The 115,343-nt window shown below is 34.3% G+C and carries 103 protein-coding genes, 1 tRNA gene and 4 pseudogenes (2 of these 108 running past the window's edge); 57 read left to right on the forward strand and 51 right to left on the reverse strand.

Features of this window, described 5'->3' with window-relative positions; translation table 11 throughout:
- Positions 1–521: the 5' end (the start) of a branched-chain amino acid aminotransferase gene (locus tag ABD940_RS06665; protein WP_345201332.1), read on the reverse strand. The gene continues 550 nt to the left of window position 1, outside the view; 521 of the gene's 1,071 nt are visible here — the first part of the coding sequence; it begins with the start codon at positions 519–521; the stop codon falls past the left edge of the window.
- A gap of 84 nt (positions 522–605) precedes the next feature.
- Here ABD940_RS06665 and mnmC2 point away from each other — a divergent pair, with 84 nt between their 5' ends.
- Both mnmC2 and ABD940_RS06675 read left to right on the forward strand, forming a co-directional pair.
- Positions 606–1,280: a tRNA (5-methylaminomethyl-2-thiouridine)(34)-methyltransferase MnmC2 gene (mnmC2, locus tag ABD940_RS06670; RefSeq protein WP_345201334.1), complete on the forward strand. Its 675-nt coding sequence runs from the start codon at positions 606–608 to the stop codon at positions 1,278–1,280.
- A 155-nt stretch (positions 1,281–1,435) separates the two neighbouring features.
- Positions 1,436–1,852, forward strand: coding sequence for an NUDIX domain-containing protein (locus tag ABD940_RS06675; protein WP_345201336.1), 417 nt, complete (start codon positions 1,436–1,438; stop codon positions 1,850–1,852).
- Positions 1,853–1,883: 31 nt separating this feature from the next.
- Here ABD940_RS06675 and ABD940_RS06680 read toward each other — a convergent pair whose 3' ends face one another.
- Positions 1,884–2,588: a DUF4294 domain-containing protein gene (locus tag ABD940_RS06680; protein WP_345201338.1), complete on the reverse strand. Its 705-nt coding sequence runs from the start codon at positions 2,586–2,588 to the stop codon at positions 1,884–1,886.
- A gap of 51 nt (positions 2,589–2,639) precedes the next feature.
- Between ABD940_RS06680 and chrP the strand changes: the two genes are divergently transcribed.
- Complete coding sequence (chrP, locus tag ABD940_RS06685) at positions 2,640–3,713, forward strand: chryseobasin maturation metalloprotease ChrP (RefSeq protein ID WP_345201340.1); 1,074 nt, start codon at positions 2,640–2,642, stop codon at positions 3,711–3,713.
- Between the two features lie 84 nt (positions 3,714–3,797).
- Entirely contained in the window at positions 3,798–4,448 is a 651-nt protein-coding gene (gene rpe / locus ABD940_RS06690) for a ribulose-phosphate 3-epimerase (protein ID WP_345201343.1), read from the forward strand.
- A gap of 227 nt (positions 4,449–4,675) precedes the next feature.
- On the opposite strand, the gene chrI is transcribed toward rpe, so the two are convergent.
- The gene (chrI, locus tag ABD940_RS06695; protein ID WP_345201345.1) at positions 4,676–5,161 is read right to left on the reverse strand and encodes a chryseobasin maturation helper ChrI; all 486 of its coding nucleotides are present in this window, start codon (positions 5,159–5,161) and stop codon (positions 4,676–4,678) included.
- Between the two features lie 172 nt (positions 5,162–5,333).
- Here chrI and ABD940_RS06700 point away from each other — a divergent pair, with 172 nt between their 5' ends.
- A complete protein-coding gene (locus tag ABD940_RS06700; RefSeq protein ID WP_345201347.1) occupies positions 5,334–7,178 on the forward strand; it encodes an alpha-L-fucosidase in 1,845 nt (614 codons plus the stop codon).
- A 65-nt stretch (positions 7,179–7,243) separates the two neighbouring features.
- Here the strand turns inward: ABD940_RS06700 and ABD940_RS06705 are convergent, their stop codons facing one another.
- From ABD940_RS06705 to ABD940_RS06740, 8 genes are all read right to left on the reverse strand, one after another.
- The gene (locus ABD940_RS06705; protein WP_074228878.1) at positions 7,244–7,660 is read right to left on the reverse strand and encodes a nucleoside-diphosphate kinase; all 417 of its coding nucleotides are present in this window, start codon (positions 7,658–7,660) and stop codon (positions 7,244–7,246) included.
- A 426-nt stretch (positions 7,661–8,086) separates the two neighbouring features.
- Positions 8,087–9,013 carry a ribosome small subunit-dependent GTPase A gene (gene rsgA / locus ABD940_RS06710; RefSeq protein WP_345201356.1) on the reverse strand — a complete coding sequence of 309 codons (927 nt, stop codon included), beginning with the start codon at positions 9,011–9,013 and terminating at the stop codon, positions 8,087–8,089.
- 139 nt (positions 9,014–9,152) lie between these two features.
- Complete coding sequence (locus ABD940_RS06715; RefSeq protein ID WP_345201360.1) at positions 9,153–10,232, reverse strand: chorismate mutase; 1,080 nt, start codon at positions 10,230–10,232, stop codon at positions 9,153–9,155.
- Positions 10,233–10,732: 500 nt separating this feature from the next.
- Positions 10,733–11,119 (reverse strand): hypothetical protein, encoded by a 387-nt coding sequence (locus ABD940_RS06720; protein WP_345201362.1) that lies wholly within the window; start codon positions 11,117–11,119, stop codon positions 10,733–10,735.
- A gap of 236 nt (positions 11,120–11,355) precedes the next feature.
- Positions 11,356–12,441 carry a DNA polymerase III subunit gamma/tau gene (gene dnaX, locus ABD940_RS06725; RefSeq protein WP_345201365.1) on the reverse strand — a complete coding sequence of 362 codons (1,086 nt, stop codon included), beginning with the start codon at positions 12,439–12,441 and terminating at the stop codon, positions 11,356–11,358.
- 100 nt (positions 12,442–12,541) lie between these two features.
- Positions 12,542–13,171, reverse strand: a complete 630-nt coding sequence (locus tag ABD940_RS06730) for a TetR/AcrR family transcriptional regulator (protein WP_345201367.1) — start codon at positions 13,169–13,171, stop codon at positions 12,542–12,544.
- Between the two features lie 6 nt (positions 13,172–13,177).
- Complete coding sequence (locus ABD940_RS06735) at positions 13,178–14,437, reverse strand: aminotransferase class I/II-fold pyridoxal phosphate-dependent enzyme (protein ID WP_345201370.1); 1,260 nt, start codon at positions 14,435–14,437, stop codon at positions 13,178–13,180.
- 227 nt (positions 14,438–14,664) lie between these two features.
- Positions 14,665–15,420 (reverse strand): response regulator transcription factor, encoded by a 756-nt coding sequence (locus tag ABD940_RS06740; protein WP_345201373.1) that lies wholly within the window; start codon positions 15,418–15,420, stop codon positions 14,665–14,667.
- Positions 15,421–15,515: 95 nt separating this feature from the next.
- Here ABD940_RS06740 and ABD940_RS06745 point away from each other — a divergent pair, with 95 nt between their 5' ends.
- Together ABD940_RS06745 and ABD940_RS06750 are read left to right on the forward strand one after the other, a co-directional pair.
- A complete protein-coding gene (locus ABD940_RS06745; protein WP_345201375.1) occupies positions 15,516–16,163 on the forward strand; it encodes a DUF1349 domain-containing protein in 648 nt (215 codons plus the stop codon).
- Positions 16,164–16,702: 539 nt separating this feature from the next.
- Positions 16,703–17,032 (forward strand): hypothetical protein, encoded by a 330-nt coding sequence (locus tag ABD940_RS06750; protein WP_345201378.1) that lies wholly within the window; start codon positions 16,703–16,705, stop codon positions 17,030–17,032.
- Here ABD940_RS06750 and ABD940_RS06755 read toward each other — a convergent pair.
- The gene (locus tag ABD940_RS06755) at positions 17,018–18,601 is read right to left on the reverse strand and encodes a Na+/H+ antiporter (RefSeq protein ID WP_345201381.1); all 1,584 of its coding nucleotides are present in this window, start codon (positions 18,599–18,601) and stop codon (positions 17,018–17,020) included. The two genes, ABD940_RS06750 and ABD940_RS06755, sit on opposite strands and share 15 nt — an antisense overlap.
- Positions 18,602–18,815: 214 nt before the next feature.
- On the opposite strand from ABD940_RS06755, the gene ABD940_RS06760 reads away from it, so the two are divergent.
- Positions 18,816–20,009 (forward strand): MFS transporter, encoded by a 1,194-nt coding sequence (locus tag ABD940_RS06760; protein WP_345201384.1) that lies wholly within the window; start codon positions 18,816–18,818, stop codon positions 20,007–20,009.
- A gap of 236 nt (positions 20,010–20,245) precedes the next feature.
- On the forward strand, positions 20,246–20,662 hold the full coding sequence (locus tag ABD940_RS06765; RefSeq protein ID WP_345201386.1) for a hypothetical protein: 417 nt from the start codon (positions 20,246–20,248) through the stop codon (positions 20,660–20,662).
- Positions 20,663–20,740: 78 nt separating this feature from the next.
- Here ABD940_RS06765 and ABD940_RS06770 read toward each other — a convergent pair whose 3' ends face one another.
- From ABD940_RS06770 to ABD940_RS06795, 6 genes are all read right to left on the reverse strand, one after another.
- Positions 20,741–21,160, reverse strand: a complete 420-nt coding sequence (locus ABD940_RS06770; protein WP_345201388.1) for a hypothetical protein — start codon at positions 21,158–21,160, stop codon at positions 20,741–20,743.
- A gap of 10 nt (positions 21,161–21,170) precedes the next feature.
- Positions 21,171–21,881, reverse strand: coding sequence for a hypothetical protein (locus ABD940_RS06775; RefSeq protein WP_345201390.1), 711 nt, complete (start codon positions 21,879–21,881; stop codon positions 21,171–21,173).
- 138 nt (positions 21,882–22,019) lie between these two features.
- Positions 22,020–23,123 (reverse strand): lysine-epsilon-oxidase maturase LodB, encoded by a 1,104-nt coding sequence (gene lodB, locus ABD940_RS06780; RefSeq protein WP_345201392.1) that lies wholly within the window; start codon positions 23,121–23,123, stop codon positions 22,020–22,022.
- A gap of 3 nt (positions 23,124–23,126) precedes the next feature.
- The gene (gene lodA, locus ABD940_RS06785; RefSeq protein ID WP_345201394.1) at positions 23,127–25,172 is read right to left on the reverse strand and encodes a CTQ-dependent lysine 6-oxidase LodA; all 2,046 of its coding nucleotides are present in this window, start codon (positions 25,170–25,172) and stop codon (positions 23,127–23,129) included.
- A gap of 383 nt (positions 25,173–25,555) precedes the next feature.
- Positions 25,556–26,356, reverse strand: a complete 801-nt coding sequence (locus ABD940_RS06790) for a Cof-type HAD-IIB family hydrolase (RefSeq protein WP_345201396.1) — start codon at positions 26,354–26,356, stop codon at positions 25,556–25,558.
- Positions 26,357–26,471: 115 nt separating this feature from the next.
- Positions 26,472–27,344: an AraC family transcriptional regulator gene (locus ABD940_RS06795; RefSeq protein WP_345201399.1), complete on the reverse strand. Its 873-nt coding sequence runs from the start codon at positions 27,342–27,344 to the stop codon at positions 26,472–26,474.
- 160 nt (positions 27,345–27,504) lie between these two features.
- Between ABD940_RS06795 and ABD940_RS06800 the strand changes: the two genes are divergently transcribed.
- Positions 27,505–28,104, forward strand: a complete 600-nt coding sequence (locus ABD940_RS06800) for a hypothetical protein (protein WP_345201401.1) — start codon at positions 27,505–27,507, stop codon at positions 28,102–28,104.
- A 120-nt stretch (positions 28,105–28,224) separates the two neighbouring features.
- Here ABD940_RS06800 and ABD940_RS06805 read toward each other — a convergent pair whose 3' ends face one another.
- Complete coding sequence (locus tag ABD940_RS06805) at positions 28,225–29,709, reverse strand: xylulokinase (RefSeq protein ID WP_345201403.1); 1,485 nt, start codon at positions 29,707–29,709, stop codon at positions 28,225–28,227.
- Positions 29,710–29,725: 16 nt separating this feature from the next.
- Positions 29,726–30,445 carry an NUDIX hydrolase gene (locus ABD940_RS06810; protein ID WP_345201405.1) on the reverse strand — a complete coding sequence of 240 codons (720 nt, stop codon included), beginning with the start codon at positions 30,443–30,445 and terminating at the stop codon, positions 29,726–29,728.
- A 428-nt stretch (positions 30,446–30,873) separates the two neighbouring features.
- On the opposite strand from ABD940_RS06810, the gene ABD940_RS06815 reads away from it, so the two are divergent.
- From ABD940_RS06815 to ABD940_RS06850, 8 genes are all read left to right on the forward strand, one after another.
- Positions 30,874–32,283 carry a helix-turn-helix transcriptional regulator gene (locus tag ABD940_RS06815; protein ID WP_345201409.1) on the forward strand — a complete coding sequence of 470 codons (1,410 nt, stop codon included), beginning with the start codon at positions 30,874–30,876 and terminating at the stop codon, positions 32,281–32,283.
- A 371-nt stretch (positions 32,284–32,654) separates the two neighbouring features.
- Positions 32,655–34,022 carry a T9SS type A sorting domain-containing protein gene (locus ABD940_RS06820; protein WP_345201412.1) on the forward strand — a complete coding sequence of 456 codons (1,368 nt, stop codon included), beginning with the start codon at positions 32,655–32,657 and terminating at the stop codon, positions 34,020–34,022.
- Between the two features lie 426 nt (positions 34,023–34,448).
- Complete coding sequence (locus tag ABD940_RS06825) at positions 34,449–34,892, forward strand: sugar dehydrogenase complex small subunit (protein ID WP_345201414.1); 444 nt, start codon at positions 34,449–34,451, stop codon at positions 34,890–34,892.
- Positions 34,889–36,952, forward strand: coding sequence for a GMC oxidoreductase (locus ABD940_RS06830; protein ID WP_345201416.1), 2,064 nt, complete (start codon positions 34,889–34,891; stop codon positions 36,950–36,952). The genes ABD940_RS06825 and ABD940_RS06830 overlap by 4 nt, the downstream gene beginning before the upstream one ends.
- A gap of 5 nt (positions 36,953–36,957) precedes the next feature.
- Positions 36,958–38,448 carry a ferritin-like domain-containing protein gene (locus tag ABD940_RS06835; RefSeq protein ID WP_345201418.1) on the forward strand — a complete coding sequence of 497 codons (1,491 nt, stop codon included), beginning with the start codon at positions 36,958–36,960 and terminating at the stop codon, positions 38,446–38,448.
- A gap of 25 nt (positions 38,449–38,473) precedes the next feature.
- Positions 38,474–40,021, forward strand: coding sequence for a peroxidase, FMP-type (locus ABD940_RS06840; RefSeq protein ID WP_345201422.1), 1,548 nt, complete (start codon positions 38,474–38,476; stop codon positions 40,019–40,021).
- 77 nt (positions 40,022–40,098) lie between these two features.
- Complete coding sequence (locus tag ABD940_RS06845) at positions 40,099–40,905, forward strand: hypothetical protein (RefSeq protein ID WP_345201425.1); 807 nt, start codon at positions 40,099–40,101, stop codon at positions 40,903–40,905.
- Between the two features lie 161 nt (positions 40,906–41,066).
- Positions 41,067–42,092, forward strand: a complete 1,026-nt coding sequence (locus ABD940_RS06850; protein ID WP_345201429.1) for a heme-binding protein — start codon at positions 41,067–41,069, stop codon at positions 42,090–42,092.
- A gap of 155 nt (positions 42,093–42,247) precedes the next feature.
- Here the strand turns inward: ABD940_RS06850 and ABD940_RS06855 are convergent, their stop codons facing one another.
- On the reverse strand, positions 42,248–42,709 hold the full coding sequence (locus tag ABD940_RS06855) for an Lrp/AsnC family transcriptional regulator (protein ID WP_345201431.1): 462 nt from the start codon (positions 42,707–42,709) through the stop codon (positions 42,248–42,250).
- A gap of 833 nt (positions 42,710–43,542) precedes the next feature.
- Between ABD940_RS06855 and ABD940_RS06860 the strand changes: the two genes are divergently transcribed.
- Together ABD940_RS06860 and ABD940_RS06865 are read left to right on the forward strand one after the other, a co-directional pair.
- Entirely contained in the window at positions 43,543–45,537 is a 1,995-nt protein-coding gene (locus ABD940_RS06860) for a T9SS type B sorting domain-containing protein (protein ID WP_345201433.1), read from the forward strand.
- 24 nt (positions 45,538–45,561) lie between these two features.
- Positions 45,562–48,150 carry a fibronectin type III domain-containing protein gene (locus ABD940_RS06865; protein WP_345201436.1) on the forward strand — a complete coding sequence of 863 codons (2,589 nt, stop codon included), beginning with the start codon at positions 45,562–45,564 and terminating at the stop codon, positions 48,148–48,150.
- Positions 48,151–48,254: 104 nt separating this feature from the next.
- Here the strand turns inward: ABD940_RS06865 and ABD940_RS06870 are convergent, their stop codons facing one another.
- Complete coding sequence (locus tag ABD940_RS06870) at positions 48,255–49,421, reverse strand: cytochrome-c peroxidase (protein ID WP_345201440.1); 1,167 nt, start codon at positions 49,419–49,421, stop codon at positions 48,255–48,257.
- A 238-nt stretch (positions 49,422–49,659) separates the two neighbouring features.
- Between ABD940_RS06870 and ABD940_RS06875 the strand changes: the two genes are divergently transcribed.
- From ABD940_RS06875 to ABD940_RS06895, 5 genes are all read left to right on the forward strand, one after another.
- A complete protein-coding gene (locus ABD940_RS06875) occupies positions 49,660–51,996 on the forward strand; it encodes a TonB-dependent receptor (protein WP_345201443.1) in 2,337 nt (778 codons plus the stop codon).
- 3 nt (positions 51,997–51,999) lie between these two features.
- Positions 52,000–52,806, forward strand: a complete 807-nt coding sequence (locus ABD940_RS06880) for a DUF4249 domain-containing protein (protein ID WP_345201447.1) — start codon at positions 52,000–52,002, stop codon at positions 52,804–52,806.
- A 163-nt stretch (positions 52,807–52,969) separates the two neighbouring features.
- A complete protein-coding gene (locus ABD940_RS06885; RefSeq protein WP_345201450.1) occupies positions 52,970–55,159 on the forward strand; it encodes an outer membrane beta-barrel protein in 2,190 nt (729 codons plus the stop codon).
- Between the two features lie 669 nt (positions 55,160–55,828).
- Positions 55,829–56,836, forward strand: a complete 1,008-nt coding sequence (locus ABD940_RS06890; RefSeq protein ID WP_345201453.1) for an aldo/keto reductase — start codon at positions 55,829–55,831, stop codon at positions 56,834–56,836.
- Positions 56,837–56,851: 15 nt separating this feature from the next.
- Entirely contained in the window at positions 56,852–57,757 is a 906-nt protein-coding gene (locus ABD940_RS06895) for a helix-turn-helix domain-containing protein (protein ID WP_345201455.1), read from the forward strand.
- Between the two features lie 144 nt (positions 57,758–57,901).
- Here the strand turns inward: ABD940_RS06895 and ABD940_RS06900 are convergent, their stop codons facing one another.
- Positions 57,902–59,128 carry a PQQ-dependent sugar dehydrogenase gene (locus tag ABD940_RS06900; protein WP_345201457.1) on the reverse strand — a complete coding sequence of 409 codons (1,227 nt, stop codon included), beginning with the start codon at positions 59,126–59,128 and terminating at the stop codon, positions 57,902–57,904.
- A 194-nt stretch (positions 59,129–59,322) separates the two neighbouring features.
- Entirely contained in the window at positions 59,323–60,201 is an 879-nt protein-coding gene (locus ABD940_RS06905; protein ID WP_345201459.1) for an alpha/beta fold hydrolase, read from the reverse strand.
- 264 nt (positions 60,202–60,465) lie between these two features.
- Between ABD940_RS06905 and ABD940_RS06910 the strand changes: the two genes are divergently transcribed.
- Positions 60,466–60,768 carry a hypothetical protein gene (locus tag ABD940_RS06910; RefSeq protein ID WP_345201461.1) on the forward strand — a complete coding sequence of 101 codons (303 nt, stop codon included), beginning with the start codon at positions 60,466–60,468 and terminating at the stop codon, positions 60,766–60,768.
- A gap of 53 nt (positions 60,769–60,821) precedes the next feature.
- Here ABD940_RS06910 and ABD940_RS06915 read toward each other — a convergent pair whose 3' ends face one another.
- The 6 genes from ABD940_RS06915 to ABD940_RS06940 are packed head-to-tail and all read right to left on the reverse strand — an operon-like array spanning position 60,822 to position 68,117.
- Positions 60,822–61,184 carry a response regulator gene (locus tag ABD940_RS06915; RefSeq protein WP_345201463.1) on the reverse strand — a complete coding sequence of 121 codons (363 nt, stop codon included), beginning with the start codon at positions 61,182–61,184 and terminating at the stop codon, positions 60,822–60,824.
- Positions 61,185–61,228: 44 nt separating this feature from the next.
- Positions 61,229–61,801 (reverse strand): chemotaxis protein CheB, encoded by a 573-nt coding sequence (locus ABD940_RS06920; RefSeq protein ID WP_345201465.1) that lies wholly within the window; start codon positions 61,799–61,801, stop codon positions 61,229–61,231.
- Between the two features lie 10 nt (positions 61,802–61,811).
- Positions 61,812–62,642: a CheR family methyltransferase gene (locus ABD940_RS06925; protein WP_345201467.1), complete on the reverse strand. Its 831-nt coding sequence runs from the start codon at positions 62,640–62,642 to the stop codon at positions 61,812–61,814.
- Complete coding sequence (locus tag ABD940_RS06930; protein WP_345201469.1) at positions 62,643–63,008, reverse strand: response regulator; 366 nt, start codon at positions 63,006–63,008, stop codon at positions 62,643–62,645.
- Between the two features lie 15 nt (positions 63,009–63,023).
- The gene (locus ABD940_RS06935; RefSeq protein WP_345201471.1) at positions 63,024–66,635 is read right to left on the reverse strand and encodes a response regulator; all 3,612 of its coding nucleotides are present in this window, start codon (positions 66,633–66,635) and stop codon (positions 63,024–63,026) included.
- Positions 66,636–66,641: 6 nt separating this feature from the next.
- Positions 66,642–68,117, reverse strand: coding sequence for a hybrid sensor histidine kinase/response regulator (locus ABD940_RS06940; protein ID WP_345201474.1), 1,476 nt, complete (start codon positions 68,115–68,117; stop codon positions 66,642–66,644).
- A 573-nt stretch (positions 68,118–68,690) separates the two neighbouring features.
- On the opposite strand from ABD940_RS06940, the gene ABD940_RS06945 reads away from it, so the two are divergent.
- The 4 genes and pseudogenes from ABD940_RS06945 to ABD940_RS22890 all read left to right on the forward strand — a co-directional run.
- Positions 68,691–69,122, forward strand: a complete 432-nt coding sequence (locus ABD940_RS06945; RefSeq protein ID WP_345201476.1) for a hypothetical protein — start codon at positions 68,691–68,693, stop codon at positions 69,120–69,122.
- 229 nt (positions 69,123–69,351) lie between these two features.
- Positions 69,352–69,436, forward strand: a tRNA-Ser gene (locus ABD940_RS06950).
- A 269-nt stretch (positions 69,437–69,705) separates the two neighbouring features.
- Positions 69,706–70,107: an Arm DNA-binding domain-containing protein gene (locus ABD940_RS06955; RefSeq protein WP_345201478.1), complete on the forward strand. Its 402-nt coding sequence runs from the start codon at positions 69,706–69,708 to the stop codon at positions 70,105–70,107.
- 24 nt (positions 70,108–70,131) lie between these two features.
- A pseudogene (locus tag ABD940_RS22890) lies at positions 70,132–70,470 on the forward strand (phage integrase SAM-like domain-containing protein); the annotation flags it as partial.
- On the opposite strand, the gene ABD940_RS06960 reads toward ABD940_RS22890, so the two are convergent.
- Complete coding sequence (locus ABD940_RS06960; protein ID WP_345201480.1) at positions 70,379–71,164, reverse strand: tetratricopeptide repeat protein; 786 nt, start codon at positions 71,162–71,164, stop codon at positions 70,379–70,381. The pseudogene ABD940_RS22890 and the gene ABD940_RS06960 sit on opposite strands and share 92 nt — an antisense overlap.
- Positions 71,165–71,453: 289 nt before the next feature.
- Between ABD940_RS06960 and ABD940_RS06965 the strand changes: the two genes are divergently transcribed.
- Together ABD940_RS06965 and ABD940_RS06970 are read left to right on the forward strand one after the other, a co-directional pair.
- Positions 71,454–72,014, forward strand: a complete 561-nt coding sequence (locus ABD940_RS06965; protein WP_345201482.1) for a TetR/AcrR family transcriptional regulator — start codon at positions 71,454–71,456, stop codon at positions 72,012–72,014.
- 37 nt (positions 72,015–72,051) lie between these two features.
- The gene (locus tag ABD940_RS06970; protein WP_345201485.1) at positions 72,052–73,449 is read left to right on the forward strand and encodes an MFS transporter; all 1,398 of its coding nucleotides are present in this window, start codon (positions 72,052–72,054) and stop codon (positions 73,447–73,449) included.
- 287 nt (positions 73,450–73,736) lie between these two features.
- Here ABD940_RS06970 and ABD940_RS06975 read toward each other — a convergent pair whose 3' ends face one another.
- Complete coding sequence (locus ABD940_RS06975; protein WP_345201487.1) at positions 73,737–74,066, reverse strand: DUF4844 domain-containing protein; 330 nt, start codon at positions 74,064–74,066, stop codon at positions 73,737–73,739.
- Between the two features lie 107 nt (positions 74,067–74,173).
- On the reverse strand, positions 74,174–74,767 hold the full coding sequence (locus ABD940_RS06980; RefSeq protein WP_345201489.1) for a hypothetical protein: 594 nt from the start codon (positions 74,765–74,767) through the stop codon (positions 74,174–74,176).
- A gap of 651 nt (positions 74,768–75,418) precedes the next feature.
- Here ABD940_RS06980 and ABD940_RS06985 point away from each other — a divergent pair.
- Entirely contained in the window at positions 75,419–75,595 is a 177-nt protein-coding gene (locus ABD940_RS06985; RefSeq protein WP_345201492.1) for a histone H1, read from the forward strand.
- Positions 75,596–76,079: 484 nt separating this feature from the next.
- Here the strand turns inward: ABD940_RS06985 and ABD940_RS06995 are convergent, their stop codons facing one another.
- The 4 genes from ABD940_RS06995 to ABD940_RS07010 all read right to left on the reverse strand — a co-directional run bounded on the left by ABD940_RS06995 (position 76,080) and on the right by ABD940_RS07010 (position 80,210).
- Positions 76,080–76,820: a hypothetical protein gene (locus tag ABD940_RS06995; protein ID WP_345201497.1), complete on the reverse strand. Its 741-nt coding sequence runs from the start codon at positions 76,818–76,820 to the stop codon at positions 76,080–76,082.
- A 2-nt stretch (positions 76,821–76,822) separates the two neighbouring features.
- Positions 76,823–77,845: a hypothetical protein gene (locus ABD940_RS07000; protein ID WP_345201499.1), complete on the reverse strand. Its 1,023-nt coding sequence runs from the start codon at positions 77,843–77,845 to the stop codon at positions 76,823–76,825.
- A gap of 16 nt (positions 77,846–77,861) precedes the next feature.
- Positions 77,862–79,739: a hypothetical protein gene (locus ABD940_RS07005; RefSeq protein WP_345201502.1), complete on the reverse strand. Its 1,878-nt coding sequence runs from the start codon at positions 79,737–79,739 to the stop codon at positions 77,862–77,864.
- 75 nt (positions 79,740–79,814) lie between these two features.
- Positions 79,815–80,210, reverse strand: coding sequence for a hypothetical protein (locus ABD940_RS07010; protein ID WP_345201505.1), 396 nt, complete (start codon positions 80,208–80,210; stop codon positions 79,815–79,817).
- 601 nt (positions 80,211–80,811) lie between these two features.
- Here ABD940_RS07010 and ABD940_RS07015 point away from each other — a divergent pair.
- The 10 genes and pseudogenes from ABD940_RS07015 (at position 80,812) to ABD940_RS07060 (ending at position 87,398) form a co-directional block, all read left to right on the forward strand.
- Positions 80,812–81,204: a single-stranded DNA-binding protein gene (locus tag ABD940_RS07015; protein WP_345201507.1), complete on the forward strand. Its 393-nt coding sequence runs from the start codon at positions 80,812–80,814 to the stop codon at positions 81,202–81,204.
- Between the two features lie 50 nt (positions 81,205–81,254).
- A complete protein-coding gene (locus ABD940_RS07020; RefSeq protein WP_345201510.1) occupies positions 81,255–82,328 on the forward strand; it encodes a DUF932 domain-containing protein in 1,074 nt (357 codons plus the stop codon).
- Positions 82,329–82,508: 180 nt separating this feature from the next.
- Complete coding sequence (locus ABD940_RS07025) at positions 82,509–82,898, forward strand: hypothetical protein (protein ID WP_345201513.1); 390 nt, start codon at positions 82,509–82,511, stop codon at positions 82,896–82,898.
- 32 nt (positions 82,899–82,930) lie between these two features.
- The gene (locus ABD940_RS07030; protein ID WP_345201515.1) at positions 82,931–83,407 is read left to right on the forward strand and encodes a hypothetical protein; all 477 of its coding nucleotides are present in this window, start codon (positions 82,931–82,933) and stop codon (positions 83,405–83,407) included.
- A gap of 32 nt (positions 83,408–83,439) precedes the next feature.
- Complete coding sequence (locus tag ABD940_RS07035; RefSeq protein WP_345201516.1) at positions 83,440–83,880, forward strand: hypothetical protein; 441 nt, start codon at positions 83,440–83,442, stop codon at positions 83,878–83,880.
- Positions 83,881–83,911: 31 nt separating this feature from the next.
- Positions 83,912–84,439 carry a PRTRC system protein E gene (locus tag ABD940_RS07040; protein WP_345201518.1) on the forward strand — a complete coding sequence of 176 codons (528 nt, stop codon included), beginning with the start codon at positions 83,912–83,914 and terminating at the stop codon, positions 84,437–84,439.
- 20 nt (positions 84,440–84,459) lie between these two features.
- Entirely contained in the window at positions 84,460–84,678 is a 219-nt protein-coding gene (locus ABD940_RS07045; protein WP_345201520.1) for a PRTRC system protein C, read from the forward strand.
- A gap of 17 nt (positions 84,679–84,695) precedes the next feature.
- Positions 84,696–85,895, forward strand: a complete 1,200-nt coding sequence (locus tag ABD940_RS07050) for a hypothetical protein (RefSeq protein ID WP_345201523.1) — start codon at positions 84,696–84,698, stop codon at positions 85,893–85,895.
- Positions 85,873–86,595 carry a PRTRC system protein B gene (locus tag ABD940_RS07055; RefSeq protein ID WP_345201525.1) on the forward strand — a complete coding sequence of 241 codons (723 nt, stop codon included), beginning with the start codon at positions 85,873–85,875 and terminating at the stop codon, positions 86,593–86,595. The genes ABD940_RS07050 and ABD940_RS07055 overlap by 23 nt, the downstream gene beginning before the upstream one ends.
- Positions 86,592–87,398: pseudogene (locus ABD940_RS07060) on the forward strand (PRTRC system ThiF family protein). Before ABD940_RS07055 ends, ABD940_RS07060 begins: the two are co-directional and overlap by 4 nt.
- A gap of 607 nt (positions 87,399–88,005) precedes the next feature.
- Here the strand turns inward: ABD940_RS07060 and ABD940_RS07065 are convergent.
- From ABD940_RS07065 to ABD940_RS07080, 4 genes are all read right to left on the reverse strand, one after another.
- Positions 88,006–89,055, reverse strand: coding sequence for a TMEM175 family protein (locus ABD940_RS07065; RefSeq protein WP_345201527.1), 1,050 nt, complete (start codon positions 89,053–89,055; stop codon positions 88,006–88,008).
- A 23-nt stretch (positions 89,056–89,078) separates the two neighbouring features.
- Positions 89,079–89,882: a helix-turn-helix domain-containing protein gene (locus tag ABD940_RS07070; protein WP_345201530.1), complete on the reverse strand. Its 804-nt coding sequence runs from the start codon at positions 89,880–89,882 to the stop codon at positions 89,079–89,081.
- 19 nt (positions 89,883–89,901) lie between these two features.
- Positions 89,902–90,303, reverse strand: a complete 402-nt coding sequence (locus tag ABD940_RS07075) for a GlcG/HbpS family heme-binding protein (RefSeq protein WP_345201532.1) — start codon at positions 90,301–90,303, stop codon at positions 89,902–89,904.
- Positions 90,304–90,370: 67 nt separating this feature from the next.
- Positions 90,371–91,162 (reverse strand): SDR family oxidoreductase, encoded by a 792-nt coding sequence (locus tag ABD940_RS07080; RefSeq protein ID WP_345201535.1) that lies wholly within the window; start codon positions 91,160–91,162, stop codon positions 90,371–90,373.
- 1,009 nt (positions 91,163–92,171) lie between these two features.
- Here ABD940_RS07080 and tssD point away from each other — a divergent pair.
- The 8 genes from tssD (at position 92,172) to ABD940_RS07120 (ending at position 99,623) form a co-directional block, all read left to right on the forward strand.
- Positions 92,172–92,564: a type VI secretion system tube protein TssD gene (tssD, locus tag ABD940_RS07085; protein WP_345201537.1), complete on the forward strand. Its 393-nt coding sequence runs from the start codon at positions 92,172–92,174 to the stop codon at positions 92,562–92,564.
- A gap of 54 nt (positions 92,565–92,618) precedes the next feature.
- On the forward strand, positions 92,619–94,679 hold the full coding sequence (locus ABD940_RS07090) for a type VI secretion system Vgr family protein (protein ID WP_345201539.1): 2,061 nt from the start codon (positions 92,619–92,621) through the stop codon (positions 94,677–94,679).
- 5 nt (positions 94,680–94,684) lie between these two features.
- Positions 94,685–95,746 carry a hypothetical protein gene (locus ABD940_RS07095; RefSeq protein ID WP_345201541.1) on the forward strand — a complete coding sequence of 354 codons (1,062 nt, stop codon included), beginning with the start codon at positions 94,685–94,687 and terminating at the stop codon, positions 95,744–95,746.
- 267 nt (positions 95,747–96,013) lie between these two features.
- Positions 96,014–97,666, forward strand: a complete 1,653-nt coding sequence (locus ABD940_RS07100; RefSeq protein WP_345201543.1) for a polymorphic toxin type 15 domain-containing protein — start codon at positions 96,014–96,016, stop codon at positions 97,664–97,666.
- 30 nt (positions 97,667–97,696) lie between these two features.
- Positions 97,697–98,254: a T6SS immunity protein Tdi1 domain-containing protein gene (locus ABD940_RS07105; RefSeq protein ID WP_345201546.1), complete on the forward strand. Its 558-nt coding sequence runs from the start codon at positions 97,697–97,699 to the stop codon at positions 98,252–98,254.
- Positions 98,255–98,283: 29 nt separating this feature from the next.
- Positions 98,284–98,790, forward strand: a complete 507-nt coding sequence (locus ABD940_RS07110; RefSeq protein WP_345201549.1) for a T6SS immunity protein Tdi1 domain-containing protein — start codon at positions 98,284–98,286, stop codon at positions 98,788–98,790.
- 120 nt (positions 98,791–98,910) lie between these two features.
- The gene (locus tag ABD940_RS07115) at positions 98,911–99,255 is read left to right on the forward strand and encodes a PoNe immunity protein domain-containing protein (protein ID WP_345201552.1); all 345 of its coding nucleotides are present in this window, start codon (positions 98,911–98,913) and stop codon (positions 99,253–99,255) included.
- A gap of 5 nt (positions 99,256–99,260) precedes the next feature.
- Entirely contained in the window at positions 99,261–99,623 is a 363-nt protein-coding gene (locus tag ABD940_RS07120; RefSeq protein ID WP_345201556.1) for a PoNe immunity protein domain-containing protein, read from the forward strand.
- A gap of 127 nt (positions 99,624–99,750) precedes the next feature.
- On the opposite strand, the gene ABD940_RS07125 is transcribed toward ABD940_RS07120, so the two are convergent.
- The 5 genes from ABD940_RS07125 to ABD940_RS07145 form a co-directional block, all read right to left on the reverse strand.
- Positions 99,751–100,503, reverse strand: a complete 753-nt coding sequence (locus tag ABD940_RS07125; RefSeq protein WP_345201560.1) for an SDR family NAD(P)-dependent oxidoreductase — start codon at positions 100,501–100,503, stop codon at positions 99,751–99,753.
- Between the two features lie 229 nt (positions 100,504–100,732).
- Positions 100,733–101,323: a Crp/Fnr family transcriptional regulator gene (locus ABD940_RS07130; RefSeq protein WP_345201565.1), complete on the reverse strand. Its 591-nt coding sequence runs from the start codon at positions 101,321–101,323 to the stop codon at positions 100,733–100,735.
- A gap of 193 nt (positions 101,324–101,516) precedes the next feature.
- Positions 101,517–101,798: a hypothetical protein gene (locus ABD940_RS07135; RefSeq protein WP_345201570.1), complete on the reverse strand. Its 282-nt coding sequence runs from the start codon at positions 101,796–101,798 to the stop codon at positions 101,517–101,519.
- Complete coding sequence (locus tag ABD940_RS07140; RefSeq protein ID WP_345201574.1) at positions 101,785–102,198, reverse strand: hypothetical protein; 414 nt, start codon at positions 102,196–102,198, stop codon at positions 101,785–101,787. Before ABD940_RS07140 ends, ABD940_RS07135 begins: the two co-directional genes overlap by 14 nt.
- A 337-nt stretch (positions 102,199–102,535) precedes the next feature.
- Entirely contained in the window at positions 102,536–103,132 is a 597-nt protein-coding gene (locus tag ABD940_RS07145; protein ID WP_345201577.1) for a Crp/Fnr family transcriptional regulator, read from the reverse strand.
- A 238-nt stretch (positions 103,133–103,370) separates the two neighbouring features.
- Here ABD940_RS07145 and ABD940_RS07150 point away from each other — a divergent pair, with 238 nt between their 5' ends.
- Positions 103,371–104,348, forward strand: a complete 978-nt coding sequence (locus tag ABD940_RS07150; RefSeq protein ID WP_345201581.1) for an XAC2610-related protein — start codon at positions 103,371–103,373, stop codon at positions 104,346–104,348.
- On the opposite strand, the gene ABD940_RS07155 is transcribed toward ABD940_RS07150, so the two are convergent.
- From ABD940_RS07155 to ABD940_RS07165, 3 genes and pseudogenes are all read right to left on the reverse strand, one after another.
- A complete protein-coding gene (locus ABD940_RS07155; protein ID WP_345202622.1) occupies positions 104,345–105,535 on the reverse strand; it encodes a helix-turn-helix domain-containing protein in 1,191 nt (396 codons plus the stop codon). The two genes, ABD940_RS07150 and ABD940_RS07155, sit on opposite strands and share 4 nt — an antisense overlap.
- Positions 105,536–105,769: pseudogene (locus ABD940_RS07160) on the reverse strand (helix-turn-helix domain-containing protein); the annotation flags it as partial. It lies immediately after the preceding gene.
- A gap of 286 nt (positions 105,770–106,055) precedes the next feature.
- Positions 106,056–106,898, reverse strand: a pseudogene (locus ABD940_RS07165) (RteC domain-containing protein).
- Between the two features lie 648 nt (positions 106,899–107,546).
- Here ABD940_RS07165 and ABD940_RS07170 point away from each other — a divergent pair.
- The 3 genes from ABD940_RS07170 (at position 107,547) to ABD940_RS07180 (ending at position 110,165) form a co-directional block, all read left to right on the forward strand.
- Complete coding sequence (locus ABD940_RS07170) at positions 107,547–107,894, forward strand: hypothetical protein (RefSeq protein WP_345201585.1); 348 nt, start codon at positions 107,547–107,549, stop codon at positions 107,892–107,894.
- Positions 107,895–107,986: 92 nt separating this feature from the next.
- Complete coding sequence (locus ABD940_RS07175) at positions 107,987–109,111, forward strand: retropepsin-like aspartic protease (RefSeq protein ID WP_345201588.1); 1,125 nt, start codon at positions 107,987–107,989, stop codon at positions 109,109–109,111.
- A gap of 877 nt (positions 109,112–109,988) precedes the next feature.
- On the forward strand, positions 109,989–110,165 hold the full coding sequence (locus ABD940_RS07180) for a DUF4236 domain-containing protein (protein WP_345201592.1): 177 nt from the start codon (positions 109,989–109,991) through the stop codon (positions 110,163–110,165).
- Positions 110,166–110,216: 51 nt separating this feature from the next.
- On the opposite strand, the gene ABD940_RS07185 is transcribed toward ABD940_RS07180, so the two are convergent.
- A complete protein-coding gene (locus ABD940_RS07185; protein ID WP_345201595.1) occupies positions 110,217–112,016 on the reverse strand; it encodes a hypothetical protein in 1,800 nt (599 codons plus the stop codon).
- A gap of 469 nt (positions 112,017–112,485) precedes the next feature.
- Here ABD940_RS07185 and ABD940_RS07190 point away from each other — a divergent pair, with 469 nt between their 5' ends.
- Positions 112,486–113,544: a 3-oxoacyl-ACP synthase III family protein gene (locus tag ABD940_RS07190; protein ID WP_345201598.1), complete on the forward strand. Its 1,059-nt coding sequence runs from the start codon at positions 112,486–112,488 to the stop codon at positions 113,542–113,544.
- A gap of 54 nt (positions 113,545–113,598) precedes the next feature.
- On the opposite strand, the gene ABD940_RS07195 is transcribed toward ABD940_RS07190, so the two are convergent.
- Positions 113,599–114,780 carry a glycoside hydrolase family 88 protein gene (locus ABD940_RS07195; RefSeq protein WP_345201601.1) on the reverse strand — a complete coding sequence of 394 codons (1,182 nt, stop codon included), beginning with the start codon at positions 114,778–114,780 and terminating at the stop codon, positions 113,599–113,601.
- A gap of 182 nt (positions 114,781–114,962) precedes the next feature.
- Here ABD940_RS07195 and ABD940_RS07200 point away from each other — a divergent pair, with 182 nt between their 5' ends.
- Positions 114,963–115,343, forward strand: partial view of a 5'-nucleotidase, lipoprotein e(P4) family gene (locus tag ABD940_RS07200; protein WP_345201603.1) — the beginning only. The gene runs 459 nt beyond the window's last position; the window shows 381 of its 840 coding nt (coding positions 1–381); the start codon lies at positions 114,963–114,965; the stop codon falls past the right edge of the window.

The raw sequence follows: 115,343 nt of genomic DNA on the forward strand, positions 1-115,343 counted from the left end.
GAAATTTTCACAGAAACAGGCTCTGTATAATACATTTTTGCAGGTGTTGCCACGATTGCAAACATATATTTATTGGCAACTCTTGCTTTTAACGCTTCTTCCGTAGCGAAAATTAAAGGTCTGATATATAAAGAATTACCTTCTCCCTGAGGAATCCAGTCTCTGTCGATGTCAACCAATGCTTTTAATCCATCTAAAAACATTTCTTCTGTTACTTCCGGCATTGCAAGACGTGTAGCCGACTTGTTGATACGTTCAAAATTCTTTTCAGGCCTGAAAAGGAAAACCTGTCCGTCTTTGTCTTTGTAGGCTTTCATACCTTCAAAACAAGCCTGTCCGTAATTTACGCCCATCATCGCAGGTGTAAACGCTAAAGGACCATAAGGAACCAATTTTACATCACCCCATTTTCCATCCTCATACTCACAAATGATCATATGATCAATAAAAGTATTTCCAAATGAAAAATTGTTTGGATCGAATGTAGAAATTCGGGAGTTTTCAGTTTTTTGAATTATCATTTCTAAAATTTTTTATGATGTTCTACAAATTTAACATAATTTTCTAAATATAAAAATTTTAGAGTAAATTTGTAAAAAAATAGCTTGAAAAGAGAAATTAAGACCACAAACGATGGTAGTAAAACATTATATATCAATGATTTAAATGAAAACTACCATTCTCATCACGGAGCACTTCAGGAAGCAGAACACGTGTTTATCAAAAATGGATTAAATCTAATAAATGATTACGAAATTAATATTTTAGAACTCGGTTTTGGAACAGGTTTGAATGTTTTGGTAACAATTAATGAATATTTAAAAACTGACAAAAATCATATCATCAACTATTTTACCCTGGAAAAATATCCCATAAATGAATCTGAAATTAACGATTTGGCATATTTTGAGCTCTTCGATAACCCGGAATTCAAAAATATTTATCAAAAAATTCATCAGGCAGATTGGGAAAAATCAGTTGAAATTCTTAATGGATTCAATTTAAAAAAGATAGAATGCGACTTTTTCGACCTGAAAAACATAGACTTACCTAAAATTAACCTTGTCTATTTCGATTGTTTCGGAGCAAGAGTACAACCTGATCTTTGGGAAAAACCACTTTTCGAACTTGTTTCAGACAAAATGGCGGTTAATGGTTTATTAACGACTTATTCTTCAAAAGGAAGCGTAAGAAGAATCCTTCAAGATCTTGATTTTAAGGTAGAAAAGAAAGCGGGACCTCCGGGAAAGAGAGAGATGATTAATGCAATTAAATTATAGGAACTTAAATAACAGAGGTTAGAAATCATTATTTATATAAGTAAAGACGAATAATCACTAGCTGAACTTGCCGTGTATTTTCTATATTAATTTATAAATTCTGATACTCAACTTTTATATGAAATTTCTTAATTTAGCTATACAAATTATTATATATGATAGACAGTATCAACATTAGAGTGTATGCTTGTGCAGTGAAGGATAAAAAAGTTCTGACTTTATTTGAAGAATATGCGGGAGAACCTCTAATGAAATTTCCGGGTGGCGGACTGGAATTTGGTGAAGGAGTAATAGAATGTTTACATCGTGAATTCGATGAAGAGCTGAATGTAAAAATAGATGTAGTAGAACATTTTTATACGCAGGAAGATTTTCTGGTTTCGCGTTTCAGAAAGAATGAACAATTGCTTACCATATATTATATAGTTAATATTGTAAACGAAGAAGATTTTCTGATCCTTGATCCCTGCATAGAAAAAACAGAATGGATTGAAATCGATACGCCCGATAATCCGTTTCCTTTACCAATAGACAAAATTGTTTTCGATAAATTAAAAGAAAAATTCCTGTAAAGCTTACAGGAATTTTTTTGATATCTAAATATTATTTGTACACTCTAAAAGTACTTGCTCCCGGATAAGGCTGCAGATAACCTGAATTCCAATTAGACTGAAGCAAGGATTCCAAATACTCATCGGTTCTGTTTCTGTGCGGATCATATCTGTCTTTAAGATCAATGTCTGCCATTTTACCTTTTACATTCCACCAGAAAGCACTCCATCCTCCTCTTAACTCTTTAATAATTTCGTAGACATTTTTTCCGGTTGCCCTGTTCATTAATTTTGCAAAAACCTGACCTTCAGTAGTAGTTAAATCTCTTAATTGTTTTTCATACTGATCTGCCAATATATTTTGTCGGTCTCTGATATATTTTCTTTTCGCCTTATCATCAAGATTGGTCATTTCTCCCTGAATATCCCGATACTGCTGTAAAGCTGTCAAAAACAATGGATAAACCCTGTATAATTTTTTATTTAAGAAATAATAATAATTTCGATCTAATTGATTATTAAATTTTGGTTTATTAATTAAAACCAACTCATCCATGACAACTACAGTTTCACCGTTTATCTCATAAATCCTCGCCTTCTGCCTTTCGTCATAAAAATATTTATTTCCAAATTCGTCTATTTTCAACAATTCCTGAGGATATTGACTCAAGGGTTTTGCGATCACAGAATCTTTCTGACCAAAAACACTGACTCCAAAAAAGAAAAGGAAAAGACAAATAATCTTACTAAAATTCATTATTTTTACACATATTACAATGAAATTTAACCGCAAAAATCATTCCTTTTTATGAAATTTGAAAAGAAATCTTTAAAATTTTTAGAAAAATATTTAAACACATCATCCCCAACCGGTTATGAGCATGAAGGTCAAAAAGTTTGGATGGATTATATCACGCCTTATGTTGACAAAATTGAAGTGGATCATTACGGAACTTGCTATGGCATAATCAATCCCGAAGCTGAATTTAAAGTAGTGATTGAAGCACATGCTGATGAAATTTCATGGTACGTAAATTACATTACAGATGACGGTTTGATCTATGTAATCCGAAACGGAGGTTCAGATCAGACCATTGCTCCATCAAAAATTGTTCATATTCATGGAGAGAACGGAATTGTAAAAGGTGTTTTCGGATGGCCTGCAATTCATACAAGAGCCAATCAAAATGAGCCGACTCCAAAAATTGAAAATATCTTCATCGACTGCGGTGCAACGACCAAAAAAGAGGTTGAAGAAATGGGAATCTATGTGGGATGCATGATTACTTATCCAGATGAATTCTTCGAAATGAACGACCGCTATTTCGTTTGCCGAGCTCTGGACAACAGAATCGGAGGATTTATGATCGCTGAAGTTGCAAGACTTTTAAAAGAAAATAAAAAAACAATTCCTTTCGGTTTATATATTACAAATTCTGTTCAGGAAGAAGTTGGATTATACGGTGCAGACATGATTGCAGATACAATTAAACCAAATATTGCAATCGTTACAGATGTTACCCACGATACAACGACTCCGATGATTGAAAAGAAAAAAGAAGGCGATCAAAAATGTGGAGACGGACCTGTAGTTTTCTTTGCTCCAAGTGTTCATCACACGATCAGAGAATTGATTATAGATACTGCAAAAGCGAAAAAAATTCCTTATCAAAGAGCCGCAGCAAGTCGTGCAACAGGAACAGATACAGACGCTTTCGCACATTCCAACGGAGGTGTACCAAGTGCGCTAATTTCGTTACCTTTGCGATACATGCATACAACAGTGGAAATGGTTTCTAAAGAAGATGTCGGAAACGTAATTAAACTCATCTACGAAACGATTTTGAAGATAAAACCGGAAATGAAATTGAAATATCATTAAAAAAGAAGTTAGAAATTAGATTTTAGAAGTTAGTTTTATTCTAACCTTTAATTTCTAACTTCTAAAATCTAAATATAAGTAAAAATGAAAACGAAGCTTATTGCTCCTTCCCTTTTATCTGCAGACTTTGGGAATCTGCAAAGAGACATTGAAATGCTGAACAATTCCCAGGCAGACTGGTTCCATATCGACGTGATGGACGGAAGATTTGTTCCAAACATTTCATTTGGCTTTCCTGTGATGAAAACTGTACAACAACACGCAAAGAAATTTGTAGATGTGCATTTAATGATTGTAGAGCCTGAAAAATATGTTGAAGAATTTGTAAATCATGGCGCAGACCTTATTTCCGTTCATTATGAAGCTTGTAGCCACCTCCACAGAACGATTCATCACATTCAAAGTTTAGGAGCGAAAGCAGGAGTTGTTTTAAATCCTTCTACTCCGGTTTTGATGTTGGAAGATATTATTGCTGATGTGGATTTGGTATTGTTAATGAGTGTAAATCCGGGATTTGGAGGACAAAAATTCATTGAAAATACTTATAAGAAAATTGCTGAAACAAAAGATTTGATTTTAAGCAATAATTCTACCGCTTTAATTGAAATCGACGGAGGAGTAAACCTTGATAATGCCGGAAAACTTTTCGAAGCCGGAGCTGATGTTTTGGTTGCCGGAAACGCAGTATTCTCAGCAGAAAATCCGGAAAGAACAATCGAATTACTAAAGATTTAATTTCATTAAAAATACAAAGAGAAAAGGCAGCTCGAGTGAGTTGCCTTTCTTCTTTCTGAAAATCTGAGCCTTTAATGGTTATTAGTTTTTGAAGACTTTAATGCTTAAATTTCCTGTTCTAATGCTGATGTAAAGATGATAATAAAATCAGATATAAAACATCCGTAAAAACACGGAATTTTATCATTAGTATTTATACTTAATCAATTTTCCATTTAATTTTTCAGCTAATCTACTTTACTCCAAACGCAGGCACAAACTGTTAAAACTATGGTTATTACGGAAGAAACAGTTCGGATATTATTTAAAAAGTTCCATCTGTTTTCAAATTTGTCTCTCATTTCTTTTATTGCCTGTGAAGTAGAATTTGCAATATCAAATTTATCAAGCTGATCATTTAAAGGAACATTTCCCGCAACCGTCACACCAAAAACGCCGATGAGATAAGCAAAAGTCGCCAATAACAGCAAAAGAAAAACCGGATTTTGACTACGATAAATAAAAGTAGAAACCGGAAGTAAAAAAACTGTTCCCATAAAGCTCATAAAAAATAACGGATTCAAGATTTCTCTGTTGATTGACTGCATGGATTTCAAATATTCCATATCTGATAATTTTCCTAATCCTAAAACTACCGAACAGGAATAAGCGTAGAAAAGTCCTGCTATCAAAGCAGTGAGAGTTGCCGTGACGATAAGAAGTATTGTTGCCATTTTCATATATTTTATTTTGATGATGTAAATTTCGTGGTCTGATAAAAATAATACATTAAAATCACTTTTGTAGACCGAAATTTAACAAGCATTATAATTCAACACAATTATTAAATTTTATGTAAGAATTTATTCTCAGCTTTCCTTATTTTAGTGATCAAAAGGAAAAGTAGTGAAAGGCAAATTTATCAGCATATTATCTTTAGGATTAATTTTAATCACAGGAAAAATTTCTGCACAGAATCAAACTTCTGATGTTAAAAAAATGGAATGGTTTCAGGATGCCAAACTTGGAATTTTTATCCATTGGGGAATTTATTCTGTCGACGGAATCTCAGAATCTTGGTCTTTTTTTAATAATTACATCAATCATGAGAATTATATGAAGCAACTGAACGGATTTTCTGCTTCACAATATAAACCTGATGAATGGGTAAAACTGATCAAAGATTCCGGTGCAAAATATGCTGTAATTACCACAAAACATCACGACGGCATTTCTCTTTGGGATTCAAAAGCTGAAAAAGCAACAACAATTCCCAAGAATTCTTTGGCTAAAAAAGACGTTCTTTCTCCTTTCGTTTCAGAGCTTAAAAAATCAGGCTTAAAAACCGGTCTTTACTTTTCTCTTCCAGATTGGAGCCATCCTTATTATGACATTAATACTAGAACCAAAAAACGTTACGAAATCAAAAACGATCCAAGTCGCTGGCAAAATTTCATCAATTATTATCAAACTCAATTGAACGAACTTTCCAATCAATATAAACCTGATCTTTTGTGGTTCGATGGTGATTGGGAACATACTTCCGACGAATGGCAAGCTCCGAAAACTTTGGAAAATTTAAGAAAATTCAATCCGAATATTATTATCAATTCAAGATTAAATAATCACGGAGATTATGAAACTCCGGAACAGGGAATTCCTGTTGTGAAGCCACAAAGTAAATATTGGGAACTTTGCTATACGATGAATGATTCATGGGGATTCCAACCATTCGACAACAATTACAAAACGCCGAACATGATCGTGAGAACTTTAGCGGATGTTCTTAATATGGGCGGAAATTTACTCTTGGATATAGGACCAAAATCGGACGGAACAATTCCTGAACAACAGGTTGAGATACTAAAAAATTTAGCAAGATGGACTTCAAAAAATTCAGATGCGATCTATGGAACAAGAAGAGGCTTGCCGTTTGAAAATTACAAAGGAAAATCTGCATTTTCAAAAGATGGGAAAAAGCTCTTTCTTTATCTTGAAGAAGCGAAAGATTTTACAAAAATTTTTGGTTTAACTTCAATGCCGAAATCTGCCAGAATTTTAGGTGATAATAACGATAAAGTTGACTTAATAAATGACGGTAATGGAAATTTTACGATAAATTTTCCCAAAGTAAAGTTTGATCAGGACGTAACCGTTGTTGAATTAAATTTTAATGAAAAAATTAACTTCAGCAAAAATATTAAAACAGAAAATCCGTCTTTAAACCAAATTTTAGAAAATCAAAATCCCAAATTGGCAGCTTTTGAAATTGCAGAACAATTACATAACGGAAACAATATTTTCAATAATTCAGGATTAACAAGTGACGGATTAGACATGAAAATTCAAAAAACGTCAAAGACAAATCCTGAAATACAACAATGGATCAGCAAACACGCTGAAGCGCTCTTTGAAACTGAAAAAGGTCTACCGGACGGTCATTTCTCAGGAAATTCGGCACTTTCAAAAGACAGGCAGACTTTATATCTTTTCGTAGAAGGAACTCCAACCGGACCAATTGCTTTAAAAGGAATAAAAAACGGAATTTCCCGAATCAGAGTTGTTGGAGAAGGTTCGATCATCTCACATAAAATTTACAATAAATTATACTGGAGCCAGATTCCCGGAATCATTTATATTGACGTTCCTAAAGAAAAATTAGATAAAAATATGACCGTTATTGCTGTTTTATTAGACAAACCGATTGAATTATATCGTGAAAAAATAGGCGCGATTGAAAATAATTTATAATCATTATAAAAATAAAAATCCGAAGAAATTATTCTCCGGATTTTTTTATTTTGAAGTAATTTTTCTTAGAAAATTTCTCTTCCAGAAAAATGGAATTGAGCCTCGATAAGAGCATTTTCGTTAGAATCAGAACCGTGAACAGCATTTTCTCCAATGCTTCTTGCAAACATTTTTCTGATCGTACCTTCTGCAGCTTCTGCAGGATTAGTTGCACCGATTAAAGTTCTGAAATCTTCAACAGCATTATCTTTTTCAAGAACAGCAGCAACGATTGGTCCAGAACTCATGAAATCTACCAATTCTCCATAGAATGGTCTTTCAGCGTGTACTTCATAGAATTTTTTTGCATCAGCAACAGTAAGTTGAGTCAATTTCAAAGCTTTGATCTTGAAACCACCTTCTGAGATTTTACCTAATATAGCACCGATATGTCCGTCTGCAACAGCATCAGGCTTAATCATAGTGAATGTAATGTTAGACATAAATGTATATTTTTTTAATGGCGCAAAAATACAAAAAAATTCTATTATTTTTATTTTAAAGTTTTTTTAACAAAAAAATAACTTTTATTAAGAAATCATGAACAAAACTTTGGCACAGTAATTGTTTATTCTATCACGATTCTCATGTTTAATTTGAGTTTTCATGGTTATTAGTTTTTACCCAGCCTCGGCTGGGTTTTTTATTGCCCCGATATTCCCCGAATTTAAGGCTTAAGATTTTTAAACAATTAAACATACGTTTAGGAATTTAAATGACATATATGACAATTTGTTAATATTAAAATCAAACTTAATATTAATGTAAAATCAAAATGGTCTTTTTTAACTTTTCTGAATATTTTTTGTAGAGAAACTTCACTCAGCGAAAATTTCACTGAGGATTTTCATTTGAATATATAAATAGAATTATTTTTGAGCGTTTTCTTCCGCTTCATCCATCAGTTTGATGTAAGTGGAATATCTCGAATGTTGAATTTCTCCCGTTTCCAATCCATCAAGCACAGCACATTTTGGCTCATTGATATGAAGACAGTTATGATATTTACATTCTTCCCTCTTTTTGAAAATTTCCGGGAAATAATGCTGCACTTCCTCTTTTTGAATGTCGATCATGGCAAATTCACGAACTCCGGGAGTATCAATTACATTTCCGCCAAAATCCCAGAAATGCATCTGTGCAAAGGTTGTCGTATGCTTTCCCTTTAAATGCGTATCTGAAATTTCAGAAGTTTTTAAATTTAATCCGGGTTGTAAAGCATTAACCAAAGTAGATTTTCCACAACCAGAATGTCCGAAAAATACTGACGTTTTGTCTTGAAGTAATTCTTGAAGCTGATCCAGATTTAATCTTGAGTAAGAAGAAATTTCCAAGGTTTCATATCCAATTTCATTGTAAAGAAATTCCACATCTTTTACGATTTCGATCTCTTCTTCATGCAAAACATCAATTTTGTTGAATAAAATTAATGGAGTAATGTTATATGCTTCACAACATGCCAAAAACCGGTCTAGAAAACCAAGTGATGTTTCAGGATGTTTTAAGGTGAAAATAAAGCACGCAATATCAATATTTGATGCAATGATATGTGCTTCTTTAGAAAGGTTTACAGATTTTCTGATCAGGTAATTTCTGCGCGGATCTATTTTCGTAATCCATGCAACATCATCCTGTTCCAGCTGAAATTCTACAAAATCTCCTACTGCAAGCGGATTGGTAAGCCTCGTTTTTATTAATTTAAACTTCCCACGAATTCTGGCTTCGAAAATTCTATTGGTTTCCATTTCCAAAACCTGATACCAACTTCCTGTAGATTTAATGATTTTTCCTTTCATATTTTAAGATGATGCAAATATAGCGAATTAGGAGATAGAAATTAGGGCTTAAGATTTAGATAAAATTATAACGCATACTTTTTAACGTATTTTACTAAATCTTAAGCCATAAAATCTATTCGCTATTATCTGCAAATAATTATCTGTTTATCATAATACTGTTCTGTACTTCGATAGATTCTTCGTGAATTGCTTTGAAAAGTTTTTCGATAAACTCTTTAGACATTCCGGTTTCACCAGCTTTTTGGGTTGCATATTCTGTGATTACTTTCCAACGTTCAGGCTGGAAAATTGCAATATCGTTCTCTTTTTTAAGCTTACCAATTTTTTCGGAAATTTTCATTCTTTGCGACAGTAAATCAATCAGTTGGAAGTCAATATCGGAGATCAGTGTTCTGTGTCTTCCCATTTCGCCTTCAAATCCTGCTAAATCTGTATTCCTAACTTTTAAATTACCAATTAATTCCGCCAAAACTTCCGGTGTAATTTGCTGAGACGCATCGCTCCATGCTTCATCAGGATTAGAGTGAGTTTCAATGATTGCACCTTGGTAACCAACGTTTAATGCTTCCTGAGTAATATCTGCCAAACCTGTTCTGTTTCCACAAATGTGTGAAGGATCGATCAGCATTGGAATATTCGGGAACTGACTTTTAAAATCTAAAGCAATCTGCCAGTTTGGATTATTTCTGTATTTAGTCTTTTGGTATGTTGAAAAACCTCTGTGAATTACTCCTAGATTTTTAATATCCTGTCCTAAAAGTCTTTCCAGAGCTCCGATCCATAATGCAAGATCCGGGTTTACAGGATTTTTCACCAAAACAGTTTTATTTGTCCCTTTCAAAGCCATTGCAATTTCCTGAACTGTAAATGGATTTACTGTAGAACGGGCTCCGATCCAAAGAATATCTACATCAGCTTCCAAAGCTGCAAAAACATGGTGTGCATTGGCAACTTCCGTCGCTGTTTTGAAACCATATTCCTCTTTTACTTTTTTTAACCAGTTTAAACCGATAACTCCTACTCCTTCAAAACCATTAGGTTTTGTACGTGGTTTCCAGATTCCTGCACGGAAAATCGGCACCTGAGCATTGGTTTCCCTAATTCTTCTCGCCGTTTCCAACATCTGAGCTTCGCTTTCCGCACTACATGGTCCTGCAATCATCATGGGTTGAGAAAACTCATTGATCCAGTCGTTTTTTAATTCTTTTAAATTCATTATTGTTAATTATTGTATTATTATTTTGATTTAGATAAATAGCAAAAAAGCATCATAAAATTACTTTATAATTCTTTTCAAAAAATGCCGTTAAAAATTTTTAATTAATGGAAATTAGGAATTGAAAGAAATCAATTATCCTGTTTATTTTTTGGAAAGAAATTCAGTTAACAGTACCAATAACTAAATCGATAATAGTTTCTGAAATTTCCAAAATAAGTAAACACAAAGCTAAAATAACCGCTAAAAGAATTATTAGCGGGTACGAAAGTAGACACGTATGGGTTTGATAAATTTTCCACTATGGGTCGTCTATTTCTAGGCTTTTTGTTATAATTTGTCTTTGTCGAAAAATAATTTTCCGCTCAAATACTCGGCAAATATATAAATTTTATTTAAATAATTGATTTTTGAAGATGTTAAATTATTTTAACCTAAAATTGAAAGTATTAAATTTCACATTATTTTTTCCAATATAAATTTAAGTGACTAAGATTTAATTAAGTTAAATCAAATCTCATTAAATCGTCAAGATCCTTTAACAAAGGATTTTTTTCGATGAATTTTTCGAAGATTTTTCTTTTGGTCATTACTTCAATTTTGAGATTTTCGATGTCTCTTTTGTAAATAATTTCAATAGAAAAATTGTGAACTTTTGTTTTAAAATGATTGAAAAACTCTCTGCTCACTTTGTCAAATTCCACTTTAGCAGAATCCGAAGGAAATAAAACTGTAATTTGATTTTCCCCTGATTTTACAATTTTAAATGATTTGACAGCATTAAATATAAATGTATCTTTTCTCTGAAGTTGCTTCAATAAAAGATTCCATTCTGCCTGCAAATCTGTTTCTGTAAAATGATTTTGCGGAAGGCTTTCTGTTTTCACGACAGCTTTTTCTTCTACTTCTTCAGTTTTATCTTCTTTAGTTAAAAAAGCATTGATACTGAATCCCGAAGAAACTCCTTGTCTCGATAAAGGTTTTGTAGTAGTTTTTCTGACCTCAACTTCTTGAGGCTTATTTGGATCAACCTGTTTAGGCTGTTCAATTTTTACTTCCTTTTTCTCTTGTAGTTTTTCATGAAGTTTTACTTCCAGTTTTTCATCAAGAAACGGAGCTAGTATTATGAACTTTTTTTTTTAGAAACGTCTGAACCAGCTGTCAGAGAACTCAATTGCATTAAAGCAATCTCTACTGTCAATCGAGGATTTTTCGAATTTTTATAATTGATGTCTGCGTGATTACAGATTTCAATGGCATCGATCAACTGTTGTGGGTTCCAGTTTTGAGCCTGTTGAACAAATTTGTTTTTTGTCTGCTCTCCTACTTCAATCAAATCAATTGTAGAAGCATTTTGAGCCATCATTAAATCTCTGAAATGATTTCCTAATCCAGCAATAAAAATATGTGGATCGAAGCCTCTTTTAACAATTTCATTGAAAGCAAAAAGTACATCCGGAATTTTGTTTTCTTTGGCTAAATCTACTACTTTCAAATATTGATCATAATCCAAAATATTCAATACTTCTGCTGCTTTTGCTAAAGTAATATTCTTTTGGGAGAAGGTAGAAAGCCTGTCGAAAATAGATAATGCGTCTCTCAATGCACCGTCTGCTTTCTGAGCTATTAAGTATAATGCATCATCTTCATACCGAATACTCTCTTTCTGAGCAATATTTCTAAGATGACTCTGAATATCTTCAATAACGATTCTTTTGAAATCGTAAATCTGGCAACGCGATAAAATCGTCGGGATAATCTTGTGCTTTTCAGTCGTTGCTAAAATAAAAATAGCATGAGCAGGTGGCTCTTCGAGTGTTTTAAGGAAAGCATTGAAGGCTGCAGAAGACAGCATGTGAACCTCATCGATGATATATACTTTATATTTACCAACCTGAGGCGCAAAACGTACCTGATCAATCAATTCTCTGATATCATCTACCGAATTGTTTGATGCAGCATCTAATTCATAAATGTTGTAAGCGAAACCGTCTTCCGAAACTGAACCATCTTTTTCATTAATCTTTCTTGCCAAAATTCTGGCACAAGTAGTTTTTCCGACACCTCTCGGTCCGCAGAACAATAAAGCCTGAGCAAGCTGATTTTCTTCAATCGCATGTTCTAAGGTATCTGTAATATGAGATTGCCCAACAACAGTGTCAAACTCCTGTGGACGATACTTTCTTGCAGATACGATAAAATTTTCCATTGGCCAAAAATAAGAAATATAGTTCTAATTTAAAAATGAAAAGCTTTTAAATTATCAATTAAAAAACTCATTTGGTCAATCGGAAAATTTTTTCTCATCATTATTTTTCTTCGTAAGCGAAATCTATAATCTCGGTAATCGCTTTTTCAATTTCTTTTCTTCCTTCGTCGGATTTCAAATCAATACCGCAGAATACACTTGCGTTGTATGCTGTATAAAGATTAAGATAATACGCCCCCGAAACCAAAAGAGCAGCAATAGCACGATACCTTGTAGACCTGTCTCCAAAATGTGGATCAACAATATTGGTGAAAAGCATTTCTCCCATCTCTTCTCTTTCGTCGGCAACTTTTTTCAAAATTGGCTTACCTTCGGAAAGTCCCCAAAGGATAATCTTCTGAAGCTCCTTATTTTTCTTAATATGTTCGAACTGATTAAGAATAGCAACTTTTGATAATTCTTTTCCACCATCAGAAAAATCTACATGAATATTGTCCTGGTTCATCTTGCTCCAGTAATCCTGAGATCTGATATATTCGTCTATAAGTTTCTCGGTACTTCCGAAATACTCGTAGATCAATTTTTTATCAAAGCCTGCAACTGCGGCTATTTTACTTACTTTCAGCCCGGAATAACCTTTCGTTCTTAAAATTCTCCCGACTGCGCCGAGCAATTTTTGTTTGGTTTTTTCCTTATCCCTTATTGGGCCTTGTACAACTTTTCTAGGCATTTGTTATTATTTTTTTGCAATATGCAACTTTTTATTGATATCCTCAAATGCATTGAGTGTTTTATCAAGATGTTCCTTCTCGTGTGTTGCCGTTACACTCATCCTGATACGCGCATCTTTTCTGGCTACTGCAGGGTAAATAATAGGGTTTGTATAAACACCATGCTCCATAAGCATTCTTCCTACATCTCCTGTAATATGGGGATCTCCAATTTTTACCGGAACAACAGCTGAACATGTGGTTCCTGTCTCTAGTCCGAGATCATTCAGTCCTTTTTTGAAATAATTTATATTATCCCAAAGCTTTGCGCGCCAATGCGGCTCTTCATCTATTAACTCAATTGCTTTAATAATTCCTGTTGCAGTGGAAGGAGGTGTAGTCGCAGAGAATATCTGTTGACGAGACTGGAATCTGATAAAATTAGTCAGACTTTTGTTAGCAATTACATATCCTCCCAGATTACCAAATGTTTTACTGAAAGTACCTGTAATAATATCAATTTTATCCAATAATCCTGTATCTTCAATTGTTCCTCTCCCTGTTTCTCCTAAAATTCCTACTCCATGCACATCATCAATCATTAAATAGGCATTATATTTTTTTACTAATTTATAAATTTCTTCAATAGGTGCAGTATCTCCATCTTGAGAATATACCCCATCAATAACGACTAATTTCGTACGGTATTGATTTTCAGAGGTTTTTAAAATATGCTCCAATGCTTCCAGATTATTATGAGGGAATGTTTTTCTGTTTGTAAGAATACATCCTTCATAAACACTGGCATGAACAGCCATATCTACAATTGCAATATCTTCTTTCTGAAGCAAAATCTGCAGTGTAGCACTATTCGCTGTGTAACCCGTGGTAAAAATTACAGCTTCATCCTTTGTACGACCAAAAAAAGAAGCAATCTTTGCTTCCAAATCGTTATGGTATGAATAATATCCACCAATAAGCGGGGTTGCCGCCGTTCCTGTTCCATATTTTTCAACACCTTCAATTGCTGCCTGTTTTACTTTTGGGTGTTGCGTAAAACCTAAATAATCACTTGTAACGAAACTTACGAATTCTTTTGTTATATTTTCCGTTCCAACATTCATTACAGAGCTGCATCCTGTATTATTCTGCAATCTATAATGATGGTGTCCGTTTTTTCTCATGTATTCCAGAAAATCATAATAAATATCTGCTCTATCCATCATGTCGTACCCAGGAATATTTTCAAAATCCTTAAAAGTCGCTGTTGAAAAGTTAATGTTCATCCTTGTTTTTGTTAGCTGTTAGTGTAAACAAATATAAGATTATTTTAAATCATACTATGTTCATTTTTTAACAAAATTTATTATGCGTAAAATATTTTTATTAAAAAATCATAAATAGCATACATATTCACAACATAAACAAATTATTGCAAGCAAAAAAACAAAATCAATTTTAGAGTTAAACTGTTAATAATTAAACGATTAATTAATTATTTTGAGACAATAATCTATTTAGAAAAACTATCATTAAAAGCTTTGATAGAATTTTTCACTTTCAATTTTTCCAATATATTCTGGCGGTGCCTACTTACTGTGTTGATGCTTATTGACAGAAAATCCGCAATCTCTTTACTAGTAAAACCTTCGCCAACAAATTTCAAAATCTCCAATTCTCTTTGAGAAAGAACATTCTTATAATTAAGTTTATCATCTGCCACAACCTCTCCTTTTATAGAATTGATGATCAAAAATTCTGAAAATAAAACCTGTGACTGATCTACAGCAAAATTGTACAGACAAAGCGCAAACCGTAATTTCAAATTATAAGGCGAATAAAAATAAAACATCCGATGCTGAACAAATCTAAAGATCCCATCTTTATCCTTCATTTTCATTCTCGACAAAACATTGAATTCTGAACGTTCTTCCAACTCCATTACTTCCAATAATTTGAAAAAACGTAGTTCGTGAACATATTTTTTCAGTTTATCATCAGGGTGAATTTTTTTCAGAATTTCTTCTTCCCAAATAGAATTAATCATCATTGGGTTTTCTTTGAAATCCAAACCCAGCTCTAAAGCGGTCTTTGATGAGTAAACATAACTTTTATTGAACTGCATATCACTCAACACTGCTACAGAATTTTCTGTCTGAGAGTAAGAAAATGCAATATTTTTATACATTTCAATATCCATCAGGCAAGTTTTATTTTGTCCTCGATTCTTTAAAAGCAGCGTTTTATTCAGCGTTTCTACGATTTCCATAAAATGGTTATTTATAAGTATTGATGAAAATCTTCATTAGTTTTACTTTTGCTAATGTAATAATAATTTATACCAATTGTATTCATTAAAATAGAATGAAGAGAATATTTTTAAGTTTTTGCGCTTTATTCATTATCAACAAGAATTTTGCGCAGACATTAGAGAAAATGACATGGTTCAATGAGCCGGAAAAGTGGGAAATCAAAAACAACAGTTTATCAATGTTTGTAACACCACAAAGTGATTACTGGCGAATTTCGCATTACGGATTTACTGTTGACGATGCTCCTTTTTTATACACAACTTACGGAGGAGAATTTGAAGCAAAAGTAAAAATCACAGGAAATTACAAAGCCAGGTTTGACCAAATGGGACTAATGCTGAGAATTGATAAAGAAAACTACATCAAAGCCGGAATTGAATTTGTTGACGGAAAATATAACTTAAGCACAGTTGTTACCCATAAAACCAGTGATTGGAGCGTCATTACTTTGGATAAAATTCCTTCCGCGGTTTGGATTAAAGCCGTAAGAAGACTGGATGCAGTTGAAATCTTCTACTCTTTCGACGATAATAATTATGTGATGATGAGAAATGCCAATCTTCAGGATAATTCTCCGGTAATGGTTGGATTAATGGCGGCTTGTCCCGATGGAAAAGGCTTCAATGCAACTTTTGAAAATTTCAAAGTAAAACATTTACCCGATGAACGCCGTCTGCAATGGCTTGAAAACCATAAATAGATTGAATTAAAACTCAATATACAGTCAATTTTTATACCTCCTCTGATCAGGGAGGTTTTTTTTATATTTAAAAACTTTCTTTTTGTAGGCGTTTTTTTAAAGTGTGCTGACTGAAGCCAATTTATAAATTTAGATCTGATTAAAATAAATTTAATCTTACGAATGTTAGTTCATTTTAAATATTATTTAATGAATAATAACGAACAGATACCACAAAATCAGCAATAATAAACCATGTTTTGAATGAAATATTACATTTTTAATGCTTTTTATTACAAATTTTCAATACATTTAAAAAAAATACAATTTTTGGTTAGATATTTGAATTAGAAAAATTAAATGAAACAGAAATATCTGAATCTTGTTTTTACACACAATCACTTAAAATAAATAATATGTCAACTCACTTTACTACTCCGAAGGACAGCCTGATCAAGGTTTTGAGAAAGTCCTTTTCGATTCCCGTCAATTGATCTGAAATTATCATAATATAAGTGTTTTGAAAACCTTTCTTAATCCATTAAAAAACCTTTACGATCATGATTTTTGAAGATGAACATTCTGTTTTACAGGATAACCACAACCTTTCGTTTACGAAAAATGTTATTAATTTTCACGGGGACAAATCATTCATTCTTAATTCTTTACAAAAAATAAAGAATAACACGATATGTAAAATAAAAAGAAAAACCATCAATAAACTCATTAAAGAATACACCCGTCATCTGAATTATATTGAAAATGTAGACATCAATTCAAAGCCTGAAAATTATGAGCTTTCGCCTGTTTATGCGAGACAATCATACAATAAGGTTGTGAAAGAAGATGAATATCTGCAGAGGGTTTTAACTTTTTTAATGAACCAATAAAATTCTTTCTTCCTCCAGATCAATTTTCATAAGATGCTTCCTGATAAGATCTTCATCGAAATGCTGTTTTTCATCATGATTTTGCTGTATAAGCCACGCTCTTTGTGCATTCAGGATGTCGAGATATGCCATTTTGGTCTCGGAGGAAAGAATTACATCAGATTCTTCTGTTATTTTTCCTTTCCATTTTTCATGAATCTGTTGTAAAAATGAACTTTTTTCCAACAATTCACCGTAATTTTTCGATAAATGTTCCAACGTTAATTTTGCCATTTCATAACGAATCATGTTTTCGGCTTCATCATCTGGAAGATGATCGTTAAACGATGGCATATTTACTTTTTTAATTAAATAAGGCAATGTTAAACCCTGAACAAGCAAGGTCATCAAAATCACAATAAAAGTGATAAATAAAACCAAATTTCTCTGTGGAAAATCAGGACCGCCTTCGTATAATTTTACTGGAATAGACAATGCAGCAGCCAAGGAAACCACTCCCCTCATCCCCGTCCAACCCAAAAGCAAAGGAATTTTGTAACCCGGATTTCTGGTATCTGCTACTGTAATAAAATTTCTTGCAATTAAAGTAATAATCACTGCTCCATAAGCAGACAAAAGCCTCACAACGACCAAAACCACAGTAATCAGTAAACCATAACCAATTGCAGCGGAAACACTCACTCCTTCTAATCCTGATGTGATTTCAGGAAGATCCAGACCAATTAAAATAAAAACCAAGCCATTCAGGACAAAAGCTAAACTTTCCCAAACATTGATACCTCGAAGTCGTGAAGATGTACTTAAAAAATTATGCCTGTTATTTGATAAGAGTAAGCCTCCGCTTACCACAGCCAAAACTCCCGAACTGTGAACTTCTTCTGCGGCAATATACATTAAATAAGGTGCAACAATCGTAAGAATCGTATCCATATTCGCATCGGTAGGAAGAATTTTCTGTCCTTTCATGAAAAGCCAGCCGATCAATAAACCAATTCCGATTCCACCAATAAGCATCCAGGAAAAACTTAAAGCCGCATCATGCCAGATAAACTGTCCCGTTGCAACAGCAATCATCGCAAAACGGAAAATAATTAACGAGGAAGCATCATTTAGAAGACTTTCGCCTTCCAGAATTGAAGACATTCTTTTCGGAACCTTTACAAACTTCAAAATTGCTCCCGCACTTACCGCATCGGGTGGAGAAACAATTCCTCCTAATAAAAATCCTAAAGCCAAAGAAAATCCAGGAATAAAATGATTTGCAAAAAAAGCTACCGTCGTTGCCGTAAGAAATACCACAACAAATGCAAAACTTCCTATGATTCGTCGCCACTTCCATAGTTCTTTCCAGGAAATTGCCCAAGCTGCTTCGTATAATAAAGGAGGAAGAAAAATAATAAAAATCAGCTCCGGATCTATCCTGATCATCGGAATATTTGGAATAAAACTAATCAATAATCCTGCAACAACCAATAAAACAGGATATGCAACCCTGATTTTGTTAGCCAACATGATCAGCAAAACAATAGCGATAATGAGAGAGAGGTAGAATGGGAAGTTTTCTATCATTGTGTAATGATTTTATTTTGAAATCTAAAGATACATATAAAAGGAAAATAATTTTTCAATATTTAAAAAGGATAAAACTTTAAATTAAAAATTCCCAATCGGTTTCAGAGATAAGTATCATCGAAATAAAGCATTTTACAGATTTAAAAAATTTCAGGAAATTTGCAACAAATAAAAACTCAGTATAATTTCTCTGAGAATTTCGGAAATCATCATGAATACAACAGAAAAGGCAGAAAGAAAAAGTAAACGTTTCAAATATATCAAACTTTGTATTTTCTTTTCAGGGCTTTCTGTATTTGCGCAGCTTTACCTTTTCCAGCCTTTGCTTCCGATGGTTGCAGAACATTTTAAAACTACGGTTGGAGACAGTTCATTATTGGTTTCCTCAGCAACGATCGGAATGGCTTTAGGACTGTTTTTCTTCGCCTTTAGAGCAGATAGTTTTTCAAGAAAAAAATTGATGATATTTTCATTGATTTCGTCTGCATTATTAACAATTATTTCAGCCTGGATTCCTAGTCTGACTTTACTTATAGCAATCGGAGTTTTAAAAGGTTTTGTAATTTCGGGCGTTTCATCGGTTGCTTTGGCTTATCTTACCGAGGAAGTTCAGCTTTCTGTTGTCGCTTTAGCAATCAGTATGTATCTCAGCGGAAATACGATTGGTGGAATGAGCGGAAGAATTTTAGCAACAATCTTAGCTGGAGAATTTGGATGGCGAAATGCCGTTTTAATTATCGGAATCGAAAGTTTACTATTAGGGTTAATATTTTGGAAGCTTTTTCCTAATTCTAAGTTCTTTAATCCACAAAAAACAGATTACCATCTGAAAATGAAGCAAATGAAAAGATTACTGACAGATTCTTATATGGTTCGTCTCTATTTTATTGCTTCTCTTTTAATGGGAACTTTTGTAAGTGTTTACAATTATCTGACTTTCAGATTAGAATCCGCTCCATTTTCATTAAGTCATTTTTTTATTGCTTTTATCTTTTTAATGTATACTTTTGGCGTTTTCGGAACGATGATTACGAGTCGTTTATCGGTGAGATTTGAGAAAAAATATATTCTGAAAGGTTCTATTTTCTTAATGTTGATCGGACTTTTATTTTTGGTTTCTGAAAACATTTATATTGTAATTTTCGGACTTGGATTGTTTACTCTTTGCTTTTTCGCTGCGCATACAATGGCGAGTCAGATGACTGCGCTTCATGCTAAAGAAGGAAAATCTTCGGCAACTTCTATTTATTGGCTTTTTTATTATTTTGGATCAAGCTTTTTAGGGAGCGGAACAGGTTATTTACTTCATGCTACTTCCTGGAATACCTTTATTTTAGTTCTTGCCATTGCAATGTTGATTTCATTTGGTCTAACAATCAATAATAAATCACTTAAAATTGATTAGTAAAAGTAAAAACAGATATTCAACATACCACACAAGTACCACAAATTTAACTTTTATAAATTTTGTTTAAATTCTGTAAATCAGCTGTTTTAACGGATTATTAAGCAATTGGAGCAAATTTTTACAGTATAATTAACATTAGTTTAAATATTATTCAAAACATAAGGCACAGTATTTGCAAATATTATGTTAACCCAAAAATCACTTACATTAATAACCTTAACACACAAAATATTATGAACGTTGCAGATCTAAAAATTAAAAATTTAGTGGAATATAAAAATCAGATTTATAATATTACTGAGATATTCCAACATGATGAAAAAGATTATTTTGTAAAAATTGAAAATGACATTCACAGTTTTTCTGTTCCGGCAAAATCTATAAAGCCGATTCAAATTACTGAAGAATGGCTAGAAAAGTTTGGATTTTCAAGAACTTACAGTTCTGAACAACAAATAAGATATGAAAGACCGGAATCATTTATAAAATATGATTTCGACTTAAATTCGAGAAAAATCGTAGAAGGATTAAAAATCTACGGAAATTCTATTAAATGTAAATATATTCATGAATTTCAAAATATTTTCTCATCTCTGTTCGGTAAAGAACCAGTTTCGATGAGCTACGGATTAATACACACCGAATCTTAATAATATATTTTCAATTCAAAAACCACAACTTTACGGTTGTGGTTTTGTTTTTATATCTTAAAATAAAGTTTTTAAATATTATTCAATCTCCTTATAATTCCAAATTCCTGAAACTGTAAGAATTTCCAATCCCGGTTGTTTCTCTCCAAAACTAAATACACCAATGTATTTTAAATGACAAGAAGAGCAATCTGTTCCAAAATATAACGTTGCTAAATTATTGACTGTCAATTCTCCCAAATAATTTGCATTATAGTTTGTCTCAGAAACAAGTTTACTCTCTAGCAATTCATTTTTAGACAAAACTTTATCTTCATCATAAATCTGAAAAATAGGAAATCCAGATTCATAAGGTTTTATAATAACTGAATTCTCATGACCGCAATTGCAACACGAAAATCCTATTTCTACAAAAGGATAAATTTCATTATTAATAAAAGAATTCTTTGCAATAGAAACTTGTTTGCCAATGGTAATTTTTTTTGAGATCGAATACATGTAAATATTATTACTGAATAACTGTTCCCGCTAAGTTATTATATTTTCCGCTGGGACTTTTTATAATTGTCACTTTTATATAACCTTCCTGCGCTAGTTTGTTCCATGTTTTTTGATAACCCGTCATAGGATCGATTGGGATTTTCCACATCATTTGCGTTCCTCCTCCAACTTGATTGAACCACGGAATAACATCTGCAATCTGCCCTTTGAAAGGCAATAAATTATTCAAAACGTCTATCTCATAGTAAAAATCATACGATGTTTCAGGATTATTTAAAGCTCTTTGACTGAAAGTATAAGTATATCCATCAATGATCGGGCTTGTGAAACTTCCTCCCAAAGTAGGAGTTCCGGTTCCGCTGAAACTACCGATCGCCCCACTATATCTGTCATATTTTTGCCCGGCTGTAAATGAAACATTATCAATAATATTGTAACCGCCATTTGCAGGAGGCCATCCTCCGTTAAGATTATTATTTTTGAATAAAGTTTCCAACTCACTCCATTTTCCTTGCTTGTATAAATTAAATGCCTGATTTCTCAACGACTCGCTTACTTTTCCGCTTGGATCGTAGGTTTTCGCAAGTTCATCAGCATTCTGATAAAATAAAGTCATAACAGGAGGTATCCTATTATCCAAAACTTCGTCATCAGATTTACAGGCAACTGATAGCAAAGGAATTGCAAAAAGTAAAATGTATTTGAATAAGTTTTTCATAGATAATTTTTTTTAGTTTATATGAATGAATAATTTTATGTTTTTTGCCAGATCAATTTTATAAAACAGCCTTAAAATCAATGATTTCAAGGCTGCCTAACTAATGGACCTTAACTAATTTAATTCTATATTTTAGCATTAAATTCTTTTTTGCCAAAAAGCCGAATCATTCCAACGCTGTTCTTTCCGATAAAAAAAAGTTTTCGTCTGAAGATATTGGCTGTAAATAGCATTAATGTTTTCCTGATAACTTCGAAAGGTATTTTCGTGACCAAAATCTGCATCAATAATAGCTTTCGCTGCATGACACGCAGAACTTATCGCAAAACCGATTCCCATCGAAGAAATAGGATCAAAAGACGCAACAGCATCACCAACAGCCAAGAAATTTTTCTTTGAACTGATGTCTGAAACCTGCGAAAAAGCGTTCTTTACCCAAGGTTTTCCTTCGGAAGAAGCTTCTGAAATTTTATGTTTAATGTGTTTTGTTTTTAAAAGTAACTCGTTCCAGTTTTCTGTTTTTTCGAGCCTTTTTTCTTTGATAAAATTTGCATCAGAGAAAAATGTCAACGTCATTTTATGATTTGGGAGAGATGCGCAATACCACCAACCATCTTCAATAGATTCAATAATGATATCTTGTTTAATGGTTTGAGATTCATCAAAGTAGAAAAATTTCCCGATTGCAGTAAGCTCATCGTAACGCTTTGATTCAACTCCGATTTTTCTGCAAATACTTCCTAATCTTCCTGTTGCATCAATTAAATATTTTGCTTTAATAGTAAAATTTCCTTTTGTTTCATGCTTTAATTCAACTATCCATTCATCATTTTCATCCTGATCAAATTTTAAACATTTTGTTCTTGGAAAAATAATTCCTCCTTTTTCTGAAACTTTTTCCAGCAACATATAATCAAATTCTTCACGATTTAACTGAAAACTTTCGGTTTCTGTATTAAAAATAGAATCACGAATCATCATTCTATCACTTCCCCAAGCTGCAGTACTGCTGTAACCCTGGATAAAATTATTTTGATCGAATGAATCTTTTTCAATTCCCATGTATGTAAGCAAATCAAAAATACTTGAATTAACCTGTTCGCCGATCTTTATAGATTCTAAATTCGTTTCTTCTACAATAGTGACCTTTAAATCTGAATATTTAAGCAAACTTAAAGCGGCGGAAGTCCCTGCAGGACCTCCACCGACAATTAATACATTAGTTTCTAACAAATTTTGCATCGTTTATCTTCTGTTTCGAGTTCCGGAACGTGGCAATGGCATACGTTCTGCTGCAACTTCGATCTTTTTGAATCCAACTTCTTCTAAATGCTCCACCAATAATCTTCCTTTAGCACTTCTCTGAGTGATAACCTGTGGTTTTTCTTCAATATAGAAAACAGGAATAGAAGTTTCATTATCTTCCTGATTTCCACTGATCTGGCTTACAGGAACATTATCATAAGTAAATATTTCGTTATTTCTTTCTGTCTCAACAAAGAATGGGAATCCTGTACTGTGAGAATTTTTATCTCTGATGAAACCTAAAGCGTACCAGTACTGAACCATCTGCGTAAAGCTGTTGATTCCACGAGCGTAGTTCATCTGTTGACCTGCAGGAACGTTTGTTGCAGTCTGACCTTCAGCTGTAAACTCTCCTACCAAAACGTCCCACGGACTTTGAGGCGGCCACCAATATGAATAATACGTCGGAGGAAGCGGTGCCGCCGGAGAACCTGCTTTATTTACAGAAGGATCTGTAAAGTTGATCAACTGGATTGTACACTGGAAGAAATCCGCCTGCCAAGGACAAGCCATTCTTTTCGTAAGATCTCCTGGTTCGCAACCTCCGCCTTCACATTCGTCTCTTGAAGGAGTCAAACCTTGAGATTGATATTGCTGCTCATTTCCATACTGTAAAATTCTGTACGGATCTGCGTAGATGATCGGGTTTTGTAAATTCCATGTAACCTCAATTCCCGGACACATCGGCAAACCAACGCAGTTTCCAACGCTTCCTGTATCCATTGGATTTACAGGATATTGCTCATAATTAGGATTACTTACAAAATTTCCATTTGCCCATTGTTCCATCAGGAATAATTGAGTTTCATCCAATGCCATGAATTTCATGATATTCGTATTGCTCACAGAATTACTTCCTGAATTCAACGGCATCATTGGGAAAATATCTGTTCCGTTCTCTTTTAATAACTGTTCTTGTGGTAAATTTGGGGGAACCGGTGGTTGAGCATCGTTTTGTCTGAAGTAAGAATAATAATTCTGTCTGTTCTGCAAATTGGCTTCAGAATTATCTGTAAAATCAAAAATATTGCTTGTAAAAGCCGACATCGACTGTACATTAGAAACCCATTGATATCTGCTGATTCTATTAATGATTGGTAAAATATCTCTTTGGAAATTAGCCTGATAACTTGAATTATAGCTTCCGTCATTACACATATCAGGAACAAGATTGAAATTTCTCACAGCCACATCAAACATCGTGTCGCTTAAGTTTGAAATATTGACGATTTCAGGAGCAAAATCCGGAGATCCGATTACAACCCAAGCCGTTAAAGAAACTGCCGGAGTTCCGTCGTTAAATGTAACCGTACAATACACCGCACCATCCGAAATATCGTCATGCCAAGTACTTGAACCTCCATAACTCGTCAAAGGAAGATTTCCTCCTGCATTTCCGAAACCTCCTAAAACAACCAATCTTCCTGATTTGTCCGTTAAAAGATTTCCCAAAGTAGTTACAGCAACTCCATATAAAACATTTTCAGGTGGATACTGTACAGGATATCCAGAAGGAGCATTATTTTTATCAAAGCCAATTGAACTTGCTCTTCCCGAAATTGTTCTCGGTCCCGGATCAATAATTAAAGTCTGTCTTTCCTGTTCTGTTGTTTTGTCCGGATTTCTGAAAGCAATTCCCTGATTTTGATAGCTGTTTGCTTGTCCGTACAACAAATTCCCTTGCAATTCGCTGTATTGATACCAAGCTGCCTTTTTGTTTGCTAAATGTACCGTCCATTCGATAGTTTCTACATTTGGAGTATCAAGAGTAATCTCTTCTCCTGTGTCTGAAAAAATACTGAATGGTTGTCCCTGTCTTTTAATAAGACCTTTTTCATCCTTGAAATCTGTGATGGGACCTAAAGAATTTCCATTGTTATCCGCATCAAAAGGAAGTCCTCCTATTGTAACCGGAGATAAACAGATATCAGTGGTACTATTCCCTAAACGGGCAACACCTACTGATGGGTGAATTGATAAATTCATGGTTTAATTAGTTTTGTTTACCCTACTCTATTGGCTTTTCGGTTCCGCCGTATTTTAATGATAATTAGTTTTATATTTTATTTTTAATAAGCAATTCTTTCACATAGAAAACAACATATTTTTTGCTTAAATCAATCAAGTGAAATTTAATATTCACTTTGGGTAAACGGTACAAGTTTAAGACGAATCTTACGATGATAAATTTAAAATAAAAAAATCAAATATTAGTGAATTTTTTATAAATAAATTGAAAATTATATTTTAACTATAATTATAAATGGTTTTCATATAATAATTTACACTCAATTATTTAAATTAAATTTTAAATAAAAAACCTCCAAATCAAAAGACCTGAAGGTTTGTATTTTTTAAACTGAATATTTTTAATTCATATTTAAATAATCCTTAATAATTTTCAGCACACCAAAATTATCATTAGAACAAGCTTCATAGCTCGCTATTTTCTTTACTGAAGGATGCGCATTTTGCATTGCATAAGAATATTTTGAATTCTCAAGCATCTGAATATCATTCATATAATCTCCGAAAGCCATAGTTTGTTGCGGAGTGATATTCAAAGCTTTTTGTAGTTTTTCAAGAGCAACACCTTTGTTGATATTTTTATTCATAATATCAAGCCAATATTGCCCTGAAACAACAACTTCAAGATCATACTTTTCAAATTCTTTCAAAACGGGATGAAGATTAGCTTCTGAACCTTCTGCGTGATAAACAGCAATTTTAAAAATACTGTCATCAACAGCTTCAGTCAGATCCTCTCTTCTTTCATTATCCGTATAAAACTGTGAAATATAATCGATAAAATCCTGATTATCTGTTTCAAAATAAGCTTTTTTCTTACCAGATAAAACTGCAGTTGCGCCTGGAATTGTGCGAATTGAAGTAATAATTTCTGCGATATATTTCGGATCTAGCTTATCTGCAAAAAGCTCTTCGTTTTTATAAATTACATAACCTCCATTTTCTGCAATGAAAGCCATTTCGTTTTCGATATCTCCGAAATATTTTGTGATTCCCAACATCTGTCTTCCACTCGCAGGAACGAATAAAATATTTCTCTTCTTCAGTTCTTCATAAATTTTCGGAAATTCAGGACTGACTTCGTGTAAAGAATTCAGGAATGTTCCGTCCATATCAGTGACAATTAATTTGATATCTTCCATAATAATATTGTAAGAAAATGAATCTTTTCAAGGTATAAAGCTAGTAAATTCATTTCTAAATCTTTTAAATAATAAACTCTTTTGACATTAATTTAACGTTTAAGCAATACTCAATTTATTCAATAAAAAAATTAAATTCTTTTCGGTATTGCGACGGGCTTTTCTTAATATATTCCTTAAAAGTCTTATTGAAATAACTAAAATTATTAAAACCCGACTCAAAACAAACTTCTGTAATACTCAAAGGTTGTTCTGCAAGCAATTTTAATGAATGTGTTATTCTATATTCATTGACAAATTGAGTAAAGGTCTTATTGGTAATTTTTTTGAAATAGCGACAAAAAGACGGAACCTTCATATTCGCCAAATCAGAAATTTCTTCCAATGTGATCTGTTCCTTAAAATGATCTTTTACATAATTGAAAATCAAATTAATCCTTTCATTATCTTCAACCTGAGTTTGAAGGTAATATTTTCCTGCATTTAAAATTCTGTAATCTGATGTTGAAGCTAATGAATCCAAAATTTCTATGAATTTGACAAGTCTTTCCAAAGATGAAGATTCGTGCATTTCCACGATTTTTTTTCCGATGGTTTTTTTTATATTTTCTGAAAATACAATTCCTGCTTTTGCTTTTTCCAATAAACTGGCAATTCTTTGCATTTCAGGAAGTTCCCAAATTGTTTCACCTAAAAAATCCGGTTTGAACTGAATAACCATTTCGTAATCATTATTCGTATTTTCATTCGTCATTCCGCAATGCGGAAGATTGCTTCCCATTAAGACCAAATCTCCTTCTGAAAAGTAGGAAATATTACTTCCGATCTGCCTTTTTCCGGAACCGCCACAGACAAAAATTAACTCTACTTCAGGGTGATAATGCCAAACATGAGATTTGATATTTTCATTCCGAAGAAATTTTAAGCTCGTGAAACTACTTCCAATATTAGGTTTTACAGCTTCAAAAGCAGGACTTGAATGTTTCATTTTTAAGCAACTATTTCATATACAAAATTAACAATTAATATTTAATAGATTAACTTAAAGGTTAAAATAGCACATAAATATGAAAATTGTATTGTATAATAAGAATATTTCCCGTCATACATTTGCAATATAAATTATTGATAACAAAAAACTTATCATTATGACTAAAATATTAAAATCTGCTTTTCTTGCGGGATTCCTTTTAATTTCGGCAAGTTTGATGAGTAAAGACAGAGATTTTTCTCTTTCTTTCGGAACGGCAACAGCAAAAACTGTAAATTTTGAAGTACTAAATGCACAAAATATATCTTTAGTAATCTATAATGACAATTACGGAGAAGTGTTTTCTGAAAAATTAGGAACCGAAAATTCTGTAATAAAATCTTACAATCTGGACGGTCTGGCTTCAGGAACTTATTATCTGGTAGCTGAATCTGATCAGAAAATTGAAAAATTTAAAATAAAGATCAACGCCGACAATACGCTGGAAATAGAAAAAACTCCTTTTTCAGAAATTAACAAACCGGAATATACAATTTCAGGAAATATGGTAAAACTTCATCTTTCCGGATTGAAAAACAGTGCCAATATCACGGTGACAGATTTTTCAGAAAACATTGTTTATTACAGTGCAACGAAAAAAGCCGTTAATGGCGAAATTGATCTTACATTCGACCTGAATCTTAAAACAGCTGACAAATACGTCATCACTGTTGAAGAAGGTGGAAACGTTTTCAACAAAATCATTACTCTTAACTAAAAGAGGCTCATATATTTCCGTATTATATCGGAATAAAAATTTTACGTACAGTTAGTATTGAGGCAACTATTCTTTTTTAAATCACGGAGAATATGTTGCCTCAATTTTTTTTATATATTCTTAAATTACTCCTTTAAGATAATTTTTCCATCTCGCGTAAGCTTCTGAATATTGTTCAAGTTTTTGGTATTCAGGTTCTATCACAGCAATTTTTTCAAGCGATGAAAATGCTTCTTTAGAATCTGCATAAAACCCGATTCCCATTCCTGCAGCTCTCGCCGCTCCTACCGCTCCATCTGTATCATAAAGTTCAATAACCGAATTGCTTACACTTGCAAGTGACTGGCGAAAAATCGAACTTAAAAACATATTGGCATTTCCGGCACGAATTACATTAATATCCATTCCGATATTTCGCATGATATCCATTCCGTATTCATAAGAAAATACGATTCCTTCCTGCGCTGCGCGCAAAATGTCACCTTTCGAATGAATATTAAAATTAATCCCGTGAATTGAGCAATTTGTCTCTTTATTTTCCAAAACACGTTCTGCTCCATTTCCAAAAGGGATTATACTCAAACCTTTAGAACCGATTGGAGAAAGCGACGCCAAATCATTCATATCTCCATAAGAAGATAATGAAGTTGCGAAATTATGCTTTAACCAAGAATTTAAAATTCCTGTTCCGTTAATACAAAGTAAAACTCCTAATCTCGTCAATTCCTGAGTGTAATTTACGTGAGCAAAAGTATTTACTCTTGATAATTTATCGTATTCCAATTTGTCCAGAACTCCATACACAACGCCTGAAGTTCCTGCCGTAGAAGCAATTTCTCCCGGATTGAAAACATTTAAAGACAATGCATTATTCGGCTGATCTCCCGCTCTGTAAGAGATCGGTGTTCCTTCTTTTAAATCTAATTCCTGTGCAGCTTTTGCAGAAACGGTTGCCTGAATTCCGAAAGTAGGGATAATTTCAGGGAAAAAGCTCTTTGGAATTCCGTAATAATTAATCACATCTTCCGAAATACAATTATTTTTAAAATCCCAGAAAATTCCTTCCGACAACCCTTCAATGGTCATTCCGATCTGCCCTGAAAGTCTCATGGCAATATAATCACCCGGAAGCATTATTTTATCAATTTTCTCAAAAATTTCAGGCTCATTTTCTTTTACCCATGCTAATTTTGAAGCTGTAAAATTTCCCGGCGAATTCAATAGATGTGACAGACATTTTTCTTCCCCGATTTCTTTGAAAGCCTTTTCGCCATAAGGTACAGCACGACTATCACACCAAATAATTGATGGTCTTAATAGATTCTGGTCTTTATCTACCAAGATCAAACCGTGCATTTGCCAAGTAATTCCGATTCCTTTAATGTCTTCTGCATTGATCCCAGATTCATGCATCACGGCTTCATGGGCTAACTTCAGGTTTGTCCACCAATCTGTAGGATTCTGTTCTGCCCAACCCGGATGAACAGCCGTTATTTTCATTTCTTTTTTAGGAGAAAATTCTGAAGCAATCACTTTTCCGCTGGAAGCTTCAATGAGACAAACTTTGACAGAAGAACTGCCGATATCGTAGCCTAATAAATACATGATTTTAAAAAAGGAATTATTTGATTAGTTTAGTATTGTTTTTCTTGTAAATTTTAGCATCGAATTTATAATATCTTGCCGCCCGATGAGAGACGTTTTTCTCAATTTCATCCAACGCAACAATATAATTGAAAGAGGAAATCTTTTTATGAAAATTTTTAATATCAATATACTTTTCACTTAATGCACCGTACAATTGATATAATTGTCTGATTGTAAATTTTTTAGGAAGCAATTCGAAAATAATGGAGAAATCTGTTTCGATCCATCTTCTTATTTCGATGAGAGATTCGTTGATAATTTTATTATGGTCAAATGGCAACGACGGAATTTCATCGATCGGACACCAATCTACCGTATCATATTTTGTGCTGTTAATTTTATGATCGATCTTACAAAGAGAGAGATAAGCAACCGTCATGATCCTGTCAATCTGTTGTTTATATTCTTTTTCCATCCATTTGATATCGTGCTCATTACTTGCACGTAAAGGATCTGCAAAACATCTGAATTGTTTTTGCACCATTTTTTTGATACCGGTAAGTTCATGTAAAACCCTTTCTGCCGCATCATCAACATCTTCATTGCTGAAAATCAAGCTTCCCGGTAATCTTTTCTGTCTTTCAGGGACATCAATATGACGTTGAACCAATAAAATATTCAATCGGTTTTCGTGATCAAAACCAAAAACAACACAATCAACGGAAACATAGGTATGGATAAAATTCTGAGTCATTAATATTTAACATTTATGCAATATGACAAATATATAAATTCATTTCAATCAATAATAATATTCAAAACAAATAATTAATTTTCAACACATTACATATCGAATTTTAATGATAACATTTGCTTTAATTTTATGATAAGTATCCTTTAAATATAATCTTAGGATTTTAGAAATAATTCAAAAAGAATAATTTAACGAAAATAAAAAGAGTTGAAATTGCATGTAATTAAATTTCAAAAATATGATAAGAAAAATTGCAGAAAATTCTTAATATTCAGGCAAATTAACCGAAAATGATTAAAATTTGTTTGAAAATGATAATAAATCAAAGGAAATTCTCCCCTTTTTCATCACGAATCTTTAATTTTATTATTAATTTTACGAGATCATTCACATTTTTTAAGTTAATTTCAAAGTTGTACCATTTATAAATGATTGAAAAAGCTGTTCGACCGGTATTTTTTTTCAGCTTATTTTTTTATTCGCTGATATTTTCTCAGTCTAAAGGAACTAATAAAGAATTCAAAGATAAAGTCACCTCCAATTCTCAACTTTTTAATACCAATATCGACAAGGCTTATCTGCAAATCAATCAGCTCATTAAAGAATCCCGAGTATTAAAAGACTCTCTTTCTGAGATGAAATTACTGGAAAAAAAATGTAGATATTTTTACAATAAAAATCAGGTTGACAGTTTGATTATTGCTTCAGAACAGTTACAAAAAGCTTCTAAAGAATATAATAATGTATATTATGAAGCAATGGGAAATATTTACATCGCAGAGACCTATTCTGTGAATAAATTTTATGATAAAGCCATTCTTCATTTAAATAATGCTTATGAAATTCTTCAAAAAGACCAGTCAAAAAGCAAGAAAATTTTCTATGCAAAAGCCAATGTTTTAAGTAGTTTTGCCAATGTTTATTTAGATAAAAATGAACCAAAAAATGCTGCAAAAAAAATTCTTGAAGAAATAAAAAGCGGAATTGAGCTGAAAAACCCAAAAGAATTTGCCAATTTTCAATATCTGAATTACTCCAATATTTCTAATATCTATGCGCAATACAATTTAGATTCAGCTTATTATTATGCTCAGAAATCGATTGAGATAAAACCTGCGGATATTTCGGAAGACAAATCGATGATTGATAATTTTACAGTGATCGGTCAATATTACAAGAATCAAAAAGATTATAAAAACTCGATTAAAAATTTCCATGAAGCATTAAAGATCAGCAAAAGAATCGGAATCGAGCTGAATATTAATAACATACATAAGTCTTTAAGAGAAATCTATCAACTGACAAATCAAAAAGACAGTGCCGATTTTTATGAAAATAAAATAAAACAGTATGATCTTCAGATGCTTCAGAGTAAGTACAATTCTTTGCAGGAAGTGATCAGTAAAGATAAGCAGGAACAAAACAAATCATCTAACAGAAACCTTTTCCTTTTGGGAATTTCTTCGGTTTTAGCAATTGCGGCTTCGTTATTTCTGTATTTTAAATTTAAAAAGAAAAAGAACGTTGAAATCAATCAAAACCTGCAGGAAACTTACAATCAGCTTATTGAGCTTATTAAAAATAATGATCCAAGTTTCATGTTTGCCTTTGAAAATGTTTTCCCTGAATTTTCTGGTAAATTATTAAAATTAAACCCAGAACTTCAACAATCTGAGATTGAATTCTGTGCTCTTTTGAAATTAAAATTAACCACAAAAGAAATCGCGAAATATACATTTATAGAAACCAGAACGGTTCAGAATAAAAAATACAGGCTTCGAAAAAAGTTTGAAATTCCACAATCGATTGATATTTATAATTGGATTGATGGTATTTAAAACCTTACAATTTTCATTTTATTTTCGGATTTAGAAATTATTAATATTTTAAAATTTACATTAAATAAATATTAATTAGATAACGATCATATCCAATTATCAGATAAATAAAAATCTTATTTTTTAACTTAATAATCCTGATATAAATTTTCCATTTTTTACAAAATTCACAAAAATAGCATCCAAAAACATCAGAAAGTATGTAATGAGTATGTCATTTTTTAATAAATCTGTTTCAAAAAGAGTGTTTATTTCATTCAAGCAATAAATTTGTTGATAGTTCTTCACCAAAAGAATTCTGCGCAAAATCACCATTTATTACACGTGAAAATTCACAAAAAAATTCACCCTTTTTTAAAACATTCTTTATTATGAAAAATAACTCTTTTTTTAATTTCAGAAAAACTCTTGTGGTTTGTGGAATTGCCCTGAATATGTTTGCCAATGCACAACAGTGGGATAATGTAGGATCTTCTTCTATCGTTTCGGCGGGCGGATCAAGTTATAATAATTTAGCAATTGATGCTTCAGGAAACTACTACCTTTCTTATTATGATGTTTCTGTGGCCAAAGGTTCGGTACAGAAATTTGACGGAAATTCATGGTCATATCTCGGCGGCTCTGCAGGAATTACAACAGGAACAGCAACTTTCAATGCATTAACTCTGGATTCTCAGGGAGCAGTTTACTACAGCAACCAAATCGGCTATCCGGGAACAGGAATGGAGGTAAGAAAATTTAGTTCAGGAACTTGGGGATCTTTGCCAAATGTAACTTCTACAAGCGTAAATTATCAGGCAATGGCAGTTTCGCCTTCAAATACGCTTTTTGCCTATAGTTCAGACGGTTCCGGAACCGTGAGAAGGTATAACAACGGAGTTTGGGAACAGGTAGGAACGGCTGGATTTGCAGGCGGAGCAACATTTGCAAAAATGGTAATTGGTTCAGACAATACTATTTACGCTTGTCAGATTGCAAGTGGTGTAAAAGTTTATAAAATTAATGCAAATGCCTCAAATACAGATTCATGGACATTGCTTGGCGGAACAACAGCCGGAAACGGTTACACATCTGATAACTCGTTTTCAGACATCGCTTTAGACGGAAATAATAATCCTTACGTTCTATATGTTTCCAGCACAGCGGAAGGAAGAAAATTGAATGTAAAAAAATTCGACGGAAATTCGTGGATCCAGATTGGAGCAGCCAATTTTTCTGATACTGTGGTAAACAATACGGCATTGACCGTTTCTACAAGCGGAATTCCATATGTTGTGTCGAGTATTTGGGACAGTTCGAATGCAAATCATACCAAAAATACAGTGTACAGATTCGATGCGGGAACAGGAAACTGGTCAAAAGTCGGAGGAGATTTTGTTTCTGACGGAGCGTCTACATTTGCAGATATTGCTATCGATCCTGTAAATAATTATTTGGTCTTGGCATACACACAAAGCGGCACGAGAGTGAAAAGAATTTCTTTGAACACACTTTCCGTGAATGATATTAAAAATAATGACAGCTTTGGCATTTATCCGAATCCTACGAATGGAGTCATTTATTTTAAAGATGAAAGAAAAATCAAATCGGCGGAAGTTACCAATGCAGTCGGACAAATTATTGCTGCAAGAATGACAGATCAGCAAATTGATATTACTGATGCTCCAAAAGGAATTTACTTTGTAAAAGTAACATTTGAAAACGGAAAAAGCTTAGTAAAAAAAATCATGAAAAAATAAATCCAAATCTATGTAAAAAGTAAAAATTAATAAAGTAAAAGTCAGGGGAACTTGGGAATTTCATTGGGAATTCTCAAGTTTTTTGTTTTTAGGATGACTTTTTGGGAGATGGAAAACCACTGAGTCAGATTTCAATTTAAGTATTTTTTAATTAAAAATTAACCTTAAATATATTTTGCAATTTCCAACTCCCATATTTTTTAAAACATTATTAAAATTTCAGAAAAATAAATGATAATTTTTACAGCATTTTTTCGATTTAACATTTTCTTTTGAAAGATTCTAAATAAATACTCTTTATTCAAATCAATGTGAAAAATATTTACTTTTATCATCAGGAAATAATTAATTAAAATCATTACATGAGAAGATAGAAAACAAAACTTCCCTTTAAAACTAAAAACTTAACCATTAAAATTCAACGAAATGATTATCAACAAAATCTTCAACGTCGACGATTATTATTACGACGTGTTCATGGCGATCTCAGAATCCCTCACAGGATTTTCCGTGAACGAACTGCAATCTACAGGCTTAGCCGAGATTTATTACAAGCATATTCTTGGTCAGATCGAAGCTGTAACTTTTACAGAATTCCTGAACGTTTCTAAAACTGCATTGGAAAATTCTTATACCCAAGACCAATTGAACAATGCTATTTCTGCTGATATTTTATCCAATCCTGCAACTCAGGAAATTGCTCAAAGCGTGATCACACTTTGGTATCTGGGAACTTGGGAAGGTGCTTATGTAAACGATCTATCTTACAAAGAAGGATTGGTTTGGAACGTAATGCACGCTCATCCACCGGGAGCAAAACAGCCGGGCTTTAAATCTTGGAGTGTTAAACCTGTAAACAGCAATTCATGAATCAGACAGAACAACCACAGCAAAAAAAAGACGTAATCATCGTAGGAACGGGAATCGCCGGATCTTTGATTGCAAAACTTTTAACAGATCATGTTTTTGATACAGATACAAAAAAAATGATTCACCGTTCGGAAATGAACGATTCAAAAACATATAAAGAATTATCAATTCTAATGTATGAAGCCGGATTAGAAGCCGGGCTGGAACTGGACTCCGCCTCTTCAATGGTCAATTACAACGACTACATCCGTAAATTTTATATGGAAGAAGCAAAAGTTCCGAATTCACCGTATCCGGATCTGAAACAGGCTCCTTCGCCGAATGTTTTGGATATGCAGCCAATCATTCCGCCATTTCCGGATAAAAAAGGATATTTGGTACAGTTCGGACCGATGCCTTTTGCAAGTGACGCAATTAGAGTTGGAGGCGGTACTACCCTTCACTGGCTGGGAACGACGCCAAGAATGCTTCCGAACGATTTCAGATTGAAAGAAAAATACGACAGAGCAATGGACTGGCCGATCGATTACGATACTTTAAAGCCTTATTATGAAATGGCTGAATTTGAAATCGGGGTTTCAGGAAATGTTTCTGCGCAAGAGTATCCTATTAAAGAAAGCATGGAAGAATATTACGGTAAAGATTATGTTTTTCCGATGGATGAAATTCCGCAAAGTTATATGGATCAGCAGATTATTAATGGATTGGCAGGTACTTCAGTTCAGTTGAATTTTGAAAATATTCCATTAATGCTTGTTCCGTCACCACAAGGAAGAAATTCCACTCCGAATGTTGCTTATGGAAAAGCAAAATTGATCAAAGCAAATCCTTCAGAATCAGGATATAAATTATCATTAAATAATATAGAAAATGAAGAATACAAAGCTCTCGGCGCAGTCTGGAATCCTTATCAGGGAGAACGTTGCGAAGGAAATGCTTCATGTGTTCCGATCTGTCCGGTTCAGGCAAAATACAACGCTTTAAAAACTTTGAAAAAAGCTTTATACAAAGTTAATAAAAACGAAAATCTACAGAGAAATCCTCATATTCAGGTTCAAGCGCAGAGTGTGGTTTACAGATTGAGTGTAGATCAGACGAATCAGGATAAAATATCAAAAGTTCACTTAAGAAGATATATTTCTAAAGAAAAAACAGATTTTATTGAAGAGGTAATTGATACCAACGAATCAATTGTAATTCTTGCTGCCAATGCTTTTGAAAATCCTAAAATTCTTTTAAATTCAAAATACACTGTTATTCAAGACGGGCAAAAAGTTGAAAAAACAGTCGCCAACAACAGCGATCAGGTCGGAAGAAATTTAATGGATCATATGGTAATGCTGACTTGGGGATTGTTCCCGGACCCTGTTTATTCTTACAGAGGTCCTGGTTCTACCACTAACATATCTTCTTTCCGTGACGGAAATTTCAGAAGCGAATTTTCTGCATGGATCTCTCCTCTAGACAATTGGGGATGGAGTTGGCCGACTTTTTCTCCGGGATCCGATCTTTCAGAATTTTTGAATCAAGGACTTTTTGGTGAAGAATTAAAGGAAGCTTTGGCTTACAGGCTTTCGAGACAGGTTTTATTCCATTTTGAAATTGAACAGCTGCCAAATCCAAATAACAGAGTTACGATTAATAATGAATATCTGGATGTTTTGGGAATTCCGCGTCCTGTTATCAATTATGAATTAACGGATTATGAAAAAAGAGCGATGGAACAGGCAAAACTGGCTTCAGATCAAATGTTTGAAAGATTAGGTATTGATGATTTCACAAAATACAATGCAACGGACAACAACACCTTCGTTTACAATAATGTAAGATATTCTTACAACGGAGCAGGACATATTGTGGGAACTCACAGAATGGGTCACGATGCATCAGATTCTGTAACCAACAGTTATTGTAAAGCTTGGGATCACCCGAATTTATACATTGTCGGAGCAGGAAATATGACCACTTTAGGAACTTCAAATCCTACTTTAACTTTATCAGCATTCACCATTCGTTCGGTAGAATCCATTTTGCAAGATCTGGAAACCATTTTAAAATAGAAAACATGAGACAAAGACTTATCAATAAAACAGAACCTCAGGAAAGTAACAATCTTTTAAGAAGTTCTTTAGCTAAAAATACAATCGTTGCAGAAACAATCTCTTTACAGTCATTATTATTTGATTCTAAAATCAGCAAGGATGATTGGACTGAAGGTTTAAAATACCACAGCAAAACGCTGACAAATTTATTATTAAACAATCAGATTAACGAGTTTAATGAATATTTAAGTTCACAATTTAATTCAGAACTTTCTACTTTAACTCCAACTGCAGAACTTTCAAGAACACAGGTTTCTGAAGTTAAAAATGGATTGGCAGATTTAGATTACAGACCGATTTTACAAGACCTTTTGCAGACTGCAATTTTAATTGAGCATTCTACAATTCCACCTTATCTTACAGCTTTATATTCCATTAAAGACGGAACCAATATTTTAGCATCTCAAATCATCAGAAGTGTTGCTGTAGAAGAAATGCTTCACATGATCATGGTTTGTAACGTGATGAATGCAGTAAGTATTCAACCATCGGTAAACAGACCTCAAAATTATCCCAGTTATCCGATGAAACTGCCAATGAATGTTGATTTCTTCGTAGGTCTGGAAACTTTTTCATCAAACAGTATTGCGACTTTTATCGCTATTGAAAGTCCGAGCAATCCTTTGGTAAAAGCTCCGAAATACACTCCTGAAATTGAACCTTCTACTTTACTTTCAAGAAGTGCAGTGCAGGAAAATAATTTCTGGACATTAGAAAACATGAAAGACTTCATGATGCAGAATGTTCATACGATCGGTGAATATTATGATGTATTATTCTTTTATATCGTAGTCTTCCAAATCATTGCTTACTACAAAGAATACGGAACACTTCCACAGAATTTTGAAGAGTTAAACAAAGGTGGAATTTTCACAGGAGATCCTTCAAAACAGATCCGTCCGGAACAATACTATGGAAGTGGTGGAAAACTGCATCCTGTTGATGCTTTGGAAGGTGTAATCCTTGTTTTTCAGGAAATTAAAGGACAAGGTGAAGGTGCTGATGATTCTATTTTCGATATAGATCCTTCTCAGTTTGAAGAAGGTGCAGAATTGGCACATTATTTCAGATTTAAAGAAGTTTTCCATGAACATTTTTATGTTGGTGGAGATTACAGACCTTTTACCGACGAAAACGGAATGATGCCCGTTACTACTCCACCTGTCGGAAAACCACTTCCTGTTGACTGGAGCGCAGCTTATCCAATGAAACCAAATCCAAAAATTGCAGATTATCAATCGAATCCAGCATTATTTGAACAAGGAAAAGCTTTTAATGCCACTTATAAAAAATTATTGGATGCAATTCAGGCTGCAGTGGAAGGAAATGCTGAAGAATTGCCAAAATCTATCATGTATATGTATGCTTTAAAAGAACAGGCTATCGGATTAATGAGCCAACCGCTGGATTCTCAATATAATGCAGGACCAACTTTCGAATATCCTTCAAATTAATAAAAACTGATAAACTTAGTATACCATGTTAAAAAGAAAAAAAGAGATCATTCAAGATCTTAACGCGAGATTATTAAAAGCTTCACCTGAAGAACAAAAAGGCTATTTAGCACAATTAATGGATGGCTACTCAAAGCTATTAATTGATGATCCCGTAAGACCTTTCAGAGAAGAAAATCTGAACGAAATAGCAAACAATGTTGATTATGGAGTTTTAGCCGCTCTTGATGGAACTTGGGTAAGCTACAATGCCAATTACAATAAAAATACCGACAGACCATCTTTGGGAAGCGGAATTCACACAACGATTATGCCTTCTCCGGGTACTAATCAAAATACAATTCCTGGAAAATTCAGTTTTGATACCGAAGAATATATTGAAAAATTAACATTTGAAATCGTTCCCGGTGGTGTTCGTAACCGTGGCGGTGCAACAGAATTATTCTGTGGTGCTGTAAAATATGATCAAACCATTAAAAGTGTCAACAAAGTTGAAGGACAATCAGAATTACAATACGCAGGAATTCACGAAGAAAATGGAATGTATCTTTGGTTAAGCGATGTTTACAACTATGCTGCGACCGAAGAAACCATCAAAAAAGACCGTGGAATTCACGCTTTTTCTCAGGAAGATTATCAAAATTACGGTTATAAAGGAGAATACAGAAACGAACCGCTGGTTGAAGTAAAAGACGAAAACGGCAATTCTTCATACATTCTTTTAAGTCAGTTAAAAGAAGGACAACAATATTATGAAATCATTCCCGCACAGGAAATAAAGCCAATGGATGGAATTACAGGACCGTATTTTATTCCTGATTATTCTATTTCAAGAAGCGGAGTTATTCCTCACGGAAGTACGATTACTTTATTGGGAGATATTGCTCCAAGTGGTTCAAATTATTTGATTAGCGGTGCTCCACAATTCCCTTACGGTGACGCGACTTGGGATCCTCCTTATCTTGCTATTTCGCCAACAATGGGAGGAGCAGGAGCAAGTGTTACAAATCCAATCAATCTTGATGAGCCTGCTCCGGCTTGGGTTCATGAAACTTTAACGGATGAAAATGATCCCGGTTCAAACAAAATCTATACACAAAGAATTCTTGCAGACGAATTATATCCTTATTGTGTAAGACCGGATATGAGATTGAGAGATACGTTGAGCGGACAAAATGTTGCTAATTACGTTCTTATTCAGATGTCATCAAAAATGAAAACCGGAGCACAAGGCGGAATTTTAAATGTTCCTTTTGTTAATCGTTTTGTTCCGACTGTAGAAGTAGATTTCCGTTTGTGGATCGAAACTGTGATTGAAGACGGAAAAGAAATTCTTCAGCTTCAATATGAGCAAATCATTTTCTTCGAATTTGATTTCGGAAATGATGGTGGTACAACAAGCTGGCCTCACATTCAGGTTAATACGCTTCGTAAAATCGAGGATATTCCTGCGGATCAGAGAAAAATAATTGAAGAACAGTTTTTTAATGCTCCTTCAGGGATGAGCATGACAACACCTGCTTCAATTGAAAGCGTAAATCTACCTTCAGGATGTCCTTATCATAAAGGTTAAAATTTAATTTAAACAAAAATTCTACGGTATCTTATGATGCCGTAGAATTATTTTTCAAAAACCAATAACTAAAAACCATGAGTAATCAATTACCTCCAATTCCGGAAGGATTTGGCTTACCGTTTTATTATGCTACATTATTTAATATTGAAGTTGCATTTCTTGTTGAAAGAGAAAAAGTTGTAAAATATCTTGAAAACACAGGATTAATTGCCGCAGATTTTGATGGAAAAGCTTTAGTAAGCTTTAATTTTCAAAATTATACAGGACAATTTCCAAACGGAGCAAGTACAACTCAGGAAATCGAATTAAACATAGTCTCTTATCCAGAATCTCAAAAAGACAATGTTACCTTTGTAACTGCCGAAGAATATTTACGCGGTGAAGAACAAACAAAATTAATGGGACATAAAAGAGTTCACGTTCCTTGCGATGCAGATATGGCTATAAAAGCGGGAATTGAACTGTTCGGAGAACCGAAATTCAAAACGACCTTTACGATTAATCTTCCCTCATTAAATGTTCCCGGACAAAATACATGGACGGTAGCTTGCAATGATCCTGATAACAGTGAAGAAACAATTTTTACTTGTGAAGCTGATGTCGCGGATCTTATTCCTGAAATATCTGCCTTCTCTCCTATTACAGAATATGGAAAATTTGATGATAAATTAATTGGTTGTCGTTGGAATATTTTACAACCGACCAATCTTCATTTTTTAAACTCAGAAGAAAGTAAAAAACGTGTCACAATGAAGTACGGAAATTCTTCTCATCAAATGAGAGAAGATATGGAAATCTTGATTGGTGATACTCCGGCTTTTGCAGTTCGTACAAGCATGTCTGCACCAGCTGCAATTCAGACGAGGGCTTATTATATTTAATTTATTTTTTTTAGCCGCAAAAGATTCAAAAGATATTTTTTGAAATACTTTAAAATTAAAATAACTAAAGTGTTAAAATCTTTTGTGCCTTTTGCAATTAAATAAAAAAAGCAATATTTCAATTTTAAACTAAAAACTTTAACCATAAAAACTAAAAAACAATGAATTTAGAAAGCAAAGTGAGAGGATTAACTCTCGGAGCTCAAGTTTTACCTTTAAGCCGAGTTTCTGAATCGGATCTTGGAGCATTGGCTCCATTGGTAGGTGTTTGGGAAAATGTTCAGCTCGAAAACGGGACACCTTCCGGCTGGAATACCATTTCTGTTCCGGGACAGGATAAAGGATTTGTCTTTGAAGTGATTCCTTATTCAGAAACATTGACGTTCAATCCTGTTGTTGTACAGGCGGGAAATCGCGGTCCGGTGGTAAACGGACAGCAAGTTGAACAGATGATCTTCGGTTTATTGTATGAACAACAGATCGTAAGTGCATGTACAAGTGATTTTTGTAATGAACGTGGCTTTCCGGCAGGATCCACCATTCACGTAGAAACAGGATTATTTTTAAACATAGGAAATCCAAACGGAGGTTATACCATTGCTCGTATGTCGACAATTCCTCACGGAAACTCGTTATTAGCTCTTGGAAGCTCAATTGAAACAGAAAACCCTGGAACTGCTTTCTTTAGTCCTGCATCTTCAATTCCTACTATGCTGAATGGAGAAAGAATCAATCAATTGGGATATTCTGACCAGATTATCGGAAAACCTCAATTTGCTGCATTTAACCAGATTAATCCGAATGCTTTTCTTCAGTCTACTTTAGAAAGTTTAGCTGGAAGTACGGGAGGAGTAACTAATATGACAGTTATTGAAATGTCAACAGACACACCCGATGCCAATGGAGGAATTTTGAATATTCCATTTATCCAAACGAATGTGAATGCTACAAAAATGGACGCTACTTTCTGGATCGAAGACATTAAGGACAGTAATGGAAACGTAGATCAGTTATTACAATATTCTCAGACGATCAATTTGGTTTTCCCTGCGACAGGATCGGCACAACCTATCAACTGGCCGCATGTAACCATCAACACTATGAGAAAAAGACCCGAAACTCAGATGCAGTTTAAAAGTTTAGATACTTTAGATACCACAGAAGGATTAACAGCAAGTGAATTTTAAATTTTAATATCAAACCTCCGATTTTTTTTGGAGGTTTATTTTGTTCCATAAAACCTTACGAAAAAGACTTTAACATACTTAACTGTAGATCAAATTGAAAAATACAGTTAAGTATATTAATTGAAAATTTTTAAGAATAAATTATAGAAAATGCATTAAATCGTCAATCCGTGAGTATTTTTAACCTGTGCCATTACAAAAGTGCTATGAGTGCTTCCAATTGAAGGTACAGCCCCCAAAATATTAAAAACAAAATTCTGATATTGCTTCATATCACGCACATAAACCTTCAGAAGAAAATCGAAATCTCCCGAAATACTGTAACATTCAGCGACTTCTTCAATTTCGAGAATTTCTCTTTCAAATTCTACAGCAAGATAGCTGTCATTGCTTTTTAACTTCAACTGGCAGTAAACCGTAAACCCAAGATTGAGTTTTTCTGCATCAAGAACTGCGGCATATTTTTTAACATATCCTTCCTGCTCAAGACGTTTCACTCTTTCAAAAACCGGTGACGGAGACAAATTAATTTCTTTTGCAAGCTCTTTTACAGTCAATTTTGCATCACTTTGAAGCAATCTAAGCAGCTGTAAATCTTTATTGTCGAGGTGTTCCATAGAATATTATTCTTTTAAGCGTTATTATTTACTCAAATATACAGAATTTTATTCTTTACAATTGTTATTTTAAAGTTTATTTTACTTAATTATTAAAGAATCTTTATTGATATATTCTTTATATTTAATTTTACTCAAAACAAAACACCAGGAAATGGTAAGACAGGTAAGAAATTTAATAGAAATAAATAAAAAGTAAAAGGGAATATTTTATACCGAGATCACTCCAATTGGGGGGTGGTCTCATTTTTAACCCTTCAACGAATTATTTAAAAACAAATATATATTAAAATTTGATTTAATAATTTACAAAATAAATCTTCTTCTAGTAAAAAATTTATAAGTTTTTACTTAAATTAATCTTAGGGACACAGCTGTACAATTGTACGGCTGTTTTTTTTAATATTTTTTACTGCAAAATTCAAAATAAACGGTTTTTCAATCTACAATATTGGATTTTTATGGAATAATTTCCATAATTACTGTTCTAAAATCAAGACCAAAACAGAATATTATTCTTTCAAATGTTAAATTTTATTAATATTAAAGAATTATATCCTTTATGCTATTTAATTAAAAGTTTAATTTCCTTATTTAATGCATAATTATTACAACTTTACACTTTATATTTACTTTTAAACAAAAATAAATAGCCATAAAATGTCATAATTCTTTTATCAATCCATTGTAAATATAATTATTTATTAATAACAATTACATATTGCTATTAATAATTCAATCTTAAGAAATAAACAGAATATTATTTAAAATCTTGTCCAATTTACATTTTGAATAATATTTAATTAAACAGACAATCTAATAAACTTTATCATATGAAAAAAAGCTACCCCCTTTTATTTTTCATTTTTTTACTCTCTCTTTTTTCAAACCAACTTTCATCACAGACTTATCAACTTACAGGAACTCCCGTAAATACCACAGGATGGACTATGGTTGCTCCTACTGTTGTAAGTGGTGATTTTGTTCAGCTTACTCCCGATGTCGGAAACCAATCCGGATCTATCCGTTTGAATGAGCCCATTAACTTAAAATATTGTGACAAGTGGAGAATTGAATTTGATTTCAGAATGGATTCCAACCAAACTTATAACGGTGATGGTATCGCATTTTGGTATCTTCAGAATCCGCCAATTGCGAGTGTATTAGGTTCCGGAATTGGAGTTTCTCAGAATGCAATCGGTCTGGTTGTAGGTTTTGATTCCTTTAATAATGCTACGGGGAGTTCGGGTATGAGCAAAATACACGTAGGATACGGACAAATCGCAAATACAACAGATACAAATAATATAGAATTTTTCAACGTTCCCGGAAGTTCTTTTCACTCTCCTGATCTGAATTCTACTCATCCTTTTCAGGGAACAACTTATAAACATGTAGAAGTAAATGCACAAGTAGATCCTGCAGCTCCTGCAAACTGGATTATAAAAATTACACTTGACGGTGCATTGATTTGTAACCAGTCTTTTGCTCCTTCAGGTGCAGCAGCCGGAATAACAGTCGGATATTTCGGATTCTCGGCTTCTACAGGAGGTGCGAGATCGAGACATTCTATTAAAAACGTAAAACTTTATGTAGATAAAATTCCATTATTGCAAGGTGCTATTACAAAAAATATCTGCCCGGATCTGACAGGAATGTCAACAGTTGATTTAACTACATTTAATTCACAACTTACAACAACTCCAAATAGTTACACATTTGCGTACTACACAGGAGGAGCTCCGATTGCCAATCCTACAAACTTCCAATACAGTGCAGATACAACTGTTTCGGTAGTTATTAAAGACCCTTCGCAGGTTTTATGTGATAATAATGATGCGACGATCACATTAAAGGTTGCTCCGACCGTTACAGCAAATGATGCTTCTTTAAGAACCTGTTTCCTTGAAACCAATCCTTCAACAGGATTATTCAACCTTACAACAGCTCCGGTAATTGGTTCTTCAACAGGTATTACCAAACAATATTATCCGTCTTTAACGGATGCCGAAAATCAGACAAATCAAATTTCAGATCCTATAAATTATATTGCTCCGACTGGAGTTGTTTACGTAAGAGTAAGCAATACTTTTGGATGTTTTGATATTGCAAAAGTTACATTACAGGTGATTCCTCCAGTTTTTTCGAATGTTTTGGAAGATAAAATTATTTGTATTGAAGACACTACAACTTTGGATGCAGGACCAGGATTTACAAGTTATGCATGGAGCACGGGTGCAACCACTCAGGCAATTAATAATGTTGCAGTTGGAACATATTGGGTTAAATTAAAAACAGGAGATTGCGTTGCCACTCAGACTGTAAAAGTTTATGCTTCAGAACAGCCTGTAATTTCAAGTATTGACATTTCAAATAATATAGTTACAGTACATGCAGTGGGAGGAACTCAGCCATACCAATATTCTATCGATGGAATTCACTGGCAGGATTCTAATGAATTTAAAAACGTTCCTAGAGGTGACTCAAAGATTTTTGTAAAAGATGCTTATAACTGTGATCCAATCACTGTTACAATCGTTGTTCCGAATTTAATCAACGTGATCACACCAAATGGAGACGGAGTAAATGATGCTATTGATTATTCATCTCTTGCAGGAAAACAAAACCTCGTATTTAATGTATTCGACAGATACGGAGCTCAGATTCACAAAGCCGATAAATCAAATAAATACAGATGGGACGGAACTGTGGGAGGAAGAAAAATATCAACAGGAAGTTATTGGTTCTCCGTTTCATGGAACGAAAATGACAAGAGAAACACACCAATTACCTACTCAGGTTGGATTCTTGTAAAAAATAGAGACTAACATTAATTATATACCCCCTTAAGTATGAATTTTAAAATATTTTTTGGATCAGTGGCTTTATTATCAGCTACTTCCATAGCAGCTCAGAATTATCAGCCATTATTAATTTCATCAGGCCTTACCTCTGATGTAATTGCTAACGGAGTCGGATCCTCTTCGGTTACTACCTCAACGGATGTCGATGGCGTATCTTTCGCTTTTGTGTCCAAAGATTTCCAGGTAAATTCATCAAGTGCACCGCTTACTTACGGTCTACCTATAGACGGAATGGTAAACAGTGTCGTAGCAACAACGCCCGGACTTAGCTATAAAATGGCAAGCTATGATGCAAATAATTCCTTAAAACTGGCAAATCAAAATGATTCGGGAACCCTTACTTTTACAACACCAACACCTGCTTTCAAACTGTATATGCTTGCAACCAGCGGAAGTGGTGCTTCGACAGTAACGGTAACTGTGAATTTCACAGATGCAACTTCACAGACAATAACCGGAGTTGCTGTTGCCGATTGGTATAATGCTACAGGATTTGCGATCCAGGGATTTGGAAGAATTAACAGAACTAATGATGTTTTGGAATCAGGAAGTGGAACAAACCCAAGACTGTATCAGATTTTATTAAATATTGATGCTGCGAATCAGGCTAAACCTATTCAAAGTATTACCGTTACTAAAACTTCTACAGCTCAAGGCTATACAAATGTTTTTGCAGTTTCTGCAGACGCCTATTCAAATTGTGTACCTCCTACTTTAAATACTGTAGGAACACTTACTCCTAACTCTGCTTCTATTTCCTGGACTTCACCTTCAGGAACTACTCCCGCGAGTTACGATATCTACTACAGCACAACCAACACTGCTCCAAATAGTGGTACAACACCAAGTGTTTCTGGAGTTACAGGCACTTCCTATACAATTCCGGGATTAAATCCTAATACCAATTATTATTACTGGGTAAGAGCAAACTGTAGTACAGGAACAAGCCAAAGTGCATGGTCTTTCTCAGGAACATTCAAAACAGCATGTGGAGTTATGACATCTATGTTTGAAGATTTTGAATCTTACGCAACTGGAAGTATCGTACCGGATTGCTGGGCAAGAATCATTGATACAAACGGAACTCAGACAATTTCTTCTACTACTCCAGTAGCTTCAGGTACAAAACATATTTATCAATACAGTACAGCTACACAAAATCCTACAACTGTTGTTCTTCCGCAGTTTGGTAATATTAATGCGGGAACAAATTGGTTAAGATTTAAAGCAAGAGTAAGTACCGCAACAGGAACTTTAAATGTAGGCTATGTAACAGATCCTGCAAACAGCTCTACTTTTGTATTATTACAATCTTTAAGTATAGCAAATACAGTTTATGCAACAGCAGGAAATGAATATTCAGTGATTGTACCTTCTTCTGTACCTGCGAATGCAAGATTGGCAATCAGAAATACAGCAGACGGAAAATCTTATTATTATGATGACGTATATTGGGAAGCAAAACCAAGCTGTTTTGCACCATCAGCTTTAACGTCATCTAACGTTTTGGCAAATAGTGTAGGAATTTCATGGACAGCTCCATCTTCAGCACCTGCAAACGGATATGAATATTATTATTCTACAAGTAACGCAGCTCCAACTGCAGCAACTACAGCTTCAGGAGCAAGTACAGGTTCAGCGACATCAACTACGATCAATGGACTTACACCAGCTACAACTTATTATGCTTGGATAAGATCAGCATGTAGTTCTTCTGATAAGAGTTCTTGGTGGGGATCTATAACTTTCACTACGGCTTGTGCAACTCTACCGGTTCCTTTTGCTCAGACATTTGACAATGCTGTAGTTCCAAACTGTTGGACCAATACAAATCCGGGAAGTACAAATGCTAATTTCTTATGGAAATTTGCAGGAAATGCAGATTATGGAGCAAATTTAGCCAACAACGGAAGACCTGCGGGAACTTACGCTTGGGTAGATGCAAGTTCACCATATAGCGGTGCCGGTTCTAATTCTATACAATTAGTAACACCTTACATCAATTTAACAGGATTGACTTCTCCATACATTTCATTTGAATGGTTCAAAAACCACTCTATGTCTACATCTACTACTGTAACTCCTTCAACTTATGATAATAACAAACTTACAGTAGAAGTAAATGACGGAAACGGTTGGGCTACTTTATGGAGCGATACATCAAACTCTAATCAATGGAGACCTGTAGGAATTCCTTTGGCTGCTTCTTATATCGGAGCAACAATTCAGGTAAGATTTACAGTAGATAAAAACGTAAACGGTAACGGTTATTTCTATGACGATTTGTTATTGGACAATGTAGAAGTGAAGCAAAATCCTATTTTGGCAACAAGTGACGTTTCTTCAGCTAAAAACAATATCAAAGTTTATCCTAATCCTTTCAAAGATGTATTAAACATTTCTGATATTGAAAAAGTAAAATCTGTAACCATCACAGATGTTTCAGGAAGAGTGTTAAAAACTGTTGATAATCCTACAAAAGAGATCAATTTAAGTACTTTAAACTCTGGATTATATTTAGTAATTCTTCGTATGAAAGACGGATCACAACAAACAGTGAAAGCAATCAAAAATTAATCATTAGATTAATATATTTTGTTGATGGCAGCTGCATCCTCAAAACATGCAGGTGCTTTTTTTTAAATACTTTACACGAAAACCTTCAGAAATTCTGGAGGTTTTTATTTTGGTAATTCCGGTAAATCGATTTTTTCAGACTTGGTCGATAATGTTCTTAAAAATGCTTCTAATTGAGAAATTTCTTCGTTAGACAATTCCAGCATTCTTACCATTCCGGATTTTTGAGAATTTAATGTAATTCCCTCATGAACCGTTGATCTTTTTTGAGAAAATTCAGGATTTCCCAGACTGTAAAATTGAATAACTTCCGTTAAAGTTTTCATTGATCCGTTATGGAAATATGGAAATGTTCTCGTTACTTCCCTTAAACTCGGAACTTTAAATCTTCCGGCATCTTCTTGATTTTTCGTAACTAAATATCTTCCTAAATCCTCTCCTTTTTCGCCCAATAAAGACGTTCCTACATTTTCAAATTGATTATTAGAAAAATATCCCGAATTATGACAATTTATACATTGAGCTTTGGTTCTGAAAAGATGCAGTCCCATCAATTCATCATTCGTATAAGCATCTGATTTTCCGTCAATAAACTGATCAAACTTACTTGAAGAACTTTTAATCATTCTTTCAAAAGTGGCAATCGCTTTGGAAATTCTGTCTTTCGTTACCGTTTTATCTCCAAAAGCTTTTTCAAATAAAATTTCATAACCTTTTATTTTAGCAATTTTTCCCGCGACAATATCGATATGTTCGCTCATTTCTCTTTCATCCTGAATCGGCATTTGTGATTGCTCTTCCAAAGATTTTGCACGACCGTCCCAAAATAAAGATTTCGCGTAAGCAACATTCAGAATGCTCATCGCGTTTCGAGTTCCCAATTGTCGGTCGTGTCCAAAAGAAAATGTTCTGTTGTCACTCCATCCCAATTCCGGATCATGACAGGAAGCACACGCAATTTGGTTTGATTTTGAAAGTCTTGGATCAAAAAAAAGTGTTTTTCCCAAGAATTCTTTTTCTGCAGAATATTGATTATCGTCAGGAAAATCAACATTTGGCAAATGACCTATTTCCACAAAAGAAGGTGCAGATTCCGGATCTAAAATTGGCTTTGGCCACTTCGAAGAATCACCTGAAGAATATAATTTTCTCAGGTTATCAATAAAAGCATTTCTCTGATTCACTTCTTTTTGCACTTTACTGCTTAAACAATTATTTAAAACAGAAACCACAAGAAATAAAACCAAAATCCAACTTAAAACATTCTTCATGATTATTCGGAGTTTCAGCAAAAGTATGACAATTTTTAATTTTTATTAATTTGAAAATATTCCGTATTAAAAATATTTAATCAAATAAAAATCTACCTGCTCCGTTACTAGATTGAATTAATTACTATGAATAGCTACAATTTGCAGTTTTATACAACAAATTTTTACGTTCTGTTCACATAATTGGGATTTAATAAACTTATATTTAAACTTTTATTCAAATAATAAACAAACCTAAATGCAGACATTATCCTTGAAAATTGCCACTTCCGCAGCAGCAATTTGTTTCAGCACATTGGTATTTGCGCAACAAAAATACTCGGTAAGCGGCACTGTGAAAGACAAGAAGAATGGAGAATTATTGATCGGAGTCACGGTAAAAGTGGCTGAAGATCCTACAGTTTCAGTCGTTGCCAACGAATATGGCTTCTACTCTCTTTCACTTCCCAAAGGAACTTACAATTTAATTATTTCGAACCCCGGCTTTAAAGATTTTCAGCAAAATATTGTCGTCGAAGATAATGTTAAGCAAAATCTTGAACTGAGTTCCGGAGAAGAGGAAGCCAGAACCGGGAAAATTGATGAAGTCGTTATTTCCGGAATCAAAAAAGACAAAAATTTAAGTTCCGCACAGATGGGAACGGAAACTTTAAGCATCAAAAACATTGAAAAACTTCCGGTTCTTTTCGGTGAAAAAGACGTCATGAAAACCATACAGCTTTTACCCGGAATCAAAAGTAACGGTGAAGGAAGCAGCGGATTTTCCGTAAGAGGCGGTGCAACCGATCAAAACCTTATTTTGCTTGATGAAGCTGCGGTTTATAATGCGTCCCACTTGCTTGGATTTTTCAGTACATTCAATAGTGATGCGCTGAAAGACGCGAGTATCATCAAAGGAAACAGTCCAGCTCAATATGGAGGAAGGCTTTCTTCTGTTTTGGATGTAAAAATGAAGGACGGAAACAACAAAGACTACAATGTCAACGGAGGAATTGGATTGATCAGCAGCAGATTAAGTGTTGAAGGTCCGATTCAGAAGGAAAAATCATCTTTTATTATTTCAGGAAGAAGGACTTACGCTGATTTGTTTTTAAAAACAACGGATGATTATAAAGACAGTAAATTATATTTTTATGATTTAAATTTAAAAGCCAATTATCAGATCAATGAAAATAACCGTTTGTATCTATCCGGATATTTTGGACGAGATGTTTTAGGATTGGGCGATACTTTTTCAACGGATTGGGGAAATACGACAGCAACATTGCGTTGGAATAGCATTATCAGTAGTAAATTATTCTCGAATACCTCATTGATTTACAGCAATTACAATTATAATGTAAGTTTAAGCAGTAACAACAATACTTTCGGACTCGATTCTAAAATCGAAGACTGGAATCTTAAGCAAGATTTTTCATGGTTTGCAGGAAATAAACATTCGGTAAAATTTGGTTTACAGTCTATCTATCATACAATTACGCCAAGCAGTGCATCGGGAACCAGTGTGAGCAGTTTTCCGAGAAATTCGAGAGATTCTTGGGAAAATGCGCTTTATATGAATGATGATTTTAAAGCAACCGAAAAATTAACAATCAATTACGGAGCGAGATTGGCAATGTTCAGTGTTTTGGGAGGTGATACTTTTAATACTTATCAAAACGGTGTTCTTACAGATTCTGAGTTTTTAGAAAAAGGAAAATTTGGAAAAACGTATGTAAATCTTGAGCCTAGAATTACAGCGAATTATAGAATTAATGAAGTCAGCAGTGTGAAAGGAGGATATTCTCGAAACACACAAAATCTGCATTTATTAAGCAACAGCGGAAGCGGAAATCCTACCGACCAATGGATTGGAAGCAGCTATACTGTAAAACCTGAAATTGCAGATCAGGTAAGTGTCGGTTACAGCAGAAATTTCAACAATAATAATTATGAACTGAATGCTGAGATTTATTACAAATCCATGCAGAATCAGATTGATTATAAAAATGGAGCACAAATTTCTTTTGATACTGCAGCTGATGTAGAAAGTGAATTGTTATTCGGAAAAGGAAGAGCTTACGGCTTGGAACTAATCGCCAAAAAGAAAAGTGGGAAACTGACAGGCTGGATTTCCTATACTTTATCTAAAACAGAAAGAAAAATCAACGGAATTAATGATAATGAATGGTATGATGCAAGACAAGACAAAACCCATGATCTTTCGATTGTAGCAACTTATCAATTGAATCCAAAATGGTCTTTTTCAGGATTATTCCTTTACAGCACAGGAAATGCAGTGACTTTCCCAACCGGAAAATATGAACTGAACGGACAAACCGTTTTCCAGTACAGCAGCAGAAATGCAGACAGAATGCCTGCTTATCACAGAATGGATTTGAGTGCAACGTATGAACCGGTTACCAATAAACGTTTTAAAGGCTCTTGGTCATTTGGGATTTACAATGTTTACGGACGCGAAAATGCCTACACCATTACTTTTGAAGACAATCCTGACAAACCTGGAACGACTCGCGCCATGCAGACTTCATTGTTCCGTTGGGTACCAAACATCACTTATAATTTCAAATTTTAATTCATGAAAAAACTATTTTTAATCATACTATCGCTGTTTTTAGTTACTTCTTGTGAAAAGGAAATCGATCTGGATTTGGAAGACCAAAGCGGAAAAATCGTTATCGAAGGAAATATAACCGACCAAGCCGGACCTTATTTTGTGAAAATAACAAAATCTGTAGCCGTTACGGAAGCCAATCAATATCCTGCCATAGAAAATGCACAGGTTGTTTTGAGTGATAATACAGGACAGTCGGAAACTTTGCAATATGTAGGAAGCGGAACTTATAAAACTTCAACTTTTGTTGGTCAATCAGGAAGAACTTATACTTTAAAAATTAATGCAGAAGGACAGCAATATACTGCGCAAAGTACAATGCCACAAGTTGTTTCGTTTGATGGATTGGATCAGGATTCTTTCATGGTCGGAGGTGAAACCAGCTATACCCTTTTGCCTGTTTTTACAGATCCGTCGCCTTTAGGAAACCGTTATCTTTTTGTTTACACAGTGAACAACAATCCTAAGAAATTCTTTTCAGAGTTTTCTGATAATGTAAATAACGGTTTGCCCAATCAACGACCTTTGCTTCTTCCAAATGATGATAGTGATGTAGACGATATCAAAGTAGTTGTAGGTGACACGATCCACGTTGAAATGCAGTGTATAGATGATAATGTTTATACTTTTTATTCTGCCCTTTTACAGCTTTCCGGAGGCGGTCCCGGTGGAGGAATTACTCCTGCAAATCCTCCGAGTAATATCAGTAACGGAGCTTTAGGATATTTTTCAGCACATACCGTAAGAACAAAAACTACTGTTATTCAGTAAAACTTTTAGGATAAAAGAAAAGCTATTTAGAATACTCTGGATAGCTTTTTTATTGATTTAAACTTCAGCGATTCTACTTTTTAAAATTATTTATAGAATTAATTCTAATTGATGTAACAAATATTCCCTAATAGGTGTCTTATAACTAAAACATAGTTTTTACATGAAGAATATTTTGATACCAATCGCCCTTTTAGCAGGCATACTTACTTTTGCACAGGCTGAAAAGGATACCATAAAATCAAAGGAGAAAGAAATAGAAGGAGTTACTGTCACGGTAAGAAAACCAACTGTAGAATCCAAAGCCGACAGAACTGTATTTAATGTTTCCAACAGTTCTATTCTTGCAGGGAATACAACCTGGGATGTTTTGAGAATGACACCTTTGGTAAGTATTGATAACAATGACGCTATAAAAGCTGAAGGAGAAACCGTTACCGTTTATATCAATGACAGAAAAACAGTTTTTACAGGGAAAGAATTAAAGGAATATTTAAAGACAATTCCTGCCGATAATCTAATGAAAATTGAGGTCATTACAAGTCCTTCTTCACGTTATGAAGCAACAGGATCGGTGATTAATATCGTTTTAAAGAAGCGCGATGATGAGGGAATCAAAGGAAGCGTGACTTTTAACAACAGACAAAACACAAAAAACTCTCAATACACGAATTTAAACTTAAATTATCACAAGAAAAGCTTTACACAGACCTTCATTGGAAGTTACAGTGATAACACGTATGTTCAGAGAAGTTCAAGTTTGTATAATTGGTATGCGGATAATTCTACCAATCAGATTGATAGTTATGTAACGGGCAGAAGTAAAAGTCCTTCATTTTCTTCTACTTCAGAATTTGAAATCAATAATAAAAATACTTTTGGGGTTATTTTGGAATATTACCAGAGTAATTCTACTTCCAACTCTGAAGCCAGCAGATTAGACCAGATCAACAGTATTTTTGACAGTTCTTCTGAACAAAATCAAAACTCAACAGGACTTAACCGAAATTTGGGAACCAACCTTTTTTATAAATGGTATGATAAGGAAAAGAATAAAATTTTAGATGTAAACGTAGGTACAAATTACTATGGTCAGTCCGAAGACAGTTATTTTGTTAATAATATCATTTCAGTTACTGATGGGGCGTCAACAAAAAATATAGGCGTTCTTTCCGATACAGAAAACCGAAATTATTATCTAAAAGTAGATTACACACAGCCTCTAGGAAAATCAGGAGCCACTTTTGAAGTCGGAGGAAAAATGAATTTTAATAATAATGTTGTTCCCAATAATCTGTACGGAAATATGCTGAGCGGACTCAGTCCGAATGATATTTTTCATTACGAAGACAACATCAGTTCATTATATGCCAATTACAGCCGAACTTTCTTTAAAAAATTAGAAACAAGAGTCGGTCTTCGCTATGAATATATTGATTATAAGATGAGACAGGATGTTGCCGGGACATCAAGAAAAGATTCTTACGGAACTTTCCTTCCCAATTTATTATTAAAATATAATTTTTCAGACAAATATGATTTAACCTTAACCTATAACCGAAATCTCTGGAGACCGTGGTACGCAGAATTTAACCCTTTCATGACTCCCAATACCGACGGAATTTACAGCCGCGGAAATATGGATTTGGAGCCCAATCCAAGTGATAGAATTTATATGAAACTGGGAATTTTAAAGAAATATTTCCTTTCCGCAAGGTATTCATTTACAGATCAGGATTATTGGACAGATTACTTACAGGGAGAAATTCCCGATGCTACAAGTTCTACAGGTGTAAAAAAAATATCCATTACACAACCTTCCAATTTTAGTGGAAATGTGCATAAATATTATCTTTATGCCAATACCAATCAGACATTTTTCAAAAATAAATTTACTGTAAATCTTGGTTTGGGATGGTATTATATAGACAATAGTGATTTTAATCAAAAAAATAAACTGGATGGAGCAAGAGATTATATCAGCTATCTAAGTGCTTCAACCAATCTTTCGTACACAAATCTTTTTAATAAGAACATTAACTTAAGTGCATGGGTTGAAGTTTCAAATCAGAATAACGGAAATTCAACCACCAATAAAGCGAATGTTTTTCATAATATTTCCGTAACAAAAATATTCCCGAAAACACAGATGGAAGTCAGTCTACAGTTGATGAATATTTTCCAGAGACCAAATTATGATGCAACGACTTACAATCAACAAGGATATGTGAGAAATGCCTCAAAATGGGATTGGTACGGAGCTTCCATCTCATTTGTAAAACGTTTTGGAAACCAGAAAGTAAAAGAAAACACAAAAACCGATGTCGAGAAAAACGGCGGCGGCGGAAAATAATTTTTTAATGTTAAATTTTAGGACGGATGATGAATTAATTTTCATTGTCCGTTTTTTTATCTTCTTAGCTTAATAACAGAAGTTTGAGGTTCAGAACCTCAAAATATACGTTCCGAACCTATCCCGATACGTTAAACATAAGTCCGGACACGTTGCACAAGGATCCCGACAGGTTGAATCACCTATCCGATACGGTTCATTAAAGGTCTTTCGGGGTTTTGAACCCCTTTTTTGCGGTTATTTAAACATACTGATACGTTGGATAACCTGTTAATAGACGTGAAATACATCTTCGGATGATTAAAAAACCTCAACGCCTGCTCAAAATATATAGCCGGATACTTCAAAAACCTGTCTGAACCATTAAAATATGTCTTCGGATAATCAAAACACCTTATCAAATCTGTCCTGAAAAAAAAACTTAATAAAAATATATGTTTAAACTTTTTTGAAGCCATTTCCCGCTTTCCACTATATCTTTTGTTCCGCTTTGCTACACAAAAGGATGTCGTTGCAATCGGGGCTAGGTTGCAGTCTTTGATATAAATATTTGTAAAAACACGAAACCTGTGGGTTTTTATTTATCAGTAGTTTACATACAACCTTCATCGTTTTGCATACATCCACTCTGTTATTTATAATGAAATTTGTATCATTAAAATCAAGAATATGAATTTGAAACACATTAAATTAGGAAGTCAAGGATTGGAGATCCCTAAAATAGGTTTGGGCTGCATGGGAATGACAGGTTTTGAAGAAGCCAACATGTACGGAGAAGCTGATGAGAATGAAGCAATCGCAACCATTCACCGTTCATTTGAATTGGGAGGAAATTTCCTTGATACAGCTGATTTGTACGGACCTTTAAAAAACGAACAATTAATAGCAAAAGCCATCGGAAACGACCGTGAAAAATATATTATTGCTACAAAATTCGGTTGGGAAATCGATGACAATAATAAAGTAACGTGGGCAATCAACGGAACAAAGGAATATGTAAAAAAAGCGGTTGAAAGATCTTTAAAAAATTTAAAAACAGACTATATCGATCTTTACTATATGCATCGTCTGGATAAAAATACACCGATCGAAGAAACTGTAGGCGCCATGAGTGATCTCGTAAAAGAAGGAAAAGTAAAATACATCGGATTATCGGAAGTATCTTCTGAAACTGTAAAAAGAGCGCATGAAGTTCACCCAATCACAGCTGTACAAAGTGAATATTCTCTGTTTGAAAGAACGGTTGAAGAAAAAGGAGTTTTGAAAACTTTACAAGATTTAGGAATTGGTTTTGTAGCCTATTCACCACTTGGAAGAGGATTTTTATCCGGACAAATCCGTTCCATCGACGATCTTCCTGAAAATGATTTCAGAAGAGGAATTCCGCGTTTTCAGGGAGATTATTTTCAGAAAAATATTGAGTTGGTGGAAGCAATCGAAAATATGGCGAAAGAAAAAGAAGTTACTTCTTCTCAATTGGCTTTAGCATGGATCATGAGCAAAGGAATTGTTCCGATTCCGGGAACGAAGCGCAGAAAATATGTTGAACAGAATATTGCATCAACCAACATTCAATTAAGTGAAAATGAACTTCAGAAACTGGAAAGTATCATACCTTTAGGAACCGATACCGGAGCGCCTTATGACGAATTCAGTATGGGACTTTTAGATTATTAAGCTTATATTTATAGTATGAATACGATCCAGTCCGTTTCCGCTTTTCACCGTTTGCTTTCTTTACCAGAACCGAAACATCCTTTGGTAAGTGTCATCAATCTATCCGACAGTAGCTTTATCGAAGATGAGATTTGGAAAGGTTTTGTGAATAGATTTTACTGTGTCGCTTTAAAAAGAGAATCCACCGGAAAAGTAAGGTATGGACAGCAACATTATGATTATGATAAAGGTGTTTTAAGCTTTACAGCCCCAAATCAGGTTCAATACCTAGATTTAGACACGATAGATTGTAATGGAAAAGGTTATCTGTTGATCTTTCATGAAGATTTTTTGTTGAAACATCCTTTGGCTCAGACAATTTCCAGCTTTGGATTTTTCTCTTATGCCGTAAATGAGGCTTTGCATTTGTCTGAAGATGAAGAAAATGATCTGATTCAGATTCTTCATAAAATTGATAAAGAATGTCAACATATCGACCGACACACACAGGAAATCATTCTTTCACAAATTGATTTGTTATTGAATTATTCCAATCGGTTTTATGAGAGACAGTTTATCACCAGAAAAAACGGAAATCATCAGTTATTGGCTAAGTTTGAACAATTTTTAAATGATTATTTCAATAAAGAAGAATCGGCAGAAAAAGGATTATTAACGGTTCAGCAAATTGCAGAAGTCATGAATCTTTCACCAAATTATTTAAGTGATCTTTTAAGAATTCATACCGGACAAAATACACAGCAACATATTCATGAAAAGCTGATCAGTAAAGCGAAAGAAAAGCTTTCCACGACACAGTTATCAATAAGCGAGATTGCCTACACATTGGGGTTTGAGCATTCACAATCTTTCAGTACTTTGTTTAAAAAGAAAACGAACATGGCTCCGCTGGAATTCAGGGCGAAGTTTAAGTTTAATTAAAAGAAGATTTGATATTATATTTAAAAACCACTACAAAAAGTAGTGGTTTATTTTTATTGAATTATAATCCTTTTTATGATTTAAATTTTAAAATAATAAAAAACCACCTAAAATTTCAGGTGGCTTATCTTTATAGAGAATTATTTATTGTTTACGAATTCGGTACAATCTTCCCGCATCAGTAACCGCATAAAGATTACTATCCAAACCTTGCGTAATATCTCTGAAACGTTGATTTTCACTTGCAAGAAGTCGCTCCTCTCCTATTACTTTATTATTTTCCATGACCAATCTTGTAATGTTCATTCCACTCAGTGAAGCGATGAAAAGATTATTTTGCCATTCCGGAACGGTGTTTCCTTTATAAAAAGTAATTCCGCTTGGAGAAATTACAGGATCCCAATAATAAACAGGCTGTTCCATTCCTGATTGTTGCTGTATTCCGGCTCCGATTGTTGCGCCACTGTATTCGATTCCGTAAGTAATTGTCGGCCAACCGTAATTTTTCCCTGCCAAAACCCGATTAATTTCATCTCCACCTCTCGGTCCGTGTTCACTTTGCCACAAATCGCCGGTTATGGGATGAATTGCAATTCCTTGAGGATTTCTGTGACCCATACTGTACAATTCAGGCAAAGCTCCTGATTGTGAGAAAGTAGGATTTCCAGGAGCAGGTTGACCACTTGTTGTAATTCTCAAAATTTTTCCGACAGCTGCCGTTACAGATTGCGCCAAAGGTCTTGTAGAAAGATCTGAACGTTCTCCCGTGCTTACAAATAGATTTCCTGTACTGTCGAATAAAATTCGTCCTCCATAATGAAGATTTCCAACGTTGGCAGAAGGATTTGCCCTGTAAATTACCACAGGATTTTCAATAATCGTTTCAGAATTCGAAAGTCTTCCTTTTGCTACTGAAGTTACGTTTCCACCTGAAACATTTTCAGAGAAAACCCAGTAAATCATTCTGTTTGATGTAAATTGCGGATCGACACAAACTCCCAATAATCCACCCTGCCCTCCGGAATTTACGGCTGGAATTCCAGTAATGGCATTGCTTAAAGTTCCCGTATTGCCTACAATTCTCATTGTTCCGCCTTTTTCTGTGATCAACAATCTTCCATCGGGTAAACTTGTGATTCCCCAAGGTGCAGATAATGCAGAAGTTACTACCTCAGATACATATGCAGTGTTAGTCTTTACTCCATTTGCTCTTGTCTGTCCAGGAAACGCAGGCTGATAATTTGTATTGGCAGGATTTGTTTCAACAGGAGGAAGCGTTGGATTGTTTCCTTCATTCTCATCAATGCTGTCTGAACAACTTGCAAAAAGCATTGATACTGCAACCATTACATGATAGGTTCTTATTTTCATATTTCAAAATTTTGGTGATTTGATAGCTAAATTCAGTTTTTCAACAACAAATCACTTGCCATAATTCACTTTTATGTGTTTTTTAGCAATATCAATTCAATCGGTTGCATTAATCTAGTTAAGAAATAATTTTTATTAATAAAAAAACCTCAACGATTATTCATTGAGGAATCAGATTCATTATTAATTTAAATTTAGTTTAAAAATTCAACAACTTTAGTAACAAAAGCGTCATGATTTTGGAAGAAAGATGCATGACCGGAATCAGGGAAAATTAATAATTCCGCATGTTCTAAATTCTGAATCATATTGTGTGCATTCTGAACAGAAACCGGCAGATCATTTTCTCCGTGAACAATAAGCACAGGATTTTTAATTGCCTTAATTTCCTCAAGAGCATTTGTATTCGGCTGTGCCCATTCCAAAACCGCAGTCAATTGCGAATACGAAGTTGCATCACTCAGTGCGAGATCTCTGTCTGTTGTTCGGAGCTGAATTCTTCCGTAGGCTGCTTTTCCTGCTGTGATACTTTCTGCAGAATTTGTAAAGCCAAACTTTAAGAAAGATTCTTCAGGTCCCAATCCTGCAGTTCCGGCAATAATATTCGGTAAATTGGCTAATCCAATCGCTCCTTTTGGTCCGGTTCCCGTCAAAATTACCTTATTAATTAAAGCTGGTTTAGTCAAAACAACTCTTTGCGCCACAAATCCGCCCATCGAAAAGCCCATGATATTGACTTTATTCAAATGCAAAGCTTCTATAAAATCTATCGCATCATCTGCCATTGACTGAATATTGTTCGGAGTTGTTCCTTGTGAAGCAGCGACGCCTTTATTATCAAATATAATAACCTTATATTGTTTGGCTAATCCGTTTGTAACAGCAGGATCCCAATCATCCATTGAACCACCTAATCCCGGCAAAAGTACCAAAGGAATTCCCCCTTCTTTGCCAAATGCCCGATAAGCGAAATTAGTTCCTTTTACGTTTACAAATTGAGTTTTCGCATTTTGATGATTTTCAGTCTGTACTTCCTGAATTGTTGTGATTTCACTTTCTTCTCTGCAAGACATTGAAACTGTTGTAAGAACTGTAAAACAAAAATTCCTGTAAGTGAGATTTTTCTGATTGCTTTCATTGTAGTTTATTTTTGTTTGATTATGACGCAAACTTAAAACGGAAAAACAGACGAAACACTCAGAAAGTCTATCAGATGGACGTTTTCAGAGTTTAATCGGACATTTCGAAAGGTGAAAATAATTATATCCGAAAATTTTATGTCTGAAAAAACTATTATGGCATAAATATTAATGTATAATATAAAAAACACCTATGAGATGGAAAATATTTTAGAAAATAAAGATTTGATAAACAGCTATTTAAATTTAAGCGTTTTACAACAATTCAACATAAATATTGATTTGAAAGATGAATATGTTTTCACAGAAAATCTTGTTTCAAAAAAGCCGATTATTGCGACTACTTTTACTGATAGAATAATATCTTATCCGATGATAAAATTGTTTTTAACTGCTTTAATTACAGATATTAACAACGGAAACTGCACGATTGAATTTATAAAGAAACGATTGAAATATTCTAAAGAATCTGATTCTCAGGAAATGGAAGAAATAGCATAGCACAAATCCCTACAATAGATGCAGGGATTTTTTGTATTTAATTTAGTTTAAATTTACTTAATGTACTGGGCAACTTTATCTTCCAAATCTACCAGATTGAAAGGTTTTGCAACATAATCATCCGCCTGAGCTTCTTCAGCCAAAGCTACAATATCGTTATTTGCCGTCACATAAATTACCGGAATATTTTTAAATTCCTCATTATTTTTCAGAAGCTTTGTCGCTTCCACGCCGCCGATTTTGGGGATCCAATTATCCATCAGAATAACATCGGGCTGAAATTGAGCCACTTTCTCCAAAATATCATGCGAGGTTTCTGAAATTTCAACCTGATAACCATTTTCTTCAAAAATGATCGTAATCACTTCCAAAATAGTTTTATCGTCATCGAAAATCAAAATTTTCTTTTTACTCATATTAGTTAATTTAACTTAGTTAGGGAAATTTTTACTTTATTTTTTTATAATTGATTAATATAATCCGCTAAATTACCTGAATTAATTATTAAATCATAATCAATTTCTTCTACAGCATGTTTCGGCATATAATTTACTTCTGCAGTTTCAGGATCCTGGATCCAGACTTTGCCTTTATTTTTTTTTATATATCCCAAACCTTCCACTCCATCGGCATTTGCACCGGACAATAAAACTCCGATCATATTTTCACCATAAATCTCTGCCGCAGATTTAAAAGTAACATCAATCGAAGGTCGAGAATAATTCATCTTTTCTGAACTATCGAGTGACATTGTTTTTTTATCTTCAAATAATAAATGATAATCCGCCGGAGTGATGTATATTTTATTTCTTTGAATCTCTGTTTTATCCTCAATTTCAATCACTTCTATTGGTGAAAACTGTTGAAGCAAAGTCTGCAGAATATTCGTTGAATGAGCTTTTCTGTGAACAACCAGCAGAATCGCAAAGTTCAGGCTGTCATTTAAATTTTTAATCATTTCCAAAATAACCTGTAAGCTTCCCGCAGAGCCACCGATTATGATTAATTCTGTATTTGTGTTTTGTGTTTCCATGATAAAGTTTTTAGCTGTGATCTATTTTTTTCCAGATCTTCTGATCATCAACTTGATGAAAATTTTTATCTAATTTAGAAAATCTTAACGTTTCTTTCGATCCTAATGCTAAAAATCCTAAATTTTCTAAACTATTATCAAAAAGACGGAAAACTCTTTCCTGCAATTCGCGGTCAAAATAGATCAGAACATTTCGGCATATGATTAGCTGAAAACTATTAAAAGAACTGTCTGAAACAAGATTATGAGTCGATAAAATCAATTTTTCCTGTAAACTTTTATCAAATCTTACACTGTCATAATTTGCTGTATAATAATCTGAAAAATCTTTTTTACCGCCTGATAAAATGTAATTTTCAGAATATAATTTCATTTGATGTAAAGGAAAAACTCCCGCTCTTGCGGTTTCCAGAACAGACGGATTAAGATCTGTCCCGTAGATAAGAGATTTATGATAAAGATTGGCTTCTTTTAATAAAATCGCTATCGAATACGCTTCTTCTCCTGTCGAACAGCCTGCAATCCAAATCCGTATCAAAGGATAGGTTCCTAATTGCGGCAGAATTTTATCTCTTAAAGTCTTAAAAAACTGCGGATCACGGAACATTTCTGTGACATTCACCGTAATTTCTTCTATGAAACGTTTTAAATATTCAGGATCATTGAGAATAGTATATCTTAATTCCGCAAAACTTGTAAACCTATCAATCAAGCAGATACGATTTACCCTGCGCTTGAAAGAAGCACGGCTGTACTCGGAAAAATCGTAGCCATACATATCATAAACATCTTTAATCAAGTATTCTACCTCGTCATCTTTTACAATACTCGGTTCCAGCATTTACGGTAGTTTTTCTATAGCAGTTATTAATTGATCTACATCGATCGGCTTTGAAACATAATCCTGAGCTCCTGCATCAAGACATTTCTGGCGATCTTCCGGCATTGCCTGAGCGGTAACAGCGATTACAGGAATTTTGCTTGTAGAAGGTATATCTTTTATAATCTTTATTGCCTGATAACCATCCATTTCCGGCATCATCATATCCATCAACACAACTTTGAATCCGTTATCTTTTTGCAAAATATCAATAGCTTCCTGAGCCATTGTACAGCTTTCTATCTGATAACCACGTGATTTCAACGTAAGTCTTAATGCAAATATATTACGTGGATCATCGTCCACAATTAGAATTTTATTATTCATCGGAATCTTAGCTGTTTAACTTTCATATAACCAAACACGAAGTAAGGACAATAATTGATCGATATCTACAGGTTTTGAAATGTAATCTGAAGCTCCTGCCGTAATACATTTTTCACGTTCCCCGATCATTGATTTTGCCGTGATCGCAATAATTGGCAATCGTGCAAATTTCGGCATTTTTCTAATTTCTCTTATCGTTTCATAGCCATCCATTTCAGGCATCATCATATCCATTAAAATCACATCTACATCGGGATTTTCTTTGATCTGCTGAAGCGCATGTTTGCCATCCATTGCAACCACAGCATCTACCTTATATTTTTCCAAAGCTTTCGTTAAAGAGAAAATATTACGAACATCATCGTCTGTGATCAATATTTTTTTACCACTTAAAACTTCCGTTAAAGAACCCAATGTTTTGTTTCTTACATTTTCGATCGAGTTATTTTTTTCTTCAACCAAATGTAAAAACAAACCGACTTCATCTAAAATTCTCTGGTAAGAATGCGCTGTTTTAACAACAATAGAATCAGCATATTGCTTGATTTTCAATTCTTCAGATTTAGATAAATTTCTTTCTGTAAAAATGATAATCGGTAAATTTTCCAAGCCTTCATAACTCTTAATAGACTCAATAATTTGATATTCGTTTCCTCTGGAAGCTCCGATGTCCAAAATTACACAGTCTACTTTATTTCCCGTTAATGCTTTTACACTGTCTTCTACATTATTTTCAACAGATAACGAGATATTGAAATTGCTCAGGAAATAAGACAGCGCACTTGCATGTTTTGCGTTTTCTTCTACAATTAAAACTTTTTGCGGACCTTTTTTCAAGGCTTCTTCAATTTTTCTGAAAATGTCTGTCATTTGATCCAAAGCAACAGGTTTGCTGATAAAATCAATTGCACCTTTCATCAGACTTTCCTTTTTCACGTGTAACGCAGACATCATGTGAACAGGAATATGTTTTGTTTCCAGGTTAGATTTCAGTTCATCCATGACTTGCCATCCATCTTTTACAGGCAACTGAACATCCAGCAAAATTGCCTGCGGATGATATTGTAACGCAGCAGACAAACCGTGATCTCCTCTTACTACAATAACCCCTTTATAATCTTGTAAATGAGCATATTTCAAAAGAGCTTTAGCAAAATTCGTATCATCTTCAATTATTAAGATTACTTTATCGTCGTCATTAATATTATCTCTGTCATCATCCACATTTTCAGGAATTTCCAGCGTATTAATCATTTCTTTTACTTCGATTTCTCCGTTATCCAAAATATTTTGAATTACTTCAACATCTTCACGAATAATTTCTACCAAATCCTGATCTGTTTCAATCTGAGCAATTTCGGAAACTGCTTTAACAGGAATTGTTAAACTGAATTCACTTCCTTCATTCACTTTGCTTTTAAGGATCAATTCTCCGCCTAATAATCTGGCAATTTCACGGCTTATTGACAATCCTAAACCTGTTCCGCCGAATTTTCTTTTCGTAGAACCATCCGCTTGCTGGAATGCTTCAAAAATAATTTTCTGTTTGTCTTCTGCAATCCCGATTCCTGTATCTTTTACCGAAAACACTATAAAATCAGACTTTTTCGGATCTTTTTTAATATTTAAATCAATACTTCCCTTCGTTGTAAATTTCAAAGCGTTTGATAATAGATTTCTCAACACCTGATCAATTCTCAAACGATCAGTTTCAATAACTTTTTTAACGTCATTTTCGATTTGAATATTAAATGGAAGTTTTTTCTCCTGAAATACAGGATTAAATAAATTTTTCAGATCTTTTACAACTTCATCAATTGCAACATCTTGATATTCCAGAGTCATTTTACCGGACTCGATTTTAGCAAGATCCAGAATTTCATCAATCAAAGTCAGCAAACTGCTTCCAGAACTTTGGATAACTTTTGCGGATTCTACCTGATCTTCATTTAAATTTTCTTCCGGATTTTCTGCCATTAATCTTGAAAGAAGAAGAATCGAATTCAATGGAGTTCGTAATTCATGAGACATATTCGCAAGGAACTCCGACTTGTATTTTGTGCTTAAAGCTAATTCCTCTACTTTTTTCTGAATCTCATTGTTACGTTCTGCAATCAGATGGTTTTTCTCTTCCAATAATCTCGAACGCTCCTCCAATTCAGCATTTGCCTGCATCAATTCTTCCTGCTGAACTTTCAATTCTTCTTCAGAAGCCTGTAACTTCTGCGTTTGAGCTTCCAATTCTGTATTTAAATTCTCCAATTCCGAATGCTGAACCTGCAATTCTTCCGACTGCGCCTGAGTTTCTTCTAATAACTGCTGTTCTTTTTCGCGACCTTTTGCTGCGTTTAAAGCAATTCCGATATTTCTGCTGCATTCAATGAAATAATCAACTCTGTCCTGCTCAAAATTAGAAGTAGATCCTAATTCCAAAACACCGATACAATAGCCATCTGCAATGATTGGAAGCAATAAAATCCCATAAATCTGGATTGTACTGCTCGCAAAAGTCACTACAAAATCATCCTCATGAAGATTATTGTAAACCTGAGGTTTTTCGCTAATAAAAGCCTGACCAACCATTCCTTCTCCCGGCTCGAAAGTTCTTTTCATATTCCCTTCCAATCCAAAAGCTGTATTTAGTTTTAAAATTCCTTCATCATAAAGATATACTGAACCGTTGATACATTTTCCGTATTCAACCAATTGATTTAAAGACTCTTCCGAAACTTCTTTTACAGATTTGTTTCCAACCAGAGATTCATTCAAAATAGCAAGACCTTTTTGGCGCCAATCACTTTTATTAATGGTATCAAATGAAAGTTTCAAGGATTCTGTCATGTGATTCAAAGAATCAACAAGATCGCCTAAATCATCTTCTGCATTATCTACCACTTTCTGACTGTAATCACCATTGGCAACGCGATTTGCAATTTGCTGGATCGCACTTACACGTCTCGATATTTCCAGATCTTTTGCTTTAAGCATTTTCTCCAATTTGTCTCTTCGGATTAAATCAGCTCTTAATTTAAAATAGAAAAATGCAGTTACTACAACTGCTGCAATTGCCGAAAAAACAATAAATAAAACTGTTGTGCTTGATGATTGATTTAAATCTTTAGTCTTTACAGCTAATTGATTTTCTTCATATTGTGAAAATTCTCTAACAATCTGTCTGCATTTATCCATGTAAGCTTTGCTTTCCAAAATCTGCTGCTGCGTCATCATTTGTCCTTTTCGACGGTTTTCGACGAAAAGTTTCATATTAGACAAATTGTTGTTTACATTTTTCTCAAGCGAATCCAAAAGCTTAATCTGATGAGGATCTTTTATATCCAGGCTTTTTACATATTCAAATGTTTTGGAATATTCGGCAAGACTTCGATTGTAAGGCTCCAGAAAATTCTCTCTTCCTGTAAGCTGATATCCTCTGTTTCCTGTTTCTGCATCCAAAAGAGCAACCAAAACATCTTTTACAGCTGTCACTGCGCGTCTGCTTTTACCAACGCTTTCACGATGGCTCATTTGGTTTTGGATACTGAAATACGATGCCAATGAACTCGCAATCAATATTAAAAGTGAAAGTCCTACTCCAAACTGAAGATTTCGTATAATTTTTTTCGGCATGGAAAATTAATTTAAAGGTAAGGTGAAATAGAATGTTGAACCTTCGTCAACTTTGCTGGAAACTCCGATGTGTCCATGATGCTGTTTGATGATCTCAGAGCAGATAAAAAGCCCGATTCCCATTCCCTGAAACTGAAGCGAAGACTCTTCAACACGGTAAAATTTATGGAAAACAGCTTCCTGCTTAAAATCCGGAATTCCGATTCCGAAATCTGTAACATTTACTTTTACTTCCTGTTCCTCTTCATCTACAAAGGTCGTTACAATAACCTGATTATTATTCGGAGAATATTTTATAGCGTTCGTAAGGAAATTGATTAAAACCTGCTCAATACGGATTTCGTCAAAAGGGATTAAAATGTTGGGAATAATTCCGTCACGCTTTATTTTTACCCTGTTCTCGTCGTGTGTCTGCAAAATTGTGTCAATTGCATTATTGATAACACTTTCAAGATCTGTTGGTTTTTTATTGATCTTCAGCTTACCGTTTTCAATCTTGGAAACATCAAGTAAATCTGTGATCAATGTATTTAATTTTTCAATCTGATCCTGAGCTTTGGCGACAAATCCCGCTTCTGTACTCTCTTTATCAAGCTTTAATTTCCTTTCCAAAAGCTGAACATAAGCTTTAATACTCGTTAAAGGAGTTTTAAGTTCGTGACTTGCAATACTTAAAAATTCATCTTTTTCTTTTTCAACTTTCTTCTGATCATCAATATCTGTAAAAGTTCCTACCCAATTTTTTACAATATTTTCTTCACGTACAGGAGTAATTCTAAGCAAATGATATCGGAAATTTCCTGTTTCGATATTCCTAATCCTAACTTCCAGCTCCAAAGATTTTCCTTTCTTTTTGCAGCGTTCGAGTTCTTCATTAATATTAAAATCATCGGGATGAGTTTCCGGAAAATCCTGCTCAGAATCTGAATATTGATACCATTTGACATTCACAAAATCTACAATTCCATCCTCATTCAAAGTAAAAGCGATTTGCGGCAAAGATTCCAGCATCAAATGAAAATGATCGATCTGAGATTTCATTGTTACCTGAGATTCCCTCCTCCCTTTCACTTCAAGTTCCAGACTTTGCTGCGTTTTTTTCATCGCAATATTCTGTTCCTGAAGGCTATAAAATGTTTTAACTTTAAGCAAAAGAATTTCCGGATCAACAGGTTTCGTCACATAATCTTTACCTCCGGAAGCATAACCTCGCGTTATAAATCGTTTTTCTGTATTGACAGCCGACAAAAATATGATGGGAACTTCCTTTGTTTTGCTGTAGCCAGCTAACGTTTCAGCAACTTCAAAACCATCCATATCGGGCATTTGTACATCCAAAATAATTAAGGCGTAATCATTTTTCAATGCTTTTCCTAAAGCTTCCTCTCCGGAATCCGCTGTATCTACCTGAAAATCTTTAGATTCAAGTAATTTCTTTAATGAATAAAGATTACTTTGGTTATCATCAACAATTAAGATCATAGAAACGTAAAATCAATAATTAATTATATTTACTTTAGTTTCAAAAATACTCACAAAAATCCGAAAAACAGTTATTTTTTACCTATTATAGATACACATACCACATTTATAAACAGATTAATAACTCTCCTATCAAAAATCAACAAAAATATATCGGAATATTTATTACAGCAATTCAACACTTTAACGGTAAAAAATTAATCAAATACCACATTTTCGGTTAAAATTTTCTTTTTTGAAAATTATTCACGGCACAGTGTTTGAATAATCAATTGCATCACTTTTTCACTTAAATATATTTTTCAAATTTAACCCCTGTTTTTTGCAGGGGTTTGCTTTTTTGTTTATATATTTGCACCGAATTTCTCATGTTTAATTTGAGTTTTCATGGTTATTAGTTTTTAATCCCCGTCGAAAGTCGGGGATTTTTTTATGATAAGCTGTAAAAAATACGGCAAAACATTTTACTTAGTCTGTGAATTTTATTCTTTAAAAATCACATTTCGTATAAAAATTTACCATGTATGGCACAACTTCTGATATAGCAAAGGCACACCTTTAAATCATAATACTATGTCGATAAAAATACAAGTTGCTACTTGCACACAATGCAATGGTTATTATTCAGCTGCTCCATTAGAACAAAAACATACTCATCACCCTGAAATTATTGATCATTTCTTCTATCACGGTGAACCATGGTTTACTTTAGATCAAAAAACTTTCGAAAAATTTAAAAATTACGAGAATATAAAAGTGATAATAATCGATCTTCATGAACATATACAACATGATCATCTTTATTGCCGTTGCGAGAAAAAAACCGCTCCTGCAAAAATAAATTACACTTATGAAGTCTCAGATTTTCAAAAACCTTTATCAATATTAGAAAAAACTGAGATAGAAAATGAAATTTATTTCAAAGACTTGTATTATACTTCCAATAATTTTCATGGAATAGTTGCAGCAACTCATCATGGAAGTCCAGCAACAAAGTTTCGCTGAATTTTAAATCCAAATTTTATCTTTCAAACTATAAGTATTTCTTAAAACTTCATAGATGTTAAAAATATTTTATAAATTATAAAGAAGATTTTTGCTTAAACTAAATTTTATATATTGAAATGGAGAGACATATCTTTTTTGAAAACATTTATTTTCCAAATATTTTGTCAATATAAAAAAACTTTCTATATTTGCACCACTGAAAAACAACGATACAATCGGAGTTTTTGGAGAAATGGCAGAGTGGTCGATTGCGATAGTCTTGAAAACTATTGACTGTAACAGGTCCGGGGGTTCGAATCCCTCTTTCTCCGCAATAATATGATAGAGAATCTCTCTAAAGTGTGCAAAAGCTGATAAATCCTGCAATTTTAAAAATTGCAGGATTTTCTTTTTTCAGAAGAATCCTGTAAAATTTATAAAAACGCCTATAATTTACATGGCACAATCGTGGCACTTTTTTTGAAAATAGAAAGTGCCACGAAATTAGATTTAAAGATTTGATAATCAACATGTAAAACCATTAACGACTTGACTTAAGAATGTTATAGTTCGACATTTACTAACCTTAAAATGTTTTATTATGCTAGAAACAAGTTACGGACTCAATTTCTTTTTGAAAAGTCCAAAAATTAAAACGACACAGATCAGATATGTTTATCTGAGAGTTACTGTTGATGGTGTTCCCAAAGAGACCTCTACGAAAATGAAATGGGATGCAAAGAGATGGGATCAGGAAGCCGGAAAAGCGATTGGAACCAAGGAGGATGCTAAAACGCTCAACTATTTCTTAGAGGCATTGGTCACAAAGATTAATCAATTCAGAACAGAGCTTATAAATCAGGATGAAACGGTGACATCATTAAAAATCATCAATTTTGTCAATGGAAAAACAATTTCCAAAGCCAAAGTCCTTCACGAGTTTAAAGAACATAATGATGAGCTGGTGGCTTTAGTACCCACCGAATATGCAATGGGAACTTAAACGCGTTTTGTAACAGCACGATCTCATATACAGGAATTCATCTTTTTCAAATACCAACGAGATGATCTTGAATTTCGGGAACTAAATTATGAATTTATAAAAGATTATGAGTTCTACTTAAAGACTGTACAAAAATGTTCTAATAATACCTCATTAAAATATATCAGTAATTTTAAGAAGATTGTGCTTCGTGCTATCGCTAAGGAAATTATTTCTAAAGATCCATTTATCTTATTTAAGCGAAAAAAAAATAAAGTAAAGAAAGAGCCTCTTACAAAATCCGAGCATATGCGGCAAGATAAAACTGTTCTGCAGAAATTTTATCACCAACGAGCTCGGCACAGCGTCCCTGAAAATAATTGATGTCAGAGTTACAACGAATATTACCATTTAATTTTAAAGCTTGGGCAAAGTGGATTGCTGATAGATCATAATTTCCTCCGGCAAGATAGTACTGGCCTAAATTGAACTGTACAGAGGCAGATTCAATTCCCTTTTCAACTGCACGGTTCAATGATTCAAGTTGCAAAGTTGATATTCCCTGACTTTTATAATGATCTGCAAGTAATACATAAAAATCAGCCATTTCAGGGTAATGCGTAATTCCTTTTTCCAGCAGTTCAATTTTATCCTGTCCTTTTAAACTATATTTAAAATGGAGAAGTGCATGGGGTGGAAAGTACAACGATTCACTCGCCAATTTATGATAGGCCTCTGATTGTGCTTGGTTGTAAATATAAACGGCACCATCATCTGATTTAGACCAAGAACGTTCGGCATAGGACAGACCTAACCAATAATAGGCGTACCCATTGTTCTTGCCAGCCTTATCGTTTTGTATAGAAATTAGAAATTCATCAGTAGCTTTTTGAAAATTTTTTCTACTATGATACACTAGCCCCAATAAATAGTGACAATTGGCTTTCTCTGGATAGTCTTCAATCATTTTCAGGCATGCGGATTCGACCTCATCTATATTGTTCGCATAATATGCTTCCCAAGCAATATTTATCGATTCCTGATAATTGTCTTCTCTTATGTCTTTAATTTCTTCCATGATAAGCTAATTTAGACTTTTTTTCATTAGTAGGTACAAAATAAAACTAGCCCTGCGCAGCCTATCTGCGCAATTCAATTTTTTATTTCCACAATTGACCTCTTCATTCCGATAATATTGTAGTTAGCTTTCACTCCGAACATTTCCAAGCTGGATAAATAACTATGCTTAATGTCCAATAAAATTCCATTGAAATAGTTTAATCCATTTGAAATTTCCGTCGTATAAAATATCAACAAAAATAGATAGATCTATCTATTTTTATATTACCTTTGTTAAAATTTTTGATATGAGCGAAAAAATGAGTGTAAAAGAAAGAATTGTTGAAACAACCGCTCGCCTATTTTATCATCAAGGATTTAATAATACAGGAATTAATCAGATCATTGCAGAGGCTAATATTGCAATAGGTTCACTTTACAATCATTTCAAATCAAAAGAAGACCTCTTACTAAACTACTTGGAACAAGAGGAAATAACGTTTTTTTCAAACCTTGATCTTTTTATGAAAGATGAGCAAAAACCTGAAAAAAAACTATTAAAGTTTATTGATTACCGCATCCAGTTGCAGAAACAAGCAGGATATTCTGGCTGTCACTTTATTAAAATTAATGCTGAAATAGGCAGAGAGAATGAGAAAGTTGCTACAAGAGTCATTAATCACAAACAAAAACAAAGAGATTATCTTAAAAACTTGATTCAATCTTTTGATTCTAATTCAAACCTTTCTAAGGAAAATCTAGCCAATATAATTTTTCTTATGATTGAAGGCGCTGTCGCATCGAGCAGTATCAAAGGAAATACTCAAGACTTGGAAGTTTTAAGAAAAACAATTTTGGAATTAATATAATTTTTTTAATTTGAATAGATAGACCTTTCTATATATAATGAAAACTATTAATCTACAAAGGATGGCCTTATTGGTTCTCCTTACAGCCCATTTATTAACGATTGTTGATATATTCATTGTTAATATTGCTATTCCTTCTATCGAAGATGGACTCGCTTCAAGTAACGCAGAAACTCAATTAATTGTAGCTATTTACATGATTGGATTAGCATCTTTTCTTATTATTGGTAGTCGTGCTGGAGATTATTATGGAAGAAAGTATTTGTTCATGATTGGACTGCTATTATTTATGATATTTTCTGCAGGATGTGGATTTGCCAGCTCTTCTAAACAGTTAATTGCATTAAGATTTTTTCAGGGAATAAGCGCTGGATTGATGTCACCGCAAGTTTTATCCTATATCCAAATTCTCTTTCCCAGCGATAAAGAAAGAACATATGCATTAGGATGGTATGGGATCACTATTGGTATAGGTACAATGTTGGGTCAATTTCTGGGTGGCTTTTTAGTTGAAATAAAACCTTTTATTATCAATCAATCGTGGCGTTATATTTTTTTGATTAATATCCCGATTTGCTTGCTCAATCTTTTCTTAGCCAAGCTATTTTTAAAAAACTCTGTCAATGCTTCAGTTTTAAGTATGGATTATAAAGGTGCTTCTATTCTGTGTCTTTCACTTATATTGTTACTATTTTCCATTACTATAGGATATGAACAATCTGTTACTGTTTGTATTTTCACATTTGTAGCTTCTCTTCTATTGATAATGTACTTTCTATTCAGTCAAAGACAAAATGAAAATAAAGTGCTGCTTGATCTGAAACTATTCAGATTTAAAAACTTCAACATGGCAGTTTTAGCTGTGATACTTTTTATGTTTATGTTGGATGCTTATTTTTTTGTACTAGCACTATTTTTACAGGAAGGTTTGAATTTATCCCCAATGCAGGCAGGCTATTTTGTTATATTTCAAGGAAGTGGATTTATTATAACATCTTTATTTGCTGCACCTATAATCTTGAAATTTGGCAAAAACATTTTAATTATAGGAATTTTATTGATTATGTCTGCTTTAATTTTCCAATTGATTCTATTCAAATATCCGATTATCGATTGGAAAAGTTATATGACAATGGTGTTTCATGGATGTGGTGTTGCGTTAGTTTTACCCGCTTTTGCTAATATAGCAATGAAAGGACTTCCGGAAAATATGGTAGGGAATGCTTCGGGAGTTTATTCTACGTTACAGCAATTAGCAGGCGCACTCGGAATAGCCTTGAATGGAGGACTATTCTATTACATTATAGATCAAAATTTGGGATGGATCAATTTCTATCAAGCATTCGCATATTCTTCATGCATCCATTTCGTTTGCCTAATTTTAGTATTATTTATTTTAATCCTTCTACCTAAATCGATTCTTAAAAAAGTTTAGAATACATGTTCATCAAAGGGACAAAATTTTCTTCTGTATCTTTTCTATAATTTGCTTCAAATAAAGATTCTAATTTTTACTTTTGGAAATTTTATGATCTTCTACTTGCCATGCATATTTTTTACCAACTGGCATTTCTATTTTGATGTACTTTTCTGAAAATCCGGTATCAAGAAAAAAATTCTCTTCCTCACTCTTTCATTGATTGGCAATTTGATCTAAAATATGTATTGGTTTTTCCATTGGACTAAATTACTGAAGCATAGCTGTTCGATTGCTGATTAATATTAGAAGTCGTAAAGCCAATTATTAAGTACGCCATCTGAGCTTTCTAGTTCTATGGCATCCATGATTTTTTCATAAAAACCACAGATATATTCTCTGTCCTCTGTGTCCAGGTTATAATCGTTGAACCTGTCCAGATCATTTTTCATTAAATCCCTGTACTGTTTATCACTAAAATTATTGGTTACCCTTTCGGTAAATCTATCAATGCTTTCATCAAGAAGCTGGGATTGAACTCTTTCATTCTGCTTATCAGCCACACCTATATAAAAAACTTCCTGGACAAACTTTGGTGCAGCCTTTAATGCTTCAAGCTGTTGCATTTTTTCCATTGTTTTTACATCGTTATTCTTACAGCAGGAAAAAGTACGCATAATCAGGGAATATATAAAGACCCCTACAGCTAATATTTATATGAGGTAAATGCTTGTGCTGAAATTTAATCTTTCACTTGATTGACATATAGAATGATAAGATGATAACTTTTATTTTTCCCCTTTTTTGGTGGCATGGAATAGCTTATGGTGAGTTCTGCTTTTTTTTGTTCACTGCCGATCAATATTTCCGTATTCTCAAACTTCGTTTCAAAATTTTCATTCTGAACAATGGAATTTTTTACACGGTATCCAAATTTTTCAAAAACAGGCAGTAAACGGTTGTATTCATTGATCATATCATCAGGATTATCAAATTCAAAGTTCTCATGGATCGAAAAAACATCCGTCTCCATCTCTTCAGTGGTCTGAGTGACTGTTAATATTCCTTTTTTAAAGGTTGATTCGATAAAGGGGTGCTTACCAAATTTAGTAATAAATGTATGTGTGTCATTACTCTCCGTTTTACAGTCATTAGTCCACATTAGTCCTCTATTGGCTCCCCATTCAAATTGCAACAGGGAATTGGCGATCATCAATTTCGGTGCTAGATCAAGATCTAAATCAAGGAATAATTTTGATAGATCTTCCTTCATAGTAGATTGAGCTGATAGGCTCAGGCTTAACAAGGCATATAACAGAATCAGATTTTTTTTCATTTAAGTGGTTATCAGGTTTGATGATTTTAAAGAAGAAACAAAAATAGGACAATTCTAAATTCTGTAAAATATTTATGCATCAGGCTTTTTACGGAAAATATATAATTTAAGCTTCTAAAATTACAGTACTTCTAAGTTTGTGTTTTTTTAATGATCAGAAAGAGGAACTTTAAGTACCGGCATTTAGTTTTACCGGGGCGTTCCGATTTCGCACACACGCTCGGTCGCGCTCTCCGCTATATCTTTTGCCGGGCAAAAGGATGCCGCTTTTATCGCTAACGCAAAAAAATTGTGATTTTAAATCTGATATTTATCTTTGCGGATATGCGTTTACGTTTTGTTTTTTATAATGAAAAATATTCATAAAGAAATGTTGGGACCCGGAAAGTTTTACTAATTTTATTAGCAAAAAGTCACAATTAGAAAAATTATTTATTTAGCAGTACTGCCATAGCATTTCCGTAAAAACTCCGATCAATTGAAGAATTTTAGGCAGCCTCTCTCTCCCATGCGCTATATCAGAGATTTATTCCCTCAATTTTGATCATTTAATCTTTCTTAAATTACATATTAGATCTCAAAAGTTTACTACTTATGAGGTCACCTCGCTCCCATCGGTTATATTTGCAATTCAAAATAAATAATCAAACTATGAAAGAACTTATCGAAAAGATCAATGCTGAATTTGAAGCATTTTCTAATGAGGCAGCACTACAGACTGAAAAAGGTAACAAGGCTGCCGGTACAAGAGCTAGAAAATCTGCTTTAGAACTTAGCAAACTATTCAAGGAATTCCGTAAGGTATCTGTTGAAGAAACAAAAAAATAAAAATAAAATCCCAGCCATCCGGTTGGGGTTTCTTATATCATCATGTTCTGTTAATTTGTTGCATAACTTTACAAATGATTCTCCGCTAAAAAAGCTGCATTTCTTTTTACGGCGTCCCCTATGGGCGGGCTTATCATTTCAATCTTTTCCGCGCCGGAAAAGACATTAACTTTCCTACACTGCACTTTTCGCTGGTTGGTTTTTTAAAACAATGTTGATTTACTTCATCGTTGTTCTGCTGATTATTTTTATTGCCATTCCGTAGCCGTTCTCTCCCATAGCTAACAGACCTTATTTCAGATAATTATGATTAATTTATTTAAAACTAAAATCGGACGACTTAGAATTATTGCTATTCTTGAGGGCATTTCATTATTGATCTTAATATTCATCGCAGTTCCGTTGAAGCTCATCCATTATACAAAGATAATACGAAAATTTTACTTGGAACGTTTAGATTACTTGTGGTCAGATCTCGATATACCTATGAATTTTTAATGTCTGTAATGATTATTTCTATTTTTGTGATAAGTGGATCATCTGTTAATACCCAATGATAACATATTAATTTTAAAGCAATAGCACAGTTGACGATTGCTTCTTTGATCAAACCCTTCAACTTTTCATTTCTGCTGGGAGAATAAGCCTGATGGATCAAATGAAAAGTAAATGCTCCATTGTGTTCAAGCTTTGAAAAGAAATCATAGATTGGCTTTATCATTTCAGCTTCTTTTATAGTATTACCTTGTTTGACGATTCCAGCCATAAATATTTTGGTAGTAACATTACTAAATTTTTTTAAGTTTCCATCTACATCAAATAGATCCGGCCAATCCTTTCTTACCTGATCTTTTTCATCCTTAGTAAACTCATTCCATGTGTACTTTACATGGTCTGCCATTATTCTACAGACACGCTCTAACTGCACCTCTTCATCGTCAATTTCATCTATAACATAATATAAACCCAGTAAATCAAGCATAGCGGTTCTCATCTGCAGCGCTACGCCCATTCCGTAGTGTGGTTTATTGTCTAAATTATAAACCTGCAGAAAAATGCCATCTAAAAGCATTCGGATCTTCATAAATATTGTATAATAAAACCTATCGGTCACCTGCTGATATCTCTCACTTTTCCAGATTATATCTGTAACCGCTTCCAGTGCTTTTACGAATTCATTTATATTTAATCCAAGCTTTTGTGCATCAATATTTGTATTAGCCATAGTTATATCGTTAAGCCAAACTCTTCGGCTATATCTTTCGTTAGTTTAGATAAAATTCTTTTGTGAAAACGGTCCGGATGTAAAACATTGCCCATAATTAATTCCTTTATTTCAGCCGGCGAACTAAAAATATTGTGCCCCCCAATATCAAATGAGGTAAACAAGGCTTCAATTGTTGAATTATTGTAAACGTAGGCCTTGGTGAGAATTTCTCCTGCATAATCTTTATGAAAGCTATATCGATCTTCAATAGCAAATTCACCAATACTTTTTTCTGCCCTTGCTCTTGCTATCTTACCTACACCCGTACAAGGTTGCAGCTTCAAAGTGAAGTCATCACCGTTTACAAGAAAATCTACAGCATCAACTTTTGTCCTAAACTCATACAAGCCCTCGATATGATCAATAAAAGGATGAAGATGAGTCGTTATAGAAAATTTCTTTTGACCTTTCAATGTTCCTGAGTTACATAGGGAGCAGGAAGGAATCAGATTGTAAAATGATAGCGCTAAATATGGATATCTTCCTTTGTTTAGAAAATGATCAAATTCAGGACGAGTCTTTATTCGTTTGTTTCGAATAGTAAATGTAAACAACGCATTACAATAAGGACAAGAACTAATAGCCAAACGTTTTGCATGACGGTACGCTAAAGCCCCGCCATTTCTCCTGGTAAAAGAAGTCGTTTTATCCGTGTCATAATTAAAAATTGATCTAATGGCGTCTTTTGCCCAATTATTAATATACGTAGTCATTTTAGCTGGGGTAAGTTGAACGCCTTTGACCGTAATTACAGGGTTATTGACAAGGTAAGCCGCCTTAGCAGCATCAATCAACGGATCAATTACGCTAGCATGAAATTCTAATCTATCAGGTTTACCCAATAAAATTTCCCGCAAATGAGTATGAATATAGTTCATTACAGGCTTCATGTCGTTAGTAGGTGCGGCCAATAGTTGAGCTTTTAAACCAAATGCTGATGTAATATCTTTGTAGTAGAGCTGCGCTATCGCATCTAACTCCATGAGGCTATAGGGGCTTTTAATCATTGTCAGTTCTGTTATTATTTTCTTGGATTTGTTTGTTGATTTCAGCAAGACGCTCCTCCAACCTTAGTCGCTCTTCATTTAGTCCAAACTTTTCCGACCACATATTTAGCAATTTTCTTCTGAGCACCGGCTCTCCAATTAATCGAATGGTTTTCAGATAATCCTCATTACGCTTTGTAACCTTTTTATTGTTAAGATATTTAATAATCTTATCTAATTTGTTCTTCGCAAATTCCCCTATTAAGATCCCATCCATATAGAACGAATCAGAATATAGTGTATGAATATTAGCAGCAAAAGTTTCAGTTCTATTATTGTCTTTTGAATGGTATAAAGAAGTTCTCTTTCCTGTTTTTTCAATAAATAAAACATTCGATTTGGGAAGATCGGATGACAAGAATGGCGTATTTGCCGTAAAAATTAACTGTATGGAATGCTCAGCAAATAACCTGCTTAGGTAATCAAGAGTTAGATTGAAAAATCGCCTCTGCCATTCCGGATGATAGCAAGCATCACCTTCATCAATCATAATTATCAGATTTCTTTGTAGCTTATGATGTTCATGATGCTTGATATGATAAAAGCGAGACATGAAAGAGAGATAAGACTGCTCCCCCGTACTGAGTGAACGCCATCGAAAATTAAAAAACGTACTAACGCCCTTTATCTTTAAATAATAATCCCTAAGGCGCTGAAAGATTTCTTCGGTTTCCTCTGTAAGCGGTAAATTAAATTGCGTGCCTCGAGCTCCGGATATTTTTATGATGTTCTGCTTCATCAGACCCTCCATAAATTCGATAAATTGAGGAACATGCTCGTTAAGTAATTTATAACGGGTAATCTTAACAGCTTCATTCTCTATACGAACTGTGTAATCTTTCATTTCTTTAAAAAAGCGCAATAAATATTTGCGTACGGATTCACCTTCCTTTAGAGAAACCTGATATGTAGATGGATTATTTACTGAATACTTCTTTTCATCAATCTGAAAATTTATAAAGATAGCTATGAGCAATCTAGAAATTAAAGCTTCTTCTTCACTTTCTGAATAGTGCATTTTATGCAGTAGTTGAACTAGATTATTTGTTTCGTAGTCCTTATTATTGCCTTCCGTAAAATAAATGCTATCATCCAAATTAATTTCTACCGTTAGTTCTGTAGGTCTTTCAAAAGGAAGGCGCTTGGAGTCCTCTGAACCTAAAAACTGTATTGCCCGTGCAACCTCGTCAAGATATAGATTTTGTAGATCACTGGTTTTGGCCAATAATTGTGATTGTACATCTTTATTGCGCAAATTTTCTTCTATTATTCGAGTTCTTGCCGCCACAAGATATGCGGTGGTGGAAATATTTATTAACCCACTATAGTTTTTCAGGTCTTCATTGTATTCCAGAAAATAAGAATAATGTATGTAGTCTACAGACGGGATTCCAGCAAAGCGTAAGGATTCTATCGGTACATCACCAAAGGGTTGGGGCGTAAATAATTTCGTATCATCGTTTATAATTAATCCAAGATCATCTGGATACAGCAGATAAAATGCGGACTCATTTCCTTCTTCCATCTCGTAAGCAATAATATCTTCATGGAAAACTGCATTAATTCCATCTGGCAAATGGTCTCTCATGTACTTCAGGATACTGGATTTTCCAGCTCCATTTTTTCCAATGACAGCTGTTACATTCTTTACGTTACTTTTTTCAAAAAAATCAGGAATATAATCGGGATTTTCGAAAATCGTTAATACTCTGTGCTGATCTTCTTGACCAGAATTTGATATCTCCATTTCAAAAATGAATCTGGAAGATAAGTTTATGCTGGCATCTTTTAAATAATGTGATTTATTGATCCATAAATAGTGAATTTGCATTGGATGATTAGTTTTTGAGGATTTGTTAAAATAGATTTAAGAATATCAAACTTGTTTGAGAAAGAACTACTGTTACTATATCTTTTTTATACAATGGAACACCTGAACAGCTATCTTTAATTGAAAATAAAGGTTCTTATTTGGTTTCATGCCAAAGTTATATTGTTCACTGAAATCAATACCCTTTGTTGCATAAGCACTAATTTGTATTCTTGCCAATTGATCATGGTTCAGTTGAATGAAATCTCTTTTTGCGAACCATCTTTTTGATGTCAAGAACATTTCAAAAGATTTTAGGTGTATAGCTTTGGATGATAAATTAGTAATCACAACTTCCTTTTCAGATTCACGACCATCAATTGTAAGATAAGGATCAATTCGAAACCTATCCCTCACCAATTCGTAAATCTTGATTAAAAAAAGAAAAGTAGATAAAATAGCAGCATATTCAGCTGTATGCGATGTAGTCATGGAGCGTATTTTTTTTTCAATATACCACTTTAATAAATAATCTGCCAAACAATAGATTAGTCAACTTCAAAAACATAGTAAAAATTATTTTCGTCAAACCAGGAAACACTTATGGCAAGAAATTATGCTACGCACAAAACCTTAAAAATCATCCAGATGTTCGAAATGCAATGTATCTGAACACATTTTGGATCATTCCCTTAATGCCAGTTTTCATGACTTCCACTCATTTTTTTTATCAATCACCGGTATGCTGTTTTGTTCCAGTTCAAGAGCAAAGGTATTTCCGTGTTCTTAACGCAGGGGCAAGGTCAGGTCCTTGCAGGATTTGATAAAAAATCTCCACCCATGCGGGTCGTATTTATTTCTCAAAACCTTACCCCTGCTAAACACTAACCTTTTTATGCTCGTGAAAAGAAACAAAGCATACTCCGGCTCTTTAGACGAATAAAAAAAATGTCAGCTATGGAAAACAACAGCATTAGAAATGATAACAGAGTGAAAAGAAACAGCACCTCCTCTCATTACCGAATAAATCAGAAAAAAAATCAAGACAGGAGAGCGAAAAAATCACCTATAACAAACTCAAAAATTTAAGATTATGAACATCATCGGAAGATTGACACGGGATGCGGAAGTGCGCACGGTGTCACAGGACAAGCAGGTACTTAATTTTTCAGTGGCGACCAACGACAGCTACAAAAACAAGCAGGGAGAACGCGTTGAGCAGACCACCTACTTTGATTGCGCCTACTGGATCAGTATGAACGTTGCCAAGGCGCTGACCAAAGGCACATTGGTTGAATTGACGGGAAGAGTGTACGCAAGGGCGTGGACAGGCGGTGACGGAGAGCCACACGCAGGACTGAATTTTCACACCTCAGAAATCAAACTGCACGGAGGTGTTAAGAAAGTACAAGCCGAAGAACCCACAAAGACGACAAAAGGCAAAAAGTCTGAAAAAGAAAAGGAAGATGACGACCTCCCCTTTTAAGCATTAGGTATAAAAATCAAAATAATTCAAAACCTTAAAATATTTTAATCATGGCACATAATTTAAATTTCAACGACAACACAGGGAAGTATTCATTTTTTAGCGTTAAGGAAAAAGCATGGCACGGCTTGGGGCAGATTCTCGAACAGCACCCCACTAGCGAGGAAGCCATCAAATACGCAGGACTTGATTACGAGGTTCTCAAAAAGCCTGCCTTTATTAAGGGCGAACCTCTTTCCATTGGCGACAATGGGGAGATTATCGAGGGCGAGGACATGATCATTCCTGACCGTTTCGGCACTTATCGAAGCGATACCAAACAGGCATTTGCTACGGTGGGCTCGGATTATCACATTGTACAAAACCGTGAAGCCTTTTCTTTCTTTGATGCAATTGTAGGCGGTGGAGATGGAATCCTGTACGAGAATGCAGGAGCATTGGGTAATGGAGAGCGTATTTTTATAACCGCAAAACTTCCCGATTATATCCGTGTCGGTAACGGTGACGATGTAGTGGAAAAGTACATCTTCCTGACCACCTCACACGATGGTAGCGGTAGCATTACGGCAGCATTTACCCCTATTCGCATCGTTTGCCAAAATACGCTCAATGCATCGCTTCGCAATATGAGCAACGTAGTGAGAATACGCCATACATCGGGTGCTAAACAGCGATTGGAAGACGCCCACAAGGTCATGGGACTAGCCAACCGCATGAGTACCGAAATGGAGGGAATATTCAACCAATGGGCAAAGGTTAAGGTCAATGACGTTGAGGTTAAGAAACTGATTCAGTTGGCACTTTGCCCCAACAAGGAAACCCTAAAGCACCTACAGAACGGTAATGATGATGAAATCTCCACAGTATTCAAAAACACGGTCGAAGATGCCTTTGCCTACGCCATGATGAGCGATACCCAAATGATGGAAACCACTAAGGGAACATTGTTCGGTGCTTACAATGCGGTTACGGGATATTTTCAGAATGTGCGCTCATACAAGGATAATGAAGCTAAGCTTCAATCCATCATCATGGGCGGAACGGCACAGCTAAAAGCGCAGAAAGCATTTGAACTCTGTACAGCCTTTTCCACTTCGGGAGCAGAAATTTTCAGTCTTAATTAACCAACCAAAGGCAACTGCCTGTAATGTAGTTGCCTTATTGGGAAAAAAGGGAGCAAAAAAACAGGTCATGGTCATTGAAAAATGTCCCGAATCTGCCATCACAAAAATAAAAAAGACAAAGTTTAAATCAGTTTAACCTCAAAATACAACATCATGAAAGCATTGGAAAAACTTAACAACGTGGAAAAAGGGAGACTATTGGCGGACTTACTGCCCGAAGAACTCCCAAGCATCATTCTGTTTATGGAACAGGAAACGAAAAACTTTTTAGACAATGAAGCCGAGATAAAAGCTAATTGGAAAGGAACGTTGGTCACAGCACAATTTTGGTTCACGTTGGTCAACAACATTGACAGGGCAATTAAAAAATGTGGTAACAGGCTGTATAAGAATCACAGTTGGTTTGCGGATCAATTATTTGACAGTTACGATGCTTTGTTTTCCATCTATTGCATTGTCGAGTATAGTTCAAAAGAGCAATGCAATACTAAATTAAGACAAGGAATACACTTCTTTTTCGGAGACGAACCTTTGATTTTAGCAATAGTAAATAATACCAGTCATGGCTAACGCTAATCTGTAACCTATAAAAATACTACAACATGAAACTATCAGATACAGCAACAGATTATATCATCATCAATGCCAAAACCAATAGCGAATGGGATGATTGTGACTTTGCCATCATCCAAGTTAATCAAAACTGGAAAAGCCTGTTACAAGACCGCATGAATATCATGCTCTCTTTTGAAAAAGATTACAGCCTTTTCTCGATGGATTACGCTGATAACAGTGCTGAATTTTATAAGGATGATAACGAAATCATGCCCGATTCAGCAACCTTTCGGGATGAGAAACAATGGTCGTTCTTAAGCATATCACAAACAGAGCTTGATGCACTTTCGTCACCTGAAAACAGCCTTACCAGTCATGAGCTTATCGTAAAAGCAGGGGGTTATGCCGTCTATAGAAGTTATGGAAAACACACGGGAGAAGAATTTTGGACGGCTGAATTTTCAATTGATGAGGTCATTCAGAAAATGCAAGACCTAGAATTGAATGACACCATCACTAATTAAATTAATCAGATACGACAAACATGGGAAGATATATGACCGTCGTTCTCAAAAAAGAATATCAGGACGACGAATTTATTAAGGAACTGAACAGACAGCTAACAGATGAATTTGGCGCAGACGACTGCCCAAAATTCAATCCTTGGTATGCCTTGCAAAAGGATGCGGACTATATGAACAACGACCCCGATGGATTGAAAGAGGTTCCCGATTGGAAACGCCCAATCACCGCCACAAAATTGAGCAAAAACTTTTTTTGGCTCACACATGGCGAATTTTCATTCAAATTATCGGGATGCCCTACGCTTGAAGAAGCAAGGGAAGCAATTGCCGTCTGTAAATGGCTCATCGAAACCAACAATTATTTTATCGAAGCGGAAAAGTCAGACAACTACGATAAGGAAACCGTAGCGGAATACCTCAATTATATTTTCGAGGAAGCAGGTCACACCATCGATAAAATTTGGGAAAAGTAGACGAGATTAAAAAAAAATAAATAAGAATATTATGAGCGCAAATTTTTTCAATCAGATAGCCCAAATGGGTGTTAACGGAGATTTACAAATCACCATCGCAAAGGGTGCAGAAACCAATTGGATTGTATCCGTACTGCTACTAAATGAAAGCTGTGGAGACAGCGCAAAAAATATTATTGCACCATTAATCGTACGGGGAACTCCTGAAGAACTGGACAGCGATTTTTTCGAAAAGATAACAGCACCCATCCAACAGGTTTCGGGACTTATGGTCAACATGGAAAGTTTTATGAAGCAGTTGGAGGAATCCCAAAAGCAATCCGCTATGGAGAAACAGAAAGCGGAACTACAGAAAAAGGAAAATGAGGGTAAGCTCAAAAAATACAACGATGCCATGCAGAAATCGGAAAAGTTGGAACAAGACAAAAATTATAAGGAATCTTGGACGGCACTCCCAAAAATAGCGGACTTTCCTGAACAAGCCGAAGCCATACGCAAACGGATGACCGAACTTGAGAAATTCCTCGCACCGAGTTTATTCGGAGAACCTATTGATTAACCCATTAAAAATCTATTATCATGTTATTAGCTACGCAATTGGAAAGAGTATTTATACTCAATGAAAAAGGTCATGAAATCCGACTTTCAGACCCCGAACCAAAATGGAGCGTTGAGGCGGTATTGAATTTCTATGCCAACACCTACCCCATTCTGACCACCGCCAAAATATCCCCACCAAAGATAAAAGACGATTCCGTACAATATCACTTTGAAAGTGTTATGGGTACAAAAGGTTAAACCCAAAAATCAAAATCATGAATCATGCAACAACCTATCATATCGGGAACAATCAGAATACCCGAAGAAAAACAGCAAAAGCAACTCAACCGACAACTGCACGAATTCGCCAAATGGATGCAGAGGACAAAAGATGCACAGGAAATCAGAAAGGACAAACGGAAATCCGTACCCATAGCCATGCTCCCAATGCCTTTTTGAGAACCAAATTTCTTCCAAAGATAAAGGAGGAGGAAAGGGAGGACACCGTACAATACAGTCCAAAAATGGAACGGGAGTTTTATACCTCCCTTTCCAGTCTTTCAGCACATTATGGTATTGAAATATTGGAAACCCGACAATTTGCATATCCTTATAACGTTGCCCTATCATTATGGGATGCCGAAAGAAGATTAAAGAATTCAATACCTTGTTTTGATGAAATACATTGGATAAAAGAAAATAAAAAATCTTTTCTCATCACTAACGAACATTGTAAGATTGGCTCATCCCTGTATTATATTCCCCTATATCCCATTTTTTTGATGCTTAAGGACAAAAAGCGCAAACAGACGGCTCAATTGCTCCTTTCGGTGTGCAGTTACCTGTACCACATTGCAAATGTCCCTTATTACAGACAGGAAGACAGCTATCTTTTTTGGCAGTATCAAATGATGAAAGATTGGGTGGAACAGGATGATGAAGAGGAAGATACCAAAAGCGATAAGGCTGAATTGAGACTATCTGATTGGGTTGGAGACAGGATCGAGCAAAAAATATATAACCTAAAGACCCTTTCTCAGTTTGGGGAGCGTTTGAACAGATTTAGCGCAATAAATGATTTTGATGCTGATTGTCAAAAAATTGTCCTGCAGTTCTTCAAACTATATCAGCAATATCCCGATGAAAATATTTTCCGAAATACTAAAATCACCGACTACGAATCAGAAGATTATGACGAGCATGAAAGTATTTCGATGGAAAAGTATATTTCTTTTTGGGCAGATAATGAGGGATGGCTTGCCGAACACATTGAACAGTCCGTCAACAATGAGTTTGGGGAGTATGGGGACATTGATGAACCCGAAATCACAAAACGCTTTGATGGCAAAAAAAAGGTTGAACATGAACATGGCACACTCATCTTTGAAACCACCCTGTTCAAATTGCTTGATGAATTGGTTTACCTACTGAACACCTATAAAAAACAAAGAAATGGAACACAAAAACCTCAATAAAAGTTTGGGAACACTTTACCATCCTAAATCAGCCCTGATATTTTATCAGACGGAACAAAGCAACCCTGACTGTTATGTGGAATCATTCGATATGGACAGAAATGGCAGTTTGATTAATGCCCATCCCCTGACCGTTCGTGAAGCCCAGCAATTGGCAAAATCCCTGAGAATTGAGAGCGATGACAAGAAGCCATTTTTAAAATCTACGGGAGTCATCGGTACGCATATCCTAAAGGTAGACCCTACCCACAATGGTCAGGTAATATGGTACAGTAAGGCGCAGTACAGGGATTTGTATTTTGTAGAAAACTTGGGAATCCCCAATGGAAAGGCGCATATCCCCACCCTTTTATGGATAGCAGACCGCAACAGGATTTCAGTATTTGCAATAAAGACGGACAGAAGACCAACGGAAAAAACAAAACTTTGCCACGCCCCTTTCTTCAACATACACAGCAGCGGCAGCGTCTGTATGGGAACGGTGGATATCAACATCAAAAAGACCAGTTCACTCGAAGCGTTCACAAATCTTTGGCAGGAGTATTTTTTCAATTCCTATTTCAGCCACCTCATGCACAGCCACAACCCAATCAAGGGAAATCTGGTCAGTCTTTGGAAAAACCTCATGGAAAACAATGAAAATTTCCCTAAAGACAGTTTAAAAGAAACCGGTTTAACACTTAAAAACCTATTGAAATGACAACAAATCCAAAAATCAGCGTACACTTTACAGACAATTATTTGATTAGTCCGACCAATCCCGTTGAAATCAATCTTATTGGTGCAGGGGGTACAGGCTCAAAGGTATTGAATGCACTATTGGAACTTAACCACTCGCTCAATGAATTGGTGCATCCAGGAATTTCCGTAAGGTTATGGGATGATGATGTCATAACCAATGCCAACCTTGGCAGACAGAAATTTGCGGAGTGTGAGGTTGGATTATATAAGTCGGTGGCACTTATCAACCGAGCCAACAGGTGGGCAGGAACAAACTGGAAAGCCGAAACGGTAAAGTTTCAGCGAAATAGCTTTGACAAGTTACCTGAACACGCACAGGCAAATATCTATATTTCCTGTGTTGATACCGTAAAAACCCGTTTTGAGATTGCCGAAATTCTTCAGGAAATCGATTGTAGCTACGCTTACAGGAATACCGCAAAATACTGGATGGATTTTGGGAACGGCAAATTTACAGGACAGGTCATCCTTGCCACTATCGGAAATGTAAAACAGCCAAATTCCTAAATATATGAGCCCATTTCCAACCTGCCTTTTGTGACCGATGAGTTTGGCGACTTGCTGAAACAATCCGAATTTGAGGACGATACACCTAGTTGTTCCTTAGCAGAAGCATTGGAAAAACAGGACTTATATATCAATTCCGTATTGGCGGACATGGGATGCTCCTTATTATAGAACTTGTTTCGAAACGGAATGACTGAAAACAGGGGAATTTTTATAAACCTAAAGGATTTTCGTTCACAACCGCTGAAAATCTAAAAGACCACCCGCTTAAAAGCGGACGGCGCAAAGACAACCACTCCATTCGTTCCGTGAATGTCTTTGCGCAAAAATATGGCGCAACAACATTCAGTAATATTTCTTACTACGTTCAACAAATATCACTGAATACAGTTGCCTGTTGTTTGTGGGATATTCCAAAATCCCTGATTATATTTGTATGAACTTCTTTCCTTTCCACTTAAGCAACCAAAGAAAAGAAGCAAAAGAACATAGCACGTAATAAATGGTTATATCTATATAAAATTATTCCAATCGTTTTTTAAGTGCTTCTTTTGTTTACAGAACGGCTCTCTGTACGCTTTGGCAAATATTTGCTCATTTCTTTCGAGCAGTTTAAATTCTATAACGGTACGGTTTTCTTCCTAGCAAAGAATGATACCTGTGATCGGATCCTCATCCTCCATTTTAATTTTCCGATCACAATAATTTACACACATCCGTATATGAGCAATGTCTTAATGGGTTAATTTTCTGATTTTTAAGTCTAAAAATACAAAGCATATTAGAAATCTGTTGTAAGGTGGGAGATCCTCTACGAATTGTTCAATTTAAATACTTTTTAAATAATTGTTTCTTGTCAATTTCAAATCTCGTATAAAGCCGTAAGATAAAGTTTTAATCGTTGATGCAAAAAAGTATCAATCAGCAACATTCCCAAAAACATTATTGCAAACCCTAGCGATAATCCTTGGTAATACTCTTTGTTGATAATGAAAAAACAAACAAGTGAAATAATAATCAAACCCGTCCAAACATACTTTGTCAATGTATAGCTCTTATCGTCCGTTTTGATTGTAATTACTTCATTTTTGACTGTCCTTTGAGCGTCTAATTGAAACTGATTTTCCATATTTTCAACGTATTTCGATTTGGAAGATAGTAAATATCCTCCGTAACCGATGTTCATTAGGAAAAGTAAAAAAAGAGGGATTACCATTCCTTTTTGAAGTGAATGGCCATTTTTAAACAGGAATACGCAAATAGGTAAAATAATGAAAATGGCAATCCCAATCATACATTTCCTTGGATAATATCGCCTTTCGCCCAATTTTGTGTTGCTTGAATAAAAATCATAGGCTGTTTTTATGATGGTTAATTTTTGGTTTGTAAAAAAATAGATGATTGGAATTAATGAAAAAATAAAACCAGATACATATATACTAACAAAACTTAAAGGAATACTTAAAGCATAAATTATCATCGCAGACCAACTCATTTTTCTATCAAGTTTTACCCCTTTGCTGTTGTCTGATTTTGTAATATTATGTTGAAAAACGGCATAAAAGAAAACGACTAAAGTGGTAATAGTCCCGTAAAATATATGTTTTGCAATTTCAAAAAACGACTGGCTCAAATGCGCAGTCGCACTTAGGATAAATGAAATAACGAATAGCATTCCAAAGTTCAACCAAACAGAATTGATGTCAATTCGTTCCTTTTGCGAAGAAATGCGATGATGATTGAGCCAAACAATTGCAATGGTAACAAAACTCATGGCATAAACAGCAATTTGATAAAAAATGCTCGCCAATTTATTCACCCCCAATTCAGGGATTTTAATTTCCAAAATCATCAAAGTAATGATTATGGCCAAAATAGCATCTGTAATCGCATCGAATCGCTCTTTTTTCATTTGTAATATTTATTGCGATTAATTTATATTTCCGAAGTCGTCAAACCAAATTTTTGTTTGAACGAAGAATAAAAATGTGATAAGTTCTCAAAACCTAAATCCAAATAAAAGTCAACTGGCTTTTGTTTTTTATGCTTGATTAAATAATGTGCCTCATCCAAGCGTTTTGAAAGCAACCATTGTTGCGGTGTTGTATCGAATGTTTTAATAAAATCTCTCCTAAATCCAGAAAGACTTCGCCCTGTAAGACGTGCAAAAGAGGCAATGGGAACATTGAACATATAGTTCTGGTTCATAAATTCTTCCAAATCTATTTTATATGGTTCCGAGAAATCGAATAAGATTTGTTTAAAATCCGGGTTACTTTGTAACAATAATTCTATTACTTCCCTGATTTTTAAATTAGCCAATTTTGGGGTTGCCTCCTTTTTCTTGTTGATGTAAGGACTGAGCGAAAGAAAATAAGATGTAAGAAAATCATCAGGCTCAAAAAACAACTTATGTTTACTTTTATAAAGATTTTCTCCTGCAATCTTATTTTCCAAAGCATACTGTTGCAAAATTTCTTTGTCCAGCGTAATTGAAATAAATTGATATTTTCCTGATTTTGATGGATATTTAATGGTCTTTATCAGTTGGTTTTTTTTTACAAATACGATTGTATTTTCAGGAATAATAGTATTTCCTTCTGAATGAAAAGCGTGGGTTTCGCCCGAAAGCTGAAACCCTAAAAAATGTTCAGGAATAAATTCTTCATATCCTCTATGCATTTCAAATGCGCAGGAATATACCAACTTATCGAAAATTATTTCACGCTTTGCCTCCATAATACAAATATCTTAAATTTTAATTGAGCACAGCAGTTCCAGCACTTGCAATTTCTCTATCCTGCTCTGGCGAACCACCGGAAGATGCAATGGCACCAATGATATTGCCTTCTTTGTTTTTGAGAACAACGCCACCAGCAATGGTCAGTAATCCGCCATTTGAATTCAACATTCCATATCCGTGTATTTCTGCACCCAAAACGATTGTTCCCATCATATCACTATCTATGCCAAACATCACGGCCGTCCTTGCTTTTTTTACGGTAAATTCTATCACGCCAAAAACACTGTCCAATCTTGCAAAAGCAACCAAATGTCCACCTGTATCTACAATTGCAAGGCTTACGGAAATATTCAGTTCGTTTGCTTTTTCTATTGAAGCGTTCAATGCTTTTGTAGCTTCTTTATAAGTTATGTTCATTTTATTTTTAAATTTTAATTAGTGATAAATAAAAGCATAGATTTTCATCTCTGCTTTCTAATTAAATTTAACTTTTTGCTGTCCAAGCATCTGCTTGCAGTTGTTTTACAAAATCTTCGGTATCCTTCGGATGTACATTTCTGAAATTTGAATTATCGTCCAAAGCAACATCAACAATACATTCTGCCATAGATTGCGGATCTAGTTGGTGAGCCAGAGATTCGGTAGTTCCATCGAAAGCCGATGGAGGTGTGAAATTGTTTTCAGGGTTGTACCAGCGGCTAATGGTATCCACACCACGGTCATTGAAACCAGTCCCGAAAATCCCGGGATTACAAGTTGCAATTTTGATATTGAAAGATGCCAATTCAGTTTTCAAACCTTCTGCAATTGAACCCATTGCGTGCTTAGATGCACAATAGGCGGCAACATAAGGAACTGTCCACAGTTCGCCCATCGAAGTAGTGAATACGATTTTGGCCGGTTTTTTTTGCTCGATAAATTTCTTGATGAAACCTTGCGCCAATTCTAAAGCACCGAAAACATTCACGTCAAACATCGAACGGATTAAATTTAAGGGTTGCTCAGCAATCGGTCCGCCTTCCATTATTCCAGCATTGCTGATTAAAATATCGATGTCGTATTTCTGCGTGATGTAAGCAATGTCGGTTGGATTTGTTACATCGAGTTTATCAACAGTAAGTTCAATTCCCTGTTCTTTTGCTTCTCTAATCAAATCACTCATTTGCGGATAAACTTGTGCAGTGGCAATTACTTTATGTCCTTTTTTGGCTAAATCAAATGCAGCGATTTTTCCGAAACCACTTGCAGCCCCTGTAATTAAAATTGTCTTGCTCATATCTTTTATTATTTAAATATTTATATAGCAAAAATAATTTAACTACCAATTAATTTTATTGCTGTAAAATTCAATTTTGTATTGCCTTAAAGTTCATTATGTGTTTGTATTTGCCTTGAAAGGGCTTTAGCAATATGAAAAGGGTACCGAACGGCTATTGGCACATCGACTAGAGCGTATAGTAGAAAAGATTGAATCGCAGACGAGATAGCGAAAGCTTTAAATATGTGCCCAATCATTATTTCTCAATAAAATTTAAATTTTATTGAACTAACAATTAAATTGGCGTTAATGGTTTTAACGCTTAATTTATACAATATGTTCGTGAAATACAGGAATGACGTTTGTAGGTTTTACGAAACATAAAAAGCTTTGGGTTTGCTTTCAATAAACTTAACTTATCCTACAATAGCAAGGCTTCGAAATGAATGCATAATATTATTGAATGATGGCTGTAACGTGAACATCTTTGCGCAAAAATAAGGCGCAACAATATTTAGTAATATTTTTCACTACGTTCATAAAATATCACAGAAAACAGTTGTAGTTCGCAGGTGGATATTTAAAATATCCATCTTCTTTGTGGATGAAAATCAAACGAAACAAATTAAACGTTCCAACTCTTTTATTAACAAAAACCTGATGCTTTTAAGCTTAGAAAGGGATCGAAAAATTTCGAAAAAACTGATTTGGATGGGATAGAAATAAATAAATTTCAATTTTTTTTCATTTTTTTTAAATCACCAAAAGGCGATTAACAGGGAATTCCTTTCTCTATTATGTTAAATATAAACACTTTACCCTTGCAGATTTCATTACAGGGGTATTTTTGTATTAAAAAATGACATACATTTGACAAAACCAAATACACAAATCATGAAGACAACACTCCTCTGCCCAGCCCGGTAAAAATTTAGCACATCAATAAATTATCATCCATTTTATAGAAAATGGGTTATACCCGTGCACCTATTTCGATTAACATTAACGCTCACAAAATAAAAAACACATGTCATTTTTAGCCAAATTAGAATTAGACGGAAATTCCTATAACGTATTGGAATGCGAATACAGTTTCAACCAACCCATTGACGGTACAGGAAAACCACAGGGAATGCCACAGGGCGGACAAATACATATCCGTTTGGAGAGCACCGGAAATTCAGAATTCCTAGCCTGGATGCTCGATCACAATAAGACCAAGGACGGCAAAATCGTCTTTTATCGAAGAGACGCCATGAGTAAGCTTCAGGAACTTAATTTTCAGAAAGCCTACTGCATCAATTTCAACGAACATTTCAATTCCTCAAATGCCGAACCTTTACAGATTAAACTGCAGTTGATTGCCAAGTCATTTGATGTAAATGGGGCTACCCACGAGAAAAACTGGAGGGAAAAGTAATCTCTTGCTATCACATATTCTACTTAAAAAATTAACGCCAATAACTCAATCAATATGTCATTACAAGATAACAATCCTAAAAACCCATTGGATGGTGGGTTGGATGAACTTAAGCAACAGGCTATATCAACGGCTGAGAATAAAATTGCAGGGGCAGTTTCTGAAAAATTAAATAATCCTATAGTAAATAAGGTTGTTGAGAATAAAGACACCATCATTAAGGCAGCTAAAAATTTTTCATGGATCAAGGATACTGAGGCACCAGTAAATGAAACTTTTACAGGAATGTCCCACAGTGCTGTAGACACCACGAATCAGGTCATTTCAAAAACCTTTAAGGATTTCCTTGCCGACAAGGACAGTCCGTTGGTCTATTGTACGCTTACCATCGATGGTAAGGAGTTTCTTGCCAAGAACAGTTATTCTGTTTCTTTAAAACAGCATACGAACGATCATGACAGTTTTAACATTACCACACCCGATGATGCTTTGGACAGCTTTGAGGGATATGTAATGGAAAATTCCAAAAAACTACTCGGAAGCAATGTAGTTGTAAATTTTCATCGATATGGGGAAATTACACAATCCTTTAAAGGGATTATCGCCAATATCCGGAACAAGAAAGATGATGGAGGTGGCTACGGTACATTGTCTATTACAGGTTATGCACCAAGCATCCTGCTGGAAAACGGAAAAGACTGTCAGAGTTTTGAAAACAAGGATCTCAAAGGCATTGTAGAGGATGCCCTAAAGGAATACAAAGGTGAGGTTCCTATAGTTGCTGATAACTTAAATACCAAATACACCATCCCCTATACCGTACAATACAAGGAATCTGATTACCAGTTCATCAAAAGGCTTGCGCTACGATACGGCGAGTATTTTTACTACGACGGTGAGCAGCTCATTTTTGGAAACAAGGTACAGCCTACTATCGAAGTTGGCGAAAATATAGACCTGATCAATATTGAATTTGAAATGATGATTAAGCCCCAAAGTTTTAAGTACATGGCTTATGACAGCATTTCGGCAGAGGTAAAAGAAAAAGATTCTGATTCGGCAAAAACACAATATAAGGAAAATAATTTCCAGGCTATTGCAGTGAATGCTTCAAAGCAGGTATTTAAGAAAAAGGCAGAAATGCTTTTTAATGCGACCTCACAACAAAATGTGGAAAGCGACCTGAAAGAAATGGTACTGCGACAAAAGGAAAGCCGTGAGCATCTGCTACAGGTAAGGGGAAAAAGCCGTAATCCAAAATTAAGGATTGGCGGAAGAGCAGAAATCTCAGACATTAATGCAAAAGCGATGGAAACCTATCGCATTATCGCTATCAGTCATTACCATAATGGTAACGAATATTACAATGAATTTCTAGGGATTCCCGACATCTTTATATCTCCATTTTTTGACGAAGATGCTTTTCCTACGTGTGAGGAACAGTCAGCCACCGTTGTGCAGAATGATAATCCACAGGGAATGATAAAGATCCAGTTTCCCTGGCAAAAGAAAAAGGGACTTACCACCCCTTGGTTAAGAGTGGTTACACCGTACGCCGGAAAAGGAAAAGGGATGCATATTATTCCTGAAGTTGGCGAGGAAGTAGTGGTTGGTTTTGATAATGGTAACGCAGAACGTCCTTTTGTGTTTGGGGCAATGTTTAATGGTGAGGCAAGCGCAGGTCTAGGTGGAGCCGGAAACTTTATGAAAGGATTACAAACGCCTACAGGAAGCCGTCTACATATGAACGACAAAGATGGTTCACTGCATATGCAGGATAATGGTGGCGTAAGTATGAAGTTTGATGGTGGTGGAAATGCAAGCACCATTGCTAAAAGCAATCATCATGTAAATGCGGGAAGTAAACATGCCACAGATGTTGGAAAAGGTGCGTCTGCTCTGAGTATGGATTCAGATGGAGTTATTGACTTGAGCGGAAAAACAAAGGTCACCATAAAAGTAGGCGGAAGCAGCATTATTATTGATGGCAGTTCCATAACAATTAGTAGTGGAAAGGTCGTGGTAAAGGGCAAGTCTTCAATTGATTTATCATCAGCTAAGAATCACATTGGTGGCGAGACAAAACTAGACGGAGGAGATGTATTTATAAACTAATTGTTATGGAAAAAGATAATAAAATTTATATACAACAGCCTTTTAGGGAACAGTATACGCTTACCATCGCTTCCGAAGTAAACGCTGTTAGTGCACTCATTATTTCAACTGTAGAACTTCGTTATGATTTTCAGGTTTTGGATATTAGGGATGACCATATTGAAGTTCGTCTGCTCATGCTTGATAATAGAATTGTCAAGGCAAATAATCCGATGGTGAAAGAGGTGGCACAGGTAAGCCAGGTTTTTGGAAGAATGTACAATGAGCTACATTTAAACCTATCTCCCAAAGGAAAGGTGCTCAAGGTACTCAACACTGATCTGATCCTCTCTAAATGGGGGGAAACTAAAACAGAAATGCAAAAGTACATTTCAGGAAATCCTGAACTGGAACAGGCCATGTCACTCAATGACACTATTTTTAATAGCCCTGAAAAAGTAAAGGTAGCGGTTCAGGCTAATGAGTTCTTTCAGGTTTACTTCGGGCAGATCTTTGAGGAAATTATTCCCAGGGCAAAAAAAATATCAGGGACAAACATATTCAATACTGCCAATCTGGAATGGAATATTAATATCGATGAAATGGTTTCCAAATCTACTGAAGAGAAAATATGCATTTCATCTGATGCCAATCCTGTACGACCGTTCTCTCCAGGTTATTTAAATGCTGCTTATCATCAATTTAAAGAGCAGTTAGAGATAAATCCACTGCATGTCAAAATGTTTCAGAGTGAAGAGCGGGTTATTGAAAGAAATACAGGAAAATTAGACGAAGCGATTATAAAAAAAGTCGAAGAAGTGGAACCTAAGAAGCTTTATCAGAAGTTCACTTACAAAATGATCAGCGACACGGAGAAAAAATTACAGCAGGAAAAACTAAATTCTTCAAAAGCTAAAGAAGCAACGCCTGATATAACTCCTGAAATTGTAAGGGAAAACGCTAAACCTGAAATATACAAGGTAGTCGAGGGAAAGGAATTTACGCTTGAAGAATGGAAAATCTATGAGGAACGGCAGTGGAAGATTCATCAGGAAAAGAAAAAGAAAAAAGGATTTTTTGGATTTTAAATACACATCTGATGAACAAAATAATTATAGAAGAAAAAATAACCGCTGCGGTTAAAGATAAATGGTACAAATCCTTTCGGTTAGGAACAAAAGAATTCCTAATCGTCATCGTAAAACAGAACAAGGATTTTTCATTTGTCCTTGAAACAAGATTTAGCAAGGGTAATATGGTCTTCATCAAAAAAAGGATCGTACAGCAATTGATGGCGGGAAGCAAGGTCAGGTTAGCCTATCATTCACAAAGTAAAATTCTGAAAAGGGTATGAAATGGGAAATAAAAGGATAACTGAAAAAGATTTCTGGATGTGCACAAATGGTGCTGTTCCTGCCCAATTACAGGGTACGAACACCACTACTAAAAAACAGTCGGGAGAAAAATACATTACCGTTCAGGATAAGGCAACCAGTAGCTGGATAGATTTTGGCTGTACTAAGTTGATGTTGATCTACGCCCTGTTAGCCGCAGCCGTAGTTGTAATAGCCGCTATGACGGTTGCTACAGGTGGAGCTGCACTTATTGCATTGGGTGCTTTGGCAGGTTTGGCCGGAGCCGCATGGGGAGCCGTGGTTGGAAGTTTACTTTGCGGACAGTTAGGAGCAAAAATTAGAACTTGGGACCCGTTAATAAAAAGCAAAAAGACTACAGTACAAGGTGTCGACCAACTAACGGGAGATTACAAAATGACCTGTATGATACCGGGTGGCAAAGTGACTTTTGCTCCACAAATCAAAAATTGGAGTCAGGCTGTTTCTCTTGGCGCCTCCAATTATATAGGAAAATTAATGGAGGGGATGATGGCTGGAGCTGCCGTCGGAATGGGCGGCGCACTGCTAAGCGGTGGTGCTGGAGCTTTTGCAACGGGTGGATGGCGAGGTGTAGGACAAGCTGCATGGCAGTTTGCCAAAAGCTGCTCTATGAATGTTGTTAAAAATATCGCTGCCACTTTTGGCTATGCAGGCGCAGGTGCAAGTACAACAGCTGTTTATACAACAGTAGCAACAGCCGTTGGTTTAAGAACAGTAACCGCTACACAAGCTGGTTTAGGTCATTATGGTAACACAGGAGAGTCTGGTTGGGGTGCAGCTGGAAAAGGTGTAGTTGGAATGGAAACGGGAATGTACGAATCCGGCAAAAATATTATAGGTAAATTCTTAGGATGGAAAAAAGAAGATGGAACAGATTATTCCTTTGGATGGCATGACGTCGCAGGATTAGCCATGTTACTTTCACCAGTACATAAAGCGCCTGACGAAATTAAAGCCAAGACAGAAGAATCTAATATTAAGACAGAAGAGCAAGTAAACGATGGAGAAAGCAATACAACAAATGAGGAAGAAACTGTAAGGGATCTTAATGTAAATGAAAGTGAAGCTCCAAGACAAGATGGAGAGCATGAAGCTTTTGAAGCTACAATTGTAAGAACTGAATTAATAAATGGTGATCCTCCATTTAGAAGAAATCCTGATCATGATGCCGCCGAGTTCCAAAGACAAATTGAAGGACAAGAGGCTGGAATGAATAATCTAACGGTAGAAGAATTTATTAATAACCGTGATGCTTATTTAGAAAATGGACGTTCTTCTGAAGGAAGTGCTGCCCAACAAAGATATAGAGAGCAATTTAAAGAAGGGATGATAGACGATTTAATGGAGAATGAAGGATTATCTTATGATGAAGCAGCCTCTAGAACAGATAATTATATGAGTGATAAAGCGGCTTTGCATGATCCCGATCAAGTAGCTGGTGGTCATGGAGATAATATTACAGGACTTGGAGATTCAAGAGTTAACTCATCTCTAGGAAGCCAATGGAGAACAAGAATTGAAGCAATTGATGCTCAGGTAAGGGAACAGGCTGCTGGAATGACACCTGAACAGAGAGCCAATACTTACCTTAATATTAGATTGCCGTGGGAATAAAATTTTATTAAATTTGTTAAAACCAAAAAAATGTTTGAAAAATTTATAGTAACATATGGTGATATTCAACACCGACAAGAAATTTCTAATGAAAATTTAGAAACTATTAAACAACATCTTCCTGAAGACTTGTTTGTTTTCCTTCAAAAAGGTAAAGGTAGTTATATGGATGGATTCTTGTGGATAGTAAATCCAATAGAATATAAAGATATAGTTGATGAAGTTTATTTACCCCTACAAAATCCTTCTATTTGTTTTGCAAGAGATGCTTTTGGGAATTTGTACCTATGGGAAGATAATAGTATAATATTTGTAGACATTAACCATTCCAAACAAGAAGTTGTTGGTAGAAAAGCTACAGTTTTTTTTGATTTAAAAATGACAGACAAAGGATTTTTAGAAAAAAGATTACCGTACAACAATTTTTTAGAAGCAAAAAACATCCTTGGAGAATTGCAATCAGATGAATGTTATGGTTATCAACATTTGTTAGGTATGGGGGGCTCGGAAAAAATTACAAATCTAAAAAAGATAAAGGTTAAAGAGTATATATCTATAACAGCTCAAGCTTTAGGTAAAATACAATAAATTTTTAATTTTTTATTAATTGGTTTTAGATGATTAAAAATTTAATACAAGAATACCGAGATAAATTACCTCAAAAACTTTTAGATTGTTGGAATTTAAATGGATTTACTACTTTATCAAATGATTTTATAAAAGTTGTTAATCCAAACGATTATAAAGATATATTGAACCAAAGTTATGAAAGTATTGGTAAGCCCGCTTATGTAATTTTCGCAACTGGTCTAGGGGATTTAATTATATGGGAAAATAATTACATTATTCTTTTGAATTTTCGAAGAGGAAAATCAAAAGTAATTGAATCAGGTTTTAATTTTTTTCTAGAAGACATTAAGGATGATAGTTTTCTTTTAGAAGAGCTCGATAGCAAGAACTTTAAACAGGGGGCAGAAAGTCTGGGGCAGCTGTCTTTTGATGAATGTTTTTCTTATGAGCCACTACTTGGATTAGGAGGAGCTGAAAAGGTGGAAAATCTCAAGAAAGTAAAAATTAAAGAATATATATCAATCACTGCACAAGCATTGGGAAAAATTGGATAGAATTTAATTGGAAACTATCTGATATATTAAACTCGTTAAGCTATATGATTATTTAGAAGTAATGAAAATGATATAAAGTACCCGCAAATGGCATTAGGTGCATAATGATAAACTTAAAACATGATAAGAGATCATATTCAAGACGAGCAATATTTTGACAATTATATAAATAATCTTTATACCAGAATAAATAGGTTTGAAGAGGTAACCTCAAAGATTGTTGCCGAAAAAGGGTATCAAGATAAAGGTGCCATAAATGGGCTATACACGTTACAAGGTTTTTATTTGAATGCAATAAAAGCTCTTTATTCAAGTGGAACCTCACTAGCTGATATCAATAAATTTTTTAAAAAATTTATTGATTTATCATACAATTTCAAACATCCATTAACGTATAATTTGATTTTAGATGGTGTGTCGTTAGGAATTTTGCTCGGAATCAGTACTGCTGATTTGATAAATTGACTGAGTTGATTAGTAAAGAAGATCCTGACGACTATTTAATAGACTTTTTGTTAGGAAAGAAAACAACTTGGGAAAAACAATCTAAAGATTTTAAATTTCCAAAACCATATCAATCATTACAACAAGTTATCTCGTTAGGTACAAATGGTGAGAAAGAAAAAGCAATAAATAACCTCAAGTTATATTTGGATCAGGAATGGTATAAAGGCCATTCAGATGCAGGATGGTATGACAATCATAAAAGTAAGCATAACACCTATGCGGGATACTGGAGCTGGGAAAGTGCTGCATTGGTAAAAATTTTAGATTTGGACGACAGCATTCTGAAAAATCAAAAATTTTTATCCTTACGATATGGTTCATTTTAAATAAAAACAAATTTTTTATTCTTCAATCTGGTAGGGGCTAAAATTAATAATATTAGTTGCTACTGCTTTTATTTTAATGAAAAGAACTGGCACAAGTTATTATAAACTCGCACCAGTTTAATCTAAATTATTTTGCTAAATAAGTCATCCCGCCATCAACAAGCAGTTCAGCTCCTAGCATAAACGCAGAGTCATTTGAAGCTAAAAAGACGGCTGTTTTCCCGACATCCGATGGTTGCCCGATCCTACCGGTTGGCATAAGTGCTGCATAATGCGCCTTAACAGCATCTAATTGTTCCACTGGAACAAATTTTTCAAATGCCGGAGTATCTGTTGTACCCGGGGTTATCACATTTGCCCTGATTTTACGATCTAAAAGGTCTGCTGAAAATCCTTTTGCCAAATAGATCACTGCTGCCTTTGCAGCACCATAAAGTGTGAAAGAAGAATATGCCCGATGTGCAGCATTTGATCCGATGAGGATTATAGAACCGCCATCATTCATGTAAGGTAAAGCTTTTTGAACCGTAAAGTAAACACTCTTTAGGTTTAAGTTCATCGTCTTATCATATTCAGCTTCATTAATGGTTGCAACAGTACCCACAGTTCCCGCACCGGCATTAGCCACAATCACATCTACTTTTCCGAATGTTTCAGATGTTTCTTTAAATACCCTTTCCAAATCTTCCATTTTATTTACATCGGCATTAATCGCTATAAAGCCATCACCAAGTAATGTAATAGCATTATTTAAAGTTTCTTGATTCCTGCCAACTATTGCGCCAACGACACCCTCGCTTTTTAAAGCTTCAGCAATGCCCAACCCTATTCCACTATTTCCACCTGTTACAACTACAACTTTGTTCTTTAATTTACTCATAACTGTATATTTTAAATTCTTCAGATTTTTTTGCTCTGAATTCTTATACAAAGTTATTTCCTGAAAATCGGCAACTTCTTGAGCGGAATCACAAAATACAACCGATAAAAATCAACACAATATCTTGATCTAGATCAAAAATTCGTTGTAACTTATTATAAGTAAGACTTTTAATATTTATGTAGTTTATACTTTATTGAATTTAAAACACCTGCTGATATTGTGAGTTTTATCTTTTGTTCAGCTTTTTTCTAAGCCTGCTTACCGTTTCTGGTGATAAGCCCAAATAAGAAGCAATCACATTCTGCGAAAAGCGGATTAGAAAATGAGGATATTCACTCACTAATTGAGAAAAACGTTCTTCAGCCATATGGCTAATAGCACTCTGCATTCGTTTTTGATTGGCAATTGCATTGTTTTGTTTAATAACCTCCATCATTGTAGAAAAAGCCGGGATAAATTTTAAAAACTCTTCAACCTGTGCATTGGTTATCTGCAGAACCTCTAAATCTTCCAATGCCTCTATATTGTATCGACTTGGTGTTAATTGGTAAAAACTTTCAAAATCTGCTAGCCACCAGTTTTCAAGACTTAATTTTAAAATATGCTCATTGCCTTGTTCATCTACAACGAAAGTTTTGGCAGAACCTTTTAAAACAAAGCCCGTATATTTACATACATCTCCCTCCTGCAAAAAATACTGTCTCTTCCTAAATCTTCTTGGCGCCATGTGAGTCTCAATCAAAACCTTATCTTCTCCGGAAAATAGTTCTCCTGATAATTTTTCAACGTAGTCGAAAAAGGCTTCAATATTTGACATGAAATTCATTTTAATAATTTGCAATATACTAAGATCTACACTAAAAAAATTAGTCTTTTCAGCAGAAAATAGATGAATCTAAGCATACAAATTGTAAGAAACAAACATAAAAACGTTACACTTTTCGTAATCACATCTTAACCAGCTTCGAAATCAATTCAATATCTGAAGTAGAAACAGTAAGCTTAACACCTTATGGATATTCCAATGTTATTGATGGGAATGCTCTTGATGGTTCTTCAACAATCGTCTGCGATAATTGCAAGTCTTTCGATTCTATTTTAACCGCTACTACAGAATGTTTTTGCAAGCCTAAATCTTTGTGCCACCGTTTCGTTCCTAGCCTATGGTTTAAATTTGATATCTTTTCAAAAGGTGGAGTTCCTACCCTATTATCACTCAAATTAATTGCTCCACGATCACTACAGTTTTCAAGAACTAATTCTTCAGCACTAAAAATATTATCTTTTACCACTCGTAAGTTCTTGGCTATTTCCCGTTGCCTTATAATTTGCATATTGTCGCGGTTTAAAATCAATCAGCCATGCTAAAAGCTCTACATTCTTTTCGCCCGTTTTAATATCTCGTTTAAGGAAATTGAGTAAAGCTTTAAATTTTTCCACATCACAATATCTTATCGCAGGTTCTAGCAGTTGCTCTCTCATTGATTTTCCTAGAAACGAAGTTAAAATTCGCAGATCGTTCTCGTTACAGCCATCATTAAATAATATTATGCATTCATTTCGAAGCCTTGCTATTGTAGGGTAAGTTAAGTTCATTGAAAGCAGACCCAAAGCTTTTTGTGTTTCATAGAATTGGCGAACGTCATTCCTGTATTTCTCAAACATATTGTATAAATTAAGCGTTAAAACCATTAACGCCAATTTAATTGTTAGTTCAATAAAATCTAAATTTTTTTGAGAAATAATGATTGGGCACAGATTTAAAGCTTTCGCTATCTCGTTTGCGATTCAATCTTTTCTACTATACGCTCTAGTCGATCTGCCAATAGCCGTTCGGTACCCTTTTCATATTGCTCAAGCCCTTTCATGGCAAATACAAGTCCATGATAAATATCAGTAATCTCTTTCTCCGTAAGTCGTAATAATTTTTCTTCCATATTCAAATGTAGCAAACCAATCTATATTTGGTTTACGGTTTCCCATAGAAATGAGCATAAAAAAAGCTTTTTTAAATGCTTAATGTATTAGCCTAATAATAAATTTTCCTTTCCTTAACCCGTAAAACATCTTCAGCTTCCATTTTTTTAATCGTTCTTATCACGGTTTCAACCCGAAGCCCTGTTAAGTTTGCAATTTGCTGTCGGGTGAGCGGCACCTCAAAAGAGAACTTCTTTGAATTGGAATTATAGTCTTTAAGGTAATCCATCAATGTTTTGATTTTAGTTGATGGATTGTGTGAAGAGATGCTAAAAAGCATGATGTATTTATAATACAACCTATCCGAAAGCCACTTAAACATACTGAGTGAGAGTTCAGGATTATGGATCAACAAATTAATAAAATCTGTTTTCTTAAGCTTTAATACTGTGCATTTACTCTTACAAATAGCTGTTGCAGGATATACTTTATCATTGAATAAAAGCGACTCACCAACGCTATGTCCCTTAGTGAGTATGTTGTGCGTAAATTCTTTTCCATCCTCACTATAATTGGTTAATTCTACAATACCACTAACTATCTGATAGTAAAAACAAGGCTGACTTCCCTCACTAAAAATTAGTGAATTTATTTCATATTCTTGGTAATCAGCGCCATAATTCAAAAGTAATTCTTCACTAATTATCATAAATAAGGTTTTATGGTTATCGATTTATTAAAAACTTAAGCACTAAATACAAAATCCAAACCATTCCGATCCCTAAGCAGTACATGACTACAAAAAAAAATATGTCCCCTTACAACCTCAGCTTTAAGTACGCTTTAAAGAATCGTATAGTTTTAAGAAGATTTCTTTGAACCAAATCAATAAAATTACTAACTTTTAAACCCCTCACTAAGTAAGCAGAACCACCAAAAAAAAAACAATGAAACAAATTATATTCGCCATATTTATACTACTATCAAAATCCCTTTTTGCGCAAAAAACATTTAGGGTTGATAATTTTTCGGATAAATATTATGGCAAGGTTTTCATCGCGGATACAAAAGAAGTATTTAGTAAAGGTTGGGTGGCCGTTTATGAGAAAGGAACAAATAAAGAGCTCATTAAAGTCAGCTCAGATGAAATTACCTACGAACTTCATAACGGAAAAGTACTCGCAAATATAAAAGAGTTGCCTTATGGTGAGCAAAGCCAAATTTTGTATCAAGATTTCAATTTTGACGGTGTAAAAGATTTTGCAATTATGGATGGACAAAATAGTTGTTATCATGGTCCATCGTTTAAAGTCTATTTGGCTACAGGTACAAAATTTAAGTTCAGTCCCGATTTTACAAGTCTTGCACAAGATTACTGCGGAATGTTTAACATCGATTACAAAAGTAAAATAATCAGCACAATGACAAAAAGTGGCTGCTGTTGGCACCAGTTCTCTGAATTTAAAGTAAAAAACAACAGTCCCTATCCTATAAAAGTGGTTGCCGAAGAAATGAACCTCTGGGGTTTTATCTATGACTATGATGAAGATAACCTGGTAAATGGAAAAATGGTAAGCTCCAAATATCAAAAATTAGATGCAGGTGATCTCAAAGACAAAATAATTCTTTCTTTTGAGTTTGAGAAAAAAAAGAGAATGTATTTAATAAACAGCGACTCAACACTACTCTACGTGTTTACTGATAAAAATGACAAGATAGAGTTATTGTATCCAGAAGACTTTAAATATTCGAAGACTGAGAATACATTATCATTCAAAAAATACAATACTCAATTTATCATTTTTGATGATAAGATAGTAGCAAAGACACCGACTAAATCAATGGAGATGAAACCTGTTTCTAAAACAAAAACAGGAACGTTGACAAGGTTAGATAAACTAAGCCTACAAAACATATTATATTAAAACCGATCACCCACCTCCCTACTCTTTTCATCATCAATATCAGCCAACCTCTTCTTGATAAAATCGGTTGGCCTCATTCCGTTAATTTCCTGAAATAAGTTCGAGAAATTAGTTCTCGATGCAATCCCGCATTCTTCTGCCAGCGTTTCTATCTTGTAGCGAAGATATTTTTTGTCATTATAGAGCTTGTCAGTAATAAAGGCGATCCGTAATTCGCTAAGATACCTGGTAAAATTCATGCCCTTATAATCGTTAACTACCTGCGAAAGATAATTCTGGTTAGTATCAAATTTAGCTGCAAGTTTATTTAGCGTAATTCCACTTTCTGTAAACTCCATGCGCTCCTCAAAGCCCTGCAATTTTAAGATAAGATCATCAACTATTTTCTTCTCAATATCCACCTTATTATTTTCTCGAATGCTTATGGGGTTATTGATTACCACCATATCATTTCTTGCCAGAATTTTTTGTTCCAAAAGACTATACTTTTCATGGATCTGCCTTTTGGTTCTGTAAACGAACAATGAAAATATAATCAGGAATAACGCAAATACGGCTAACGAGATACTTACCCAAATACTTAACATCGATTTTTTTTCAAGCCTGACCTTTTCTTCAAGTAGCGTTCTAGTATCATATTCCTTATAAATTTTATGAAATAGATAACTAAAGTCCTGCGAAATAACCTTGTCTGCCTTTAAAAGCTGTTTGGTGTAGTACAGCTCCTTTCGGGTACTCTTTTGTTTTTTGTATTGATTGAGTAACTGTTCATAATTGCTCCTGAGTTCAGGAAGTATAAAACCATGCTGCTGAAATACTGAATCTACCTTTTGGAAATACCTTATTGCCATGTTGTTATCTCCCAGCTCCAGGTAAGATTTACCGATATAAGAATAGCATACGCTTGCCCACGCAAAGTCGTTTACATTCGCTATCGATTCTACGGAGCGTTTCAAGGTTCGAATGGAATTTTGGTATTCTTTTTTGCAAAACTCCCCAATTCCCTTTTCTTTAAGGAAATATCCGTACTCTTGCCGAAAATCTTCATTTGAAGATGTTGATAAAAGTCCAATACTAATCAATGAGTCCGCCAGCCCATAATTGCCCAGGTTTCGATAGCAGACAATCATTTGATGTAAACTATTATAATATCCCCTACGGTTGTCATATATGAGGTTTGGGTGCATATAATAAAGTTTACCGCTTATTGTATAGTATGGTAACTGCCCCGAAGAACGGTAGCGCTGTAAAGAACGTGTACTTATCTTAAGCTTTTGAAGTACATCCTGATTATCAAGTAACTCTTCGCCATCTAAAGAATTGAGTTCTTTACTGTCGATATTGAGTTTCTCGCTCAGTAGATCGAAACGCTCCATTATCCTTTTCATCCAAAAGGCAAATTCCATTTTGTCAATTTCCATAAGCATTTTTTTAAAGGTTACTATGTACTTGCTTGTTCAAGAACAAAGTTGAAGAACCTTTTAGAAAATACTTGCCAAGCCTTGCCAATGGAAATCGTGTTTTTTTTAACACCTAAAAAAAATAAAATTTTGATTATCAGTATTTTACAACTAAATCGTCGCATTTCTTAAAAAATTAGGTCGAATTTGCCAATTGGCAGGCATTGGTAAGTAGGAAATTGATGAGCACTAGAGATAGACATTAAACTATACTGAGGGTATAGTTGGTGATAATTACTTACTGCTATTAAAATAGATCTTTATCCATGTAAGTTTCTACTGCATTTTTTAATTGGTCAAGGAAGATGGTTCGGCTTCCAGTCCTATCTTTCATCCGATGAAATGCATGATGAATATCTCCAAGCTTTATCCTGAAGAGAACCTGCAGAGTCTCACTGATCTTTCGAATTCCAACCCTGCCATTAGAGACACTCTCAGAACAGTACAATGCATAAATAAGTTCAACAAGCGCATTTTTAGATTCGGTCCAGTAAACATCAGTATCCGTTCCTGGTACTTCTGCGACGTCTTTATTTATCTTACTCAACAAGTAGGTCAATAAAGACTCGTACGCTAGGATTCGGGATACCTTATAATCATAGTAAGTCGAAAACTGATGGTCTATTTCAAAAACATAGCTGCTCAGCCCGGAGTTAAGATTGATCTTACCCAACTCAAAGAATTCATGATCACGGTCCGTACGGCCTGATCTATAATACCTGAAAAAATCAGAATGACTGATTTGATCATTATGTTCCTGTTTCAGTTCCTGTAACTCATTAGAATAGTATTTCTGGTAAAGCTTACCGCTCGTAGCCGGGCAGGGTCAAGCTGTTTCAATCCTGTATAATTTATTGTAATAAATAAGTTTACCTAATATTTCAGGCTTAATTCTTCTAAAAAATTCAATTTCTTCGGATTTGTTCGAGAATCCGTTTTTCAGTACATGTCCTTTTAGCTGGATTAATACTTCTCGAATGAAAATGATCATTCGATAACTTTCTTCAATAATTTGCCGGGATTCTTGACAAACCTTGCGCTCGTGTTCCTGGATACCCGTAAGAGCATCCCTGTAAATTTGGTGTACCATGGTTAAAAATTTTGGTTAATCGGTTAATAATCCCCAAGAGAGTTTCTTTAGGTATTTCAACTTAAGAAATAATTGCTTATATCTCATCATAGAGAAATAAGATTAAATCAATCATGTCGATTTTAAATTTCTTTTATGCACAAATAGATATTACTACAGGCTTTCCCGAAGCTTTTACCATGGGATTGTATAAGAAAAATTACAAAGAATGTATTTCATCTTAGAACACAATAGTAGTAAAAAGAATAACCTGATTAAGTTTAACTAAGGTAATAGCAAATTTTTTAGTTATAGATTTCAGTGTCTTATCTGTCTTTAACTGCATATTCGCTGAAATCCATAAAACGAACTTCGTTACAACTACTAATGTATGATGAGATGACTTGGTTTATTTCTCAATAAATGCTAAATAATTTAATCATTTTTCATAAAAGAATTAAGCTGATTTTATTAATTATTTATTTAAAAAAACATCAAAAAAACACCAATCAAACTTTAATACGACGAGTTCTGTCGCCATGCGAAACTATCTTTGTATCAGTAACAAAGCAGGATTAGAGCTCTTCCGGTCTTTACTATTATTAACCAAATTAACCTAACCAAACTACTATGAAAAAATTTCCATTTACTCCGAAAGGAGTGCAAGCAATGCAAAAAGAATCGAACGCATTATCTGTCGATGAAAGACTAAAAGTTGCAGAATATGTAGCCAGCAATCCAGTTGAATTCATCTCTGAAAATTTCGAGATGTCTGAAGAGCAGCAAGCGTATCTTAGAGAGCTTGAACTCGTTGATATCAGGGTAACGGGATTCAGTCTGGCAATAGGATTTTTAGGACAAGTCCCTATTGAAATGCAGGATACAACACCTCCTTCCACTTTTGCAGCCAGAGGAAAGAAGAAAAAAGAGGTTTCAGCAAACATCAGCACAACAACTAATCCACAAACCGGTTCTACATCTGTAACAGGGCTTATTGGAATCAAGTGGACGTGGTAATCTAAAGACAGTTTAACATGAAAAGGCTGTCCATGCGGCAGCCTTTTCCTTTTTATTCTTATATTTGTCAGACATCAAAGATCACTATAAAAATGAGAAATCATCAAAAGCATTTATTTTTACTTATACTAATATTATTTCCTTTCTTTTTTAATGCGACAACAATACCTTTTGAACTTATTGACGGAAAAATGATCGTCAGTGTAAATATTAAAAATGCTCCCCATAATTTCATTTTTGATACTGGAGCTTTTACTATCATTTCATCTGAGTTAAAAGATCAGTTAAATGAAGAAAAAAGCAAAATTACTTTTCAAGGGGTGGATGCCAACAATGTAAGATCGAACACAGAGGTTTTTTCAACGGATGATCTTCGTATATCAGATCTAAAGTTGAAAAATATAAATTTTTCATTTGCTGATATTGGATGGATGAGTAGTCGTGCATGTAAGAAGATCAGTGGAATATTTGGAGCCAATATGATGAAAGGTAAAATGTGGAGAATTGATTTTAAAATGAAAACTATAAATGTTTTTGAAAAATCTCAAGAACAATCAAATATTATTGCAGCAATTCCTTTTTCGGAAGAAAATTTCACAAGTGTTCCAAAAATCTATGCTAAAATAAGAAATCAAAATATTGAATTTGCCTTTGACACTGGATCAGGAATGGGATTTTCAGTTAATCAGAAAGTTTATGATAAAATAAAAGATAAAGATTTTTTAACTTTTCAAGGACTTTTGTCTCAATCTATAAGTAGTATAGCCAAAGGACAAAGAGAGGTTGATCTCATGGAGGTTGAAATCAATAATACAAAACTTGGTAATCAGATTATAGACAATAGCTCAGATTCTCCCAATCTGATTGGCATCAGATTTATAGAAAATTATATGGTTGATCTTGATTTTATCAATAAAAAAATTATTCTCACAAAGACAATAAAAGCTCCTGAATACCAAAGCTTCGGAGTAGCATTCGCTCCAATTGACAACAATCTTGTTATTGTCAATAAGTTGGAGATTTCTCAATTGTCAGGTTTACAATTAACAGATAAAATCATTAAAATCAATAATATGAATGTTTCTAAAATCGATATGGAATCATTCTGCGAAGTAAAAAAATTACTTGACCAAAGCCAATCGATAACCATTGAAAATGAATCGCATAAGACTTTTACTTTGGATAAGAAAAACGTTTTACAATATTTGAAACTGTAGATCTTAAAATTAATAAATATTTACTTTTCTTTAGTCTATCATACATATCTTGGAGAAATATAAAATATTGTTAAAGGATGGAAAAAGATCAACTTTCCCCACTTTTAACCCTCATCATCCCCTATCAATTTTTTTTAAATCACTGAAAAATATATCGAAAGTTATACCGATAGATTCAACTTTATTGAACTTACTGGATGATAAAGAGCAAACCCCTGTTAGAACAAAGTTTGTCATACAAAATCATTGAAATGTATTTAAGATTAAATTTAAGTAATTGTAAACATCTCCTAAATGGAAAATATTACAAAGGATGATCTTCAACAATTGAGAATGCTTCTAGTAGTAAAATACATTTCTATAAATTGCATATATTTGTACTTTAAAACTATCATCGTTCTTTAAGTTAATTCCTAAAATAGGTGATTTACATCTTTTATGCCTTTTATCGACTGTTGTGGCAAGATCATGGCATTCAAAAATATTAAAAATGTAAACTGCAGAATATTAGCGCGTTAATGATCGAGGTTCGAATACCTCGCTCTCCGCATCAACTCAAAAGAGAATTGAAAATGATTTTTTGAAAATAATAGAAATGATTGTGGCAATATCGTGGCACTTTTAATCCTTTAAGTAAAAAAATCAATATCTATGGTATACTAGGAGAATAGGTTCGAATCCCTCTTTCTCCGCAAAAATTTAAACCTTCAAATAAATTTGGAGGTTTTTTTATGCTTTATTCTGAGAAAAATCGTTAAATCTAGCTCAATTCAAAATCAAGAAATACTTAATTTCTAATTTACGGAAAGCCGTAAAAAATCATCAATAAATATCTCTAATTTTAGAATAGAAAATCACTAACCTAAAAACTTAAATCATGGGATGGAGTTATAGAAAAAGAATTAAACTAATACCCGGTGTTCATCTAAACATCAGCCCAAAAGGAGTAAACACTACTATTGGCAAACGAGGAGCAAGCGTAAATTTCAGCTCAAGAGGTGCGAGAATTAATACGAATATCTGGTTAAAAGCATTGGGCAAACTTTTTAAGTAATAATTTAAATAAAAACCTCCAGCTAAAACTGAAGGTTTCACCATGTTCCATTTAAATTGATGGAATCTCTATTTTAGACAGGTTCAATTTATGTTCTTGCAAGTCATTAATTAGATTTAAATCTTTCTTAAAAAAATCAGTTGTTGAAAAAACATCTTCATAGTAATTAATTCCTTCGAATAAATTTTCTTTAAAAGTTTTCCATTTTTTAATTTGGGAATTTGTCAACGTTCCTGAAAAGTCTGTAATCTCTTTTTTAAGGTGGTCAATATACATTTTCAGTTCATTAATAAACATATTTGGGCGGTTATTTTCAGAAAGAATATTATCCGTGCCGTAGATATGCTTAACCATTTTTGAAAGAGAAACTTCTTTATCAAAAAATGCCAAATTAGGTCCCGGACAAATTACAACTCCCTGTTTTTCACCTTTAATCTCTATATTATTTTCGAGATATGCAGAATTTACCAAACCGACACAAAGACATGCTTTTTCAGCGATATTTTCTTTCGTTTTTTGATATAAATCTTCTGAAATATTCTCTTTTTCCTTATCCAATTCAGAAAATTTTATATCCTGATATTTCTTAGAAGCCATACAAATCCCTTCAGATGAGTATTCTTTACTTAAAGCCAATAATTTTTTCGGACATGAACTTCCATAGTGGTTTCTTTGATGTTTTTCTTTTCTGATAATTTCGTTCGACGTTCCTTTTACTGTATTAAAAGGTACTCCTAACGGTGAAAGATTACTCAAATAAAAATCTTCTTTTTTCGATTTTATTAATAATTCTCTCGTTTCACGATCCACCAAAGTTGCTTCAGGAACAAGCAAGAATGGTGATCCCCAACCAACACTATCTACTTTATACGTTTTCAAGAGAAAATCATGTTCTTCAGATGTCCCTACTCCACCTTGAACGGTTATTTTCATTTCTAAAGGCTCAGAAATTAGAAATTTTCCTTTTTGCTCCAAAGCTTTAATCATCAAAAAATGAGCAGATTGAATCAATTCATTTTTCTTTTGTTTAAATTCTTCTAAAATTGGTCCAAGCAGTAAACCTTCCGTTGCAAAGGCATGACCGCCGCAATTCAAGCCAGATTCAATTCTGTATTCTGAAACCCAAAGTCCTTTTTTAGCTAAAAAATTTCCCTGAATCATTGCAGAGCGAAAATCGCTGACTTTTAAAATAATTTTCTTTTTAAGATTACCATTTTCGTCAGGAAAAAAATCGTCGAATTCTTCAATATAACTGTATAAACGAGGATTCATTCCTGCAGAAAGAACCATTGAGGAAGATAATTTACTCTTTGCAAAACCACGAAGCGAAGCATGAGCGTCATTATAAATTACAGGTAATTGTTCATTTTTCTTAAAATTATCTTTATCGACTTTTGTCATAATATTTACGTCGATATTTCCTGGAGAAAGATGATTTTCAATGAAATTTTTAATTGAAGAAGTGATATTTCCTTTTTGGTTCAGGAAACTCTGCAGACCGTTTTTCAGCTCTGAAGTGTTGGGAAGCATTTCTATGAAGCTTTTTAAAGCTGTTTTGTTTTTAAAAATTTCTTCTTTGAACGCTTCAAATTTTTCATTCACAATATCATCCATCATGTCCAGATAATCTGTGATTCTCTTGGCACGATAATCGTCGATCTTTGTTGAAATACTCGCGTAATTCAGATTCAACTTTTTACTGTAAAAATTTTTCATTTTTTCTATAATCTCATCATCAATTATAGAAACTACGGAAGAAATGCCGTATTGCGCCACACGGATAGGACTGTCTATCGTGTAAGCTAGACCCATCACGGGAATATGGAAATTGTGTAAAGGTTTTTTGATCATTTTTATATTTGATTAAAATAATTACTTACCTCTAAATTCCAATCAACTAATTCACTGAGTACAAAATTATCAGTTTCAAATTAATTATGCATGAAATAATAAATAGATTTTCAAAATATGTTTAAAATCATTTGATATAAATATTAATAACAGTAAACATAAAACAATTAAAGAAAACTTCACTTTATTTAAATAAATAACTGTAATTCAATCATTTGAAATGGATTTTATTTTATGAAAGTCCAGATATTAAATTAGAGTTATTTTTAATTTAACCAAATTTTAAAACTTTTCAAAAAAAAATAATTTTTATTAAAAAGCATTCATCCCAAATCATAATCTTATGCAAAACTTTATTAATTTTACTTAATTTTTTAGTCACAAATGAAATTACATCTTTTAATTAGTATCTTTACTTAATTATTCGTTTAATCATTTTTAAAGACAGAAAGTCAAAGTTTATAATTTAATGACAAGTAAAATCATCGGTGTAGGTAACTATATACCATCTGAAACAATAACTAATTTATTTTTCGATAAGCACATTTTTCTAAATGAACAAGGGGATGCTTTAAAAGAAGATAACGCATCTATTACCAGCAAATTACAAAAGATTACAGGTATTGTAGAAAGACGTTATGCCCACAGTGATGAAGTGACTTCAGATCTTGGATTGATCGCCGCTCAACAAGCAATTGAAGATGCCGGAATTGATCCTGAAACGTTAGATTATATTATTTTTGCACATAATTTCGGAGATGTAAAATTTGGCACTATTCAGTCGGATACCGTTCCAAGCCTTGCTTCAAGGGTTAAACATTTATTGAAAATAAAGAATAATTTCTGTGTTGCTTATGATGTTCTGTTCGGTTGTCCGGGTTGGATCGAAGGTGTAATACAGGCAAATGCATTTATCAGATCCGGTATTGCAAAAAAATGTCTGGTTATCGGAGCAGAAACACTTTCAAGAGTTTCAGATATTCACGACAGAGACAGTATGATTTATGCAGATGGAGCCGGAGCCGTAGTTTTGGAAGCCACAGAAGATGAATCGGGAATCCAGTCTCATCTTTCAGCATCTTTTACATTTAAGGAAAAAGATTATCTGTATTTTGGAAAATCATACAATAATGAAAGATGTCAGGATACCAAATACATTAAAATGGATGGAAGAAAAATTTACGAATTTGCTCTCGTAAATGTTCCGGAAGCCATGAAACAATGCCTTGACAAAAGTGGATATTCTATTAATGATCTAAATAAAATTATCATTCATCAAGCTAATGAAAAGATGGATGAAGCTATCGTAGAAAGGTTTTATCAGCTATACAACACTCCTCTTCCTCCGAATATAATGCCAATGGTAATCGATAAATTGGGTAACAGCAGTGTTGCAACAATACCATCTTTATTGGCTATGATTTTGAGAGGTGAATTGAAGGAACATCAGATAGAAAAAAATGATATCGTTTTGTTTGCATCTGTTGGTGCAGGGATGAATATTAATGCTTTTGTTTATAAATTTTAATTAGCAATTTCAATAAAAAATAGTTTCGGGCAAATCTTCGATTTGCCCGAAACCTTATAAATACCAGTCTTTATATCTTTTTAAAGCTTCCAGAAAATAATAATCTGCATAAATCAACGGGACATCAATTTCAGAATTCAGAGGTAATCCGCCTGTGCTGTGCATTAATAAAAATCCTCCATTTTCTCCCACTTTTGCCTGATATTTTTCACTTGACAAACTTATCAGCATCTGTTTTGCAGAATCAACATAATTTTTCTTTTCATTCCCTTTTGAATATTGACCTAATTCTAATAAAGCAGAAGCAATAATTCCCGCCGCAGAAGCATCTTTCGGAACATTCGGAATTTTCGGGTCGTTAAAATCCCAATACGGAATTTTATCTTTTGGCAACGTAGGATTATTAAGAATAAAATTTGCAATATGTTGAGCCTGGATCAGATATTTTTCATCTTTTGTAAAGCGATACATCATTGTAAAACCATACAAAGCCCAACCTTGTCCTCTCGCCCAAGCTGAAGAATCGGAATATCCCTGAAAAGTCTTTTTGCCTAGAACCTCACCTGTATTCACATCATAATCAATCACATGATACGAACTGTAATCTGGACGAAAATGATTTTTCATCGTCGTATTGGCATGAGCAACAGCTATTTCGCTTAACTTTTTATTACCTCCGTTTTGTGAAGCCCAATTCAGCATTTCAAGATTCATCATATTATCGATAATGACAGGACTTTTGAAATCCGCCATTTTATCCCAAGACAAAATTGCCTGCATTCCGGAACGAAATCTCGTGGAAAGCGATTCCGCAGAAGTTAAAATAATATCTTTATATTTAGGATCTTTTGTAATTCTGTATGCATTTCCGAAACTGCAGAACATCATAAAACCCAAATCATGATCTCGTGTAAAAGTCTTGTTTGGTTCAATTAATTCTAAAGTTCTTTCCGCTTCTTTTTTAATTTCGGGATTTTTAGTCTGCTCATAAATCATCCATAAAGATCCAGGGTAAAAACCCGAATACCACCATGAAATATCTTTCGTAATGAGCTTTCCATCTTTATAAGATTGTGGCATTTTATCCTGTGGAACAGTTTTAAGCAAAAATTTATATTGCTTTTCAGCAAATTCAAATTCGTTCTGAATAAGTCTTGCCATTTGTTTTTTATTTTGCGAATGAAAAGCAATACTTAAAACAGAAAAAGCTGCAATTGTGATTTTATGTAAAGTCATTATTTAAAAGGATTCTTCAGCACAATTTAGTTAAATTTTTCAGTTTAATTATATTAAAATATAAAATTCTATTTTCAAATTTAAAACAACTAATCAAAAGATAAACAACAAGATACACAAGAAAAAGATTGTATTTAATAACAAATTATTATAATTTTGTTAGAAACTAAATCTTTAATACCATGAAAAAATTCAATCAAATTATTGGAAGCTGTTTTCTTGTTTTCATAATTTCATGTCAAACAGCAACAGTAAATTCTTCTGCAAAACCGTCTCACCAAGATCCTGTTTATAAGAATCTTTATATCCACGGAAAAATTTATGCTGCTTTTTATCAGCAACGAGCTGCGGAATATGAAGCACTTTGCCTACAAGCCTACAATATCGCTAAACTTCGTTTGGATCAAGCTTTAGCGTCAAGAAAAGAATCAGACCCACCTTTAGCTATTGTTTCAGATATTGATGAAACCTTTTTAGATAATTCTTATTATGCCGTATCCCAAGCAAAAATGGGAAAAAGTTATGATAAAGAAGCATGGAAAAAATGGACGGATGAAGGAATT

The organism is Chryseobacterium ginsengisoli, from assembly GCF_039542325.1.
In the GTDB taxonomy this organism is placed as follows: Bacteria; Bacteroidota; Bacteroidia; order Flavobacteriales; family Weeksellaceae; genus Chryseobacterium; species Chryseobacterium ginsengisoli.

What these genes read in the sequence shown, in the direction of transcription:
- ABD940_RS06675 (WP_345201336.1), top strand. Translation starts at nt 1,436, where the DNA reads ATGATAGACAGTATCAACATTAGAGTGTATGCTTGTGCAGTGAAGGAT.
- ABD940_RS06680 (WP_345201338.1), bottom strand. Translation starts at nt 2,588, where the DNA reads ATGAATTTTAGTAAGATTATTTGTCTTTTCCTTTTCTTTTTTGGAGTC.
- chrP (WP_345201340.1), top strand. Translation starts at nt 2,640, where the DNA reads ATGAAATTTGAAAAGAAATCTTTAAAATTTTTAGAAAAATATTTAAAC.
- rpe (WP_345201343.1), top strand. Translation starts at nt 3,798, where the DNA reads ATGAAAACGAAGCTTATTGCTCCTTCCCTTTTATCTGCAGACTTTGGG.
- chrI (WP_345201345.1), bottom strand. Translation starts at nt 5,161, where the DNA reads ATGGCAACAATACTTCTTATCGTCACGGCAACTCTCACTGCTTTGATA.
- ABD940_RS06705 (WP_074228878.1), bottom strand. Translation starts at nt 7,660, where the DNA reads ATGTCTAACATTACATTCACTATGATTAAGCCTGATGCTGTTGCAGAC.
- rsgA (WP_345201356.1), bottom strand. Translation starts at nt 9,013, where the DNA reads ATGAAAGGAAAAATCATTAAATCTACAGGAAGTTGGTATCAGGTTTTG.
- ABD940_RS06715 (WP_345201360.1), bottom strand. Translation starts at nt 10,232, where the DNA reads ATGAATTTAAAAGAATTAAAAAACGACTGGATCAATGAGTTTTCTCAA.
- dnaX (WP_345201365.1), bottom strand. Translation starts at nt 12,441, where the DNA reads ATGGAAAATTTTATCGTATCTGCAAGAAAGTATCGTCCACAGGAGTTT.
- ABD940_RS06730 (WP_345201367.1), bottom strand. Translation starts at nt 13,171, where the DNA reads ATGCCTAGAAAAGTTGTACAAGGCCCAATAAGGGATAAGGAAAAAACC.
- ABD940_RS06735 (WP_345201370.1), bottom strand. Translation starts at nt 14,437, where the DNA reads ATGAACATTAACTTTTCAACAGCGACTTTTAAGGATTTTGAAAATATT.
- ABD940_RS06740 (WP_345201373.1), bottom strand. Translation starts at nt 15,420, where the DNA reads ATGGAAATCGTAGAAACGCTGAATAAAACGCTGCTTTTAAAGAATCGA.
- ABD940_RS06745 (WP_345201375.1), top strand. Translation starts at nt 15,516, where the DNA reads ATGAAGAGAATATTTTTAAGTTTTTGCGCTTTATTCATTATCAACAAG.
- ABD940_RS06750 (WP_345201378.1), top strand. Translation starts at nt 16,703, where the DNA reads ATGATTTTTGAAGATGAACATTCTGTTTTACAGGATAACCACAACCTT.
- ABD940_RS06755 (WP_345201381.1), bottom strand. Translation starts at nt 18,601, where the DNA reads ATGATAGAAAACTTCCCATTCTACCTCTCTCTCATTATCGCTATTGTT.
- ABD940_RS06760 (WP_345201384.1), top strand. Translation starts at nt 18,816, where the DNA reads ATGAATACAACAGAAAAGGCAGAAAGAAAAAGTAAACGTTTCAAATAT.
- ABD940_RS06765 (WP_345201386.1), top strand. Translation starts at nt 20,246, where the DNA reads ATGAACGTTGCAGATCTAAAAATTAAAAATTTAGTGGAATATAAAAAT.
- ABD940_RS06770 (WP_345201388.1), bottom strand. Translation starts at nt 21,160, where the DNA reads ATGTATTCGATCTCAAAAAAAATTACCATTGGCAAACAAGTTTCTATT.
- ABD940_RS06775 (WP_345201390.1), bottom strand. Translation starts at nt 21,881, where the DNA reads ATGAAAAACTTATTCAAATACATTTTACTTTTTGCAATTCCTTTGCTA.
- lodB (WP_345201392.1), bottom strand. Translation starts at nt 23,123, where the DNA reads ATGCAAAATTTGTTAGAAACTAATGTATTAATTGTCGGTGGAGGTCCT.
- lodA (WP_345201394.1), bottom strand. Translation starts at nt 25,172, where the DNA reads ATGAATTTATCAATTCACCCATCAGTAGGTGTTGCCCGTTTAGGGAAT.
- ABD940_RS06790 (WP_345201396.1), bottom strand. Translation starts at nt 26,356, where the DNA reads ATGGAAGATATCAAATTAATTGTCACTGATATGGACGGAACATTCCTG.
- ABD940_RS06795 (WP_345201399.1), bottom strand. Translation starts at nt 27,344, where the DNA reads ATGAAACATTCAAGTCCTGCTTTTGAAGCTGTAAAACCTAATATTGGA.
- ABD940_RS06800 (WP_345201401.1), top strand. Translation starts at nt 27,505, where the DNA reads ATGACTAAAATATTAAAATCTGCTTTTCTTGCGGGATTCCTTTTAATT.
- ABD940_RS06805 (WP_345201403.1), bottom strand. Translation starts at nt 29,709, where the DNA reads ATGTATTTATTAGGCTACGATATCGGCAGTTCTTCTGTCAAAGTTTGT.
- ABD940_RS06810 (WP_345201405.1), bottom strand. Translation starts at nt 30,445, where the DNA reads ATGACTCAGAATTTTATCCATACCTATGTTTCCGTTGATTGTGTTGTT.
- ABD940_RS06815 (WP_345201409.1), top strand. Translation starts at nt 30,874, where the DNA reads ATGATTGAAAAAGCTGTTCGACCGGTATTTTTTTTCAGCTTATTTTTT.
- ABD940_RS06820 (WP_345201412.1), top strand. Translation starts at nt 32,655, where the DNA reads ATGAAAAATAACTCTTTTTTTAATTTCAGAAAAACTCTTGTGGTTTGT.
- ABD940_RS06825 (WP_345201414.1), top strand. Translation starts at nt 34,449, where the DNA reads ATGATTATCAACAAAATCTTCAACGTCGACGATTATTATTACGACGTG.
- ABD940_RS06830 (WP_345201416.1), top strand. Translation starts at nt 34,889, where the DNA reads ATGAATCAGACAGAACAACCACAGCAAAAAAAAGACGTAATCATCGTA.
- ABD940_RS06835 (WP_345201418.1), top strand. Translation starts at nt 36,958, where the DNA reads ATGAGACAAAGACTTATCAATAAAACAGAACCTCAGGAAAGTAACAAT.
- ABD940_RS06840 (WP_345201422.1), top strand. Translation starts at nt 38,474, where the DNA reads ATGTTAAAAAGAAAAAAAGAGATCATTCAAGATCTTAACGCGAGATTA.
- ABD940_RS06845 (WP_345201425.1), top strand. Translation starts at nt 40,099, where the DNA reads ATGAGTAATCAATTACCTCCAATTCCGGAAGGATTTGGCTTACCGTTT.
- ABD940_RS06850 (WP_345201429.1), top strand. Translation starts at nt 41,067, where the DNA reads ATGAATTTAGAAAGCAAAGTGAGAGGATTAACTCTCGGAGCTCAAGTT.
- ABD940_RS06855 (WP_345201431.1), bottom strand. Translation starts at nt 42,709, where the DNA reads ATGGAACACCTCGACAATAAAGATTTACAGCTGCTTAGATTGCTTCAA.
- ABD940_RS06860 (WP_345201433.1), top strand. Translation starts at nt 43,543, where the DNA reads ATGAAAAAAAGCTACCCCCTTTTATTTTTCATTTTTTTACTCTCTCTT.
- ABD940_RS06865 (WP_345201436.1), top strand. Translation starts at nt 45,562, where the DNA reads ATGAATTTTAAAATATTTTTTGGATCAGTGGCTTTATTATCAGCTACT.
- ABD940_RS06870 (WP_345201440.1), bottom strand. Translation starts at nt 49,421, where the DNA reads ATGAAGAATGTTTTAAGTTGGATTTTGGTTTTATTTCTTGTGGTTTCT.
- ABD940_RS06875 (WP_345201443.1), top strand. Translation starts at nt 49,660, where the DNA reads ATGCAGACATTATCCTTGAAAATTGCCACTTCCGCAGCAGCAATTTGT.
- ABD940_RS06880 (WP_345201447.1), top strand. Translation starts at nt 52,000, where the DNA reads ATGAAAAAACTATTTTTAATCATACTATCGCTGTTTTTAGTTACTTCT.
- ABD940_RS06885 (WP_345201450.1), top strand. Translation starts at nt 52,970, where the DNA reads ATGAAGAATATTTTGATACCAATCGCCCTTTTAGCAGGCATACTTACT.
- ABD940_RS06890 (WP_345201453.1), top strand. Translation starts at nt 55,829, where the DNA reads ATGAATTTGAAACACATTAAATTAGGAAGTCAAGGATTGGAGATCCCT.
- ABD940_RS06895 (WP_345201455.1), top strand. Translation starts at nt 56,852, where the DNA reads ATGAATACGATCCAGTCCGTTTCCGCTTTTCACCGTTTGCTTTCTTTA.
- ABD940_RS06900 (WP_345201457.1), bottom strand. Translation starts at nt 59,128, where the DNA reads ATGAAAATAAGAACCTATCATGTAATGGTTGCAGTATCAATGCTTTTT.
- ABD940_RS06905 (WP_345201459.1), bottom strand. Translation starts at nt 60,201, where the DNA reads ATGTCTTGCAGAGAAGAAAGTGAAATCACAACAATTCAGGAAGTACAG.
- ABD940_RS06910 (WP_345201461.1), top strand. Translation starts at nt 60,466, where the DNA reads ATGGAAAATATTTTAGAAAATAAAGATTTGATAAACAGCTATTTAAAT.
- ABD940_RS06915 (WP_345201463.1), bottom strand. Translation starts at nt 61,184, where the DNA reads ATGAGTAAAAAGAAAATTTTGATTTTCGATGACGATAAAACTATTTTG.
- ABD940_RS06920 (WP_345201465.1), bottom strand. Translation starts at nt 61,801, where the DNA reads ATGGAAACACAAAACACAAATACAGAATTAATCATAATCGGTGGCTCT.
- ABD940_RS06925 (WP_345201467.1), bottom strand. Translation starts at nt 62,642, where the DNA reads ATGCTGGAACCGAGTATTGTAAAAGATGACGAGGTAGAATACTTGATT.
- ABD940_RS06930 (WP_345201469.1), bottom strand. Translation starts at nt 63,008, where the DNA reads ATGAATAATAAAATTCTAATTGTGGACGATGATCCACGTAATATATTT.
- ABD940_RS06935 (WP_345201471.1), bottom strand. Translation starts at nt 66,635, where the DNA reads ATGCCGAAAAAAATTATACGAAATCTTCAGTTTGGAGTAGGACTTTCA.
- ABD940_RS06940 (WP_345201474.1), bottom strand. Translation starts at nt 68,117, where the DNA reads ATGATCTTAATTGTTGATGATAACCAAAGTAATCTTTATTCATTAAAG.
- ABD940_RS06945 (WP_345201476.1), top strand. Translation starts at nt 68,691, where the DNA reads ATGTCGATAAAAATACAAGTTGCTACTTGCACACAATGCAATGGTTAT.
- ABD940_RS06955 (WP_345201478.1), top strand. Translation starts at nt 69,706, where the DNA reads ATGCTAGAAACAAGTTACGGACTCAATTTCTTTTTGAAAAGTCCAAAA.
- ABD940_RS06960 (WP_345201480.1), bottom strand. Translation starts at nt 71,164, where the DNA reads ATGGAAGAAATTAAAGACATAAGAGAAGACAATTATCAGGAATCGATA.
- ABD940_RS06965 (WP_345201482.1), top strand. Translation starts at nt 71,454, where the DNA reads ATGAGCGAAAAAATGAGTGTAAAAGAAAGAATTGTTGAAACAACCGCT.
- ABD940_RS06970 (WP_345201485.1), top strand. Translation starts at nt 72,052, where the DNA reads ATGAAAACTATTAATCTACAAAGGATGGCCTTATTGGTTCTCCTTACA.
- ABD940_RS06975 (WP_345201487.1), bottom strand. Translation starts at nt 74,066, where the DNA reads ATGGAAAAAATGCAACAGCTTGAAGCATTAAAGGCTGCACCAAAGTTT.
- ABD940_RS06980 (WP_345201489.1), bottom strand. Translation starts at nt 74,767, where the DNA reads ATGAAAAAAAATCTGATTCTGTTATATGCCTTGTTAAGCCTGAGCCTA.
- ABD940_RS06985 (WP_345201492.1), top strand. Translation starts at nt 75,419, where the DNA reads ATGAAAGAACTTATCGAAAAGATCAATGCTGAATTTGAAGCATTTTCT.
- ABD940_RS06995 (WP_345201497.1), bottom strand. Translation starts at nt 76,820, where the DNA reads ATGGCTAATACAAATATTGATGCACAAAAGCTTGGATTAAATATAAAT.
- ABD940_RS07000 (WP_345201499.1), bottom strand. Translation starts at nt 77,845, where the DNA reads ATGGAGTTAGATGCGATAGCGCAGCTCTACTACAAAGATATTACATCA.
- ABD940_RS07005 (WP_345201502.1), bottom strand. Translation starts at nt 79,739, where the DNA reads ATGCAAATTCACTATTTATGGATCAATAAATCACATTATTTAAAAGAT.
- ABD940_RS07010 (WP_345201505.1), bottom strand. Translation starts at nt 80,210, where the DNA reads ATGACTACATCGCATACAGCTGAATATGCTGCTATTTTATCTACTTTT.
- ABD940_RS07015 (WP_345201507.1), top strand. Translation starts at nt 80,812, where the DNA reads ATGAACATCATCGGAAGATTGACACGGGATGCGGAAGTGCGCACGGTG.
- ABD940_RS07020 (WP_345201510.1), top strand. Translation starts at nt 81,255, where the DNA reads ATGGCACATAATTTAAATTTCAACGACAACACAGGGAAGTATTCATTT.
- ABD940_RS07030 (WP_345201515.1), top strand. Translation starts at nt 82,931, where the DNA reads ATGAAACTATCAGATACAGCAACAGATTATATCATCATCAATGCCAAA.
- ABD940_RS07035 (WP_345201516.1), top strand. Translation starts at nt 83,440, where the DNA reads ATGACCGTCGTTCTCAAAAAAGAATATCAGGACGACGAATTTATTAAG.
- ABD940_RS07040 (WP_345201518.1), top strand. Translation starts at nt 83,912, where the DNA reads ATGAGCGCAAATTTTTTCAATCAGATAGCCCAAATGGGTGTTAACGGA.
- ABD940_RS07045 (WP_345201520.1), top strand. Translation starts at nt 84,460, where the DNA reads ATGTTATTAGCTACGCAATTGGAAAGAGTATTTATACTCAATGAAAAA.
- ABD940_RS07050 (WP_345201523.1), top strand. Translation starts at nt 84,696, where the DNA reads ATGAATCATGCAACAACCTATCATATCGGGAACAATCAGAATACCCGA.
- ABD940_RS07055 (WP_345201525.1), top strand. Translation starts at nt 85,873, where the DNA reads ATGGAACACAAAAACCTCAATAAAAGTTTGGGAACACTTTACCATCCT.
- ABD940_RS07065 (WP_345201527.1), bottom strand. Translation starts at nt 89,055, where the DNA reads ATGAAAAAAGAGCGATTCGATGCGATTACAGATGCTATTTTGGCCATA.
- ABD940_RS07070 (WP_345201530.1), bottom strand. Translation starts at nt 89,882, where the DNA reads ATGGAGGCAAAGCGTGAAATAATTTTCGATAAGTTGGTATATTCCTGC.
- ABD940_RS07075 (WP_345201532.1), bottom strand. Translation starts at nt 90,303, where the DNA reads ATGAACATAACTTATAAAGAAGCTACAAAAGCATTGAACGCTTCAATA.
- ABD940_RS07080 (WP_345201535.1), bottom strand. Translation starts at nt 91,162, where the DNA reads ATGAGCAAGACAATTTTAATTACAGGGGCTGCAAGTGGTTTCGGAAAA.
- tssD (WP_345201537.1), top strand. Translation starts at nt 92,172, where the DNA reads ATGTCATTTTTAGCCAAATTAGAATTAGACGGAAATTCCTATAACGTA.
- ABD940_RS07090 (WP_345201539.1), top strand. Translation starts at nt 92,619, where the DNA reads ATGTCATTACAAGATAACAATCCTAAAAACCCATTGGATGGTGGGTTG.
- ABD940_RS07095 (WP_345201541.1), top strand. Translation starts at nt 94,685, where the DNA reads ATGGAAAAAGATAATAAAATTTATATACAACAGCCTTTTAGGGAACAG.
- ABD940_RS07100 (WP_345201543.1), top strand. Translation starts at nt 96,014, where the DNA reads ATGGGAAATAAAAGGATAACTGAAAAAGATTTCTGGATGTGCACAAAT.
- ABD940_RS07105 (WP_345201546.1), top strand. Translation starts at nt 97,697, where the DNA reads ATGTTTGAAAAATTTATAGTAACATATGGTGATATTCAACACCGACAA.
- ABD940_RS07110 (WP_345201549.1), top strand. Translation starts at nt 98,284, where the DNA reads ATGATTAAAAATTTAATACAAGAATACCGAGATAAATTACCTCAAAAA.
- ABD940_RS07115 (WP_345201552.1), top strand. Translation starts at nt 98,911, where the DNA reads ATGATAAGAGATCATATTCAAGACGAGCAATATTTTGACAATTATATA.
- ABD940_RS07125 (WP_345201560.1), bottom strand. Translation starts at nt 100,503, where the DNA reads ATGAGTAAATTAAAGAACAAAGTTGTAGTTGTAACAGGTGGAAATAGT.
- ABD940_RS07130 (WP_345201565.1), bottom strand. Translation starts at nt 101,323, where the DNA reads ATGTCAAATATTGAAGCCTTTTTCGACTACGTTGAAAAATTATCAGGA.
- ABD940_RS07140 (WP_345201574.1), bottom strand. Translation starts at nt 102,198, where the DNA reads ATGGTTTTAACGCTTAATTTATACAATATGTTTGAGAAATACAGGAAT.
- ABD940_RS07145 (WP_345201577.1), bottom strand. Translation starts at nt 103,132, where the DNA reads ATGATAATTAGTGAAGAATTACTTTTGAATTATGGCGCTGATTACCAA.
- ABD940_RS07150 (WP_345201581.1), top strand. Translation starts at nt 103,371, where the DNA reads ATGAAACAAATTATATTCGCCATATTTATACTACTATCAAAATCCCTT.
- ABD940_RS07155 (WP_345202622.1), bottom strand. Translation starts at nt 105,535, where the DNA reads ATGCACCCAAACCTCATATATGACAACCGTAGGGGATATTATAATAGT.
- ABD940_RS07170 (WP_345201585.1), top strand. Translation starts at nt 107,547, where the DNA reads ATGCAAAAAGAATCGAACGCATTATCTGTCGATGAAAGACTAAAAGTT.
- ABD940_RS07175 (WP_345201588.1), top strand. Translation starts at nt 107,987, where the DNA reads ATGAGAAATCATCAAAAGCATTTATTTTTACTTATACTAATATTATTT.
- ABD940_RS07180 (WP_345201592.1), top strand. Translation starts at nt 109,989, where the DNA reads ATGGGATGGAGTTATAGAAAAAGAATTAAACTAATACCCGGTGTTCAT.
- ABD940_RS07185 (WP_345201595.1), bottom strand. Translation starts at nt 112,016, where the DNA reads ATGATCAAAAAACCTTTACACAATTTCCATATTCCCGTGATGGGTCTA.
- ABD940_RS07190 (WP_345201598.1), top strand. Translation starts at nt 112,486, where the DNA reads ATGACAAGTAAAATCATCGGTGTAGGTAACTATATACCATCTGAAACA.
- ABD940_RS07195 (WP_345201601.1), bottom strand. Translation starts at nt 114,780, where the DNA reads ATGACTTTACATAAAATCACAATTGCAGCTTTTTCTGTTTTAAGTATT.